The following is an 86,142-nucleotide window of genomic DNA, read 5'->3' on the forward strand; positions in this document are numbered from 1 at the left end:
CACCAACGGCAGCCCATCGCCACAGACCCACACCCAGAACTTCATTTCGAAACAACCCGTATTGCCTTCTGACACCACTCACGGGGACGATCTCAGGGCGCCCGCGTCGCACCCTGACGATGACTACCCGCGTTCCGCGGAGCGCACTGGAGGCATCAAAAAAGGTCAGGCCGCATCTCTGCGACCTGACCTCGTGGTGGGCGAAGGGGGACTTGAACCCCCACGTCCCGAAGGACACTGGCACCTGAAGCCAGCGCGTCTGCCATTCCGCCACTCGCCCGTGGCTGCTCCGCGTCGAAGTGCTTAGAAACGGAACCGGAAAACGGTAACACGAGCACCCGTAGGTCCTGAAATCCGTATCCGGCCCCCACGTTCGAGCTGGTCGGCTCCCTTGAAGTGCCACCGTCATTCTGAAATCGGGCGTCACTGGCCTACCGTTCATTCAGACGACTTTCGACTCACGTCACCTGGGACATCTGGGGCTGGCGTTGCAGATGTTCTCCCTGGAGTGCCATCGCAGGGCCGGAGTCGCTATCATCAAACAGCACGATTGGCACGCCGACACGCTGACAATCCGGAGGGAGGTCGTCTGGCCATGGGAATACTTCAGAGAATCGAGCGCAAACTCGAGGGCGCTGTGGACGACGGCTTTGCCCGGGTGTTCGGCGGCAAGGTGGCTCCGCAAGAGGTCGAGAACGCTTTGCAACGCGAGGCAGAAGACAGCCTCGAGGACCTCGGCGACGGCGGAAAGCTGGCCCCCAACGCCTACACGCTGGTCGTCAGTTCGACCGACCACCAGGAGATGGCCGCCGAGTACGAGCTGAATCGCAAGACTTTCTCGAAACATCTCGAGAACTTCATCCGCGACAACGGCTGGCAAACATACGGTGACGTGGTCGTGGAGTTCGCGCACTCGCCGACACTGCACACCGGACAGTTCCGGGCTCGCGGTTCGATCAACCCGGACGCGCGTCCGATGCCGGTTCCACCACCCGGCGCCGGACCCCAGCCGGGCTTGCCGTTCCCGCCGGGAGCGGTTCCGCCTCCGCAACCGCCCAATGTCCCGCCCCCCGCACCACCACGCAACCGAGAAGCAGGAGCCACCCCCATGACGCAGAACTCCGGATATGACCAGCGCGGAGGATATGACCAGGGCTCCTACCCACCGGCGGCCGCGTACAGCCAGCAGCCGTACGACGGTCAGGATCAGGCTCCGGTGGACGGACCCCCCCAGGCGTACAGCCAGCAGGGCGGACCGGATTACCAGCGTGGGTACGACCAACAGGGTTACGACCAGCAGGGCTACGACCAGCGCGGGTACGACCAACGTGGGTACGACCAGCAAGGCGCGTACGACCCGGCCGGTTACCAGGCGGGCGGCTACCAGCAGCCCGGCTACGCACCGGATCAGCAGGGCCCGGATTATCGGGGCGGCTATGCCGCAGACCAGCAGGGCTACGACCAGCGCGGATACGACCAGGGCTACCAGCAGGCCGGCTACGAGAACCCGGGTGGCTACGCGCCCGAGCAGCAGGGCGGCTACGACCGCGGGTACGACCAGCAACCCGCTGCCTACAACCAGGGCGGTGCTTACGCCCCGGACCAGCAGCAGCCCGGCTACGGCCAGGGCTACCAACAGGGTGGCGGCGGATACGAACAGGGCGCGTACGCCGCGGACCAGCAAGGCGCCTACGCCGACCAGCCCGGCGGCTATGACCAGGGCGGCTACGCCGCGGGCGGCGGTTACGCGGCGCCCGCCGGTTACGCACCGACTGCCATCACCCTTCTGCTCGAGGACGGCAGCAACCGGACCTTCCAGCTCCGCAACGGTTCGAACGTGATCGGTCGCGGCCAGGACGCGCAGTTCCGGCTGCCGGACACCGGCGTCTCGCGCCGGCACGTGGAAATCCGTTGGGACGGGTCCAGCGCGCTGCTCAACGACCTCAACTCCACGAATGGCACCACGGTCAACGACGTGCAGGTCAGCAGCTGGGAACTCGCCGACGGGGACCGGATCCGCGTGGGACATTCCGACATCACCGTCCGGTTCCAGTGACGTCCCCCGGGCCCCGCACCGCCAGGTAGGCGCACCGCCCAGGTGTCACCCACGAGTGTTCGATTCACCCAGAATCGGGTGTCCGATACACAAGTGACACATCCGAATACCAACCGGGCCGCCACTGGGCCATAAGATGCACAGGACGTTGTTGGCTGGCCCGGGAGGTGAAAATACGTGCAGGGCATAGTGCTGCAGCTGACGCGTGTCGGCTTCTTGCTGCTCTTGTGGCTGATGATCTGGGCCGTCCTGCGTGTCATCCGCAGCGATGTGTACGCCGCGACCGGCCAGCGGCCGCTCACGCGGTACGAACGCCGCAATCGGGGCGGGACCCCCGCGAGGGTCAAAGGTGGCCCCAGATATCTCATCGTGACGCACGGCGCATTGGCGAACACCCGCATCACACTCGGCACCCAGCCGGTACTACTCGGCCGTGCCGACGACTCCACGCTGGTGCTGACCGATGAATACGCCTCCGAAAGACACGCTCGCCTGGTTCGCCGCGGCGACGACTGGTACGTCGAAGACCTCGGTTCGACGAACGGCACCTACCTTGATCGCGCAAAGGTGACCACCGCTGTTCGCGTCCCGCTCGCAACTCCGGTACGCGTGGGCAAAACCGTGATTGAGTTGCGCCCGTGACCCTGGTGTTGCGCTATATCGCGCGTAGCGACCGCGGATTGGTCCGCGCCAACAATGAGGATTCCGTCTACGCCGGTGCCCGCCTGCTGGCGTTGGCTGACGGTATGGGCGGCCACGCGGCAGGCGAAGTCGCCAGCCAGCTGGTCATCCAGGCACTGCGTCCCCTCGATGACGACGAACCGGGCGGCGACCTGCTCGCCAAACTCGACGCCGCGACCCGCCACGGGAACGAGGCCATCGCCGATCAGGTGGCCGAGGCACCAGAACTCGACGGTATGGGCACCACCCTGACCGCCATCCTCTTCGCCGGCTCGCGCCTGGGGCTGTGCCACATCGGCGACTCCCGCGGCTACCTCCTCCGCGACGGCCAGCTCACGCAGATCACCCGCGACGACACGTTCGTGCAGACCCTCGTCGAAGAGGGCCGCATCACCGCCGAAGAGGCGCACACCCACCCCCAGCGGTCCCTGATCATGCGCGCACTCACCGGGACCGAGGTGGAACCGACCCTCACCGTCCGCGAAGCCCGCGCCGGAGACCGGTACCTGCTCTGCAGCGACGGGCTGTCCGACGTCGTCAGTGAAGAGACCATCTCCGACACCATGTCGTCGGTTGCCAACCACAAGGACTGCGCCGATCGACTGATCGAACTGGCGCTGCGAGGCGGTGGGCCCGACAACGTCACCGTCGTCGTGGCCGACGTCGTGGATGTCGACTACGGAGAGAGTCAGCCGATCCTGGGTGGGGCAGCCGGTGGCGACGACCAGGAGTACGTCCCGGACCCCCGCACCTCCGCGGGGCGGGCAGCGGCTCTGCGTCCTCCCGCGCAGTCTCCTCGCAGGCCGACCATCAACACCCCCGAACCCGAACCGCCGCAGGCGCATCCGCGTCGCAAGTGGATCATCGGCGGTGTTGCGCTCGCGATCATCGTGATCTTGGTGGCAGGTGTGTTCGTCGGTCGCGCGATCGTCCGCTCCAACTACTACGTCAGCAGCAACAACGGTGAAGTGGTGCTCTACCGCGGCATGCAGGGTTCGTTCCTCGGACTCGACCTACAAGAGCTGAGCAAGATCACCTGTACCCACGGGATGGACACCGATCAACCGACCGTCGACCTCGTCGACGTCGACAATCGCCCCGCCGACTGCGTTCCCCTCAAGGTGACCGACCTGACCGGAACCGCTCCCGCCTCGCTCGAAGGGCGCGACCCGGTGCCGCTCGACGACGCCGAGGCCCAGGTCCGCACGCTCATGAACAACCTGCTGCCGTTGTGTCCGGAAGAGGATTCGGCGTCGGCGCAGGGCGTCACGCCCGCCCCGGCGAGCCCTGCCCCGGCGACACCGCCGCCCGGATCCCCCGTGCCCCCGGCACCGTCGGGCCAACCGGCACCTCCGGAGTCCGGGACCGCGAGCACGCAGCCGCCGTTGACCAGCACCACCACCCCGCCGGTCACCCAGCCCGCCAACTGTCGGGGGCGCTGATGTCGCAGGCAGCCGTCACGCAAAAACCACCGGCCACCGGGCCGACGTCACGGAACTACACCGGCCGCAACTCCGAGCTGCTGCTGCTCGGGTTGTCGACGGTGATCGTCGCGGTTGCCCTGATCCTGGTGCAGGTGGCTCAATCGCAGAGTCTCACCTGGGATCTGGCGAAATACATCCTCGCCTACATGGCGCTCTTCGGGCTGGCGCACCTCGTGGTGCGACGGTTCGCCCCATACGCGGACCCGCTGATCCTTCCGTTGGTGGCCACCATCAACGGGCTGGGACTGGTGCTCATCCATCGCCTCGACCTCGGCACCGGCCAGAACGGCGAGACGGCGAACCCGATCGAACGTACCCACGACGCCGACCAGCAGGTCTTGTGGGCGGTGCTCGGCATCGTCGCGTTCTCGGCGGTCCTGATCCTGATCCGCGACCACCGCACGTTGTCGCGGTACAGCTACATCCTCGGACTCGGCGGTCTGATCTTCCTGGCGATCCCGGCGATCCTGCCTGCGTCGATGTCGGAGATCAACGGCTCGAAGATCTGGATCCGAACCCCTCTGTTCAACATCCAGCCCGGCGAGTTCTCTAAGATCCTGATCATCATCTTCACCGCATCGCTGCTGGTCTCCAAGCGCGATCTGTTCACCACGGCCGGCAAACACTTCCTCGGCATGGACCTGCCACGCGCGCGCGACCTCGGACCCCTGCTGGCCGCCTGGGTCATCTCGATCGGCGTGCTGGCGTTCGAGGCCGACCTCGGCACCTCGCTACTCATCTTCTCGACCATGCTGGTGATGCTCTACGTCGCGACCGAACGGGTCAGTTGGCTGATCATCGGGGTGAGTCTGTTCGCCCTCGGCGCCATCGTGGCCTACCAGCTGTTCTCGCATCTGCAAGTGCGCGTGAGCATCTGGCAGGATCCGTTCAACGACTTCTACGGCCAGGGCTATCAGGTGGGGCAAGGCCTCTTCGGGCTCGCCACCGGTGGCCTCTTCGGCACCGGACTGGGTTCGGGACGCCCGAACATCGTGCCGTTCGCCAACACAGACTTCATCATCGCGACGATCGGTGAAGAGCTCGGTCTGGTCGGCCTGGCCGCGATCCTGCTGCTGTACCTGATCCTCATCGTGCGGGGACTGCGGACCGGGATCATGGTGCGCGACAGCTTCGGCAAACTGCTCGCCACCGGGCTCTCGTTCACCATCGCGATGCAGATCTTCGTCGTCGTCGGGGGCGTCACCAAGCTGATCCCACTGACGGGTCTGACGACTCCGTTCATGTCCTACGGTGGTTCGTCGCTGCTCGCCAACTACATCTTGGTGGCGTTGCTCATCCGCGTCTCCAACGCTGCGCGCGAACCCGACCCCACAAAGAAGAAGCCGACGCCGATTGCGGACGCGCCCACCGAGATGGTCAAGCGCACATGAACATTCCGATCCGCCGTGTGGTCATCGCGGTGATGGTGATCATCCTTGCCCTGCTCCTGAACGCCACCTACGTCCAGGTGTTCAAGGCCGATGAGTTGCGCGCCGACCCACGCAACCAGCGGGTGCTGCTCGATGAGTACTCCCGTCAGCGCGGGCAGATCACCGCCGGCCAAGAGGTGATCGCGCAATCGGTGCCCACCGACGACCGGCTGAAGTACCTGCGCACCTACCCCGGTCCGTGGGCCGACGCGTTCGCCCCGGTCACCGGTTTCTACTCGTTCCAGTACGCGAGTTCGGGACTGGAGCAGGCCGAGGATTCGATCCTCAACGGCAATGACGACCGCCTCTTCGGTCAGCGGTTCGCCGACATGTTCTCCGGACGCGATCCCCGTGGCGGCAACGTCATCACCACCATCAATCCGAAGCTGCAGAAGGTGGCGTTCGACGAGATGGGCAAGGGATGCAACGGTGGCTGCCGCGGCGCCGTCGTCGCCATCGCGCCCAGTACCGGCGCGATCCTCGCGATGGTCTCGACACCGAGCTACGACCCCAACCTGCTGGCCAATCACGACTCGACTGTCCGCGAAGACGCCTGGGCCCAGTGGAATCCGACCGAGACCTCGACCGGTTTCCAGCCGATGCTCAACCGCGCGCTCAACGAGACGTACCCTCCGGGTTCGACTTTCAAGGTCATCACCACCGCGGCGGCGCTCGAGCAGGGGGTCACCGAGGACGTCAGGCTGACCGCGACCAGCAGCATCGACCTCCCGCAGACCACCACCGGACTCACCAACTACGGCGGCGAGACCTGCCCGGACTCGAGTGGCGGACAGGTGACGATGCACCAGGCGCTCGAGTACTCGTGCAACACCGCGTTCGTCCAGCTCGCCACCGAGAAGCTGCAGAACCCCATCGATTCGGTCAAGAACCAGGCGAACGCGTTCGGCGTCGACACCCAACTCCCGGACACCCCGCTGCCGGTGTCGGAGTCGACCATGGGCCCGGTTCCTGACCTCGCCGCTCTCGGCCAGAGCGCCATCGGCCAGCGCGACGTGCGGTTCACCCCGATCCAGAACGCGATGATCGCGGCGACCATCGCCAACGGCGGAGTTCGCATGCAGCCCTATCTCGTGGATAAACTGCAGGGTCCCGATCTCAAGACACTGAACACGACCCGCCCCGAGTCGTTGAACGAACCGATCTCTTCCCAGACTGCCGCGACGCTGACCGGAATGATGATCGATTCAGAACGCAACACTCGTGGCTCCGGCGGCCCGGTACCGATCGCGTCGAAGACCGGCACCGCCGAACATTCCGATACCCAGGGCACCGACGAGACACCGTATGCGTGGTACATCGCGTTCGGTCCGTCGAGCAACGCCCAGGTGGCGGTCGCGGTGATCGTCGAGAACGGCGATGGGGGACTACAGGCAACGGGCGGCTCGTCAGCCGCTCCGATCGGGCGCGCAGTGATCAACGCGCTCGCAGGTGAGGAGTGACCGGGTGACTTTGCAGGGAGGCACGACCATCGCGGGCCGGTATCGGCTGATGCGACTGATCGCGACCGGCGGCATGGGCCAGGTGTGGGAAACCATGGACACCCGGCTCGATCGTCGCGTCGCCGTCAAAGCCCTCAAGGCCGAATTCTCCGACGACCCCGAGTTCCTCGAGCGGTTCCGTACCGAGGCCCGTACCACCGCCATGCTCAATCACCCCGGCATCGCGAACGTCTTCGACTACGGCGAGGCCCAGGATCCGGGCGCAGGCAATGTCGCCTACCTCGTCATGGAACTCGTCAACGGTGAGCCGCTCAACGCCGTACTCACCCGGGTGGGCAGGCTCTCTCTGAACAACGCCCTCGACATGCTCGAGCAGACCGGTCGGGCTCTCAAGGCCGCCCACGACGCCGGTCTGGTGCACCGCGACGTGAAACCGGGCAATATCCTCATCACGCCGACCGGCCAGGTGAAGATCACCGACTTCGGTATCGCCAAGGCAGTGGACGCCGCGCCGGTCACGCAGACCGGCATGGTCATGGGAACCGCGCAATACATCTCCCCGGAGCAGGCCCTCGGTGAGGACGCCACTGCAGCGTCGGATGTGTATTCGCTCGGGGTCGTCGGCTATGAGGCCATCGCGGGCCGCAGACCGTTCCTCGGCGATGGCGCGATCACCGTCGCGATGAAGCACATCCGCGAAGAGGCGCCGCCGCTACCGACGGATCTGCCGGTGAATGTGCGCGAGCTCATCGAGATCACCATGGCCAAGGACCCCACTCAGCGGTATTCCGACGGTGGCGAATTCGCCAACGCGGTGGCCGCGGTCCGTGCCGGACGGCGCCCCCCACAGCCCGGCGCAGCGACCGGTCCGCGCCCGGCAACCGCCATGATGGCGCCCGTTGCCGCGCCGCGCCCGGCCCCCGCACCGCAGCCCCGGCCGCAGCCGCCGGTTCCGAGCGATCAGCAGGGCTGGTCCGCCGGACAGAAAGCGTTGGCCGCTGCCGCGGTGATCCTGCTGATCGGCGCGCTGGTGCTCGTCGGCTTCCTCCTGATGCGCTCGACCGGCGACTCGGATACGCCGGCGCCGAGGTCGTCGACCACGCGGAGTACCACCACGACCACCACGCCGCCACCGACGACCACCGAAGAAACGACCACGACCACCACTCGGACGACCACCACGACGACCGAGGAAACGACCACGACCACCACCCCGGAGACCACGACGACCACCACAAACGATGGTCCGACGTTCCCGACGCTGCCGAGCATCCAGATTCCGGGCCTACCGGCGCGCGAGAGCGACAATGATCAGGGCAACGACAACGAGCTGAGCGAAAGCGAACAGCCCGGACCCCAGGACGGTGGTTGATGGCTGACCCCCGACAGGTCTCTGACCGCTACGAACTGGGCGAGACGCTCGGTTTCGGTGGCATGTCCGAGGTCCACCTCGCACGGGATCTCCTCCTGCACCGCGACGTCGCGATCAAGGTGTTGCGTGCCGATCTCGCCCGTGACCCGACGTTCTACCTCCGCTTCCGGCGTGAGGCACAGAACGCCGCGGCGCTGAATCACCCGACCATCGTCCAGGTCTTCGACACCGGCGAGGCGACCACTCCCGAGGGCCCGCTGCCCTACATCGTGATGGAGTTCGTCGACGGCGAGACGCTGCGCGACGTGCTCCGCGCGGAAGGTCATGTCAAGCCGCGTCAGGCAATGACGTGGATCGCGGATGTGGCTGCGGCTCTGCACTTTTCGCATCAGAACGGCATCGTTCACCGGGACGTCAAACCGGCGAACGTGATGATCGACAAGTCCGGTGCCGTCAAGGTGATGGACTTCGGTATCGCCCGGGTGCTCGCCGACACCGGCAACTCCGTGACCCAGACCGCGGCCGTCATCGGAACCGCGCAGTACCTCTCGCCGGAGCAGGCCCGCGGCGAGAGCGTCGATGCCCGCAGCGACGTCTACTCGCTGGGTTGCGTGCTGTTCGAACTACTCACCGGCGAACCGCCTTTCACCGGCGATTCACCGGTGGCAGTGGCCTATCAACACGTCCGGGAAGACCCGCCGACCCCGTCGTCGGTGCTCGCAGGGGTACCCGCCGAACTCGATTCCGTTGTCCTCAAGGCCATGAGCAAGAACCCCGCCAACCGGTATCAGTCCGCGGCGGAGATGCGTTCGGATCTGATGAAGGTGCTCGCCGGCGGCAAGCCGAGCGCGCCGATGGTGATGAGCGACGAAGACCGCACGGCACTCATCGACACCGGGCCCCGCGCCCGGGTCGCCCGGGTCGGCCCGTCGGGCTCGCATCGGCGCGACGAGAACGACGACGATCCACCGCGCAAGAACCGCACCGCCCTGAAGGTCGCGGGATTCGGAGCTTTGGCCCTGTTGCTGATCGTCGGCGTGACCCTGCTGCTCGTACGTCCCTGGGCGTCCGAGGCCACCCCGCAGGTGTCGATACCCCAGGTCACCGAGATGTCGACCGAACAGGCCCGCGCCGAGCTGGAGAAGATGGGCTTTCGCGTCAACCAGCTCGACGAACCCAGTCCGACCGTTGCCGCCGGTGCGCCGACCAGGACCACCCCGGGCGAAGGCGTCAAGGTGGACAAGGGATCCCGGGTGACCCTGTACGTCTCGGCGGGACCGCAACGACAGCAGGTACCGGACCTGAGGAACAAATCCCCAGAGGATGCGACCACGGAGCTGAGCAATCTGGGCTTCGGGAACGTACGCCCCGTGGATGTCGCGTCGACGGCCGCGCTCAAGGGCAAAGTCGTCGGCACCACTCCGGCTGCGGGCAGCACCCAACCGGTGACGGCACTGATCACCATTCAGGTCGGTACCGGCCCTCGCCGGGTCTCCGTCCCCGACCTCACCGGGCAGCGGGAGTCCCAGGCGCGTACCAACCTCGATCAGCTCGAACTCAACCCAGCGGTCGTCGCGGCGGATTCCGAACTACCCGAGGGCACTGTCATCAGCAGTTCGCCCGAGGCGGGCGTCGAGGTCGACGAGGGCAGCATCGTCCAGATCACCATCAGCCGCGGCAACATGTTCACGATGCCCGATCTGCGGGGGCAGACGGCCGCTCAGGCGCAGGCCGCGCTGGTCGCCGCCGGGTGGGAGAGATCAACGCTGACGACGGTGCCCCGCAACGTTCCACTGGGCAGTCCGGACGACGAGAAGATCCTCGACCAGACACCCGCAGCGGGCGGTCTCGTGCGCAAGGACGGATCGGTCTCGATCACCGTGGGCCGAGCGAGTCTGCTGCCCTAGGCTCGACGGGTCGACGGGGTCGAAACGCGTCAGCGCGTCACAGGCGCGGTCCAGATACCGACGATCGCGTCGATCAGGTCGGTCCCGAAGTCGTGCCAGCCGATGGGGTCTGGGTCGCCCTCGCCTGCGAGCCGCAACTCTCGTTCGGCACACATGTGGACCATCAGCGACCGGCCCATGTCGGCCCGGGCGCGGCGAATACCCTCGGGCAGATCGTCCAGGGTCTTCCCGAGCCCGGATACCAACTTCGCCAGACTCGGTGAGGCCCCGGACGCCTCGGTGTAGACGAGGACGCGCAGGGTCGGATCGGTGAGCACCTGAGCGTTGAAGCGGGCGTACCAGGAGGGTGTGCCGAGCGCGGCGAGATGCTCGGTCGACGGACGCACCAGGCAGGTGACCCAGTCGCGAACGTCGGTCGAACCTTCGATCTCGTGCAGCGCGGCAGCGCGCAGTTCCTCGATCTGTCCCGCGTGCTTCGTCACGATCGCCCGCACCAGGTCGGTCTTGGTCCCGAAGTGGTAACCGACAGCGGCGTTGTTGCCTTGTCCGGCCGCCTCGCTCACCTGCCGATTCGACACCGCGAACAGCCCGTGTTCGGCGAACAGTCGCTCTGCCGCGACCAGGATCCGGTCGCGGGTCGCGGCCGATCGGGTGGATCGCTCGGTGTCGGAGACCATCACGTGTCCCGTCAGCCGAGAGCTGCGGCGACCTGGTCTTCGAGGATGCGTACCTGACCATCGGGCACGATCATCCCGCAGACCGTCAGCCAGTTCGCCAGCATCCGGTGCCCGCCCTGGGTGAGCACACTCTCGGGGTGGAACTGGACTCCGTGGATCGGCAGTTCGCGGTGGCGCATGGCCATCACGATGCCGGTGCCGGTCTCCGCGGTGACCACCAACTCGGCCGGGATCGTCTCCGGGAGAACGGTCAGCGAGTGATATCTGGTGGCCGTGAACGGATTCGGCAGACCCGCCAGGACACCGTCGTCGTCGTGTGAGACGAGTGAGGTCTTGCCGTGCAGCAACTCCGGCGCACGGTCGACAGTGGCACCGAACGCCGCGCCGATCGCCTGATGCCCGAGGCAGACCCCGAGCAACGGGGTCTCGCTCGAGGCGGCCGCTCCGACCAGAGGCATCGTGGCACCGGCCCGCTGCGGCGTGCCTGGCCCGGGCGAGAGCAGCACCCCGTCGAAGTCAGCGATCGCGGTGGTCGGGTCGGCGAGCCTGGCGTCGTCGTTACGCCACACCTCGGCATGCACCCCCAACTGTCCGAGGTACTGGACGAGGTTGTAGACGAAGCTGTCGTAGTTGTCGACGACGAGGATGCGGGCGGGGGCCTGCCCCTGGTCGATCGTTTCGGTCACGGCGTGGATCGGGTCGGTCACAACGATCAGGCTACCTGGGACGACGCCACGGCTTCACATCTCTATTGCCTGGTGAGCTAGGTTGTAGTGACACGTTTTGCCCGCGAACCGAGGAATTCTATGCCCAAGTCAAAGGTCCGCAAGAAGACCGATTACACGATCAACCCGGCGAGCCGCACTCCGGTCAAGGTGAAAACCGGACCGTCGAGCACGGTCTATGTTTCGACGATGCTCGGCCTGATGCTGCTCGGCCTGCTGTGGCTGATCGTCTTCTACCTGGTCGCCACCCCCGAATCGCTCGGCGCCGACGGCAAGATCCTGAACTGGATGTACGAACTCGGACCGTGGAATTTCCTCATCGGATTCGGCTTCATGGTTGCCGGACTGCTGATGACCATGAAGTGGCGCTGACCTCGACCTCGATGCCTGTGAGCACCCGAACTACATGTGTGTAATTCATCCACAGCTGTGGAACAACATGTGTGTAACTAGTCCCCATTGTGGATAAGGCCTGTGGATAACTCTGCTTCGTCGACCCTGTCGTGGTCGACACCTCCCGCGATGGCGGGCGTCATGGTCGCCGGCGGAGTGCTGTTGGGCGGCGCCGCCCTGGTCGCGGGACCCGATCCCGCGGGGGTCCTGCTGATGGTCATCGCCGCGGTGCTGCTGCTCGTACTCGGCGCCATCGGATTGCGCGTCCGCCCGCGACTGGCGGTGGTCGACACCCACACCCTCGCGATCAGGACGCTCACCGGTGGTGTCCGGCGCTATGCGTTCGACGAGGTCCGCCGAGCCCAGGTGATCAGCTACCCGCGACTAGGCAGGCGGGTGCCGCACCTGGAGTTCGACATCGATGACGCGACCGCCCACGACGGCGAACGGTTGGTGATCTTCGGACGCTGGGATCTGGGTGTGAACCCGCTCGACGTCGCCGACGCGCTCCGGGAGGCCGGGCTGGCGATACAGGAACGGAAGTAACCATCCCGCTTTCGCGAGTTACAAGGTCTGGGCGCGGGCGACACTGAGCACCAGCGCAAGCACGATGAGGCCACCCATCACGATCCACCCGATCGCTGCGGCGTTGCGGGCGGTCTTCTTGCCGGCAGGCAGCAGTTCGGGACCGTAGAGGACCCCGGCGGCAGCCGCCGCCCCGAAGAACAGGCCACCCATGTGGGCCCACAATGAGATGTTCGGGATGGTCAGCGACAGCACCACGTTGATGCCGATGACGCCGAGGACCATGCCGGCCGGGATCTTGGCCTTGAGAACCACCACGAGCGTCGCACCCATCAGACCGAAGATCGCACCCGAGGCGCCGGCGTTGATCGCCAGCGGGTTCTCGAAGAGCATCACCAGCGCGCTGCCACCGAGCAGTGAGGTGAGATAGATCCCGACGAATCGCGCTGTGCCGAGGGTGATCTCGACGTCGCGGCCGAGAATGTAGAGCGAGAACATATTGACCGCGACGTGGATCAACGAAAAGTGCAGGAACCCGGCGGTGAGCACGCGCCAGTACTCGCCCGACGCCATGAAGGGTCCCCAGAGGGCGCCTTCGGTGAACACCTCCGAGGAACGCAGTTCCGTGACGCTGCCGGCCTGGAGGGCGGTGATCGCAAAGATGACGAGGTTCACCGCGAGCAGGGTGTAGGTGGCGTACGGCCTGCTCGCACCGATGGTGCGGGCCCGCGGGACGCGGTTCCCCGCCGCCCGGACGCAGTCGACGCAATGCTGGCCGACTGCGGCCGGGTGCAGACACTCAGGGCAGGCCGGACGGCCGCACCGGCTGCATGACAAACCTGTCGGGCGATCGGGGTGCCGAACGCACACCTGGGCCGGGGGCGATGGACGCCCGGGCACCGGGGGCTGGAATGTCACATAAAACCGATCAGGACTCGATGGTGATCTTCTGGATGATCACGTCTTCGAGCGGACGGTCACGACGGTCGGTCGAGACGGCCTCGATCTTGTCGACGACCTTCTTGGACTCCTCGTCCTCGACGACACCGAAGATGGTGTGCTTGCGGTTGAGGTGCGGAGTCGGGCCGACGGTGATGAAGAACTGCGAGCCGTTGGTGCCGGGCCCGGCGTTCGCCATGGCCAGCAGGTACGGCTGGCTGAAGGTCAACTCGGGATGGAACTCGTCTTCGAACTCGTATCCCGGGCCGCCCATGCCGGTGCCCGTGGGGTCGCCGCCCTGGAGCATGAAGCCCGAGATGATGCGGTGGAAGACAGCGCCATCGTAGAACGGCCCCGCGTCGCCGCCGGAAGCGTTCGGCTTGGAGTAGTCCTTGCTGCCATCGGCCAGGCCGGTGAAGTTGGCAACCGTCTTGGGTGCGTGGTTTCCGAACAGGGCGATCCTGATGTCACCGTTGTTGGTGTGCAGGATCGCGGTTGCGGTTTTCAATGCTGTGGTCACGACCTCCATGGTGCCACCTGGCCGCCACCGGGCCTGAGCTGGAGTACGTTTACCAGTAGCGATGGGAGCTGACATGAGCGGTACCTCGGGCCGCGACGCACATCCCTCGAGCGGCGGCGGTGACCCGCACGAAGTGGACGATCGCAATACTCCGGCGACGGACTCAGCACGCAACCCGGTGTTCCTCGGTGTCGGACAACTCTGCGAAACAGCGGTCCGTCTGTCCGGCGTCGACGGCGCAGCCGTGGCGTTGCTGACCCGCAAGAGCCGGGTCCGGGATCTCGTCTACGCCACCGACGCGATTTCCCAGCAGATCGACGAGCTGCAGTTCACCCTCGGCGAGGGACCTTGCCTCGACGCTTTTTACAACAGGGCTCCGCATCTGGTGCCCGACTTACGCGATCGGTCAGCGCTGGAGCGGTGGCCGGTGTTCAGCGGCGAGGCATTTGCCGTCGGGGCCCGTGCCGTGTTCGCCTTTCCCGTCGTGGAAGGCGGTCATCCGCTCGGCGTGCTCGAGCTCTACCGTCGCACGGAGGGTGAGCTCGAGACGTCCGCTCACACCGCGGCCATCACCATCGCCAACACCGCCGGACTCACGGTCCGTCGCAACTGGGACGAATACCTGACGTCCGTCGACGACGCCGCCCACGATCCTGACACCGCGGCCGAGGGCTTACTTCCCTCGCCGCTCGACGCGCCCGACGAGTTCTCGCGCTCCCAGGTCTACCTGGCATCGGGCATGGTTGCGGTGCAGCTCGCCATCCCGGCGTCCGAGGCCCTGGATCGACTGCGCGCCTTTTCCTACCAACACGGGCGATCCATCAAGGACGTGGCCGACCAGATCGTCGCCCGCCGCCTCACTCTCCGTGACACCGATGAGCTGGAGGGCCGATGAATCCCATCCCCGGAAGTGCTTCGTGATCGACACCGATCGTTCCCGCGTCGCGATCTCCGACGTCACCAGCACCCTCACCACTGACTTCGATCTGCCCGCGCTGCTGCAGACGGTGGTCGAACACGCGCGGTCATGCTTCGACGCCTACTCGGCGGTCATCGTGCTGCTCGACGAACGACGCACCCTGGGCGAGGGCGGACTCCACATCGTCGCCGAGGCGACCCGAACCGACGCCAGCGCCGACTGGTCACTCAACACCAGCGGTCCGGCGCTGATCAGCGCACGCGACGGCGCGGTCTCCCTCGTCACCGATCTCGCCCTGGCCGAGGACACCCGCTGGCCCGATTACCGGTCCCGAGCAGTCGCAGCGGGCCTACGCGGGGTTCGTGCCTTCCCACTCCGGACACCTGGGGCCGCGATCGGGTCGATGATCGTGCACACCGAACAGCCCTGGGGAAACAGGCTGCCGCCGGGCGATTTCGGACAGATCCTCGCCGATCTCACCGCCGTCGCCCTCAGCGCCGGAAACTCGCGGGACCGCCGCGACAGCGTTGCCGGCACCGTCGACGCCGTGCTCGAGGGCACCATCCTCGTGACAACCGCGGTCGGGATCATCGCCGAACACTTCGCGCTCGAGGTCATCCACGCACGCCATCGCCTGTCGCGGCTCGCCCGGTCCCATGACGTCACCGTCACCGAATATGCGCGCACGGTGGTCGACGCCCAGAACCGGTCTCCTCGTGACCCCGGGGCGACAGGAGTGTTCGACACTCCGCCGGAGCTCCAGCCGCCGCGACACATCGACGCCCGGGGGTGAGAGCGGTGACGGACTTGAGAGCGGTGACGGCCGATCTGGCCGAACACATCCGCATGCGGCTGCCGGAAGGAATCACCGCCGTGCTCGAGGGAATCATGTCGAGCGCGGTCGACACCGTGCCCGGTGCGGAATCCGGCGGGATCACGATCATCTCGAAGGGCCACCATGTCGGCTCGACAGCCGCCACCCACCCAACGGCTGCGCTCGTCGATTCTCTACAGAGCCAGTTGGGACAGGGTCCCTGCGTCGACGCCGCCCTGCAGTCGGACACAGTGCGAGCCGATGACCTCTCCTCCGAGAGCCGTTGGCCCGCATTCACCGCAGCGGTGTTGGCGCAGAGTCCGATCCGCTCGAGTCTGTCGTTTCGGCTGTACACCGATCGGGAGGCGGCAGGTGCACTCAACCTCTATTCAGAAACACCGGGTGCATTCAGGGCCGGCGCCGAGGAGATCGGCCTGGTACACGCCACGCATGCGGCCGTAACCCTCTTTGCGGCGCGAAGGAACAGTGAGTTCGACAGCGCGTTGGCCTCGCGAGATGTGATCGGACAGGCCAAGGGCATGATCATGGAACGTTACGACCTCGACGCCGTACAGGCTTTCGATCTGCTCAAGCGCCTTTCTCAAGACGCCAATACGCGGCTCGCAGACGTCGCCCGGAAGCTGGTGCTGCGTGAGCATCCCCCCACCGCGTCCCCGATCGAGGCGCCTCGGGGGCACTAGGGTGGAGTCATCTGAGCCGAGACCACCCGGGCGCGAGCGAGTCGGCGCTCGACACAAGGAGGCATATATGAGCAAGCTCGAATCCGAACTCAAGGCAGTACGCGACCGAGCCGTCGCACTGAGCGCCGGACAGCGGGTCAAGCTCGGCACCCGGCAGTCGCTCGCCGGGTTGTCGAATGTGACCCGCGGATCGGTAGGACTGAGCGCCGCCGGCCTCCGCACATCCGCAGCAGGGGCCGGAGCCGCGACGCAGAGCGCAGCGACGGCGCTGCTGTCCGGCGCCAAGAAACTCACCGCCCAGGCGCGGTCCACCGAGGCCGGCCTCGCCGCCGACGCCAAGCGCCACGGCTCGCACTACCTGGACAAGGCCTCGGACGTCTTCCCGGTGCACATCACCAACCCGACGGTCGTGTCCGGACTCGAGCGCGCCGGCCTCGCCGACGCGTTGCCCGAACAGTTGGCCACCACGCGGCCGCCATCACGGCGCCGATTCAAGATCGCGTTGGTCTCGATCGCCGTCCTCGCCGCGGGGGCCGCAGCCTTCTCCATCTCTCGGCGCACCCGGCCGCAACCACCGAGCGTCGCCGCGGCCCCGCCGCGCCTGGCAGACGTGCCCGTCGCCGGCGAAGAAGCCAAAACGCTGGATCCGGCCGCTCCCTCGGCCAACGGGCAGTCGAGCAGCTGACCTGCCGGAGGCAGGTACCGTGTGACTCGTGAGTTATGACAGTGGTGAGGGCCGGCGCCGGCGAGATGTCGAACCGATTCCGGCCTGGGAGCAGCGGGGCGGGTCCACCGGGCCTGCTCCCGCGTACCGGCCTGCCCCACAAGGTCCGGCGGGTCCCCCACCTCAGGGCCCCGGCGGTCAGCAGCCATTTCGCGGCCGTGGTGGTCCGCCCCAGGGTCCGGCCTCGCAGGGCCCAGGGGCTCCCCCCGTCCGCAGGCCGCCCCCGCCCTACTCCCCCGCACCACTGAGTGGACCTGCTGCCGGAATCGGGGCACACCCCGGTCCCGCCACCAACTCGAATGCCTACTCCCAGACCGCGGACCCCGCCGACACCCGCAACGACGAGCCGCAGCACACATACGGCCATGATGAGGAGTCCGGAGCGCAGATGAGTCCCGCACCGGCCCGCCGGACGAACAAGACCAACGTCACCGCGATCGTCGCTCTGATCCTGTCCGTGATCGGACTGACCTTTCTCATCGGCATCGTCTGCGGCCATGTGGCCCGCGCGCAGATTCGTCGTACCGGCGAGCAGGGTGCATCGTTCGCGGTGGCCGCTCTCTGGGTCGGCTATCTCTATCTCGCGGCGGGGATCCTGGTTCTCGGCGGATACCTCTACATCGTCGGTAAGGGAAGCTGAAGGCACCGCACGTCTGTCGACAGACGCCCGCCCGTGGTCGAATTGACCCATGGATTCAGAAAAACCTCGCGAGATCCGGATAGGCAATGCTGAGCGCACCTCGGCACTCGAGGCGCTGGGTGAGCACTACACCAGCGGGCGACTCGACAACGCCGAGTATTCGGAGCGCGTCGATGCGGTCACCACGGCACACACTCGATCAGAGTTGTCGGAGTTGTTCATGGATCTGCCGGAGCCGACGCCGTTCGGCCCCGGTGACGGCAGCTCTGCGCTGACCCCCGCGGCCCGGGCTGCGGCGGCCCCGGTTCCCAGCCCCGGACGCAGGGACAAGGTGATGCGGACGCTGCACCTGTTCGCCTCCGGCGGCACGGTGCTGGTCTTCCTCCTGCTCTTGGCACTCGGAGTACCGATGGCGTGGCTCGTGTTCATCGTGCTCCCCCTGTTGTTCGGCGCCATCCGGATCTGGGCAGGCCCCGACAACACCGAAGCACCAGGGCTCGACGCCGACGAGCAGCAGCGGCGACGTGACATCGAATCACGCCGCCGAGGCGAACTCGGCTACTGAGAGTCGACCGATCGGGCCGATCAGAGCTGGCGTATCACCTTGTCGGCGATGAACTCGAGGTGCCCGAGGTCGGACATGTCGAGAACCTGCAGATAAATCCGCGACGCCCCGATCTCGCGGTAGCTGCCGATCTTGTCGACGATCTCGGCCGGCGACCCCGCCAAGCCGTCCTTGCGTAGCTCCGCCAGGTCACGCCCGATGTTCGTGGCGCGACGGGCGACCTCCGCGTCGTCGACACCGGCGCATACCGTCAGCGCGGCCGAGTAGATCAGGTCCTCGGCAGCGCGCCCACGGACTTCGCAGGCCTGCCGCACCCGGTCGAAGGCCTGCTGGGCGTCTCCCGCCGAGATGAACGGGACGTTGAACTCGTCGGCGTACTGAGCGGCGAGGGCCGGGGTCCGCTTCTTGCCCTGCCCGCCGAGCACGATGGGCGGCATCGGTGTCTGCACCGGCTTCGGCAACGCCGGCGAGTCCTTCACGGTGTAGTACTCACCCGAGTACGAGAATTTCTCTCCCACAGGCGTTTTCCAGAGCCCGGTGATCACCGCGAGCGATTCCTCCAACTTGTCGAATCGCGCCCCCAGCGAAGGGAACGGGATCGCATAGGCCTCGTGCTCCGCGCTGAACCAACCTGCGCCGTATCCGAACTCGACCCGACCACCGGACATCTCGTCCACCTGGGCGACCGCGATCGCGAGCGGTCCCGGGTACCGGAAGGTCGCCGAGGTGACAAGTGTGCCCAGTCGGATCGTGCTGGTTTCGCGGGCCAGACCCGCGAGCGTGGTCCAGGTGTCCGTCGGTCCCGGGCTTCCCTCGACATTCATGGCGAGGTAGTGATCCGACCGGAAGAAGGCCCCGAATCCCGCGGCCTCGGCCGTGCGGGCGACCGCCAGCTGGTCGGAGTAGGTGGCACCCTGCTGAGGTTCGACGAATATGCGAAGTTCCATGACACCACTCTGGCGCGGCCGGCTCGCGTTTGCCAAACGCGCCCTGGAACAAGAAAACACTTGTGGAGCCTAGGAGATTCGAACTCCTGACATCTGCCTTGCAAAGGCAGCGCTCTACCAACTGAGCTAAGGCCCCGTGCCAGTTCTCACTGGTCTTCGGGTAGGCCGTGCCACACCTCGATATTGCGTCGAGATTCTGTGAGCAGGCCTGCGACGATGAGTGCGAGTGCGGCTGCGGTGATCAGAACTGTCTTCATCGCGCCCTCCTTTCGGGGGGTTTTACCGCTCTCTGGCTCGTCGTCACGGTGGGCCTAGGAGGACTTGAACCTCCGACCTCTTCGTTATCAGCGAAGCGCTCTAACCGCCTGAGCTATAGGCCCGTGAACCGAAGTCAGAGATTACCCGACCGCATGCCCAGGCGACAAAACGCCTGGTCAGATCGGGCTCTAGTCGCGGTCCGCAAGGGTGATCTCCATTCCGCCGACAAGGTCGGAAGACAGGTTGTAGATGAAGGATCCGACAGTGGCGAGTGCGGTGAACAGCACCACGTTGACCGCGCCGATGAGGGCCGCGATCCCGAACACACCGCCGGCACCGATCTCGAACGACGACTCGGTGGTCGTGTCACTCGACACCAGGGTCCCGAACGAGTTGTTCAGCTGATCCCAAACACCCATTCCGTCGAGGATGAGATACAGCACACCGACAGCGATCATCCAGATGAAGAACGAGGCCACCGACAGCACGGCGGAGACCTTGAAGGCCGACCACGGGTCGATGCGGCGCAACTGCACCGACGCCCGGAGCGCTCCCATTGCACCTGGAGACGGCACGGCCTCGATCGACCGTGACGGGCCGGTCGCGGCCACCTCCGGGTGATGGATGGCGTCGAGGTCCGGCAGCTCTTCCTGGGGCAGATCCCGGCGATCGATGTTGCGCGTGGGTCCGTCGATCGGCTTCGGGGCGGCGGTGCCGGTGATCACCGGACGCTTACCCGTCGACACGTTCCCCGGCCCCTGACCACGACCCGGCGGCGGACCCGAAGGACCCCGGCCGGGGCCCGGCGCACCGGGCTGCTGCCCGCTACCGGACCCGGGGGGCGGCTGGCTACCCGCAGGCAGGGGTGGCTTACCCGGGCCGCCCTGCGGTCCCTGGGCGCCAGCGTTGCCGGGTCCCTGATTGCCCGGACCCTGATTGCCCGGACCCGCTGCCCGCTGCCAGGGCGGCACCCCGCCCGGACCCTGTCCGTTGCCGGCAGGGCGGGTGGGACCGGCCTGGGCCGCGGGAGGCGCCTGCGGACCGACCGCCGGAGTCGCCTTCGTCGCGGGGGTGTCACCGGAACGCGCGGCAGACTCCTGCACGGAGACCGCGGCCCGAGATCCGTTACCGGATTCCTGGTCGCCACTCCCCGGCTGCCCCTTGGGCGCCTGACCCGCCGGGGTCTGAGTCGGCTTGTTCGGCTCGTTGGGTGTGCTCATGCGTTCCTTTGCCTCGCCTCCGGTGAGGAGGAGCGTTGATCGGGCTCCGCTTGCTTACTGCTACTTCTTGCCGGCAGGCCCGTTGTCCGTCTCGACCAGTTCATCCGGTTCGTCGGCGTTACGGGCGATAGCCAAGAGCGTAGTTCCTTCGCCCAGGTTCATCAGGCGGACGCCCTTGGTTTGGCGACCTGCCTTGCGGACCTGCTTCGCGGCGGTACGGATCACACCACCTCCGGAGGTGATCGCGTACAGCTCGCTGTCGTCGTCGACGATCAGGGCTCCGACCAGTGCTCCGCGGCGCTTGTCGTACTGGATTGTCAGCACGCCCTTGCCGCCGCGACCCTGAACCGGGTAGTCGGTCATCGCAGTGCGTTTGGCATAACCACCCGATGTCGCGACCAGCAGGTACGTGTCATCACGCACGACATTCAACGACAACAACTGGTCCTCGTCGTTGAATCGCATGCCTTGGACACCCGACGTCTGCCTGCCCATCGGACGGAGCGCGTCATCGGTAGCGGAGAACCGGATCGACTGGCCCTTGGTCGAGACCAGCAGTAGGTCGTCCTCGGCGCTGCACAGCTGAGCACCGACCAGTTCGTCTTCTCCGCGCAGGTTGATCGCGAAGATGCCGCCGGACCGGTTGGAGTCGAAGTCGACCAGACGCGACTTCTTCACCAGGCCGCCGAGGGTGGCGAGCACCAGATAGGGCGCATCCTCGTAGCTCTTGATCTGGATGACCTGCGCGATCCGCTCCTCCGGCTGGAAGGCCAGGAGGTTGGCGACGTGCTGGCCGCGGGCGGTGCGGTTCGCCTCGGGCAGTTCGTACGCCTTCGCGCGGTACACACGACCCTTGGTGGTGAAGAACAGGATCCAATCGTGGGTGGAGCACACGAAGAAGTGCCGAACGATGTCGTCCTGTTTGAGCCCCGCTCCCTGCACGCCCTTACCGCCACGTTTCTGGCTGCGGTAAAGGTCGGTCTTGGTGCGCTTGGCGTACCCGGTCTCGGTGATCGTGACCACCACGTCCTCGCGGGCGATCAGATCCTCGTCGGAGACATCACCGTCGGCGGCGATGATCTTGGTACGACGCTCGTCGGCGAACTTCTCGACGATCTCGGCCAGCTCGTCACGCACGATGGCGCGCTGACGCTCCGGCTTGGCGAGAATGTCCTTGTAGTCCGCGATCTCGATCTCGATCTCGGCCAACTCGTCGACGATCTTCTGCCGCTCGAGGGCCGCGAGTCGACGCAACTGCATCGCCAAGATGGCGTCGGCCTGGATCTCGTCGACGTCGAGCAGGTCGATCAACCCGGTGCGGGCCAGGTCCACGGTCTGGGACCGACGGATCAACGCGATGACTTCATCAAGGGCATCAAGGGCTTTGACGAGACCGCGCAGGATGTGTGCGCGCTCTTCGGCCTTACGCAGCCGGTAACGGGTCCGCCGGATGATGACGTCGATCTGGTGCTCCACGTACAGCCGGATCATCTTGTCCAGCCGCAACGTTCGGGGCACGCCGTCGACGATCGAGAGCATGTTCACACCGAAACTGGTCTGCAACTGGCTGTGCTTGTAGAGATTGTTCAGCACCACCTTCGCCACCGCGTCCCGGCGCAGGGTGACCACGATCTGCATGCCGACGCGGTCCGAGGACTCGTCGTCGATCCTGCTGATGCCCTTGAGCTTTCCCTCGTTCACCTGCTCGGCGATCGACTGGATCATGTTGTCCGGGTTCACCTGATACGGCAATTCGGTGATCACGAGGGTCGTCGCACCCTTGTTCTCCTCGATCCGCACCACGCCGCGCATACGGATACTGCCTCGCCCGGTGGTGTACGCGTCGCGGATGCCCTGGCCGCCGACAATCAGTCCGTACGTGGGGAAGTCGGGTCCTTTGACGCGCTCCATGCAGGCGGCGAGCGTTGTCTCTTCGTCGGCCTCGTAGTTGTCGAGCGCCCAGAAGACGGCGTCGGCGACCTCACCGAGGTTGTGCGGTGGGATGTTGGTGGCCATGCCGACCGCGATGCCGCTCGAGCCGTTGATCAGCAGGTTGGGCACTCGCGAGGGCAGGACCGTCGGTTCCTGCGTCTTGCCGTCGTAGTTCGGCGTGAAATCGACTGTCTCCTCACCGATGTCGCGCAGCATCTCCATCGCCAGCGGAGTCAGACGGGCTTCCGTGTACCTCATGGCGGCGGCGCCGTCGTTACCGCGTGAACCGAAGTTTCCCTGGCCGTCGACCATCGGGTACCGCATCGACCACGGCTGCGCGAGGCGGACCAACGCGTCGTAGATCGCGGTGTCGCCGTGCGGATGGTAGTTACCCATGGTCTCCGCAACGGGTTTCGCGGATTTCACGTAGCTGCGGTCGGGCCGGAAACCGGCATCGTTCATGGCATACAGCAGGCGGCGGTGTACCGGTTTGAGGCCGTCGCGGACCTCGGGCAGGGCACGTCCGACGATCACGCTCATGGCGTAATCGATGTAGCTGCGCTGCATCTCCTGCTGGATGTCTACGGGTTCGACGCGGTCGCCGGGGCCACCGTCCGGTGGCAAGGTGTCGGTCATGAGTTCACTTTCGTCGTATCAGGTTCGGCAGGTGAGGATGCGTCAGACGTCCAGGAAGCGAACGTCTTTGGCGTTACGGGCGATGAAGCTGCGCCGTGCCACCACGTCCTCACCCATCAGCACACTGAACAGTTCATCGGCGGCGGCGGCGTCATCGAGCGTGACCTGCCGCAGCACCCGCACCGAGGGATCCATCGTGGTCTCCCACAACTCCTTGGCATTCATCTCACCGAGACCCTTGTAACGCTGGATACCGTCTTCTTTGTTGATCTTCTTGCCCGCCTGCGCGCCGGCCTCGAGCAATCCGTCGCGTTCGCGATCGGAGTACGCGAACTCTGGTGCGGCACCCTTCTGCCACTTGAGTTTGTACAGCGGCGGCTGGGCCAGATAAACGTGGCCATGCTCCACCAGCGGTCGCATGAACCGGAACAGCAGCGTCATCAGCAACGTCGAGATGTGTTGTCCGTCAACGTCGGCATCGGCCATCAACACGATCTTGTGGTAGCGCAACTTCGCGAGGTCGAACTCGTCGTGGATACCCGTGCCGAACGCGGTGATGATCGACTGGACCTCGGTGTTCTTGAGAACCCGGTCGATGCGCGCCTTCTCGACGTTGATGATCTTGCCGCGGATCGGGAGGATCGCCTGATACATCGAGTCGCGACCGGACTTGGCGCTGCCGCCGGCCGAGTCGCCCTCCACGATGTAGACCTCACACTTGCTGGGGTCCTTACTCCGGCAGTCGGCGAGCTTGCCGGGAAGACCACCGATGTCATTGGCGCTCTTGCGGCGCACCAACTCTCGTGCTTTGCGGGCTGCCATCCGGGCGTTGGCGGATTCAACAGCCTTCCGGATGATGATCTTCGCCTCGGCCGGGTTCGACTCGAACCAGTGCGCGAGGTGCTCGTTGCTCACCTTCTGCACAAAGCTGCGGACCTCGGTGTTGCCCAGCTTGGTCTTCGTCTGTCCTTCGAACTGCGGATCGGAGACCTTAATCGAGATGACCGCGGCCAGACCCTCACGGATGTCGTCGCCGGTGAGCTTGTCGCCCTTGTCCTTCACCAGCTTCTTCTCGGTGGCGTACTTGTTGACCGTCGCCGTGAGAGCAGAGCGGAAACCCTCTTCGTGGGTGCCGCCCTCGTGGGTGTTGATGGTGTTCGCGAAGGTGTGCACCGATTCGGAGTAGCCGTTGTTCCACTGCATCGCGACCTCGAGCTCATGCCCGGTGCCCTTCGCCGTGAACCCGATGACCGAGTTGTGGATCGCGGTCTTGCTCGCGGTCTTGCCGTTGTTGAGATGGCGCACGAAGTCTTCGAGTCCACCGGGGTAGTGGTAGATCCGGGTGCGGCTCTTGTTCTTGCGACCCTCGGGCCTGCCCTCGGAATCGACCGGGACGTCGGCGGGGACGTCGACCTCGTCGGCGAGTTCGGTGTTCGCGGCTTCCTCGGCGAGCTCGTCCTCGGACTTCGGCGCTTCGGCGACCTCGACGTCTTCGGCGTCGCCCGCCTCGATGGTGGCCGGACGCTCGTCGGTCAGGGTGATGGTGAGGCCCTTGTTGAGGAAGGCCATCTCCTGCAGTCGCCGCGCGATGGTGTCGAAGTTGTAGGTGGTGGTCTCGAAGATCTTCTCATCGGCCCAGTACCGGACCGTGGTGCCGGTCTTCTTGGTCGGCGAGCCCTTCTTGAGCTCACCGGCGACAGCGTTCGTGTAGGTCTGCTGCCACTCGAAGCCCGCGTGGTTGATCTCCAACTCCACCGTCTTCGACAATGCGTTGACCACGGAGATACCGACGCCGTGCAGACCGCCGGACACCGCGTAGGAATCGGAATCGAACTTTCCGCCGGCGTGCAACTGGGTCATGACGACCTCGACGGTCGGGATGCCGGTCTTGTGCATACCTGTGGGGATACCGCGACCGTCGTCGACGACCTGCACCGCACCATCGGCCCGCAGGGTGACGTCGACGCGACTGGCGTATCCCGCCATCGCCTCGTCGACGGAGTTGTCGACGACCTCCCAGATCAGATGGTGCAGTCCACGTTCACCGGTGGACCCGATGTACATACCCGGGCGTTTACGGACCGCTTCGAGTCCCTCGAGGATGCTGATCGAATCGGCACCGTATTCGGGGTTCCCCTTCTTCTTCGCCGGGACCTTCTTGGTGGGTTCCGGCTTGTCCGGTTGTTCCGGCTGCTGGGGTTCGGTGCTGTCGGCCACGAGTGCGTCCGCTCCTTACATCGCCAATTCAGTCGCGCACGCGTGAGGCACCGGGCAGCACGGTATCGGCTGCTGAGTCCGGGGCCCTCGACGTGGCGGTCTACCCCGGTTCGGGGCAACTCCCTACATACTACTGGGTCATGCGACAAGGAATAGCCCTGCAACACCCCTGATGTCTCCGCAGACGGATTTTTTCGGTTTGCACCTAGTCCGACCGACGCTCCCGGCACGCCGTTGCCGCTCTGGCGGGATTCATCGCCCGTTGTGGCTTCGGGCCGACGCCTGCGGCGTCAGCCGTACGTGTCGCGCGGTCCGCGACCCTTCACATGACGTTCACCTTTGCGCCACGAGGGGCTCTGCGGGCCGGTTATCCGGAGACTGGTCACCACGTTGTTGCCGGCCGCTGCAGCGATCTTCGCCAGGATCTGCGACTGGATCAGTCGCAGTTGGGTCGCCCAGGCAGTTGATTCGGCGGTGACGTGTAACACCTTGTCGCGCAACATCTTGGGCTGGGCGTGCGCAGCTATCTCAGCCCCGACGATGCGGTCCCAGGCACCCATCACGGTCCCCTCGGAGATCTTCGAGTTCCAGCCCCGGCGACCTGCGAGGTTGCCCGCGACCCTTCCCATCGGCTGCGGATCATGGACGTCGGGGCCGGCGCCGGTCCAGCCCCGTCGCGCGGCGGGCCGCGGTGTGGATGTCCTCTTGCTGGGGGACGCACGCCCCTGGCCCACCGATTTTCCTGCGGCGCGAGCGGCCGCGCGGGCGTCTTCGAGCGCCTTGCGGGCCATGTCGTATCCGCTGCCCTGTTCGGTGGACTCGGGCTCTTCGGCCATGATCAACTCACCAGTTCCGAGGTCCGGACGCCATCTGCCTCGACGATGTTCACCGAGACCGTCCTGCCACCGATCGAGGCGGGTATGTCATCGGCGACGGCCGCGGTGATGAGGACCTGTTCGGCGGTTCCGGCGACATCGGCCAGTTTCTCACGGCGACGGGCATCGAGTTCGGCGAAGACGTCGTCGAGCAGGAGTACCGGTTCCGCCCCGTCCGAACGCACCAGTTCCACCGAACCGAGTCGCAGCGCCAGTGCCAGTGACCACGACTCCCCGTGGCTGGCGAATCCCTTGGCCGTCTCCGTCCCGAGCAACAGTTCGATGTCGTCTCGGTGGGGTCCGACCAGACACACTCCCCGGTCGATCTCCTTCTGACGCAGGGTCCCGAGATCGTTGAGCATCGCCGCCTCGATGTATTCCACGTCCGCCGCCTCCCCCGGCGGTGGCCCGATGTCCACGGAGATCGACGGCCGATACCGCATACCGGCCGGCCGCGACTGTGGTGCGATGGTTGAATACGACTGTTGCACATGGGGTTCCAGCTCACGAACCAGATCTATCCGCGCCGCGGTCACCTGCGCTCCGAAGTCGGCGAGCTGAGCATCCCACACGTCCAAGGTGCTGATCACCGACTCTCCGTCACCACGCCGCAGTGCCGACGACGCAGTCTTGAGCAGGGCGGCACGCTGACGGAGCACCCGATCGTAATCCGCCTTCGCAGCCGCCCACCGCGGTCCCCGCATCGCGATGAGTTCGTCGACGAACCGACGCCGCTCGCCCGGGTCACCCCGGACGAGCGCGAGATCCTCCGGTGCGAACATGACAGTCCGCAGGATCCCGAGGATGTCGCGGGGGCGCCGGCACGGGGCGCCGTTGATCGCAGCCTTGTTCGCCCGCGCTCCACCGATCAGCAGGTCGACGGTCAGCTCACGCCCGTCGTTCTCGACGGTGGCCGACACTTTCGCCTGGTCGGCACCGGTTCTGATGAGCGGCGCATCGGTGCTCACCCGATGTGATCTCAGGCCGGCGAGATAGTAGAGCGCCTCAAGCAGATTCGTCTTGCCGAAACCGTTGCTTCCCACGAAAAGCGTTGTGCCGGTATCTAGTTCGACGGAAACATCTTCCCACGAGCGGAAGTTGCGCAGGCCCAGGTTGCGGACGAACACCTCGTCAGATCAACTCCCGCAAGTCACTCGGACGACGCGGACTTGGGAACCACCGAATGACCGCCGAACTGGTTGCGCAAGGCCGAGACCGCCTTGAGTGCGGGTGAGCCGCCCTCTTGCCGGGATGCAAAACGTGCGAACAGCGCTGCGGAAATGACGTTGGCAGGCACCGAATGGCGGATGGCTTCTTCGACCGTCCAGCGTCCTTCACCGGAATCGGTTGTGTAGTCGGAGATCTCGGCCAGACCGGGATCCTCCTGCAACGCCTTGACCAGGAGTTCGAGCAGCCACGACCGCACGACGGTGCCGTTGGTCCAGGCCCGCAGGGTGCCGGTGACATCTTCGATGAGCGGTTCGGCGTCGAGGATCTCGTATCCCTCGCCATAGGCATGCATCAGTCCGTACTCGATGCCGTTGTGCACCATTTTGGCGTAGTGACCTGCACCGACCTGCCCGGCATGGACGAATCCGTCGGCACGCTCGCCCGGCGGGCGTAGCGCGTCGAAGATCGGCATCGCGCGGGCGACATCGTCCTTGGCTCCGCCACACATCAGGCCGTAACCGTTCTCCAGACCCCAGACGCCGCCGGATACACCACAGTCGATGTAGCTGATTCCTTTGGCGCTCAACAGTTCTGCGTTGATGGCGTCGTCGGTGTACTTCGAGTTGCCGCCGTCGATCACGAGATCACCGGGTGACAGGGTCTCCGAGAGGGTGCGCACGGTGGACCTGGTCGGTTCCCCGGAGGGGACCATGACCCAGACGATCCGCGGCGCGTCGAGCGCCTCAGTGAGTGCGGCGAGGGAGCCGACGTCGGTGACCTCAGGCCGTGGGTCGTACCCGACGACCTCGATGCCTGCATCCTTGATGCGGGTGCGCATGAAGCCACCCATTTTGCCGAGTCCCACCAAACCCATTTGCATGGTCGATCACTCCTTCGCCGATGACGTCTCGCTGCGGTCCGGATTCCGCTGCAACCATTGTTGTCCAGCGGCGCCGGTGCCGCTCATCTTTCAGCCCGGCAAGCGGACCGGCATCAGCAGATACGTGTACTCGCTGTTGGGTGCTGCATAGGCGCCGTTGTCGTCAGGTGTGGGCTCGGAGTCGGAACCAGGACGCAGTACCGCGGGACGTGACGGGGTCGTGAATCCGAAATCGACCGTCCCGGCATGCAGCGAACCGAGACCGTCGAGCAGGTATCCCGGGTTGAAGGCGATGGTCAGCGGGTCGCCGTAGAACTTCACGTCGACCTGCTCTTCAGCGCGACCTGCGTCGTCGCCGCCCGCGGTCAGCAGCACGGTGTCCTCACCGAACTCGAGTCGCACCTGTGCACCGCGCTCGGCGACCAGGGCAACGCGCTTGATCGCCTCGGTCAGCGGACCGATCTCGATGTTGGCGACCGAGGTGTGACTCGGCGGCAGCAGTTGCCGGAACTTCGGGAACTCGGCATCGAGCAGACGGGTGGTCGTGCGCCGCCCGGATCCGAGGATGCCCAGCAGACCGTCCGCGCCGATGCTCCCTCCGGAGCCGAATGCCAGTCCGACGGCCGAGGTGCCGTCGGATCCGGCGGTTCTGGCGGCTTCGGCCAACGTCTTGGCGGGCACCAGCACCGCGGAGGTGGTGTCGGCGACCTCTGGAGTCCAGGTGAGCTCGCGAACCGCGAGGCGAAACCGGTCCGTTGCGGCGAGCACGACGGTGTTGTTGTCGATTTCGAGGCGGATGCCCGTCAGCATGGGCAGGGTGTCGTCTTTGCCTGCTGCGATGGCGACCTGCGTGATCGCTTCAGCGAAGACGTCCGACGGGATGGATCCGGTGTTCTCCGGGACGTCGGGCAGCTGGGGGTAATCCTCCACCGGCATCGTCGGCAGCGAGAACTTGGCACTGCCACAGACGATCGCGACGCGTGTTCCGTCGAGTTGCACGTCCACGGGTTTGGCCGGGAGGGCCCGGGTGATGTCGGCAAGCAGCTTGCCGGACACCAGCACCTGGCCTTCGTCGGCCACCTCGGCCGAGACGTTGACCTGTGCCGAGACCTCGAAGTCGAACCCCGACACCGAGAGACCGGTGTCGGTGACCGTCAGCAGCACACCGCCAAGGACCGGTACCGGAGGCCGGCTCGGCAGGCTACGTGCAACCCACGCGACCGAATCTGCGAACTCGTCGCGAGTCACCCGAAACTTCATCGTGTTCAGCTTGCCCTTCTGGTTGTTCGAGCTGAGCCTGCTCCGGTGCGAAGACAGCCTTCGACCGTGCGGCGTGCGCCAGGGTCTCCACTCTAAGGCGGATGACAAGTATTCGGTGCCGATGGGGTCGGCTCGGCTTCTTGAGATTCTGCCCAGGCCGATGCCTGTGGAGACGACTTGTGCACACCCTTGCTTTTAAAGAGCTTTGTTGAGAGATAAATTCTTCGTAGTAATAGGTCCTGTGAATTTGTGGATGACAGGCAGATTCGGCTGGTATCGGCACCGGAGGCCTGGGGGCGAAATGTCAGTCGCGCGTGAACCAACGTGACGTGCATGTGAACGGGACGCCTCGGTTCGGGAAAGGTGCACTGTCTATCCACAGATTTCGGTAGTTATCCACCGGCTTGTACACAGGCAGATCTGCTCGTGGCAGAGGTTGTGATTCTGGCGGAAACGTATCCAAAGTCTCATCGTTGGGTTGAGAGTGTGGCGCCGCCGGCGGGCCATGGGACGCGTCGAACGTGCCGTTTGGGACGCCGACTCGGCGCGCGCAACGGCACGATGAAGGCGCGCAACGGCACGCTCGATGCATGGAAGGGCACGCTCGACGCATGAAAGGGCACGATCAACGTGCGTGAGAGCCCGGTGAAAGGGCGGCAGAGCTAGCGGCGCGAGCGCTGTTTGATGCGCGCGGTGAGTTCTTGGACCTGGTCGTACACACGACGACGCTCGGCCATCTCCTTGCGGATCTTCTTGTCCGCATACATGACCGTGGTGTGGTCCCGGTCGAACGTCTCGCCGATTTTCGGCAGGGAGAGGTCGGTCAGTTCGCGACACAGGTACATGGCGATCTGACGGGCCTGCGCGATTGACCTGGTCTTACCCGGCCCGCGGAGCTCCTCGATGCTGATGTCGAAGTACTCGGCGTTGACCGCGAGGATGGTGGCCGCGGTGATCTCCAGACTCGCCGAATCGGGTAGCAGAGCCTGTAGGACGACGTCGGCGAGTGCGGTGTCGAGTTCAGAGTGATTGAGCGAGGCGAAGGCCGTGACCCGGATCAGTGCGCCCTCGAGTTCACGGATGTTGCGTTCGATCTTCGAGGCGATCAGTTCGAGGACGTCGTCGGGTACCCGGATGTCGTCCATCTGTGCCTTCTTGCGCAGGATGGCGATCCGGGTCTCCAGCTCAGGTGGCTGAACGTCGGTGATCAGACCCCATTCGAAGCGGGTCCGCAGGCGATCTTCAAGCGTCGCAAGCTGTTTGGGTGGCCGATCCGAAGAGACCACGATCTGCTTGTTCGCGTTGTGCAAGGTGTTGAAGGTGTGGAAGAACTCTTCCTGGATACCTTCTTTGCCCTCGAGGAACTGGATGTCGTCGACGAGGAGGACGTCCATGTCGCGGTATCGGCGTTTGAACGCCACCCGGCGGTCATCACGCAACGAGTTGATGAAGTCGTTGGTGAACTCTTCGGTGGAGACGTACTTGACCCGCATCCCCGGGAAGAGTCGTTGTGCGTAGTGTCCGGCCGCATGGAGCAGGTGGGTCTTGCCGAGGCCTGATTCACCCCAGATGAACAGCGGGTTGTAGGCCCGCGCCGGTGCCTCGGAGATCGCCACCGCGGCTGCGTGTGCGAACCGGTTGGAGGCGCCGATGACGAATGTCTCGAAGGTGTACTTCGAGTTCAGGCTCGAGTCGCCACTGGAATCCGACTTCGCCCCTGAGTCGGCCGAGAAATAACTCGACCATTCGCCGCCGTTGCCGCTGGCTCTGGTCAGATCGCGGTCGCGGTCGGCGAACGTCTCGGGCGGAGGAGAGATGTCGGTACGTCCGGGGATCTCCGTACGTCCATAACCGTCGGGGCGCGCCAGCCGTGAGCTGCCGTAGTCGTCCACCGGTAGTGGTCGACTGTCCTCGTCGGGGAGTTCGGGTGCGCCGCCTGGCACTGAATCGGCGGCGATCGGGTCGATGCGAACGGCCAGATCCACGGTGTGTCCGAGATGGCGGCTGAGCGCAGAAACGATCGGTTCGCGGAGTCCGCGCTCGATCTGTTCCTGAACCCGCGGGGTCGGCACGGTCAAGAGTGCGAAGCCCTCGGCGAGGGTCAGCGGCCGGACGAGGGAGAGCCAGGCCTTCTGTTGTTTGGACAACGGGATCCGGTTGCCGGCGGTGTCGTCATTGAGCTCGGTGACCACCTGGTGCCAGATCACGCTGAAAGAATCGTGATCGGAATCGGCTGGCATGGTCGTCCCTCCTGGTGGTTCGTCACCAATTGTCCACACCGTTATCCACAGGTGTGGAGCAATAGGAAGACACAGCGAACCCCAGAAGGGTTAACGCGATTCCGCCCCGGGTGGATAGCTTGGGTGAAGTTAACAGAGATCGGCGCGGGGCCACAACTGAACACCACATGTTGCAGGTAAAGGCAAGAATCTCCCCGGAACAGGCGTGTCGAACAACGATGTCGCAGGTCGCGGGTGTTTCATGCATCCGGCCGCAGTTTGACCCTGACGCCGGTCATCAGTAGTCTCGAACGGTCGCCGATCGTCGATTCCGGCTACTCATCTCAGCGCCCTCAGGGGCTGGCAGGTAGCCGACGCATCGAGGTAGCGACCAGACCACCGATTAACAAGCTGGGCTCAATCATGGACGCGAGCCCGTCACTATGAGGAGATTTGGCCGTGGCCAAGGGCAAGCGGACTTTCCAACCGAACAACCGTCGTCGCGCACGTGTGCATGGCTTCCGGCTGCGTATGCGTACCCGTGCGGGACGCGCAATCGTCAACACCCGTCGCCGCAAGGGACGCGCGAGTCTCACGGCCTGAGTCGGCCGCGGTATCGCAGCCTGCGTAGCCGGCCGCAACTTATCGTGTTGGCACCACCGAACCGGATCACCCGGAGGTCAGACTTCACCCGCATCCTCAAGCAAGGGGTGCGGGTTGGTCGGCGTGATGTGATCGCGCACGTGTTGGTGCCGTCCGAGCCCGACCTCATCACCTCCGGTGGTCCGAGGTTCGGGCTGATCGTCGGCAAGTCTGTCGGCAACTCGGTGATTCGCCACGCGGTCTCACGTCGCCTGCGTGCTGCCGCTCGACCGCTTCTCGACGACTGCGATCCTGCGGCGATGGTCGTGGTACGCGCACTCGGTGGCAGTGCGAACTGCTCGCAGCCGGATCTCGAACGACAGTTGTCGTCGGCAGTCAACACGGCAATGCGTCGCATCGAGGCGACTGTGTGATGGCGAGCCCCCGCGGCGTACGCAGGTCGACCTTCGCCACCTGGCCTCGCAGAGCGATCATCTTCTTGATCGAGCTCTACCGCACGTGGGTCTCCCCCATGCGACTGCCTACCTGTCGTTTCGAACCGACATGCAGTACTTATGCCGTCGAGGCACTGACCGAGTACGGCGCACTCCGTGGAGGACTGTTGTCGTTGATACGGCTCGCGAAGTGCGGACCCTGGCACAAGCCAGGCTACGACCCCATTCCTGAGCGCCGGAACGCCGATGACGAGCACACTTGCCGGCAGCAACCTGCGGAACTCGACCCAAACGCGGCCAAAGAGCCGGATCTTGTTGTAACAGTGAGGAACTGACGCGTGCTCGATTTCATTTACTGGCCGGTCTCGGCCATCATGTGGGTATGGTACGAGGCGTTCAGCTTCCTGCTGCCCAACTCACCGGGTGGCGACGGCATCGCCTGGGCCCTGTCGGTGGTGTTCCTGGTCTTCACCCTCCGCGCGATTCTCTACAAGCCGTTCGTGAAGCAGATCCGCACCACGCGGAAGATGCAAGAAATTCAGCCGCAGATGCAGGCGATCCGTAAGAAGTACGGCAAGGATCGCGTGAAGATGACCGAGGAGATGCAGAAGCTCCAGAAGGAGCACGGGTTCAATCCCCTGCTCGGATGTCTGCCGATGCTCGCTCAGATCCCGGTCTTCATCGGCTTGTTCCACGTGCTGCGCTCGTTCAACCGGATGGGCACGGGTTTCGGTCAGTTGGGAATGACGGCCGAAGAAACCCGGTCGTACGGGAACTACATCTTCAACGTCGATCAGGTCCAGAATTTCTTGGACGCCCGACTCTTCGGCGTCCCCCTGTCGTCGTACATCATCCAGCCGACCTCGGAGTGGGTCGCATTCAGCCCTCCCGGCGTGCCGGTCGACTTCACCCGGCTGAACATCATCATCCTGGTGATCCCGCTCGTGATCATCTCGTCGATCGCGACGCACATGAACTCGAGGGCTTCCGTGGCCCGGCAGAGCGAAGCCGCCATGGAGAACCCGCAGACGCGCATCATGAACAACCTCGCGTTATACGTGTTCCCTCTGGGCATCCTCGTCTCAGGCGCCTTCTTCCCCGTGGCGATCCTTCTCTACTGGGTCTCGAACAACCTCTGGACCTATGTGCAGCAGCACATCGTCTTCGGAAACATCGAGAAGGAAGAAGAGGCCCAAAAGGCCGCCAAACTCGAGAAGCGTTCCAACAACGCACCGAAGCCCGGCGCGAAGCCTCAGGCGGCGAAGGCGGTCACGACCAAGCCCAAGCCGGGGGCAAAGCCGACCGATACCTCGAAGACGGCAGGCACCTCGAAGACGGCAGGCAAGTCAGGGTCGCAACGGGTGGACATCACCAAGGGTGACGCGTCAGCAGCTGATGCAGATACTTCGTCAGAGGACTCGGAGGAGACGACCACGTCTTCAGAGAAGCCGAAGGCAAGCGGCTCTCCGAGTTCCAATGGCGCGAAGAAACCGACAGGCGGACGTCCGGCCACAGGGCCCGGCGGGGCACGCGGCGGCAACCAGCAACGACGTAAGAAGCGGCGCTGACCCATGACAGGTCAGTACCCAGATGAGTGCAAAGCGAGGGATGTTCGATGAGTGCAGAGACCAAGGATGCGGTGGTCGAGGAATTGATCGACGAGTCGGCAGCGGAGGAACAGGCGACCGAAGCGCCGGCGAACGGTGAGGTATCCGACGCCGACTCCACCGCAGACGATGCGGACTCGGACGATTCGGGTCTGACCGATGAGGAGCGGCTGGTCGAAGAAGGCGAGATCGCGGGTGACTACCTCGAGCAGTTGCTCGACGTCTTGGACTTCGACGGTGACATCGATCTGGACGTCGACGGTGACCGAGCGATCGTCAGCATCGACGGCGGATCGGACCTCGTGAAGTTGGTGGGCAAGAACGGCGAGATTCTCGACGCCCTCCAAGAGCTGACGCGGCTGGCCGTCCAACGGACCACCGGCGACCGGAGTCGGTTGATGCTCGACGTCGCGCGGTGGCGGGCTGATCGTCGCGAGCGGCTCGCGCGGTTGGGCAACGAAGTCGCTGAGCGTGTGCGCGATGGCGGAGAGCGCGAAGAGCTCGACCCGATGTCCCCGTTCGAGCGGAAGATCGTGCACGACGCGGTTGCAGCTGTCGACGGGGTCTACTCCGAGAGCGAGGGCACCGAGCCCAATCGACGAGTCGTTGTCCTCAAGGGCTGAATCGCACAACTGACGCAATGGGCCCCGGCGGTGTCGCCGGGGCCCACTGCTATCTCCAGGCATAGTTACACGAGTGTTGTTTACCGGCCGATCCGGGTTCCCGGGGCGGACGAAGGTGCAAGTGATGTTTCACGTGAAACGGAGGACCGGATGACCGCTGAGTTCGAGGGCGAGGGTGGGGACCAACTCCGGGCTGCCGCGGTGTCGGTATTCGCCGACCGTCTACCGATGGCCGAGAAATACTGGGAGGCGCTGGCGAACGCCGGTGTCGAACGCGGCTTGATCGGACCCCGGGAGGTGGACCGACTCTGGGGACGGCACATTCTGAATTGCGCCGTGATCGCCGAGATCCTTGCGGATGGCGAGACGGTGGTAGACATCGGCAGCGGTGCCGGACTGCCGGGTGTCGCGGTTGCGATCGCAAAGCCTGGTGTCGAGATGACTCTGGTCGAACCTCTGCTTCGCCGTGCGACGTTCCTCGAAGAGGTCGTGGCCGAACTCGGTATCGATGTCAGGGTCATCCGTGGACGTGCCGAGGAGAAGGCCGTCGTGAAGGCGGCCGGCCGCGCCGACGTCGTCACGTCGCGTGCGGTGGCTCCGCTCGATCGGCTGGGTAAGTGGTCCGCTCCCCTGTTACGGCCTGGCGGTCGGTTGGTTGCCATCAAAGGCTCGTCGGCGTCCGAGGAGATCACCACCCACCTTGGGACGCTGGGTCGAATCGGATTGTCGGGTCTGCGCGTCGAACAATGCGGGACCTCCACGCTCGCGACTCCCACAACTGTGGTGTTGGCGACGCGGGTTGGTGGTCGTCGGTGACAGAGCGCAGAATGTTCAGCAGGCGTAGCCGAAGGAGTGAAAGCGTGTCCAACGAATCGCATGTTTCACGTGAAACTGTTTCACGTGAAACCAGCGCGTACGAGGCCAGACCCCAACCACATGACGACACCCCGATCGCTGCCGCAGCAGAGCGGGCCAGCCGAGTGCTGACCCCAGGAGGTAGCGGAGCACTCCCCCGTCCGCGGCACACCCGCATCATCACCATCGCCAACCAGAAGGGTGGCGTGGGGAAGACGACGACCGCTGTGAACATGGCAGCGGCGCTCGCGGTGCACCAGCTGCGTGTTCTGGTCATCGATCTCGATCCTCAGGGCAACGCCAGTACCGCGCTGGGTGTCGACCACCGATCCGGTATCCCCTCGGTCTATGAGCTGCTGATCGGCGAGGTCGATTTCGCCGACACAATCGTGCAGAGTTCCAGTAACGAGAACCTCTTCTGCGTTCCGGCGACACTCGATCTGGCGGGAGCGGAGATCGAACTGGTCTCGATGGTCGCCCGAGAGAATCGTCTCCGCAATGCACTCGACAAGGAGACACTCGAGAAGTACGACTTCGACTTCGTCCTCATCGACTGCCCGCCATCTCTTGGGCTGTTGACGATCAACGCGATGGTCGCCGCACGCGAGGTCATGATCCCGATCCAGTGCGAGTACTACGCGCTCGAGGGCGTCAGCCAGTTGCTGTCGAACATCAACCTCGTTCAAGCGCATCTCAACCCTGAGCTGCACGTGTCGACCGTTGTTCTCACGATGTATGACGGACGAACGAAACTTGCCGATCAAGTCGCGGAGAGTGTGCGCGAGCACTTCGGTGATCGAGTCCTGAACGCGGTCATTCCCCGGAGCGTGAAGGTGTCCGAGGCACCCGGCTACGGGACCACCATCATCGAATATGACCCGGGTTCACGTGGAGCCATGAGCTACCTGGACGCCGGACGTGAACTCGCGCTGCGTTCGTCAAGAGAAGAGGAGGGGTGGTCGTGAGCGATCCGGGTCAGGCGAACAAGGAAAGTGGCGCGGGCAAGCCGCCCGCCAAGGGTGCCGGCGCTCGGCCGACAAAACGGCAGGGCGGACTCGGTCGCGGTCTGGCAGCGCTGATCCCGACCGGACCTACAGAGGGCCCACGTATGGGCTCAGCGGCTACAGATGTGATGTTCGGTGCCGCTAACCGGCAGGTGGATCCGGAGTCGCAGAGCGCGAATGCGCCTGTGCCCACTCCCCCGACGGTGACCGATCCGCGGGGCGTCGATGAGGTCGGCGCGGTGTATCGGGAGATTCCGCCGAAGCTGATCCAGCCGAATCCGCAGCAGCCGCGCACTGCCTTCGATGAAGAAGCACTTGCGGAATTGGTGCACTCGATTCGTGAGTTCGGGCTCATGCAGCCGATCGTCGTGCGGCGGCTGGCCGAGCCGGTGGGCGACGCCGAGTACCAACTCGTCATGGGCGAGCGGCGGTGGCGTGCGAGCCAGGAAGCCGGCCTCGAGTCGATCCCAGCGATCGTTCGCGAGACCGCGGATGGCGACATGTTGCGCGACGCGCTACTGGAGAACATCCACCGGGTGCAGTTGAATCCGTTGGAAGAAGCTGCGGCGTATCAGCAGTTGCTCGAGGAGTTCGGCGTCACCCACGATGAACTGGCGAGCCGCCTTGGTCGCTCGCGGCCGGTGATCACCAACATGATCCGACTGCTTCGTCTGCCGATCCCGGTCCAGCGTCGCGTAGCGGCCGGCGTGCTGTCCGCCGGACATGCTCGGGCATTGCTCTCGCTCGACGCAGGCGCCGATGCCCAAGAGGCGTTGGCGGCGCGGATCATCGCCGAGGGCATGTCTGTGCGTGCGACGGAGGAAGCGGTGACGCTGGCCAACCGCGGTGACGGCAAGACCACTCCTGTCTCGCCGAAGCGTAAACCGATGCAAATGCCCGGCCTTCAAGACGTCGCGGAGCGGCTGTCGGACAAGCTCGACACCCGGGTGACGGTCGCGATGGGGAAGCGAAAAGGCAAAATTACCGTCGAATTCGGGTCTGTTGGCGACCTCGAGCGGCTTGTCGAGATCATTGCGCAAAAGTGAAAATATCGCCGCGAAATTCTGCGTACACGAGTATGCGGCTAAAACGTCACTGTGACAAAGGGTCGTCGGCGATGGTCCCGATGTCTCCGGAACTGTTATCGGACAACACATTTCGGCCGAGTGACCGCTCACCGCAGGCCGAGGTCCCCGATCGCATATGCTGGAGAGTGTTCAGAGCAGTTTTCGGTCGATTCGGGCGACGTGGAGATCTCAGCGGAGCCGGAGCTCGACGATTTGATGGAAAGGCGTCGGTGCCGTGTCGGTAACGATAGCGCCACTGACGATGGACGGATTCGAAAATCTCCCGTCGCACAGCCGACGCTGTGTTTTCTGGGAGATGGATCCGAACCTCATCCCCGACAATCCGGGCGGCGTCGCATTCGAGAGCGAGTTCGACAAAGAAGCCTGGGTCTCGATGATCCTGCTCGAGTGGGGCACGTGCGGACAGGTCGCCGTGAGCCGGACAACCGGCAAGGTGGTCGGTGCCGCGTTCTACGGTCCCCCGCGTAGCGTCCCGAGGTCTCTGCTCTTCCCCACCTCCCCGGTGTCACCGGACGCGGTGATCCTGAATTCACTGTGGGTGGACCCCGGCTATGACGACGCGGCGGCCGCACTGACACAAGCGGTGATCGTCGACCTCACCCGGCGTGGAGTCCGAGCCATCGAAGCGTTCGGCATCGTCCGGTCAGCGCACACCAGTCCGAACCAGGATCCAGAGAGTGACGCGATCTGTGCGCGCTGCATGATCGACGCCCACTTCCTCAAAGGCGAGGGCTTCGACGTGGTGTCAGCTCATCACCGCTACCCCAGGTTGCGGCTCGCGCTCGACAACGACCTCGGCTGGAAAGCGGGCGTCGAGAGTGCGTTGGAGAAGTTGGTGGTGATGGCGGCCATCGACGTGGCGGGTCGAGAACGAACGGCCGTGCCGGTCGGATCAGCGCGCCACTTGCTCCGAGGCGAGTAGTTCGGCGAACGTGTAGGTCCCGGTGGGTTGATCGTCTCGGCCCAGGAGGTAGAGACGTTTGACGGCCACCAAGATCGCCTCGGCAATGGTGTCGCGGACCGCCGGATCACTCAGTTGGGTCGCATCGTGAAGATTGCTGATGTAACCGATGTCGAGCTGGACGGCGGGCATCTGACTGCGGCGGAGGATGTCCCACGTGCGCTCGTGCGAACGACAGTCCCGCAGGTCTGTCCGGGCGACGATCTCGCGCTGGATGAAACCCGACAGTGAACGGCCGATGGTCGACGAGGAGCCATGGGTGGTCCCGTAATGGAAACTGGCCACACCGCTCGCGCGACTGTTCGGGTAATGCGCGCACCTGAGGGCGATCAGCAGATCTGCGCCGATGGCGTTTGCGGTACCGGCGCGCTCTTCGTCGGTGGGGTTCTCGTGTTCCCGACGAGATACAAAGGTCTCCATCCCGGCGGCGGTCATCCGGCCTACCAGGCGATCACTGAGATCCCACAGAATCTCGGCCTCGATGGCGGATTCGGCATCGGGGTGGTCGCCGCCGGAGCCCGGATCGATGACAATCCGTTTACCCGACAGCTGAGGTCCGCGGCGGCGGACGTGCTCTTCTTCACGGATCGCATGGGGCGAGCCACCGGTGACCCGGGTACCGAGTTGCTTGAGGGACCGTAGCGTCGCCGGGCCGCAGATGCCGTCCGGATTGAGTCCGTAGTCGCCCTGATAGTTCCGCAGGGCGTTGTGGGTGTCGACGTCGAAGTGCCCGTCGACGAGGCCGGTGTAGAAACCCAGGTTCTGGAGACGGGACTGCAGTGTTGCGACGTCGTCACCGTGCATGGGCGCCGAGGTGAGGTAGCACAATACCCGCGCACCCAGGCGGTATGAGGATTCGCGAAGCGCTCCGAAGGTGGCCGGGCCGACGATCCCGTCGACGAGCAGTCCGCGCTGCTGCTGAAACGCGCGCACCGCTTGATCGGTCTCGGCGTCGAACACGGCCTCGGGCAGGGCCCAGCCGTTGGAGTCCACGAGCCGGCCTGTCGGCAATTGAGCGTCGGTCAGGAAGCCCTGACCAGTGAGGATGGCACGTATCTCGGCAACTGCCGACCCGTGGTCTCCCAACCGGTACAACGGCATCGCTTGGCCTTCCTTCTAGCAATCGGTAGCGCGTGGTCGGCGGGTACCCAGGGTGCCTCGTCGGCCCCAGTCCGCACCCGAACTAGCTAAGAGTGTCTCAGCAATGACCCTCGGGAGCCAATACGGCCAGGCACCAGTTTGGTGACCTTTGAGATCAGGAGACTGGTGTCTGGCCGCGGTGGTGAGTGGCGGTGCGCCGGTGCGCTACTTGCCGAGAACTCCGTCGAGTTCGCGGAGAAGTGCTGCCTTGCCCTTGGCGCCGACGATAGTCTTGGTCGGTTTGCCGTCTTCGAACAGGATCATGGTCGGGATCGACATGATCTGGAAATCCCTTGCGACGTTGGGGTTCTGGTCCACGTCGAGCTTCGCGATGGTGAGCTTTTCGGAGTTCTCACCAGCGATCTCCTCGAGGACGGGGGCGACCATCTTGCAGGGTCCACACCAGGTTGCCCAGAAGTCGACCAGGACCGGTTTGCCGGCTCCCAGCACCTCTTCTTTGAACGTGGCGTCGGTGACGGCGACGGTGTTGTCTCCCATTTTTGTTCTCCTTTTCACACGTGGTCGAGGTCCGTTCGGATGAACGGAAGTGGGTGGTTCGGGGTCAGACCTGCACGCCGGCGGCCTCGGGCACCTCGGCGGGCGCGATGTCGGCTTGATCGGCGAGCCAGCGCTCGGCGTCGATCGCAGCCGCACATCCGGAGCCGGCCGCGGTGATGGCCTGACGGTAGGTGTGGTCGACCAGGTCCCCAGACGCGAAAACGCCTGGCAGCGAGGTGTACGTGCTGCGTCCCTGCACCCTCACGTAGCCCTCGGAATCAAGGTCGACCTGGCCCTTGACCAGGGCGCTGCGTGGGTCATGGCCGATCGCGACGAACATGCCGGTCACATCGATGGTCGACGTGGCGCCGGTGACGGTGTCGACGAGCTCGAGACCGGTGACCGAAGTCTCCCCCAGCACCTTGCCGATGGTGGCGTTGGTGACGAAACGGATCTTGTCGTTGGCGCGGGCGCGCTCGAGCATGATCTTCGAGGCCCGGAACTCTTCGCGCCGGTGGATGACGGTGACGCTACGGGCGAACTTCGTCAGGAAGGTCGCCTCCTCCATCGCGGAGTCGCCGCCGCCGATGACGGCGATGTCCTGATCGCGGAAGAAGAAGCCATCACAGGTTGCACAGGCCGACACACCGCGGCCCAGCAGGTCCTGCTCCCCCGGGATGTCGAGGTAACGAGCTGCGGCGCCCATCGCGAGGATGACGGACTTCGCGCGGAAGGTCTCGCCGCCGGCGTCCACCTCTTTGATCTCACCGGAGAGCCGGACCGCGTCCACGTCGTCCATGCGCAGGTCGGCACCGAAACGGATCGCCTGCTCGCGCATTTCTTCCATCAGTTCAGGGCCCTGGATTCCCTTCTGGAACCCGGGAAAGTTCTCCACCTCGGTCGTGGTCATCAACGCCCCACCGAACTGGGTGCCCTCGAAGACAACAGGCGACAGCTCGGCGCGTGCCGCGTAGACGGCGGCGGTGTATCCGGCCGGTCCCGATCCGACGATGATGACGTCGTGGACGGTGTCGGTTCCTGGTGCGCTCATCGGTGCTCCACTTTCCTATCTGGGTATTCTGGCCTGGGCTTTTGTGCCGCGAGCAGATGATCCGGGGTCGGCATCTGGTCTGGTCGTGTCTGATTCTCTACCCGCGATGGATAACACCAGCGTAAGGGGATCTGTTCCCGCACCACAGTGTGGCGGCGGAACACTGTGGCAGCAGAACACCGGGGCGGCGGCTGACGCTGTGGATGCACTCAGCTGCGTCAGGCACCATGGAGTGCATGTCTTCGACGTCCCTGCGCCGGCTTGGCGCTCCACGCGCGATGTCCGCGACCGGCGGGTGGGTGCGATCACTGGTGTGGTCGGCACTGCTGGTGGCGCTGATGGCCGGCGTCTACCTGATCGCGGTCCAGACGCCCTGGGGGCAAAACCTGGACCAGCGGGCCTTTCTGACCTTGAGAGGTACCGGAGCCACCGCGGACGTCCCGCACGTCGTCGGCCTGGGCTCGGTGACCGACGTTCGACTCTGGTTGGTCTCGATCGTGGCCATCGTCGGACTCGGACTCTGGGCCGGACGCCGACTGAGTATCGTCCCGCTGCTGGCCCTTCCGGTCGTCGCGATCTTGATCACCCAATTCTTGCGAGACGAACTGCTGACCCGGGCGGACTTCGATGGATTCTCTTGGGCCACGAACACCTTCCCCAGCGGGCACGCCGCTGCAGCCGCGGGGTGTGTTGCGGCGATCGTGCGCGCCGCGCCGCGCCGGATCGCTCCGTTGCTGGCCGTGGCCGGGGTGGGGTGGCTGACGCTGGTGAGCCAAGACCTGATGGTGTGGGGATGGCACCGGCCGAGCGACCTGCTGGGCTCGATTCTGTTGGCCGCCGCACTGATGCACCTGGTGCCGGGAGCCGCGGACGGGGCGGGCAGGGGTGCGACGATGCGGAGTCGGGCATTGACCGCCGCGCTGACGGCATCGGCAGCCGCTGTCGGTCCCCTGCTGTGGGCGGTCGCCACCGATCATCTCGCCGTGGCGCCCGTCGGTCTCGTGGCCGCTGTGGCGATGGCCTCACTGATTGCCGATGGTGGTCCGGCTGATGGTCGCAGGGTTTCCCGTATCGCACGCGGCACCGACCACGAGCGCGTCGAACCGTCCGATCGTGCCCGTGGCCAGCAATATCACCGTGGACGGCTCACCGCCGGTATCGAGTGACCCGATCCCGAGAACCGTCGCGCTCGATGCGATGCCGTTTGCGGCCAGACATCGATCACGCGCCGCGACATCGGGAAATGCAGCGGTGTCGGTGCGACCGAGCGCTGCGAGCAGAGTGGCCTCCGCCGGCGCTTCGACACTCGTGGGATTCGGCCCGCCGTCGGCGAGTGCCGGCTCCGCCGAACCACCGGTGAATGCGAAGGTGGTGGCCACGGCGATGCCTGCGACCGCAGCGGCCGCGGCGAGACCGACCAGCGCACCGGAATGTCTGCGCCACAGAGGTATCGGCGTGGCCGCAGGTGGTGTCGAAGCCATCGGGGTCCGCGCCGATCCTTGGTCGCGCAACGAGCGCAGGGTCGCGTCCAGGGTGGCCTGCGCGTAATCCGGCAGTGGCTCGGAGACCGCGGAACCCTCGCGGAGCTGACCCGTTGTGGTCTCGAGCGCCCTCCAGATCGCCATGGAGTCGGGATCGGCCAGCACCCGAGGACGTAGTTGCTCGGCGATGTCGTCGGGATAGACGCCGGCATGCAGATCGGCCACGACGTCGACGGAATAGGGAGGTTCGGGCAGTTCCCGAGGCGGGTGACCCCGACTTCCGATACCGAACATCGTCGCCAGCTCCAGTTCCATCGTCTTTGTTGTTCCCAGCTAGGACGCCGTGGTGTGGCGGTTGGTTCCCGGGTTTCCCGGCCAGAGTTTTCTCAAACGACTCCCGCGGCGACTGCTGCCTCGCGATAGGCCGTCGCGAGGGTGTCGACGGTGTGGTGGGCATTCAGTCCGCTGGGGTTCGGTACCACCCAGACCTCGGCGTTGCCGAACCTCCGCTCCTGGAGGCCGGCGACGGCCTTCTTCTCACCGAAAGCCGTGCGGTAGGCGGTGATCCCGGCGACGGCGACGACCTTCGGGGCTGTGCGCTCGACGGTCGACACCAGGGCGTCGGCGCCCTCGCGGAACTCGTCTGCGGACAACTCGTCGGCGCGAGCCGTTGCCCGGCGGACCATGTTCGTGATCCCCACTCCCCTTTCCAGCAAGAGGTCGCGGTCGGCGGGTTTCATACCGGCGGATGCATCGATGACCCGATCGACGATGCCGGCCCGGTACAGCGCCGGGTAGAACCGATTGCCGGGCCGGGCGAAGTGCGCACCGGTCGCCGCGGTCCACAGGCCGGGGTTGATTCCCACGAACAGCAGCCGGCAGCCCGGTCCGATCAGATCGCTGATCTCGACATCTCGGAACGTCTCGAGTTCGGCCCGGGTGAAACCCATTGTTCCAGTAGACCCGATGATGGGTTGTTTTGGCCAACAAACCCCCAGGTGACCGCCGCCAAATCAACCCATTATCGGATTCAGGTGGTCGGTTCGTCCGCTGTATCGCGCAGATGGCCGAGTACCACAGCGAGTTTCGCGCGCCCGCGGGCACATCTACTCTTGATCGTCCCGCTGGGGACGCCGAGCAGGGCCGCGGCCTCGGCAACCGAATAACCTTCGATGTCCACTGCCACAATGGCATCGCGCTGTTCAGGTGGAAGGGTGTCGAGAGCGCGGCCGATCGACATCGACAGATCGACGTCGCCGTGGTGGTCTCGCGGATCGGCGTACTGGCCGACATCGAACTCCGGCAGCGGCACCGTGAGCCGAGACTTGTTGCGCCGGATACGATCCAGGCTCGCGTTGACAACGATGCGGTGCAGCCAGGAACTGACCTTGGAGTCGGCGCGGAAGCGGTGAGCCATGCAATGGGCGTTGAGGAGTGCGTCCTGCAGGGCGTCGGCTGCGTCCTCACCGGTATGCGAGGTCCGCCGGGCGACGGCCCACAAATGGCCCTGATGGCGGGCGATCAGGATGCCGAACGCATCACGATCCCCCGCCACATGCGCAGACAACAATTCTTCATCGGTACGCGAATCATCCCCACCGACCTTCCCCCACTCGGCCATGGATGGAGACTAATCGACGGTTATGTCTCGCGCGAGGGGGAACTGCAAAGCATCTGTTTGATGGACAACAGGTCCCCGGCACTACACTGAGCTGATCCCGGGGACTTCTCGGCCGTTCGCCGTCCCCGGAAGGATTCACACCACTTTGTCGTCTGCGCCGCACGAGATCTATCTGCTTCCGCCGGAACCCTCCCGTCACGAGACCGTTCTGCAGGAATCGGCCGCGTCGGTGGCCCGGCTCAGTGAGCGCTCCGATGTGGTCGGGTTCGAGGGCAGGTATGCGCTGAAGATCACGTCGACGACGCCACATGGCGCGATGGTCGAGGATCTGTTGTTCATCCGCGCGGTGCTGGACACGGCCGACATCGAATATCTGCTGGTCCGGGGCAATGACGAACGCCCGGTCATCGCGATCGCGTGGACCGATCGCGCTGCCCTCAAGGCAGCGCTCGTCGACGCCTGCATTCGCGAACCGTTCTACTCGAAGACCGTGGATGCCGAGCGCGGGAAGGCCGTGCTGGTGGGCGACGGATTGCTCTCGGTATCACCCAAGGCCCGGATCTTCCGGCTCTACCGGCCGCGGGTCGAGCCGACCAGTGGCCTGAACTACGGAGCAGCGACAGGTGTGCAGATCGAACTGTGGTCGTTCGACGACACCGACATCGTGCTGCCCATCGAGAACTCGCTGACCCGGCGTACCGTCCGCCGCGACGAAGCGGTGCGAGGCACGGTCGAGCGTTTCGGGAAGACCTGGCCGTCGATCGAGAACATGTTCGCCGGACACGCATCCGACATCGGTTTCGAGATCGACCTGGTGTTCTCCTGGGTCGACGGTTCGTCGGCCGAGTTCCAGGCGCAGCGTGCGAAGCGGATGAAGAATTACGTTGTCGGTGAGGGAGATACCTCAGCGGCTCGCTTTCGCCAGATCGACGAGCTCAAGTACGCGTTGCGGTCGGTCCACATGTACGCGCCCTGGATACGGCGGATCTTCGTCGCCACCGACTCGCCGCGGCCGGCGTGGCTTGCCGATGACCCGCGGGTGACCTTCATGGCCAGTGAGGACTTCTTCGCCGACACCTCGGTGTTGCCGACGCACAACTCGCAGGCCGTCGAAAGCCAATTGCACCACATCCCAGGGCTTTCCGAGCACTTCCTGTATTCGAACGACGACATGTTCTTCGGCCGTCCGGTCGGGCCGCAGATGTTCTTCTCCCCGGGGGGCATCAGTATGTTCATCGAAGCCGACACCCGAATCGGGTTGGGGTACAGCGATACCGACCGCAGCGGCTTCGAAAATGCAGCGCGCGTGAACCGGCGTCTGCTGCAGGAACGGTTCGGGCTCATGACGACCCGTCACCTCGAACACGCCGCCACCCCGCTGCGGAAGAGCGTGATGGCCGAGATGGAGCGTGAGTTCCCCGAAGAGTTCGCGGCCACCGCTGCAAGCGTGTTCCGGGCCAGCACCAACATCTCGGTCACCAACTCGCTGTACCACTACTACGCGTTGATGAGCGGCCGAGCGGTGGTGCAGAAGGACGCAAAGGTCAAGTACATCGACACCACCGGGTATGCGGGTCTCAAGGCGATGGAGAAGATGCTGCCCAAGAGGGCCGTGGACTTCTTCTGCCTCAATGACGGAAGCTTCCCCGAGGTCGACCTCGAACTCCGGACCAAAGTGGTCACCGAGTTCTTGGACCGCTACTTCCCGATCGTCGCCCCTTGGGAGACGACGACGTAGCCAGGGTCAGACGCGGGTGCTCGCGCGTCGGCGGGTGCTGTCGGCGATGTAGACACCGGCCTCGGTGAGCCGCGCCGCGGTCTGCTCGGGCGAGACGTATTCCCCCACCGTGTCGAACGTGCCGATGGGTACGGCCGAGTGCACGACGGTGTCGTCGTAGACGTGGATGAGGTTGTAACCCTGACCCCCGTCACGGCCACGCATCGCACCGGTGGGCACGTTGAGGTCCTGGTTGTAGCACGTCGCCGCCGCCACCGAGACCGGTATGCCCGCAAAGGTGGCTGTCGTCGAATAGTGCAGGTGCCCGGCGATGATCGCCCGGACATCGGTGCCGCGCAACACATCTGCGAGCCGGTGCTGGTCGCGTAGTTCGACGACGACCGCCAGGTCCAGCACGCAGGGGACCGGCGGATGGTGCATCGCCAGGATGGTGCCCTGCTCGGCCGGGGTCGCCAGCACCCCCGTGAGCCAGTCGAGCTGGGCATCGGTGAGTTCGCCGTGGTGTTTGCCGGGCACCGTCGAATCGAGGTTGACGATCCGGAGTCCGTCCACGTCATGGATGCGATCGATCGGCGCGGTCCCGGGCTCTTCCCGGAGTAATTCGACCCGGAAGCTCGCGCGGTCGTCGTGATTACCCATGGCCCAGATCAACTCGGCGTCCAGGGCGGCTGCCACGGGCTCGACCATGGTCCGCAGCGTCTGGTACGCCGTCGGGTCGCCCTGGTCGGTGAGGTCACCGGTGAACACCATCGCATCGATGTCGACGCCCGACCCGGTGAGCTCGGCGAGGATCTGCCGCAGGCGGGCGGTGCTGTCGACGCCGCCGTAGAGGTTCTCGTCGCCGATGATCAGATGTGTGTCACTGACGTGGACGATGCAATGATTCGGCCGGGGATACTCGGCTCTGCGGACAGTCATCGCACTCTCGTTTCCCAATTGGACGTGCCTGCAATACCGGCGATTGCCGCCACTCACACTAGCCAAACACACTGAGGATGCCCTGATGGGTACATACCTGGGTTCGCGGTGTGAACAGTGGGCCACCGGCAGGGTGCGCGCGGCGCCCGATGCACTCTGGCAGGGTGGTACGCGGTGTGCGTGCGCGGGAGAGGTGGCCAATGGATCGTCGACGGCGAGAAGCCGCTCGCATCGTCCTCATCGACGAAGCCGGCCGAACCCTGCTCTTCCGAGGTCTCGACCCCACCGATCCGGCCGCGGGGTCGTGGTGGTTCACCCCTGGCGGCGGTCGAGAGGGTGACGAGACGCAGGAACAGACCGCGCGCCGCGAGGTGCTGGAGGAGACGGGATTCGAGGTCGGGCACATGTCGGGTCCGGTGCTGCACCGTGAGTTCGACATCATGTTCGTCGGCGAGCCGATCCATCAGTCGGAGGTCTACTTCATCGCGCACGTGCCCGCATTCGAGCCACGGTCGGCCGGGTGGACGGACTTGGAGCGCACGTCATTTCTCGACCACCGATGGTGGAGTCCCGAAGAGATCGAGGCCAGCACCGAGTTCATCTACCCGGTCAACCTCGCGGAACTGGTCCGGCGACACCGCGTTTAACCATTCCAGACCCCGGAACTGCCACGCCGGAACGACGACATGAGGTGCGTGTCGACGATTCCGATCGCCTCCATCAGGGCATACATCGTGGTCGGCCCGACGAACCGGAAACCGATTTTTCGCAGTGCCTTCGACATTGCGACCGATTCGGGAGAGCTGGTGGGTACGTCCCCGATCGACTCCGGTCGCGGCGTCTGCTGCGGCCTGAACGACCACAGGAAGTCGACCAGCCCACCGCCGGCCCGCAGCTGCTGGGTGGCGCGCGCGTTGCCGACGGCGGCCTCGATCTTCCCGCGGTGCCGGATGATCCGGGCATCGGTCAACAGGGTGTCGATCTCCGCATCGCCGAAGGCGGCAACGGTGTCCACGTCGAAGTCGCGGAACACCTCACGGAAAGCGGGGCGCTTGCGCAGGATGGTCGCCCACGACAGACCGGCCTGAAAGCCTTCGAGCACGAGGCGTTCGAAGTGGGCGTTCTCGCCGGACACCGACATACCCCACTCGGTGTCGTAGTAGTCGCGCATCAATCCCGGCTGCGCCGCCCACACCGGACGGATGAGTCCGTCCTCGCACAGCATCGCGCCCTCGGGGAGATCGTCGGCGGACCGTGCCATCAGCCCGTCATCGAGACCTGGCTGATCGCACCCTGATAGCGGCCGTTGTCGTTGCGCGGCAACGACGTCAACCACACGAGTACGTACTTGGACGGCCCGGCGCCCGTGATCGGGATGCGTGTCTCCTGCGCCTCCAGGGTGGCCGCGCCGACCCGGCGGGTGGTCTCGAAAGCGGCCTGCGGATTGTCGGCGGTCCGGATCTCCACTTGGATTCCCGGGGTGGGTGTCCGGATGACGACCTCGGTGAGGGTGGCGTCGCGCTCGAGGGTGAACATCAGACCGAGACCGGGTTTGAGGTTGCCGAACCTGGGTCCGCCGCGGTACTCGTCTGTCTGCCAGGGTGGTGCCTGCCCGCTGATGACGTTGTTCAGATTCTGCCTGCTGTCGGGCTCCTGATCGGAGTAGTCCAGCATCGAGACCGCGGCCAGGGGTATCGGAGCTGCTGCCGCCGGGGCACCTTCGGCTCCGGAGGCCGGTGCCGACGAGGAGAAGATGGAGTCGATGTCGGGTGTCGAGTCGTCGGCGCCGAAAGAATTGCTCGCCCACACGACCAGCGCGATGACCAGGAACAGCGTCAACAGCGCGGCGCCGGCGATGGTAGCGATCATCCGCACCGAACGCGGCTTCTTCTGTTCTGTTCCACCCGAGCCCAACATGCGCGGCTTCGCTCGCGGAGTCGAGCTGACGGGGGCTCCCCCGGGCCCGACCTGCGCAATGAGGTCGGTCTTCTGATCGAGCACCGTTGCCTGGTCGAGAACGTGCTGAACCGTTGCTGCCGTTCGGATCCCGCTGTTGCCCTCCAGCGCCCGCGCCGCGACGGCGGAGATCTCGAACGGCACATCCGGTCGTTCGGCGCGCGGTTCGCGTGGCAGGTTGTCCGGCCCGGGGGCCGCGGGGGGCAGGCCACCGACCGGCTCGTTCGACTTGCGGCTCGTGGCCAGGGTCGAGCCGGTGTCGGGGTCCAGCGGCCAGCGGGCGAGCAGGAGCGCGTACAGCACTGCGCCGAGTCCACGGACGTCGGTCGACTTGTCGGAGTCGACGAGCGTGCCGGGGAACGCCACGAAGGCGTTGCCCTCCTGGCTGATCCGGATGCGCTCGGGGTGGTCGATCGAGAGTGCGCCCCCGTTGCGGTGTGCGGATTCGGCCGCGGCCGCGAGCGCGCGGACGGCCCTGGCGGCGCCGACCGGTGAGGGGCCTGACTTCGCGACGTCGGCCAGCGACGAACTCGGAACCCATTCGGCCACAACGATTCCACCGGAGGAGCCGCGCACGACGTCGAGGACGCGCGCGATCCCGGGTGAATTGATCCGGCCGAGTCGCAGGGTGCGGGACAGGACCGCCTGGGGTCCTTCGTCGCGAGGATCGATGCGGACACCGGGTTCCGGTGGCGGTGCGACCTGCTGGGCATCGACGAATGTCAGCGCGACATCACGATCGAGGTTGATGTCGCGGGCCTGCCAGAACTGCAGACCGCGCGCCCCGCCGTGGTGCTGCAGCAATCGGTACCGCCCGCCCGCCACGGCGGCTCCCGGTAGGAGTCGGGGCCCTCTGCGCGAACGCAAGTCGGGCACCGGGCGGTCGGGCGCCGGCGCCACACCTTCTCTCGGGCGTGGCTGCTCGGCTTTCGCCTTCGTGGTCGGCTGATCGTCGCTGCCGCCTCCGGTCCGCGAAGCCGCGGTGGTAGGTGCGGGCCCTGCGGCGGGCGGTTTGTCGGCATCCTGATTCGTCATCGCACCTACTCCTCTCCTTCGATAGCGCAAGTCGGCGGGCGCCCGGACATCCATCCCGGCCGCGCCACCACTGGTGACCGAATAGGCCTGCCAGCTCGATGTCCCCCGGTCGAAACGTCGGATGACTTCGACTTGACCAGAATACGGAACGGATTCGTCGGCCGAGATCCGCGGGAACTGGACGGTCATGGTGGCCGCGCCGTCGGTGTCCGGTTCGGGTGCCGGAGCGATGGCCGGGATGAACCGGCCGAGCAGCCGGCGCACGGCGACCACCACGGCCAGCACGTCGGGGACCCGGAGCAGGGTGAGCACGGTGTAGGTCAGGCCGATGGCGACCACCGCGACCAGGAACAGGTACGCGACCGATCCGAGCTTGCCGTGCTCGGTTGACATCCGGTGCAGCCCCGACACTTCCGCCAGGCCCCAGACCAGTGCACTGCAGGCGACGGAGGCGCCGATGGTCCACAGGACCGTGCGGCCCACGTTGTCCATCCGGGCCCCGCCCAGTCGACTACGGAGCAGGTAGTGGCCGACGATCGCGCCGACCAGATAACCCAGTCCGTTGGACAGCGCCAACCACCGGATCACCGCGTCCGGATCGTCGAACAGGACGGGCCCGAGATACGACGACGCGACCTTCACGGCGGTGATACCGATCACCATGTACGTCGGGGTCCAGGCGTCCTCGCGGGCATAGAAGACGCGTAGCTGCACCAGGGTCATCGCGTACGGGATCATCGTGAAGGCGCCCCAGGAGAGCACGCTGCCCAGCTGCGATGCGGTGTCGGCGTCGAACTTGCCGAAGTTGAACACGGCGATACCGATGGCCGGTCCGAAGAACGTCATGAACGCGATGATCGGGACCATCGACACCATCGTCAGCCGGGTGGCAAGGGAGAGATCGTCGACCACGGCATGGGTGTCGTCGGCGGCGGCGTTGCGGGAGAGCCGCGGCATGATCGCGGTCAGGATCGTCACCCCGAGCACGCCGTACGGTAGCTGCAGCAGCTGCCACTGGGTGGCATAGACGCTGACGCCTGCCTCACTGGCACTCGACGCGATCCGGTAGGTGACGATGAGGCCGACCTGGAGCACGGCAACGTAGATCACGATGGCCAGCGCCATGTTGCCGAACTTCCGCAGCCGCGCGTCCAGCCCCCACTGCAGGCGCAGTTTCACGCCGCTGCGGCGGATGGCCGGTACCAGGACCATTGTCTGGGCCACCACGCCGAGCGTGGTGCCGACACCGAGGATGAGGAGTTTGGTGTCTCCCATCCGGACCGGGTTCAGAGAGATGTCCCCCGGCGCCGCCGCGTACGCGATCAGGGTCGTGATCTGCACGATGTTGTTGAGCACGGGCGCCCACGCACCCGGTTTGAACAGGCCCTTCATGTTCAGGATCGCGATGAACAGAGCCGACAGCCCGTAGAACAGCACGGAGGGCAGCAGCAAGAAGGCCAGTGCGGTCGCGAGATCTCGGTTGACCTTGCCGTCACCCAGATTGAGGATCGTCAGCGCCGGTGCCGCGACGAGAGCGAGCAGTGTTGCGGCACCCAGCACCACGACGGTGAGGGTGAAGATGCGGTTGACGAAGCCCGCTCCCCCGTCCGCGTCCTCGCGTTCGGCCCTGACCAGGACGGGAATGACGATCGCGGTGAGCACCGCGCCCAGCACGACTTCGGCGACCATGTTCGGCAATACGTACGCGGCCTGGAACGACGACGCGATGGCCGCGCCGAGGAGCGCGAGCACGAGGACGGTGCGCACGAAACCGGTGATCCGGGAGATGAGGGTTGCGAGCGCGATCGAACCGCTGGTCCGCAGGACGCTGTCGTCGGAGGGCTGCTTCGGGACCACCGGTGTCGAACTCCGTGATCCTCCCTGGGTCATCGGTGTCCGCCGTCCGGGTGATGGCCACTGCGTTCGGGTGGACTGTGCAGGGCGCGGGAGTCGGCCATCAGGCGATCTCGCTCGTCGGGCTCAGGTCGGTCGAGGTCAGCCGGGTCCGGCTCACCTCGGAAACGGTGCCACAGACGCCGCCCGGCCAGGAAGACCAGCAGCACCCCTGCGCAGATCGTGATGATGAAGAGCGGTTTTCCATATGCGTTGGAATGTACTGACAGGTTGATGGGATCGCCCAACGGGACGCCGTTCGCGGTCACGAGACCGATCGCGACGGTCATCGATCTCGACCGGTCGGCGCGCGTGGGGACCTGGATCTGGCGGGTGCCATTCGGGGGGATCTCGATGACGCCCAGGTCGCCGACGGTCATCCCGTCGGGCACCGCGATGTTCAATCGCACCCGCATCGCCACCGGCAGATCGCTCCGGATGACCAGCAGCAGCGGGCTGCGTTCGGACGCGAGTGTGAAGCGGCCCCCCGGATCGAGGATGCCCACGCCGTCGCGGATGCTCGCCACCGTGATCGAGACCGCCGAGGTACGCATGGTCGCGGCGTGGCCCGCCGCGTGCTGATCCTGCGGGGCCACCGATGCCATCGCGCGCAGCAGATCTTCCCGCAGGGGAGCCATGTAGGCGGCGGGGGTGATGGGGACATCGGCCCGCTTGGTCATCGAGTCCTGCAGCTCCGAGATCTGCGCGCCGCTGGTGCGCACCGCTGCGATCGCCTGGGGGCTGGGGCCCACAACCTGCACCGTGCGAGGGGCGACGAGGCCGGCCCCGGTGGGTGTGGAGGAGGCAGTCGCCAGTTCTGCGGCGATGTCGGGCAATGGTCGGGGCACCGCCAGGTCGGAACCGAGGAGCATCGTCATCGCCGAGAGCACAGCCTTGGTGTCCTCGGGTGTGGCCGACCACGTCGGTGGTGCGATCAGCACCTCACCGCGGCCGATCCGGTCGGCGATCGGATCTTCGGGCGGCGGTGTGCTCTGTTGCCGGGTGGCCTGGGGTGTCGCGCCGCTCACCGACGGCGCGAGCGCGGAGAACATCAGCGAGGCGATCGCCGTCTGCCTGCGGGCCTGCTCGGAGCCGCGCACCCAGCCCGCACGCTGTGCGTTCGGCGTGACCTGGGCCGAGTGCGGGGTGGTCCCCACCGCGGCCAGTGCGCTGGCAAGGGCGGGATCGTATGTCTGCGCCGCGAGGTCTGCGCCGAGGGGGTACAGGCCGTCCGGCGAGGTGGGCGAGGTGTTGGCTACGCCGGAGGCGGCGACGACGGCGCCCTTGGACCCGGTATCGCGGACCAGATCCGCCCCGGCGTCGTCGAGGACACCTGACGCCGGGATGGCGAGTCCGCGCACACTCTTGACGCCGAGGATGGTGTCGACGATGTCCGCGGGGGCGCGGAGCCCGACCTCGGAGAGGTCTTTGTCCGCCACCTGGGCCAGGGCGGCGGTGTCCACGTGTGCGAACGACGTCGCGACGACGCACGTCTGGCCTGCCAGGGCGCTGAGCCTGTCGAGGAAAGCGATGGCCTGCGGGGTTCCGGTGCCTTCACGGGCCGGCCCGGTGGGATCGCCCGGATCGGTGGAGACGAGGTAGGGCTCGGTCATCGCTTGCACGCTGACCAGCAGGTCGGGATCCACCGCCAGGCACAGGCTGCGGGAGAGCTGGGAGTCGGGATCGTCGGCGTGTACCTGCTCCATCGCCGTGAGCAGATGATCGAGGCGGCCGCCCGGTGAGATCGACTGCTGCAAACCGTTGTCCATCAGGCGCACGGTCTCGTCTCCGCCGCCGGTGACGCCGGGTGCGAGCGAGGCCGGGGCGGCGATCGGCCACAACATCGTTAAGCCGACCGGCGAAGACGTGTCCGGCGGTACGGAGCCGTCTCCCCCGATCGGTGCGGTGGCCGGATCCGTGCCCTGATCAGTGGCCTGGGCCTGGGCCCGGTCGCGGTCCGGCGGCAGCCCCGTGACGGGCAGCAGTGTGCGCGAGTCGTCGAGTCTGGCCGGCACACCGTAGTCAGGGGTGCCGTTGACATTGATAAGGATCGGATAGACGCCGGGACTGTCGATCTGAAGACTCGGATCGCCGGAACTGTTGTCCGACAGGTTGATCCGCAGGGTGAACGGGACGGTCTTACCGGGCGCGAGCTGTTCGGAGATGTCCTGGAACTCGCCGACGACCTCGAAGCTGTTGGCGTCGGCGGACAGGGAGTCCCCGAGTCCCGCGCTGGTGGTCACCTCCGGTGCCCGTTGCAGACGCATCGCGATGTTGCGGACGGGCCGATCGCCGACGTTGGTGAGGGTGCCACGGGCGGTCACCGTGCCGGGACTGGTGGTGGTGACCGTGGAGGGGTCGATCGCGTCGAGCGAGATGTTCAGGAACTCCCCGGTCTCGGATTCTCCGTCGCCCGGTGCGGCGTCGGCGAGTGGTGCCGACCCGATCGCGAACACCACCGCGAGCACCCCCAGCAGCGCGACCAGCATCCGCATCGATCGGGCCTTCACGTGGCGTCAGGTGGGCCGGAGCCGGCCGGCGGACTGTGCGCAGCCGGTGCGCCCGAGGACTCGTCGCCGTCCCCGCCACGGCCGGCACCGCGACGTCCGCGGCGCCGTCGTCGTCGAGGTTTCGCGACCACCGGCGGCTCGTTGCGTTTCTGGTTGCGGGCGGCCGCCGCCTTCTCGTAGGCGTTCGGCTCGGTGCGGGCACCCTGCGACTCCGATTCCGCCATGCGGTCCGGATCGGCGGTCAGTTCGGCGATGACGTCCTCGGCGACCCGTGCGAGCCGGCGTTCGTCGGAGTAGGTCAGTCGTCGGGGCAGATCGGTCAACGGCACCCAGGCCACCTCGGCGACCTCGTAGTCGGCGTCAGAGAGTTCTCCGCCGGTGAACCGCATCAAGTAGTGGTGGACGGTCTTGTGGATCCTCTTGCCCTCGCTGACGAACCAGTAGTCGATCTTGCCGAGGGGCGCGACGACGTTCCCCTTGATGCCGGTTTCCTCGGCGACCTCGCGAATGGCGGTCTGTTCGGCCGTCTCCCCCGTCTCGATGTGCCCCTTGGGCAACGACCACATCATCCGGCCGCGACGGTCCACCCGGCCGATGAGGGCGGCGCAACGCTCTTCCCCGGGTCCGTCCAGACCCGACACCATCAAGCCACCGGCCGAGGTCTCCCTGACCGTGCGAAGTCGCTGCTTGGCGAGGTTGGCGGGCACCTTCGGTGGTGCCTTGGTCTTGCCGACGTCCGACGGCTTGACCTGCGCGGTCCTACCCTCGGTGACCGGATTTCCGGCTACCCCGGTCGCTTCACTGCGGGCCGCCTCGGCGCTGCTGTCGGTAGGCCTCGACGGTTTGCGGCGTCGGCCGCGGCGCGATCGCCGGGAGCCGCCGCCACTCGACTCGGTCGCCGAGCGCTCGTCGGCCGATTGTTGCTCGCCACCTGCGGGTTGTTGACGCGGCTCGGTTCCGTTCTGGTTCGCGTTGACATCTCGAGCGGCCCCGCGCCTACCGCCGCGCCTGCGCCGTGGGCGCCGGGCGACGTCCCTGTTCGGCTCGGTGGGTTCGGCTGACACCCAATAGATGCTAGTCGTGTGTAACCCACTGTTTGCTCCAGCGTGGCCGTTGGACCATGCCGGGAGACGAAGCCGGAGGCGGAGGTCGGGGTCTTCGTCGGTACTCTGGCGTTTCGTGACAACTCCTGCTGATTCCACAGATGACCTGGCCGCCGCCGAACGACGGACCAGGTTGCTGGCTGCGGCTGCGGTCTCGCTAAGGAGTCTGTCGGACGTGCTCGACCCGCTCGGAGCGCGATTCGCGGCAGCGGGTTTCGAGCTGTATCTCGTCGGGGGCCCGGTGCGTGACGCGGTGCTGGGGCGTCTCACGAACGACCTCGACTTCACCACCGACGCCCGGCCCGACAAGGTCAAGGAACTGCTGCACGGCTGGGCGGAGGCGATCTGGGACACCGGCATCGATTTCGGCACCATCAGCGCTGCCAAGGCCGGGCACCAGATCGAGATCACGACCTTCCGGGCCGATTCTTACGACCGGGTCGGGCGCAATCCCGAGGTGCGGTTCGGTGACCGTCTCGAAGACGACCTGATCCGCCGCGACTTCTCCATGAACGCGATGGCGGTGAAGATCGGCGCCGACGGCAGTCAAGAGTTCGTAGACCCTCTCGGCGGCCTGGACGCTCTGCTCGCCGGGGTGATCGACACGCCCGCGGCGCCCGAGGACTCCTTCAACGACGATCCGTTGCGGATGCTGCGCGGCGTCCGATTCGTCTCGCAGCTCGGGTTCTCCCTCTCCCCCGGCGTGTTCGCTGCGACGGTCCGGATGGCCGCGCAGATCGACCGCATCACGGTCGAGCGGGTCGCGGCCGAGCTCGACAAGCTGATCCTCGGCGAGCATGCCGTCGAGGGCGTCGACATGCTGTGTGAAACGGGTCTGGCCGAACGCGTGATGCCCGAGATCCCCGGGATGAAGTTGGCGATCGACGAACACCACCAGCACAAGGACGTCTACACCCACTCCCTCACGGTGCTCTCGCAGGCGATCGATCTCGAGGACGGCGATCCCGACCTGGTGCTGCGGTGGGCTGCGATCCTCCACGACATCGGCAAACCGGGTACGCGCAGGCATGAACCCAATGGCGGCGTCAGTTTCCATCACCACGAGGTCGTCGGCGCAAAGATGGTGCGCAAACGGTTGCGTGCGCTGAAGTATCCGAAGGCCGTGATCGAAGACGTGGCCAATCTGGTGTTCCTGCACCTGCGATTCCACGGATACGGCGAGGGCCAGTGGACCGACTCCGCAGTGCGCCGCTATGTGACGGACGCCGGTGAACTCCTCCCCCGGCTCCACAAGCTCGTGCGTGCGGACTGCACCACCCGGAACAAGCGCCGGGCGCAGCGACTGCAGCAGAACTACGACAACCTCGAGGCCCGGATCGACAAGATCGCCGAGGCGGAGGATCTCGCACGTGTCCGGCCTGACCTCGACGGCAACGCGATCATGGAGCTGCTCGGGCTGCCGCCGGGTCCACAGGTCGGTAAGGCGTGGCGATACCTGAAAGAACTCCGCCTCGACCGGGGGCCCATGTCACATGACGAGGCCGAAGAGGCCCTCCGGCAGTGGTGGGCGGAGCAGCAGGACTGACGATGTCTAGGTGAGCGAGACCAGCTGACCGAGATCGTCGCTGGGGAGCTCACCGTCGACGACCGCGGTGACGGTCGCGTTGTTCAGCACGATGCCGCCCTTGTGGTTGTCGAGGAACGCGGTGTCGGCGGCGTCGCGGCCGGTGGCGATCCGGATCAGGGTCTGCCGCGGCGCGAGACAGGTCGCATCCACCACGCGCCACTGGCCGTCGACGAAAGCCTCGGCGACGGCGTGGAAGTCCATGGGGTCGCAGCCCGGTGCATAGACCGCCACCAGCCGCGCCGGCACGTTCACCGCTCGCAGCGATGCGACGACGAGATGTGCGTAGTCGCGGCACACCCCGGCTCCGGCGAGCAGCGTGTCGGCAGCGCCGTCGATGGGATCGCTCGAACCGGGCACGTAGTCGAGATGCGTTCCCACCCAGGCCGATACCTTCTCAAGCAACTTGGCCGGTTCGGTGATGTCGCCGAATTGCTTTGCGGCAAAACCGAAGAACTTGTCCGCCTCGGCATAACGGCTGGGCCGCAGGTAAAGCGACAGATCGTAGTCGGACACCGGTGCGGGCTCGGTGTTGCCGATCACGGTCGCCTCGTACTTGGCCTGCAGGTTGCCGACGCCGGCGTGCATCATGTGGATGCGGTTGCCGTGGGCGCCACTGATCTCGCGGACGTCCAGGGGCTTGCCGTCGAGGAGGAACGACAGCGACTCGGTCACCTCGGTACCCGGATGGGGCGCGATCGCGATCTGGAACTCCAGATCGGTCTCACCGGTGATGTCGACGTCGAGGTGGGCAGATACGTCACGTTTGAGCACGGGACTCCTTCGAGGGGATACGAGGTACCAGGAAGGTTACGGCACCGGGGAGGGTTTCGATGGTCGCGGGAAGCATGCCGACCCGATCGCCGTCGGCGTAGATGGGCGCAGCGGGCTCGCATTCGAGCACGATCTTGCGGCCCCGCAGTTGTTCGACCTCGGGCCGGTGAATGTGTTTGCCGCTGTACACCGTTGGGAAGAGCGTGAGCAGGCGCAGTCGGGAGCCGCTGAGTACGAGCGTGAGGTCGAGCAGCCCGTCGTCGATGATGGCGTCAGGTGTGATCTGCATCCCTCCGCCGTACGAACGGGTGTTGCCTACCGATGCCAGGACGAGATCGCGTTCGATGGTGGTGCCGTCGACGGTGATCCGGTAGTGGAATGGCTTCAGCTTGGCGATCTCGGCCACGGCGGCGATCGGATACCGCAACTGGCCCTTCGGCCGCGCCAGCATGTTCGCCCGCTCGGTGACCAGCGCATCGAGCCCGGTCGCTGCGACCGTTCCGAACACGGAGGTACTGCCATCGGCGAGAGTGATCTGGGCAAGATCGATGCTGCGTTCGTGACCGGCGCCGATGATCGCCGCGGCGGCGACCGGGTCGTCGATCGGGATACCAAGTGCGCGTGCGTGATCGTTGCCGGTGCCGGCTGGCATGAGGCCGATGGACGTACCGGTCCCCCGCACCGCCTCCAGCGCCATTCTGATACTCCCGTCGCCGCCGATGACCACGACGGCGTCGTGATCGGACCGGGCGGCGGTGTGCGCCAGCTCCTGCGCGTGGGTCGCGTCGCGGCCGATCATCTCGGTGACGTCGAGGCCGTGGGCACCGAGCGCCCCCAGTGCGGTCTCGGCGGCACCGGCTCCGAGACCGTGACGTGCGGAAGGGTTGATCAGTGCGGCAATGCGCCGGATGGTCATGGGATCAGTTTGCCCGGGTTCAGGATCCCGGTGGGGTCCAGGGCGTCTTTCACCGCGCGCAGAATCCGCACGCCGACGTCGCCGATCTCTGCCCCCACCCACGGGCGATGGTCGGCACCGACCGCGTGGTGGTGGGTGATCGTTCCACCGCCGGCGACAATGGCCTCGGACGCAGCGGCTTTCGCGGCCTGCCACTGCACGATGGGGTCGCGCTCGCACCTGTAGACCACGGTGAAGTAGAGCGAGGCGCCGGTGGGATAGGTGTGCGAGATGTGGCAGAGCACCAGTGCGGGTGATCCGGACGTCGTGATCGCATCGGTGAGCGCGGTGGTCACGGCGTCCTTCAGTGCGTAGAGGTTGTTCCAGGTGGTGGCGGTCTCGAGCGTCTCGCATCCGACCCCGACGGCGAGGAGGGCGTCGCGCAGGTAGGGCGCGTCGAATCGGCCGTGCTCCCAGGCCTGCCCGCGCGGAGCGCCGAGGGAGCGGCCCCCGGCCTCCGACAACACGGCCGCGGCGAGCTCTTGCCGTGCCTGTGCAACAGGGCCGGTGCCCTCGAAGGTGGTGATCGCCAGGGCCCCGCCGGAGACGGTGTCGTCGGTGGCGCCGATCTTGCCGGGGCTCGCGAGGTTGACCCCTGTCTCCGCCTCGTCGGACAGTCGCATCACCGTGGGACCGCCACCTTGCTGCGCGACGGCGCGCAATGCTGCTGCACCAGTGATGAAGTCAGGAAAGTGCCAGGCTTCGTGGAGCGTGACCGGCGGCACGGCACGTACTCGCAAGGTGACCTCGGTGATGATCCCGAAGGTGCCTTCCGAACCGAGGAACAACTGGCGGAGATCGGGTCCGGCTGCGGTCTTGGGGGCGCCGCCTAGGTCGAGGATGCCGGCTGGGGTGACCACTCGCATGCCCGTCACCATGTCGTCGAACCGTCCGTAGCCCGCCGAGGCCTGCCCCGACGATCGCGTGGCCGCGAACCCACCGATGGTCGCGAACCGGAAGCTCTGCGGGAAGTGGCCGAGCGAGAACCCGTGTGCGCCGAGCAGTTCTTCGGCGCGCGGTCCGGTGACCCCGGCGCCGAGAGTCGCCTGATTCGAAACCGGATCGATGGAGACCAGCTGGTCGAAGTTGCGGAGGTCCACCGAGAGGACGGTGCGCAGACCACCGGCATCGGGATCGAGGCCGCCCACGACGCTGGTGCCGCCGCCGAAGGGCACCACGGCGATCGACCGGTCGGCGCACCAGCGCAGGAGTTCGGCGATCTGATCGCTCGTTGCCGGCGCGACGACGGCGTCGGGGGCGTCCTGGTGGGGCTGCCGACGCCGGAGCAGATCGAGGGTCGACTTTCCGCCGGACCTGATCAGCCGGTCTCCGTCAGCAGTGGCGACGGTGCCCACGATGGCCTCGAGTTCAGCGACATCGCTGCTCGTCAAGCGGCTGGGGGACAGCTGGACCTCGGTCGCGGCCGGTGCGGAGATCGGGTCGCCCGAGATGCCGAGGACCTGGCCGAGCAGGTCTTTGATGGGCTGGGGAAGTGTGGTGGCGGACTCGGCGGAGCCCCAGGCGTTCCACTGCATCGGTGGAAGTGGCAGTACGTGCTGGGGGTAATCGGCGCTCATGCGTTACAGTTTTACATAACATGTCAATCCGTAACGATAGTCCTGAACTGAGTTCTCGTGAATCCGACACGACGAACATCACCGACCGCGTGCTCGACGCAGCCCGTAGCTGCATGTTGCGCGCAGAGGGCGGCAAGATCGCCCTCGCGGAGGTGGCCAGGGTCGCCGGCGTCAGCAGGCCGACGGTGTACCGACGCTGGCCGGATGTGCAGTCACTGACCGGCGAACTCCTCAATCGTGAGATGGCCGAGGTGCTGGCCTCGGTGCCGGAACGTGGCAGCACGCTGGAAGAGCAGGTCGACCGCTTCGTCGACGTCGCCCAGGGCCTGCAGGAGAATGCGCTGTTCGCTGTGCTGTGGCGGGAACCCGCCACGGCCCTGGCGCAATACGTCTCGGTGCGCCTGGGCACGAGCCAGCAGATGTTGCTGGCGATGATCGAATGGGCCATCGGCGAGGGGCAGGAGCGCGGCGACATCCGCCCGGGTAGGCCGGACCAGCTGGCCGCGATGGTGCTGCTGATCAGCCAGTCGGCAATTCAGTCGCATGCCCTGGTCGCTCCCATCCTCGGTGACCGGTGGACCACCGAGTTGCGATACGCGCTCATGTCCTACCTCAGGATCCAGTCGTGACCCTCGAACCGGAGGATGTCGCCGACGGTGCGCTGAACGCGTCGCGGCGTGGCCGCGAGCTCGCCGAGTTGGCCTCTCGCACAGAGCCGTTGGACGTCCTTGTCGTCGGCGGCGGGATCACCGGTGTCGGCGTCGCGCTCGACGCCGCATCCCGGGGACTGTCGGTGGCGCTGGTCGAGGCCCAGGATCTGGCTTTCGGGACCAGCCGGTGGAGCAGCAAACTGGTGCACGGAGGCCTGCGTTACCTGGCCAGCGGCAACGTGGGGATCGCGCACGAATCCGCGGTCGAGCGGCACCGGATCATGACCGACATCGCACCACATCTGGTACGTCCGATGACACAGGTGCTGCCCGTCTTCACGGGCAGCCCGGTACTGGGCAGGCTCGTGACCCGTGCCGGCATGTTCGCCGGAGACCTGTTGCGCCACAATGCGAAGACGTCGGCCGAGCTGCTTCCCCGGTCCCGGACGGTCTCGGGGGAGAAGGCGGCCGAACTCGTTCCGGGTCTGCGCAGGGACGGGCTGCGCTCGGCCGTACTGGCGGCCGATGGCCAGCTCGTCGACGATGCCCGGCTGGTGGTGGCGGTGGCCCGCACCGCTGCCGCACACGGCGCGATCATTCTCACGTACACCCGCGCCACCGAGGTGACCGGTGACGGCGCCACGCTGACAGATGTCAGGACCGGACGCCGGGTCGCCGTCAAGGCCCGGTCGGTGATCAACGCAACCGGGGTGTGGGCCGGGCAGGTCGACCGGTCGATCACGCTGCGCCCCAGTCGCGGAACACATCTCGTGGTCTCCGCGCAGGCACTGGGGAATCCGACCGGCGCGCTGACCGTGCCGGTGGCCGGCAGCATCAGCCGGTTCGTCTTCGCGTTGCCGCAACAACTCGGCCGCGTGTTCATCGGACTGACCGATGAGGATGCGCCCGGACCGATACCCGATGAACCACGGCCCACCGAGGCCGAGATCGACATGCTCCTCGAGACGATCAACAAGGCACTGGCCCGGCCACTGGATCGATCGGACATCCTCGGGGTCTTCTCGGGCCTGCGTCCGTTGGTGGACCAGGTCGGCGCAGGCGTCGAGATGAGCACATCGGACCTGTCCCGCAAGCACCTCGTCGCGTACACCGGCGGCATGATCACCGTGGTCGGGGGCAAGCTCACGACATACCGGCAGATGGCCGAGCAGGCCGTGGACGTCGCCCTCACGCGGTCCGGAGTGCCTGCCGGACCGTGTATCACCGCAAACCTTCCCCTGATCGGTGCCTCCGGCGCCGCAGTCGATTCGGCGCTGCCGCCGTCGTTGATCGCACGTTTCGGTGGGGAATCGGAGCACGTCATGGCTGTCGCCACCACGGATCGTCCGGCCGCACTCATCGCCCCCGGTATCGACGTCACGCGCGCGGAGATCGAGTTCGCGATCACCCACGAGGGTGCGTGCACGGTCTCGGACATCTTGGCCCGACGTACGCGGATCGGTTTGGTGCCAGGCGACGCCGACCTCGCGGCCGGAGCCGTCGCGCAGATCCTCGACGGTGCCGCCGAGACATCGGCCTGAGCAACGTCGAGCCGAACCGCCGTGCGTGCGGTTAGTGTGGGCTCTCATGAGTGAAGTCAGTGCCGACGATCTCGCCGACATCGTGGCCGCCACGCGCAGCTTTGTCCGCGAGCAGGTGATTCCCCGTGAACAGGAGATCGCCGACGCAGATGCCATTCCCGACGATCTGCGCGAAGCGATCAAGGACATGGGCCTGTTCGGGTTCGCCATCCCGCAGCAATGGGGCGGCCTCGGACTGGACCTCGAGCAGGATGTGGCATTGGCTCTGGAGCTCGGCTACACCTCACTCGCGGTGCGCTCGATGTTCGGAACCAACAACGGCATCGCCGGCCAGGTCCTGGTCGAGTTCGGTACAGCCGAGCAGAAGCAGCTTTGGCTGGCGCGGATCGCCTCGGGGGAGGTGGTCGCGTCGTTCGCGCTCACGGAGGACGGCGCGGGGTCAAACCCGGCGGGTCTACGTACGAAAGCCGTTGCCGACAAGGATGATTGGATAATCAGCGGGTCCAAGCGTTACATCACCAACGCGCCGTCCGCGGACTTGTTCGTGGTCTTCGCCCGTTACCGCGACGCCGACTCCGGCGGGCCGGGCATCGCGGTCTTCCTCGTCCCCGCCGACGCCGAGGGGGTCAGGGTCGGTCCCACGGACAAGAAGATGGGCCAGTCCGGATCACAGACGGCGGAGGTGTACTTCGACGAGGTGCGGGTGGACGGGTCCGCATTGGTGGGAGGCGATCCCGACGTGGGTTACCGGGCCGCGATGACCATCCTGGCCCGCGGCCGGATCCACATCGCCGCGGTCGCGGTCGGTCAGGCACAACGTGCGCTGGACGAATCGGTCCGCCATGCGGCGCTGACGACGCAGGGCGGCAAGGCAATCGGCGACTTCCAGCTCGTGCAGGCCATGCTCGCCGACCAGCAGACCGGGGTGATGGCCGGCCGGGCGCTCGTGGCCGAGGCCGCCCGGAAGTGGGTTGCCGACGAAGACAGGAGAATCGCGCCGTCGGTGGCGAAGGTCTTCTGTACCGAGATGCTCGGCAACGTCGCCGACCTGGCCGTACAGATCCACGGCGGCGCGGGGTACATGAACGGTGTTGTGGTGGAGAGGATCTACCGTGACGCGCGGCTACTGCGGCTCTACGAGGGCACCAGCGAGATTCAGCGGTTGATCATCGGTGGGGGACTGGTGCGGGCCGAGAAGAAGCGCAATCAGTAACCCATTCCGCGCAATTCGTTGGCCAGCGTATCGAGGTGCGACCGCTGGACGTCGAGGTGCGGGGAGATCCTGAGCACCGTCTGTTCCGAACTCAGGGGTGCCCGCCAAGGATCGGCGCAGGTGACCAGGATGCCGATGGACCGCAGCTTGTTCCGCGCCGCCAGCACGTCACCCGCCTCCCAGCCGGGCGGCGGTGCCAGCGTGACGATCGCGGACGGCTCATCGATGGGCTCGAGCACCTCCCAGCTGCCGATACCGGTCAGCCGTTCCCTGGTGAACTGTCCGATCGTGGCGAGCTCACGGTTGACCCGCGCCGGCCCGAAACTCTGGAGTTCCTGGATCGCGACGCCGAGCCCGAGCCGCCCGGCGATGAAGGCCTCGGAGCTCTCGACCTCGACCGGCCGGACCGAATCGGCCCGCACGGCGAGGAAGCCGACGCCGCGGGGTCCGGCCAGCCATTTGCGGCTCGTCCCGTAGACCACGTCGGCTCCTGATGCGCAGTCCCGTTGGCCCAGTGCCTGCGCGACGTCGACGACCACAGGAACACCCGCAGCGCGGGCGAGGTCGACGATCTTCGAGACCGGTTGCACCACACCGCTGTGCGACCCGATGTGGCAGATGTGGATGAAGTCGGGTTGCTCGAACTGCAGCATGTTCTCGAGCGCGTCGGTGTCGACGTGCCCGTAGACATCCGCCGACGGGATCGTATGCACCGCGTAACCGCGACGCTCGAACTCGTCGAGGTTCGGCCCGAACTCGTTCTTGGCGACCCACACCGACGCGGAGATGGGCAGGTTCCAGTGGGTGAGCAGGGCTCGCAGCGCCGCCTTGGCGGACTCTCGAAAGGCGAGCTCGCTCGCCTGATGACCGACCAGCTCGGCGATGTCACGGCGGCATCTGTCGAGCGATTCGGCGATCTGTTCCTCGGCGACATACGCACCGCGCTCGGCCTCGCGCCACAGGTGCGATGTGATGGTCTCGATCACCCGCTTCGACGAACGTGATGCCGATGCCGAGTCCAGGTGGATGCTCACCGGCTCGGTACGGGCGCGATGCCAGAGGTCACCGAGCTCGCTCACGTACATCCGTAGAACCTCCTGGGCTGGTGACCCCACCTGAGTGCTTGTCGGCTCTCACGCTACCGCGAAGGCACCCGATGGAACCGAGACACCCGATGTCGCCGTCATATCCGGCATGGAGCCGACAATCGAGTACGTCTTCGGATCGGGGAACGGTACGACCCACTCGTGGATCTCGCCGCCGGATCTGACCCTCGGGTCGGGTGGTCTCGACGCGGTCAGGATCGACTTCGACGGTGACGGGCGCCTCGACGACGCGATGTGGGACCGCGACGCAGACGGGCGCGCCGACTGCAGCGTCCTGGATCTCGACGACGATGGTCGGCTCGACGCCTGGTTCACCGACGATGGTTCGGGGGTGTGGGGTCGGGAGCTCGAGCAGGGAGACGATGATCTGCGCTGGAGCGATCCGATGGGGGAGCAGCACACCAGTCCGGCCACGACGGATGTCCACGGATCCTGCGCGGGTGTGGACGTCGCCGGTGACGGCGGTACCGACGACAGGGTGTGCGATCGGGATTCTGATGGCCTCGCCGAAATCGTGTTGATGCGATCCGGTGGGCGGTTGTACCTCGACACCGACATGGACTCGCGGCTCGATCAGGTCCTCGTCGACAGCGATCTCGATGGGACTGCCGACGGTGCCATCTCGGTGGGGCAGCCGGGGTTCGTGCTGTGAATCAGGCCGCTTCCTCGCCGGCGGTGCGGTGTCGCAGGCGCCGATCCTCCAGCGCGCGTGCGGTGCGATAGGTGCGGCCGGCGCGCCATACGCGGAATGCCGCCTCGAGTCCCAGCAGCAGCGTCCCGACCATGCAGAAGCTGAGGGCGAGCAGACCCAGGGTCACACTGATCGGACTGTTCTCGGCGACGTGGATGTCCGCGGCCCAGACGAGGCCCGTCCCGATGATCTTCCACGCGGACCAGGCAACGGCGAAGATGCCACCCACCCCGACGACGAAGCGCAACTTGCCCAGTTCGGACCGCACGACGGTCCAGGCGAGGAAGCCTGCCGGCAGCCCGATCCAGATCGAGAAGACGGCCTCGTAGAGCACCACGTTGAAGACGTTCCCGTAGTCCGCGAGGAAATCAGCGCTGGGAGGAAAGTTCGAGTGCACCAACGTGAGATTGATGATCGCCACCGAGCCCGCAGCCCCGAGGACGAGCATCATCAAGCGCTGGTGCAGATCGGGGTCGGTCCACTCGTCGCCGTCGGGATCACGGCTCTTGCGACGGATGGCCATCAGAGCGCCCATCAGGGCGCAACCGGCGATGACGGCCGACGTTGCGCCCCAGATGCGCTCCGAGGTGCTCAGAGGTTCGCGCACACCGCCGAGGGGGATGAGGCTGATGTAGTTCTCGCCGGTGAGGGAGTAGAACGCCATGCACACGCCGAATGAAATGGTGGTCGCGTGGCGGTACCACCCGCCGCGCAGCGCCACCAGCGCCGCCAGGACCACGCCGGTCCAGGCAAGCGCGCCGAGCGCATCTCTCATGCCACGATGCCAACAGCTCCGAACGCAGCAGTCAAGGCACGGTTGTTACGAGGCTGGCTACCACGGCCTTCGGCGAGGGTGCCGACCGTCGTGGCGAATGCCTCCGACTGGGCTTCTCGCCGCGAGTTCTGATCGCAACCCTCGTGACCGGCGAGCAGATGCCAGGCCTCATGCGCCGCGATGTGAATGCTGTGGGCCTTGGACACGTTCGCCGGGATGACGATGATGGCGGTACCGCGACTGGTCCGCAATGCCGCGCCGGTCACCTCGCCCGAGTTGAGACTGTCAGAAGTGATGCAACGGACAGGGCAACCGAGTTCCTTGGCAAGCCGGATCTCGAACGCCTCCCACGACCAGTCACCCTCGGGGGAGATGGCAGCGGCGAGCCGAAACATCTTCTGGCGGGTCATCATTGTCCGACGCTCTTCTCGGCCTCGAGTACCCGGCTCACCTCGCGAAGCAAGGTGACCAGTTCGGCCCGTCCGGTCGAGGACAGTTGATCGGCACGCAGACCCGCAACCTGCAATCCGGTCTCTTCGATCGCTGCCTGAACCTCTTCACCAAGGGTCCGGGGACTCGAGGAGAAATGGTCTTTGGAGACACCGAAGAACGAGCAGATGGCGTCACGCACGGCGCCGTCCACTTTCATCACGCGCCCCTTGCGGATCCGCCACACGAACTGCCGATCGATGGTCCGGCCGGTTTCGGCCGTGACCCAGTCGGCGATCTCTGCGTTTGCCGTCCGAGAGCCACCTGGCCAGCGGGACGCACAGAGCCTATTGAGCTCGATTGCGAACTCAGACACCTCATCACGATTGCGCATGCGGACCATAGTGCCAGGTGAATAGCCCTTTTGTCGCTATGTCAGCGGCTAAGGTCACTCACGTGGAGAAGGTCATGCTCGCTGTCAGGGGTTCGGTACCGACTGCAGAATGGTGCTCTGACCTGCGTAAACAAGGGTCCGAGATGCGCTTTGAGGGCGTCGCGATCAACGTCCGAGATAATCTGGTATCCGGTTCTAAAATGACGCTGACAACCCTCGATCCGCCGATTGTCGCCGTGGTCAGCGTCTGGGCGGAGCAACACTACGGGCAGCCGATCGCGGAACTCATCGACCTTCTGGGCAGTTCATATGGTCATGTTTCGGCGTATCTGGTGACGGAATCGGTACCGCTGCCGTGCCTCGTGTCGACCCCGGGGAGCGCACCCCGGGGTTGTCGAATCTGGCCTTCATCCGCCGACCGGCCGACCTTGACGAGGCGTCATGGCGCAGGCGCTGGCACCACGACCACACTCCGATCGCGATCGATACCCAGGCGACGTTCGGCTACGTCCAGAACGCGGTCGTCCGGTCGCTGACCCCGGATGCGCCGTCGGTGGACGCGATCGTCGAGGAGTTCTTCCCCATCGAGGCGGTGCACGATGTACACGCCTTCTTCGGCGCCGCGGACGACGAAGAGCTGACCGACCGGATGACCCGGATGCTTACGAGCACCGGCGCGTTCGGGGCGGATCAGAACATCGACACGGTGCCGACGAGTCACTACCTCTACCGGGATCCGTTTGCTCGTTGACCGGCTCTGTGCCGACTGGTCAGAAGGTGGGTGGGCTGGCTTTGATGCGCTCGAGTTGATACGCGATGGGATCGGCCGGCCGGGCCTCCCAGTCGGAATCGAGCCACCAGGTGATGCCGGCATCCGCGAGCTGCGCGGCCTTCCGACGTTCGCCGTCGCGATCGGAGAGGTCGGAGGTGCCCTCGAAGACGATGTCGTAGTTTCCCGTGAAACCGAGCTCCTCGCGCAGCCCACGGATCTCGGCCGCGATGCTCGCCCACTGGTCCACCCCGACCGTGACCGGGCCGTCCGGCATCGAGCCGTCGGTGTTCCGGAAGTTCGGCAGCAGTCCGTCGCAGCGGGCCGCCCTCGCCATTGACTTGCGCGCGCCCTGCAGTCCTACACACCAGGTGGTGATCCGGGGCGTGGAGACGATGGGGTCGGGGAGTTCGAAATCGGTGGGTTGCACCTGGTAATGCTTGCCCGAATACTCGAACGGCTGTCCGGCCCAGAGCCCGAACAGTACGTCGAGACCCTCGTCGAACAACTCTGCACGGGTCTTGCGGCCCTGGTCGCGTTCGAACGCCAGCCAGCCCGGGTGCAGAGCACCCATCCCGACGCCGAGGATCACCCGCCCGCCGCTGAGCCGATCGAGAGTCGCAGTGGTGGACGCGAGATCCCACGGCTTGCGCCGCGGTACAGGGGTCAACATCGTGCCGAGCCCGATGCGTTCGGTGCGCATCGCTGCGGCGGTCAGGGATATCCACGGGTCGTTGCCCCAGAGCGCCTCCCAGCCGAACACCGCATCCCAGCCCGCGTCCTCGGCCGCGACCGCCATTGTTGCGAAATCGGCGGCGTCACCCTTGGGAAAGACGATTCCGTATCGCATGGCGGTCTCCTGGATGCTCGGCGTCTGGGACGGTCGCTTCCTCGCGATTATGGATCAGTCCTACGACAACGATGGCGATCGCGTAGATGGCCGCACCTGCGACGACCAGGCCCGGTGAGCGCCCGTCGTCGGCGATGGTCAGTGCGCCGACGGTGATCGCTCCGACAAACGCGAAGTTGAACAGCGCGTCCTGGAACGAGAACGCTTGGCCGCGCCGGGCGTCCGCGACATCCATCTGCATGGCGGCGTCGCCGCAGAGCTTGCACACCTGGCCGATCAGTCCCAGCACCGCAGCGGCCACACAGATCACGATGCCGTTGAAGCTCCACAGGGTCAGCTGTGCGACGACGCCCACCGCCAATGCGGAGACGACCGCTCGTCTACGTCCGAACCGGGCGACGAGGAAGGGGGTGAGGAGCGCCGCGAACAACATTCCGACCGCGGTCATGGCTGCGACCAGGCCGAATCCGGACAGACCTCCGCCGAGCGTCGAGTTCTTGGTGAGGACCAGCAGCATCAGGGTGTTGAACCCGAACACCAATCGGTGCGCCCCGACCCCGGCGAGCGCGGCGGCGACGGGCGGGGCCTGCCACACCGCGCGGGCGCCGTGCCCGAGGCCTACCGTGACCGCACGAAAAGCGGACCCGCTCGGATGCTGCGGGGTGACCTTGCCGACGACGTCGGGATGATCTGGTCCGAGTTGCAGGGGCTCGAACCGGTGGGCGATCGCGGCGGCGGCCAACGCGACGACCACGGCCCCCATGACTGTTGCGGCGCTACCGGAATTGTTCGACCCGAAGATCTCGCGCAACGCCAGCGCGCCGCCCGCACCGAGAGCGAGCGCGCCGGCCCCGATGGTGGTGAAGAAGGAGTTCATCCCGACCAGCAGATCGCGTTCGATGACATGTGGCAGACCAGCGGACAGGCCTGACGCCACGAACCGGCTCGCGCCGGTGACGGCCAGTGCCGCGATCAGGACGCCGGTGTCATTGGCGCCGGTTGCGATCACCAGGGCGACCAGGGAGACCAACACCGCACGCAACACGTTGGCCCAGACGAGCACCGTGCGTCGGTCCCAGTGGTCGAGCAGGGCGCCGGCGAACGGACCGATCACCGAGTAGGGGAGCAGCAGCACTGCCATCCCTCCGGCCACGGCCATGGGATCGGCATGACGCTCGGGGTTGAACAGAATCGCACCCCCGAGCGCGGCCTGGAAGAGGCCATCGGTGAACTGACTGCCGAGACGCACCGAGAGCAACCGGAAAAGTCCCGGTGAATGGCGAAACGACCGCACGAACTGCCGCAGCGGCAGGCGATGGCTACCGGAGCAGGAGGGCAGCCCAGAGGCCGCCGCGGTCGGTTCTACGTTCACCATGACCAGCGTACAAACCTTGCGGCCACGGCGTGCCGCCGCGGCCGAAGTGCGCACGCGAAAATCGCCCTTGACCGTGACATGATGAAGCGATGTCACCCAGTTCAATCGAGGTGTCTGCAGGCAGCTTGCTCATGGCCTCGACGGATCTGGCCGAGCCGACCTTTCGGCGCACGGTGATTTACATCATCGAGCACAACGACGCGGGCAGTCTCGGCGTCGTCCTCAACCGGATGAGTCAGACGGCCGTGCACAATCTGTTGCCCGCGTGGACCGACACCGCGGCGCGGCCGAAGGCGATCTTCGTGGGCGGTCCGGTGAAGCAGGACTCGGCTCTGTGTCTGGGAGTGGTCCGGCCGGGGGTGAGCATCGGTCATCTACCGGCACTTCGCCACGTCGAGGGCCGGGTCGTACTGGTCGACCTGGACGCCGACGCCGAGGACCTGACGGAGGCACTGTCGGGCGTCCGGATCTTTGCGGGGTACGCGGGCTGGGGGATCGGGCAGCTGGGCGACGAATTGAGGACCGGTAGCTGGATCGTGGCGCCCTCGCTACCCGACGACGTCCTCGCCCCGGCGGAGATGGACCTGTGGTCGCAGGTGTTGCGCCGCCAGCCGTGGCCGCTGCCGCTGCTCTCGACCCACCCGATCGAACTCGAGAGAAACTGACGTCCCGTTCACACCTTGTTGTGAGCCTGTTACTCTTCCTCAGCAGTTGTGAGCGTCGTCTCATCGGCGATGCTGGGGGTCGGGGTGCATCAGAGGGGGAGTCGATGAGGCTTTCGGTTCGGTTCGTGGGGATTGTCGCAGGGGCGATGTCACTGGCGTTGACAGCGGGATTGATCAATCCTGTTGCCGCGGTGGCAGATCCGAGCGGAGGCGCCGATGGTGAGCGCTGGATCGCTGAGCACGACACCAATTTGCAATACCCGGGAACCCACGTGCAGTGGGACGTCCCGATCACGATGAGCGACGGCACCGTGCTCAAGGCGAACATCTACCGGCCCGCTGATGCAGCCGGGCGCCCGGTCGACACCAAGACGCCGGTGATCCTCAATATGACGCCGTACACCAAACTGGTCTCCGCGGTCGCCGAGGCGGCGCTGTCCAACCCGGTGCTCGGACCGCTGGCCATCCAGCTCGCCGATCTGCTGAACTTCTCGGGCACACCGATCGACGGTCTCGCCGATCTCATCCAGGCGCTCAAAGGTGGCGGCGTACAGGCCTTCTCGGTCGACTCGAAACTCGTCCGCTCCGGCTATACCCAGGTGGTCGTGGACGTTCGCGGCACCGGCTTCTCCCAAGGTGTCTGGGATGTCTTCCGGGCGCGGGAACAGCAGGACACCCTCGAGGTCATCGACTGGGCCGCGAAACAGAAGTGGTCCGACGGCAAGCTGGGTATGAGCGGTATCTCTTACTCGGCGATCAACCAGATCCACGCCGCCAACAAGAACCCCGAAGCGCTCAAGGCGATCTTCCCGGTGGAGCCGGGTGGTGACCTGATCCGCGACATCGTCGCTCCCGGTGGCGCACTCGGCTTCGGGTTCCTGCCGTTGTGGCTGACCCTGGTCAACGGGCTGAAGTTCGTGCCGGACGTGGGGTCGATGCTCGATGGCACCTTCGACTGGAAGTGGCTGTCGTCGCGACTGTCCGATCCGGCGGTCTTCGCACCTCAGCTGCTCGACGCGCTGACTGCCCCCAGTATCGGTGAACTGCCGCCCCGGACGATGAATCTGCTCGACGAGAGTTCGGCAGAACGCACCGGGTGGCAGGACTACGCCCAGAACATCAAGGTGCCGACCATGATCTACGGCGGCTGGCACGACCTGTTCACCAACAGCGAGTGGCGGATGTTCGACAACATCCCGCTCTCCGGCGGCAAGAAGCAACTGATCATGGGCCCGACGTACCACATCAATCCGGGCACCAGATTCGGTGAGCCGGGCTATCCGCCTCGGCTGGATGTGTTGCAGCAGGCCTGGTTCGACAAGTGGCTCAAGGGCATCGACAACGGGATCGAGAACTACGGTCCGGCCACGCTTTACCAGCAGGGCAACGGGTGGATCACCGCCGCGGACTTCCCGCAGCCGGGGATGGAGAACCAGCGGCTGTACCTGTCCGACCGGGCCAGCGGCACCGCGCCGCACGCCGTGCGCGACGGGTCTCTGTCCACGGCGCCATCGAACAGCCGTGGCCGGTTGACGATCGCACCAGGCCTGACGACGCTGTGCTCACGGGACGCCGCCCAGCAGACCGCGGGGATCGTCGGGGTGTTCTCCTTCTGCGCCGATGATGCCCGGATCGCCGAGTCCAATGCGCTGACGTTCACCACGGCGCCGGTGACGACGGCGACGACTGTGAGTGGTCCGGTGAACCTGCACCTGAACACGGTCATGGACGCCACGGACGGTTACTGGACGGCGACGCTGAACGATGTGGCACCCGACGGCACCTCGACGGTGCTGACCTCCGGTCAGGTGATGGCGTCGCTGCGCGCACTCGATGAGGAGAAGACCGGCTACGCACCGAACGGTGATGTGGTCGACCCGGTGAACTCGCTGACCCTGGAGACCCGTCAGCCGGTGGTCCCCGGTCAGCCGGTGCAACTGGACGTCGGTCTGCTGGCCACGGATGCGCTGATCAAACCCGGGCATCGGCTACGCGTCGACGTGTTCGCGATGAACTTCCCCAAGGGGCTGCCACTGCGGCCACTCCTGAACGAGTCGGAACTCAAGCCCGAACACATCCAGCTCGACCCGAACGCGCCGAGTTTCATCAATCTGCCGGTGTCGCGATTGGTTCCCTGAAGTTCTGGGTAGACCGACGACATGACATCGAACAAAGATTCGGAGAATGGCAGTTCGGCGGAACCCGATACGGGTGAGGTCCTGGGCGCAGGCGCGGGCAACACGACCGAGAAGGATCCTGACGACTGGGTGACCGGGGATGAGCCGATGACCGGGGCGCAGCGTAGTTACCTGGACACCCTGGCTCGCGACGCGGGCGAGACGATCACGGCCGACCTCACGAAAGCCGAGGCTTCCGAGCACATCGAGCGGCTACGGAAAGCCACCAACAAGGAGTGAGGCGTCAGGCCTTCGGGCCTGCGGCGCTGTCCTCGGTCACACACATGCTCTGCAGCGAGCAACTGGTGCATCCTCCGGAGACGCCGCAGTCGGACGCCGGGTCGGGTGCGGCGACGACTGCGGCACGGATGGCGAGGGAACCCACCACGCCTGCAATGCCGATGCCGACGGTGATGGCGGCAAGGGCGACGATCAGACCGACTCCGTCGCCGAGTGCTGCAGCCAGGGCCGCGCCCATGGCCAGCACCACGCCGGCGCAGATGACGCCCGGTCCTGCCACGCGGTTGGCGAGGACGAACGCGTCATCGCTCTGCAGTGTTTCGGCCGACCGGACGCCGAGCCAGCGATTTCGCGGCAGCCGGGACAGGGTTCCGAGGACGCCTGCGGTCAGGCAGACCAGCGCCAGCACCAGCGCGAGAGCGGCGAAGATCAGGGCAGCAACGGTCACCAGAACAGGATACGAGCCCGGTGCAAATCAGCACTGCGCAGGCCGCGGTGTGGGGCTCGCGAGCAACGCTTTACGCTGGTCAAGTGACTGGTTCGACGACTCCTGGCCCTGACGATTCCCCGCAGCACCGTTATACGGCGCAGCTCGCGGGGCAGATCGAGGAGCGCTGGCAGCGGAACTGGACCGAGCGGCGCACCTTCGAAGCACCCAACCCCGTCGGTGAGCTGGCCGGCGACCTCTCGGAGTTCGCCGGACCCGACGCCAAGCTGTTCGTCCAGGACATGTTCCCGTACCCGTCGGGCTCGGGCCTGCACGTCGGGCACCCGCTGGGCTTCATCGCCACGGATGTCTATGCGCGCTTCCACCGGATGAACGGCCACAACGTCCTGCACACGATGGGCTTCGACTCGTTCGGCTTGCCCGCCGAGCAGTACGCGGTACAGACCGGTACCCATCCGCGCACAACCACAGAGGCCAACATCGAGCGGTATCTGGAGCAGATCCGCCGCCTCGGCCTAGGGCACGACGAGCGTCGCCGGGTTGCCACCACCGATGTCGAGTTCTATCACTGGACCCAGTGGATCTTTCTGCAGATCTACAACGCCTGGTACGACGCCGAGCAGGGCAAGGCCCGCCGCATCCCGGAGCTGATCGCCGAACTCGATTCGGGAACAAGGACTCTGGCCGACGGCAGGGTCTGGGCGGACCTCGACCAGGCTGCCCGAGCCGATGTCATCGACGAATATCGGCTCGTCTACCAGAGCGACTCCCTCGTCAACTGGTGCCCGGGGCTGGGCACCGTGCTGGCCAACGAAGAGGTCACCGCCGACGGCCGCAGTGACCGCGGCAACTTTCCGGTGTTCCGGAAACACCTGCGGCAGTGGATGATGCGGATCACCGCCTACAGCGATCGGCTCCTCGACGACCTGGACCTGCTGGACTGGCCCGAGAAGGTCAAGACCATGCAGCGCAACTGGATCGGCCGATCCCGGGGTGCGCAGGTCTCGTTCGATTCCCCGGCCGGGCCCATCGAGGTCTTCACCACCCGCCCCGACACGCTGTTCGGTGCGTCGTACATGGTGCTCGCCCCCGAGCACGAGTTGGTCGACAAGCTCACGACTGCGGCGTGGCCCGACGACGTCGACTCGCTGTGGACCTTCGGCGCCGCGACACCCGCGGCCGCCGTGGCGAAGTATCGCGAGACCATCGCCGCCAAGTCGGATCTCGAGCGTCAGGAGAACAAGGAGAAGACCGGCGTCTTCACCGGGAGTTACGCGACGAATCCTGTGAACGGCGAGCAGGTTCCCGTGTTCATCGCCGACTACGTGCTCATCGGCTACGGCACGGGTGCGATCATGGCCGTGCCCGCTCACGACGGCCGCGACTACGAGTTCGCCACCGCCTTCAGGCTCCCGATCATCGAGGTGATCGGATCCGAGCAGGGCGTCGCCGAACAGGCGTACTCGGGTGACGGACCTTTGGTGAACTCCGGATTCTTGACCGGCAAGTCCGTCGACGACGCCAAGGTCGCGATCATCGAGAAGCTGGAATCAGAGGGCTCCGGCCGCGGCACGATCCAATACAAGCTGCGGGATTGGTTGTTCGCTCGGCAGCGGTACTGGGGCGAGCCGTTCCCCATCGTCTATGACGCTGCGGGAGCGCCACATTCGATCCCGGACTCGATGCTGCCGGTGGAGCTCCCGGATGTCGTCGACTACGCGCCGATCTCGTTCGATCCCGACGACGCGGACAGTGAGCCGTCACCGCCGCTGGCGAAGGCGACCGACTGGGTCAACGTCGAACTCGACCTGGGCGACGGGCTCAAGGACTACACCCGCGACACCAATGTGATGCCGCAATGGGCGGGTAGCTCCTGGTACCAGCTGCGGTACATCGACCCCGAGAACTCGAAGGAATTGTGCGCCAAGGAGAACGAGGCGTACTGGATGGGCCCGCGCCCGGACCTGCACGGCCCGACCGATCCCGGTGGACTCGATCTCTACGTCGGTGGTGTCGAGCACGCGGTGCTGCACCTGCTCTATTCACGGTTCTGGCACAAGGTGCTCTTCGACCTCGGTCACGTCTCCTCGGCCGAGCCATACCGCCGGCTCTACAACCAGGGCATGATCCAGGCGTACGCGTTCACCGACTCGCGGGGCATCTACGTGCCGGCCGAAGAGGTCACCGAAGAAGATGGAAAGTTCTTCTACGAGGGCAACGAGGTCAACCGCGAGTACGGGAAGATGGGCAAGTCGCTCAAGAACTCCGTTGCGCCCGACGACATCTGCCGCGACTACGGCGCCGACACCCTACGGGTGTACGAGATGTCCATGGGCCCGCTGGACACCTCACGGGCCTGGGCGACCAAGGACGTCGTGGGGGCCCAGCGGTTCTTGCAGCGAGCGTGGCGGCTGGTGGTCGACGAGGAGACCGGCGCGACCAGGGTCACCGACGATGCGCTGGTCGACGACACGAACCGGTTGCTGCACAAGACGATTGCCGGCGTGCGCGAGGACTACAGCAACCTCCGCGACAACACCGCCGTCGCGAAGTTGATCGAGCTGACCAATCATCTGACCAAGCAGTACCCCGCTGGTGCGCCGCGAGATGCGGTACAGCCATTGGTGTTGATGCTGGCGCCGGTCGCTCCGCACGCGGCGGAGGAACTGTGGGAGCGGTTGGGCGGCACGGAGTCTCTGGCGCACGGACCCTTCCCGACCCCGGACCCGGTCTGGCTCGTCAACGACACCATCGAGTATGCGATCCAGGTGAAGGGCAAGGTCAAGAGCCGGATCACGGTTGCCGCCGACGCCGATGAGGCAACGGTTCGCGCCGCGGCGCTCGCCGACCCCAAGATCGTCGAGCTCCTCGACGGCGAACCCCGCAAGGTCATCGTCGTACTCGGACGAATGGTGAACATCGTCCCCTGACCCCGGGAGGAAACGGGTCAGGCGGGCGCGTCCAGTTTGGCTTTGAGCGATGAATCGGTGTGTTTGATGACCTGTCCTGCAAAAGGTTCGATCATCGCGCCCAACGCGCGCCCGGCGATGCCGCCGGGAAGCTCGTAGGAGAATTCCACAGACACGTTCGTCCCGCTCTCGGTGTCGGCGAATCGCCAGACAGTTGCCGCGGTGAATCCCTTGATCGATTCGAGACGGATCAACTCGTTCTCGATGAACTCGGTGACCTCCACCGTGGCGGACAACGCCTTCGGGCCCACGTTCATGGCGACGTCGAAAGAGGAGCCGAGTCCGTAGGTGACCTCCGAGACCGGGTCGAACTTCTTCACCCCGAACATCCACTCAGGGACGTGCTCGTGGTCGTTGACGTAGGCGAACGCGCGTTCTCGCGGCGCGCTGACCTGCGAGCTGTGCCGAACTGTTCCCATGCTCGATCTTCCCCTCGTATGTATTACCTGACGAGTAACCTACCCAGGCATGAGGGCACGGTGGGGAGGAATCTGATGACATTTCGACAGCGGCTCGGTGAGGGTTAGGAGTCATTGCGCCAGCCCGGGCTGTGGCCGTACACCTTCGGCACTCTCGAGCCAGGGGAGTCGTCCGTCGCCACTGCCTTCGACTGCGGCTTCACTCCGATCCTCCTGCATGTGGTCACCACATCGAACGGTGATGGCAACTGGGCCGACAACGTCCTCTATTTCGAGCTCTAGCCGATACACTCACCAAATGGTGGAGACCGGTAAATCGCCAACGTGGATAAAGGGTCTGGCAATTGTTGTCGGTTTGCTGATCGTCTACATCGCTGTGCTGGTGGCCTACGCCGCGGGAAACACCGACGACGATTCGGATTCGCGTGAACCGGCAGCGAACGGGGTGCTGATCTATCTGGACATAGATGCTGTGAACGGTGCCGACTACTCGGTGGGCGGTCATGTTTCGGTCTATCCAGGCCCCGACCTGCTCGATGCGAGGGGCGACCTCAAAGAGGATCTGCTGATAGATGTCTCGCCGATGGTCTCCGCCGCGAACATCGAGTTCTCGAGCGGGTCGCGGCCTGGCACATTGCCGGTGACGTTGTACAGCGACGGCGACATTCGGCACTGGCCTTTCGACAGCTACACATCGGAGTCGGTTGCCGTGCAGGCCTACGGCCCGAACGACGCGGCGCTGCCCACCGAGGTAGCGATCACCGATTCGCTGATCGGCTGGGACGTCGAAGCCGGCGACACCGACCCGTCCGAAGGGCAGGCTTTCACGATCACCTCGGCGAGGACTGCCGGGTCACTGACGTTCGACCTCGCGTTGTGCGTGATGCTTGTCGTCCTGCCGATCTGTACCCTCTTCGTGTCGATCCAGACCGTACGTCGCCGCAAGGCATTTCAGCCCCCGATGGTCACGTGGTTCGCGGTGATGTTGTTCGCTGTGCTGCCCCTGCGCAACATCTTTCCCGGCACACCGCCATTCGGATCGTGGGTCGACTACTCCGTGGTGCTGTGGGTTCTCGCCGGTCTGGTCGCGTCGCTGGCGCTGTACGTGATCGCCTGGTGGAAACAGGCTCCCTGACCACCGATTCTACGGCGTCGACCGGGCCTGTTCGACTCCGCGCGCAACCCACGTCTGCAGCTGTCGTTTGGTCTTGAGACCGTCGGCGTCGACGCGAAGCCATCCCCGGGTCTCTTTGTTACGCATGATCATCGGTGACACGGATTTGCCCGTAAGCAGCGCATCGCGCTCGTCGCGGTCCACCCGGACCATGAGTCCGCCTTGACCGCTGGCGGCAACGGCCATGTGCCCGTTGATCAGAAAAGCCAGTCCGCCGAACATCCGCTTCTCGGACACCCCGGGCTCGGGGCCGACCAATTCGCGGATCCGGTCGGCGAGATGCTCGTCGTAGGCCATGTCAGTCCAGATCGACGCGGACGGTCAGCAGGTTCGTACCAAACGTCCGGACGCCAAAACTGTTGAGGGAGGGCAGCGTCTTGAGCCGTGCTGCCGCGTCATCGTCGGGTAAGAGATGCGCGGTTCCGGTGTGCCACTTGCCGCGCAGGCGCACCCGGACGTGCCGATCGGCCTGGATGTTCTTGATGTACTGCGATCCGGTCCCGAACTCCGACACGAGCCAGAACTCGTTGCCGACCCGGCGCCCGCCGAGCGCCGTGCGGCGCGGTTCACCAGACTTGCGGCCCGTCGTCTCCAGAAGGGTCTGGAACGGGGACAGCTTGGCGACGGGGTTGCCCACTCGCCTCTGGAGAGCGAGGGTGAAGCGGTTACGACGATCAGTCGGCACCCCATGGACGATAGACGACGACCCCACCGACCGTCGAGATGTCGGTGGGGTCGTCGCGTCGAACGTCAGGCCGCGGCGGACGCAGTCTGCTCGACCGGCTCCAGCGCCTGCGCGATGATGTCGGCGACGTCGGTCATCGGATGCACGGTCAGTGCTTCGAGGACCTCGGCCGGGACGTCATCGAGATCGGGCTCGTTGCGTGCCGGAATGAAGACGGTCGTCATCCCCGATCGCGCTGCGGCGAGGAGCTTCTGCTTCACGCCACCGATCGGCAGCACGCGGCCGTTCAGGGTGACCTCACCGGTCATCGCGACGTCCGCCCGGACCTTGCGTCCGGTCGCCATCGACACCAGTGCGGTGACCATGGTGACACCCGCGGACGGTCCGTCCTTCGGAGTGGCACCGGCCGGAACGTGGACGTGGATGCTCCGCTCGAGACTCTTCGGATCGATCCCGAATTCGACTGCGTGCGAACGCACATAGCTCAGTGCGATCTGCGCCGACTCCTTCATCACGTCGCCGAGCTGTCCGGTCAGGACCAGGCCTTCTCCGTCCGTGGATCCGGCTTCGATGTAGAGCACATCGCCACCGAGCCCGGTGACTGCGAGTCCGGTTGCGACACCGGGCACCGCCGTCCGCTCTTCCGAATCCGGGGTGAACCGGGGCTTGCCGAGATAACCGACCAGATCGGGCTCGTCCACGGTGATCTTGGCGCCGTTGGACGAATTACTCAGGGCAGTGGTCACTTTGCGCATCAGCTTGGCGAGGAATCGCTCGAACTGACGAACACCGGGCTCCCGGGTGTAGTCCGCCGCGATCTTGCGCAGTGCATCGTCGGTGACATCGACCTCGTCGTCGGTGATCGCTGCGCGCTCCTGCTGACGCGGCAGCAGGTAGTCGCGGGCGATGACCACCTTGTCGTCGTCGGTGTAGCCGTCGATGGTGACGAGCTCCATGCGGTCGAGCAAGGCCGACGGGATCTGTTCGATCACGTTGGCGGTCGCCAGGAAGACCACGTCTGACAGGTCGAGATCCAGATCGAGGTAGTGATCGCGGAACGTGTGGTTTTGCGCGGGATCCAGGACCTCGAGCAGCGCTGCGCTGGGGTCGCCGCGGTAGTCCGCGCCGACCTTATCGATTTCATCGAGCAGCACAACAGGATTCATCGAGCCCGCCTCGCCGATCGCCCGAACGATACGGCCCGGGAGCGCGCCGACATAGGTACGCCGGTGACCGCGGATCTCGGCCTCGTCGCGCACGCCGCCGAGTGCGACGCGGACGAACTTGCGGCCCAGGGCGCGGGCGACGCTCTCACCCAGCGACGTCTTACCGACGCCGGGAGGACCGGCCAGCACCATGACGGCGCCGGATCCACGTCCGCCGACGACCTGCAGGCCACGCTCAGCCCGACGGGCACGAACCGCGAGGTATTCGACGATGCGATCCTTCACATCGTCGAGACCGTGGTGATCGGCATCGAGGATCGCGCGGGCACCCTTGATGTCGGTGGAGTCGGTGGTGGTGACGTTCCACGGAAGATCGAGGACGGTGTCCAACCAAGTTCGGATCCAGCCGCTTTCGGGACTCTGGTCGCTTGCCCGCTCCAGCTTGCCGACCTCACGCATCGCGGCTTCGCGGACGTTGTCGGGCAGCTCGGCGGACTCGACGCGGGCGCGATAGTCGTCGCTCCCGTCGGGCTCGTCCTCGCCGAGTTCCTTACGGATGGCGGCGAGTTGCTGACGCAGCAGGAATTCCTTCTGCGTCTTCTCCATGCCGTCGCGGACATCGCCTGCGATCTTGTCGTTGACCTCGACCTCGGCGAGATGGTCACGGGTCCAGGTGATCAGGGTGCGCAGACGCTCACCCACATCGGGGGTTTCGAGCATCTCGCGCTTCTGTACGTCAGTGAGGTACGAGGCGTAGCCGGCGGTGTCGGCCAGGGCCGAGGGGTCGCTCAGTTTGTTCACCGAGTCGATGACCTGCCAGGCCTCGCGCCGCTGAAGCATTGCCAGCACCAGTTGTTTGTATTCGGCGGCGAGTTCACGGACGTCGCTGGTGACATCGGTTTCTTCGACGGGCTCGACCTCGACCCAGAGAGCAGCGCCGGGGCCGGTGGTTCCGGAGCCGATGTGCGCGCGAGATTCGCCCTTGAGCACAGCGCCCGACTGGCCACCGGCCATCCGGCCCAGCTGCACGATCGAGGCGACGACGCCGTAGGCGGGGTAGCGGTCGTCCAGGCGTGGAGCGACCAGTAGTTTGCCGGCATCGCTGGCTTTCGCAGCGTCGACGGCAGCGCGTGCGGCGTCATCCAGTTCGACCGGGACCACCATGCCGGGAAGCAGGACGGGATCGGTCAGGAACAACACCGGCAGGCGATTGAGTTCGGTCATGTTTCCTCCAAAGTTAAGTACGTCTGGCTCAACTTCGGCACCAGGAGCTTTGTTCCGCCAGGTAGCGCTGTTCATCGAGGGCGAACACGAGAGCGGAGATCTACCAGGTGAACGATGTCGTGAGCTTTTCAGAGACCTGCCAGATTCGCGTCGCCGCCTCGGTGTGGCGAAGCCGGGAGTAGAGCTTTTGCTTTCCGGGGCCGCCTCCGACGTGCCCGACCCCACGCGGTCCGTAGAGACCACCTCGCTCGGCGTCGGGAGAGGTCGCGGCGTACAGCGCCGGCAGCTGGGCTGTTTCGACCGTGCCGACCAGAATGCGCCGATCGGAGAGGGCCCGGATGACCCTCCGGCCGACTGTTTCCTTGTCGCGGCCGAGTTCTGCGCGTGCGGCGAGGAGATTTGTGGGAGCGATTCCCGGATGAGCGAGGTTGCTGGTGATGTTCCAGCCGTTCGCCTGACTCCGCCGGTCGAGTTCCAGGCCGAACAGCCCGAACGCGATCTTCGATTGGCTGTAGGCCTTCATGCCGTCGTACGAGTGTTCCCACTGCAGGTCGTCCCAGTTGATGGACCCGCTGTTCGCCGCGATGCTGACCTGCGACGTCACCCGCGCATGGCCGGCGATCAAGAGCGGCAGCAGGTGGGCGGTGAGTGCGAAGTGGCCGAGATGGTTGGTTCCGAACTGGATCTCGAACCCGTCGGCGGTGGTCTGGCGGTCAGGCGGGGTCATGACGCCGGCGTTGTTCACGAGAATGTGGATCGGCCGATCCTCCGCCCGCAGCGTCTCGCCGAGAGCGGCGACGGACGCGAGCGACGACAGGTCGAGGTCGCGCAGTGAGACCTGCGCAGTGGGGTGCTTCTGAAGAATCGTGGCGATCGCCGCCTCGCCTTTGCGTACATTGCGAACGGGCAGAAGCACTTCGGCTCCCGCCGCGGCGAGTCTGCTGGCGATGCCGAGCCCGATACCGTCGCTGGCTCCGGTCACGACGGCGCGTTGGCCGGACAGGTCGGGGATGGTGATCTCGATGGGTGTGCGTGGCATGTGTCTCTCCTGGAGGTCTGGTGGTGCTTTCACGTTCGTCCACCGCGGGCGAAGTGGGCAGGGCTCGCTTATCCACTGATCGGGAAGCCGTGGATGAGCGGCGGCGTGCACGATAGGAAGAAGACGAACCCAGGAGGCGACATGGTCATCGACCGGACCGGACTGGCGGACTTCCTGCGTCGCCGCAGGGAGGCGCTCCAGCCCGAGGACGTGGGCCTCCCGCGCGGATCACGCCGTAGGACCACTGGACTGCGGCGAGAAGAAGTGGCGTCACTCTGCCACATGTCGACCGACTACTACGCGCGTATCGAACGCCAGACCGGACCGCAGCCGTCCGAGCAGATGATCGCCGCCATCGCGCAGGGCCTGCACCTCTCGGTCGAGGAGCGTGACCACCTGTTCCGGCTCGCCGGACATCACCCCCCGACGCGGGGCCCCGCCAGTGAGCACATCAACCCCGGTCTACAACGCATCCTCGACCGCCTGCACGACACCCCCGCAGAGATAGTCACCGAACTCGGCGAGACGTTGCGGCAGACTGCACTCGGCGTTGCGCTCACCGGGGACCTGACCGCCTACAACGGCCCTGCCCGCAGTATCGGCTATCGCTGGTTCACCGATCCCGCGAGCCGTTCGCTCTATGCGCCCGAAGAGCATCCGTTCCTCACCCGTATGTGGGTGTCCGGCCTCCGCGGAGTGGTCACGCTTAGAGGTCCCGATTCCTACGCAGCGCACCTGGCCGATCTGTTGCTTACGCAGAGCGAGGAGTTCCGCAATGTCTGGGACACCCATGAGGTCGGAATCAGACCACACGAGGTGAAGAAGTTCATGCATCCCGAACTCGGTGCGCTGGAGTTGACCTGCCAGACACTTCTCGATCCCGTGCAGTCGCATGCGCTTCTGGTCTACACCGCTGTCCCCGGAACCGAGAGCTATGAAAAGCTGCAGCTGCTCTCACTGGTCGGAACCCGGTGATCCGCTCAGGTGAGCCGGTCGTGTCCGGTAGGAAGAACGGATGACATTCAAGTACTCGGCGTCCGACCGGGCACTCGCCCGCGCGGCGTACGAGACCCTCGAGCCGTTTCACGTCCTCGCGTACTTCAGCCCCGAGATCAAGGGCGCCTGCGCCGACACCGGATTGGACTTCCACGGCTGGTACGTAGGGGCCCGAGGTGCACCACTGGGCCCGTGTGACGCGGCGGTTGTCGCGGCAGCGTTCTTCAACTTCAGTCCCGCGGTCGTCACGCCGGGCTGGGACGCCGCGAAGGCGGTCGGCCTCGACGTGGTCGACTCCCGCCGCTACCAGATGCTCGACGAGACCCTCCGCCCAATACTCGGCGACCGGATCGGTGACCCGGCCCTCGATGAGCTGGCCGATCGCTACGCCGAAAAGGCTGCGACTCTGCCCATGGGTGGACGACCACTGGCCGCAGCGTGGGCGGCGTCGACACCACCGCCCCAGCCGCACGTGCGGTTGTGGCACTCCATCGCGATCATCCGAGAGTGGCGTGGGGACGCGCACATCGCGGCATTGGTGATCGCCGGTCTGGATCGGCTCGAGGCGTTGGTGTTGCACGAATCCCCGCATCCAGATCCGAACCTGCGGCGTCGCGCGCTCGGTAAGAAGCTGGTGATGATCACTCGCGGCTGGAGCGACGAGGACTGGGACGCTGCCGTCGATCGCCTCGTTGCACGAGGTCTGCTCGAACGGACGGACAGCGGGGAGGCGATGACGGCCGCGGGCGGCAAACTGTACGACCACATCGAAGAACTCACCGACGACGCCGCGGCAGGCGCGTGGGCCGGTGATCCGAAGTCGGAGGAATTGCTCTCTGCCACCAAGCCTTTCGTGAAGGCCGTCATAGACTCTGGTGTGCTTCCCGGAACCAAGAAGAAGTAGAACGAAGGACACCTCGTCATCTGAATAGATGAATCTTGGTCTGGGGTCGCGGTAGGCCTGTTTTGGTCGTTGTCGTGTCAGACCCCTGCCGTAGGTTAGCAAGTATGTTCGAACCGTGGCCGAGTCTGGACCCCTCCATCACCGGGATAACGCCGGCGATGTCGTTGCGGGCCAATGACTTGTTGGCCTCGATCGAGCGGGCGCTGACCGGGCAGGGTTATCTGGAATGGGCCCGCTACGCCTATGCCGCGGAGCTGCACCGCCAGCTCGAAGCCGAAAGCGTTGCTTCTCATGATTTCCTGCAGGACGCGTACGTCCAGGCCGCAGCCCGCCTGGCTCTGGCGAATCGGCTGTCTCAGACGGCAGCGGAAAGTCATCTCACCTGTGCGCTCGCGTTGCGGGACCGGTTGCCGAAGGTGGCACTGGCCCTCAAGCATGGTCTGGTGGCCTGGCATCACATCCCGAAGATCGTCTCTCGCACGGATTTGATCGAAGGCACCGACCATGCTGCCGACATCGACCGCGACATCGCAGAGAGTTTGCGCGGCAAGGGGTCGTGGTCGAGCAAGGCTATGCGGGACATGATCGATGCCACCATCTTCCGGCGCGATCCGGACCTGATCCGCGAAGACCGCAAGGACGCCAAAGACAAGCGTGGAGTCTGGAGCGAGGGTGAGCAGAACGGGATGGGCAGCCTGACTGCGACGTTGTCGGCTGAGCACACGGCGATCATCATGAAGCGGTTGGAGATGTTGGCGAAGTCGACCTGCCGGCGCGATCCGCGCAAGAAGGCTCAGCGGATGTCCGATGCGTTGTTCGCGATCACGATGGGCCGCGAGTTCGCGTGCTTGTGTGATGAGGACGACGAGCATCCCTGTGAAGCGGAGATCTGGCCGCTGGTCAAGACGCAGCAGATTGGTGGGGTCGACGTCAAAATTGTGCTCCATGCGATCGCGAATCAGTCCACGCTCGATGGTGAGGACGACGAGCCCGGCTACCTCGAAGGCCATGGCGTCATTTCCGCCGAACACGCTCGCGACCTCGCCAAGCAGGACTCGACCACAGTCCGGCCCACGGGCAACAAGAC

At 65.7% G+C, this 86,142-nt stretch carries 79 protein-coding genes, 3 tRNA genes and 1 pseudogene; 42 read left to right on the top strand and 41 right to left on the bottom strand.

What is annotated here, in order from left to right; genetic code table 11:
* Nucleotides 1-194: 194 nt before the first annotated feature.
* Nucleotides 195-280, bottom strand: a tRNA-Leu gene (locus BFL43_RS11045).
* 315 nt (nt 281-595) lie between these two features.
* On the opposite strand from BFL43_RS11045, the gene BFL43_RS11050 reads away from it, so the two are divergent.
* From BFL43_RS11050 to pknB, 7 genes are all read left to right on the top strand, one after another.
* Nucleotides 596-2,056, top strand: a complete 1,461-nt coding sequence (locus BFL43_RS11050; protein WP_084892604.1) for a DUF3662 and FHA domain-containing protein — start codon at nt 596-598, stop codon at nt 2,054-2,056.
* 177 nt (nt 2,057-2,233) lie between these two features.
* Nucleotides 2,234-2,698, top strand: a complete 465-nt coding sequence (locus tag BFL43_RS11055; protein ID WP_084892605.1) for an FHA domain-containing protein — start codon at nt 2,234-2,236, stop codon at nt 2,696-2,698.
* The gene (locus tag BFL43_RS11060; protein WP_084892606.1) at nt 2,695-4,179 is read left to right on the top strand and encodes a protein phosphatase 2C domain-containing protein; all 1,485 of its coding nucleotides are present in this window, start codon (nt 2,695-2,697) and stop codon (nt 4,177-4,179) included. The genes BFL43_RS11055 and BFL43_RS11060 overlap by 4 nt, the downstream gene beginning before the upstream one ends.
* Nucleotides 4,179-5,612 carry an FtsW/RodA/SpoVE family cell cycle protein gene (locus tag BFL43_RS11065; protein WP_084837914.1) on the top strand — a complete coding sequence of 478 codons (1,434 nt, stop codon included), beginning with the start codon at nt 4,179-4,181 and terminating at the stop codon, nt 5,610-5,612. The genes BFL43_RS11060 and BFL43_RS11065 overlap by 1 nt, the downstream gene beginning before the upstream one ends.
* Nucleotides 5,609-7,111: a penicillin-binding protein 2 gene (locus BFL43_RS11070; RefSeq protein ID WP_084892607.1), complete on the top strand. Its 1,503-nt coding sequence runs from the start codon at nt 5,609-5,611 to the stop codon at nt 7,109-7,111. Before BFL43_RS11065 ends, BFL43_RS11070 begins: the two co-directional genes overlap by 4 nt.
* A gap of 4 nt (nt 7,112-7,115) precedes the next feature.
* Nucleotides 7,116-8,483: a protein kinase gene (locus BFL43_RS11075; RefSeq protein WP_084892608.1), complete on the top strand. Its 1,368-nt coding sequence runs from the start codon at nt 7,116-7,118 to the stop codon at nt 8,481-8,483.
* On the top strand, nt 8,483-10,390 hold the full coding sequence (gene pknB / locus BFL43_RS11080; protein WP_143695258.1) for a Stk1 family PASTA domain-containing Ser/Thr kinase: 1,908 nt from the start codon (nt 8,483-8,485) through the stop codon (nt 10,388-10,390). The genes BFL43_RS11075 and pknB overlap by 1 nt, the downstream gene beginning before the upstream one ends.
* Nucleotides 10,391-10,419: 29 nt before the next feature.
* Here the strand turns inward: pknB and BFL43_RS11085 are convergent, their stop codons facing one another.
* Together BFL43_RS11085 and BFL43_RS11090 are read right to left on the bottom strand one after the other, a co-directional pair.
* The gene (locus tag BFL43_RS11085; RefSeq protein ID WP_084892610.1) at nt 10,420-11,067 is read right to left on the bottom strand and encodes a TetR/AcrR family transcriptional regulator; all 648 of its coding nucleotides are present in this window, start codon (nt 11,065-11,067) and stop codon (nt 10,420-10,422) included.
* Nucleotides 11,068-11,078: 11 nt separating this feature from the next.
* Nucleotides 11,079-11,774: an aminodeoxychorismate/anthranilate synthase component II gene (locus BFL43_RS11090; protein ID WP_240498201.1), complete on the bottom strand. Its 696-nt coding sequence runs from the start codon at nt 11,772-11,774 to the stop codon at nt 11,079-11,081.
* Nucleotides 11,775-11,873: 99 nt separating this feature from the next.
* On the opposite strand from BFL43_RS11090, the gene crgA reads away from it, so the two are divergent.
* Both crgA and BFL43_RS11100 read left to right on the top strand, forming a co-directional pair.
* Entirely contained in the window at nt 11,874-12,164 is a 291-nt protein-coding gene (gene crgA / locus BFL43_RS11095) for a cell division protein CrgA (protein ID WP_084892611.1), read from the top strand.
* Nucleotides 12,165-12,266: 102 nt separating this feature from the next.
* Nucleotides 12,267-12,731: a PH domain-containing protein gene (locus BFL43_RS11100; RefSeq protein ID WP_143695259.1), complete on the top strand. Its 465-nt coding sequence runs from the start codon at nt 12,267-12,269 to the stop codon at nt 12,729-12,731.
* An 18-nt stretch (nt 12,732-12,749) separates the two neighbouring features.
* Here the strand turns inward: BFL43_RS11100 and BFL43_RS11105 are convergent, their stop codons facing one another.
* The gene (locus BFL43_RS11105; protein WP_084892613.1) at nt 12,750-13,580 is read right to left on the bottom strand and encodes a rhomboid family intramembrane serine protease; all 831 of its coding nucleotides are present in this window, start codon (nt 13,578-13,580) and stop codon (nt 12,750-12,752) included.
* A 58-nt stretch (nt 13,581-13,638) separates the two neighbouring features.
* Nucleotides 13,639-14,178, bottom strand: a complete 540-nt coding sequence (locus BFL43_RS11110) for a peptidylprolyl isomerase (RefSeq protein WP_206186652.1) — start codon at nt 14,176-14,178, stop codon at nt 13,639-13,641.
* A 64-nt stretch (nt 14,179-14,242) separates the two neighbouring features.
* On the opposite strand from BFL43_RS11110, the gene BFL43_RS11115 reads away from it, so the two are divergent.
* From BFL43_RS11115 to BFL43_RS11140, 6 genes are all read left to right on the top strand, one after another.
* Nucleotides 14,243-15,064 carry a GAF and ANTAR domain-containing protein gene (locus BFL43_RS11115; RefSeq protein WP_168176608.1) on the top strand — a complete coding sequence of 274 codons (822 nt, stop codon included), beginning with the start codon at nt 14,243-14,245 and terminating at the stop codon, nt 15,062-15,064.
* Between the two features lie 22 nt (nt 15,065-15,086).
* Nucleotides 15,087-15,881 (top strand): GAF domain-containing protein, encoded by a 795-nt coding sequence (locus tag BFL43_RS11120; RefSeq protein WP_143695260.1) that lies wholly within the window; start codon nt 15,087-15,089, stop codon nt 15,879-15,881.
* 5 nt (nt 15,882-15,886) lie between these two features.
* On the top strand, nt 15,887-16,603 hold the full coding sequence (locus tag BFL43_RS11125) for a GAF and ANTAR domain-containing protein (RefSeq protein ID WP_084892616.1): 717 nt from the start codon (nt 15,887-15,889) through the stop codon (nt 16,601-16,603).
* 67 nt (nt 16,604-16,670) lie between these two features.
* On the top strand, nt 16,671-17,288 hold the full coding sequence (locus BFL43_RS11130; protein WP_084892617.1) for a hypothetical protein: 618 nt from the start codon (nt 16,671-16,673) through the stop codon (nt 17,286-17,288).
* Between the two features lie 28 nt (nt 17,289-17,316).
* Nucleotides 17,317-17,967, top strand: a complete 651-nt coding sequence (locus BFL43_RS29440; RefSeq protein ID WP_143695261.1) for a DUF4190 domain-containing protein — start codon at nt 17,317-17,319, stop codon at nt 17,965-17,967.
* Between the two features lie 49 nt (nt 17,968-18,016).
* On the top strand, nt 18,017-18,532 hold the full coding sequence (locus BFL43_RS11140) for a DUF1707 domain-containing protein (protein ID WP_084892619.1): 516 nt from the start codon (nt 18,017-18,019) through the stop codon (nt 18,530-18,532).
* 20 nt (nt 18,533-18,552) lie between these two features.
* On the opposite strand, the gene BFL43_RS11145 is transcribed toward BFL43_RS11140, so the two are convergent.
* The 11 genes from BFL43_RS11145 to dnaA form a co-directional block, all read right to left on the bottom strand.
* Nucleotides 18,553-19,479 (bottom strand): LLM class F420-dependent oxidoreductase, encoded by a 927-nt coding sequence (locus BFL43_RS11145; RefSeq protein WP_084892620.1) that lies wholly within the window; start codon nt 19,477-19,479, stop codon nt 18,553-18,555.
* 63 nt (nt 19,480-19,542) lie between these two features.
* Nucleotides 19,543-19,615: transfer RNA gene (locus BFL43_RS11150), tRNA-Ala, on the bottom strand.
* Between the two features lie 170 nt (nt 19,616-19,785).
* Nucleotides 19,786-19,859: transfer RNA gene (locus BFL43_RS11155), tRNA-Ile, on the bottom strand.
* 66 nt (nt 19,860-19,925) lie between these two features.
* A complete protein-coding gene (locus tag BFL43_RS11160) occupies nt 19,926-20,957 on the bottom strand; it encodes a DUF3566 domain-containing protein (protein WP_084892621.1) in 1,032 nt (343 codons plus the stop codon).
* Nucleotides 20,958-21,017: 60 nt separating this feature from the next.
* Nucleotides 21,018-23,525, bottom strand: coding sequence for a DNA gyrase subunit A (gene gyrA / locus BFL43_RS11165; RefSeq protein ID WP_084892622.1), 2,508 nt, complete (start codon nt 23,523-23,525; stop codon nt 21,018-21,020).
* 42 nt (nt 23,526-23,567) lie between these two features.
* Complete coding sequence (gene gyrB / locus BFL43_RS11170) at nt 23,568-25,742, bottom strand: DNA topoisomerase (ATP-hydrolyzing) subunit B (RefSeq protein WP_084892623.1); 2,175 nt, start codon at nt 25,740-25,742, stop codon at nt 23,568-23,570.
* A gap of 290 nt (nt 25,743-26,032) precedes the next feature.
* Entirely contained in the window at nt 26,033-26,578 is a 546-nt protein-coding gene (locus BFL43_RS11175) for a DUF721 family protein (RefSeq protein WP_084892624.1), read from the bottom strand.
* A gap of 2 nt (nt 26,579-26,580) precedes the next feature.
* The gene (gene recF / locus BFL43_RS11180; RefSeq protein ID WP_084892625.1) at nt 26,581-27,744 is read right to left on the bottom strand and encodes a DNA replication/repair protein RecF; all 1,164 of its coding nucleotides are present in this window, start codon (nt 27,742-27,744) and stop codon (nt 26,581-26,583) included.
* A gap of 23 nt (nt 27,745-27,767) precedes the next feature.
* Entirely contained in the window at nt 27,768-28,667 is a 900-nt protein-coding gene (gene gnd / locus BFL43_RS11185) for a phosphogluconate dehydrogenase (NAD(+)-dependent, decarboxylating) (RefSeq protein ID WP_084892626.1), read from the bottom strand.
* Between the two features lie 90 nt (nt 28,668-28,757).
* Complete coding sequence (dnaN, locus tag BFL43_RS11190; protein ID WP_084892627.1) at nt 28,758-29,927, bottom strand: DNA polymerase III subunit beta; 1,170 nt, start codon at nt 29,925-29,927, stop codon at nt 28,758-28,760.
* A gap of 662 nt (nt 29,928-30,589) precedes the next feature.
* Nucleotides 30,590-32,167 carry a chromosomal replication initiator protein DnaA gene (gene dnaA, locus BFL43_RS11200; RefSeq protein WP_084892629.1) on the bottom strand — a complete coding sequence of 526 codons (1,578 nt, stop codon included), beginning with the start codon at nt 32,165-32,167 and terminating at the stop codon, nt 30,590-30,592.
* 438 nt (nt 32,168-32,605) lie between these two features.
* Between dnaA and rpmH the strand changes: the two genes are divergently transcribed.
* From rpmH to BFL43_RS11245, 9 genes are all read left to right on the top strand, one after another.
* Nucleotides 32,606-32,749: a 50S ribosomal protein L34 gene (gene rpmH, locus BFL43_RS11205; RefSeq protein WP_084837894.1), complete on the top strand. Its 144-nt coding sequence runs from the start codon at nt 32,606-32,608 to the stop codon at nt 32,747-32,749.
* A 47-nt stretch (nt 32,750-32,796) separates the two neighbouring features.
* On the top strand, nt 32,797-33,162 hold the full coding sequence (rnpA, locus tag BFL43_RS11210; protein ID WP_084892672.1) for a ribonuclease P protein component: 366 nt from the start codon (nt 32,797-32,799) through the stop codon (nt 33,160-33,162).
* A complete protein-coding gene (yidD, locus tag BFL43_RS11215) occupies nt 33,162-33,518 on the top strand; it encodes a membrane protein insertion efficiency factor YidD (RefSeq protein WP_084892630.1) in 357 nt (118 codons plus the stop codon). The genes rnpA and yidD overlap by 1 nt, the downstream gene beginning before the upstream one ends.
* A 3-nt stretch (nt 33,519-33,521) precedes the next feature.
* Complete coding sequence (yidC, locus tag BFL43_RS11220) at nt 33,522-34,751, top strand: membrane protein insertase YidC (RefSeq protein ID WP_084892631.1); 1,230 nt, start codon at nt 33,522-33,524, stop codon at nt 34,749-34,751.
* 47 nt (nt 34,752-34,798) lie between these two features.
* Nucleotides 34,799-35,413, top strand: a complete 615-nt coding sequence (locus BFL43_RS11225) for a R3H domain-containing nucleic acid-binding protein (RefSeq protein ID WP_084892632.1) — start codon at nt 34,799-34,801, stop codon at nt 35,411-35,413.
* Nucleotides 35,414-35,563: 150 nt separating this feature from the next.
* Complete coding sequence (gene rsmG, locus BFL43_RS11230) at nt 35,564-36,229, top strand: 16S rRNA (guanine(527)-N(7))-methyltransferase RsmG (RefSeq protein ID WP_084892633.1); 666 nt, start codon at nt 35,564-35,566, stop codon at nt 36,227-36,229.
* A gap of 11 nt (nt 36,230-36,240) precedes the next feature.
* Nucleotides 36,241-37,233: a ParA family protein gene (locus BFL43_RS11235; RefSeq protein ID WP_084892634.1), complete on the top strand. Its 993-nt coding sequence runs from the start codon at nt 36,241-36,243 to the stop codon at nt 37,231-37,233.
* A gap of 101 nt (nt 37,234-37,334) precedes the next feature.
* Nucleotides 37,335-38,318, top strand: coding sequence for a ParB/RepB/Spo0J family partition protein (locus BFL43_RS11240; protein WP_240498204.1), 984 nt, complete (start codon nt 37,335-37,337; stop codon nt 38,316-38,318).
* 256 nt (nt 38,319-38,574) lie between these two features.
* A complete protein-coding gene (locus BFL43_RS11245; protein WP_143695262.1) occupies nt 38,575-39,282 on the top strand; it encodes a hypothetical protein in 708 nt (235 codons plus the stop codon).
* On the opposite strand, the gene BFL43_RS11250 is transcribed toward BFL43_RS11245, so the two are convergent.
* The 3 genes from BFL43_RS11250 to trxB form a co-directional block, all read right to left on the bottom strand.
* The gene (locus BFL43_RS11250) at nt 39,253-40,422 is read right to left on the bottom strand and encodes an N-acetylmuramoyl-L-alanine amidase (RefSeq protein WP_084892636.1); all 1,170 of its coding nucleotides are present in this window, start codon (nt 40,420-40,422) and stop codon (nt 39,253-39,255) included. The two genes, BFL43_RS11245 and BFL43_RS11250, sit on opposite strands and share 30 nt — an antisense overlap.
* A 204-nt stretch (nt 40,423-40,626) precedes the next feature.
* The gene (gene trxA / locus BFL43_RS11255) at nt 40,627-40,959 is read right to left on the bottom strand and encodes a thioredoxin (RefSeq protein WP_084892637.1); all 333 of its coding nucleotides are present in this window, start codon (nt 40,957-40,959) and stop codon (nt 40,627-40,629) included.
* A gap of 64 nt (nt 40,960-41,023) precedes the next feature.
* Complete coding sequence (gene trxB / locus BFL43_RS11260; protein WP_084892638.1) at nt 41,024-42,010, bottom strand: thioredoxin-disulfide reductase; 987 nt, start codon at nt 42,008-42,010, stop codon at nt 41,024-41,026.
* Between the two features lie 236 nt (nt 42,011-42,246).
* Here trxB and BFL43_RS11265 point away from each other — a divergent pair, with 236 nt between their 5' ends.
* Entirely contained in the window at nt 42,247-43,176 is a 930-nt protein-coding gene (locus tag BFL43_RS11265) for a phosphatase PAP2 family protein (protein ID WP_168176609.1), read from the top strand.
* Between the two features lie 701 nt (nt 43,177-43,877).
* On the opposite strand, the gene mug is transcribed toward BFL43_RS11265, so the two are convergent.
* The gene (mug, locus tag BFL43_RS11275; RefSeq protein WP_084892641.1) at nt 43,878-44,441 is read right to left on the bottom strand and encodes a G/U mismatch-specific DNA glycosylase; all 564 of its coding nucleotides are present in this window, start codon (nt 44,439-44,441) and stop codon (nt 43,878-43,880) included.
* Between the two features lie 80 nt (nt 44,442-44,521).
* On the bottom strand, nt 44,522-45,112 hold the full coding sequence (gene sigM, locus BFL43_RS11280) for an RNA polymerase sigma factor SigM (RefSeq protein WP_084892642.1): 591 nt from the start codon (nt 45,110-45,112) through the stop codon (nt 44,522-44,524).
* A gap of 316 nt (nt 45,113-45,428) precedes the next feature.
* On the opposite strand from sigM, the gene BFL43_RS11285 reads away from it, so the two are divergent.
* A complete protein-coding gene (locus tag BFL43_RS11285; RefSeq protein WP_084892674.1) occupies nt 45,429-46,850 on the top strand; it encodes a stealth family protein in 1,422 nt (473 codons plus the stop codon).
* Nucleotides 46,851-46,856: 6 nt separating this feature from the next.
* Here BFL43_RS11285 and BFL43_RS11290 read toward each other — a convergent pair whose 3' ends face one another.
* On the bottom strand, nt 46,857-47,768 hold the full coding sequence (locus BFL43_RS11290; RefSeq protein WP_084892675.1) for a phosphodiesterase: 912 nt from the start codon (nt 47,766-47,768) through the stop codon (nt 46,857-46,859).
* A 200-nt stretch (nt 47,769-47,968) separates the two neighbouring features.
* Here BFL43_RS11290 and BFL43_RS11295 point away from each other — a divergent pair, with 200 nt between their 5' ends.
* Nucleotides 47,969-48,415 (top strand): NUDIX domain-containing protein, encoded by a 447-nt coding sequence (locus tag BFL43_RS11295; RefSeq protein WP_168176610.1) that lies wholly within the window; start codon nt 47,969-47,971, stop codon nt 48,413-48,415.
* Here BFL43_RS11295 and BFL43_RS11300 read toward each other — a convergent pair.
* The 4 genes from BFL43_RS11300 to BFL43_RS11315 are packed head-to-tail and all read right to left on the bottom strand — an operon-like array spanning nt 48,412 to nt 56,226.
* Nucleotides 48,412-49,029 (bottom strand): DNA-3-methyladenine glycosylase I, encoded by a 618-nt coding sequence (locus tag BFL43_RS11300; protein ID WP_084892644.1) that lies wholly within the window; start codon nt 49,027-49,029, stop codon nt 48,412-48,414. The genes BFL43_RS11295 and BFL43_RS11300 overlap by 4 nt on opposite strands.
* Complete coding sequence (locus BFL43_RS11305; protein ID WP_084892645.1) at nt 49,029-52,649, bottom strand: murein biosynthesis integral membrane protein MurJ; 3,621 nt, start codon at nt 52,647-52,649, stop codon at nt 49,029-49,031. The genes BFL43_RS11300 and BFL43_RS11305 overlap by 1 nt, the downstream gene beginning before the upstream one ends.
* Nucleotides 52,646-55,147, bottom strand: a complete 2,502-nt coding sequence (locus tag BFL43_RS11310) for a DUF6049 family protein (protein ID WP_168176611.1) — start codon at nt 55,145-55,147, stop codon at nt 52,646-52,648. The genes BFL43_RS11305 and BFL43_RS11310 overlap by 4 nt, the downstream gene beginning before the upstream one ends.
* 11 nt (nt 55,148-55,158) lie before the next feature.
* Complete coding sequence (locus BFL43_RS11315) at nt 55,159-56,226, bottom strand: NUDIX hydrolase (protein ID WP_084892647.1); 1,068 nt, start codon at nt 56,224-56,226, stop codon at nt 55,159-55,161.
* A 115-nt stretch (nt 56,227-56,341) separates the two neighbouring features.
* Between BFL43_RS11315 and BFL43_RS11320 the strand changes: the two genes are divergently transcribed.
* Nucleotides 56,342-57,811 (top strand): CCA tRNA nucleotidyltransferase, encoded by a 1,470-nt coding sequence (locus BFL43_RS11320; protein ID WP_240498202.1) that lies wholly within the window; start codon nt 56,342-56,344, stop codon nt 57,809-57,811.
* A 6-nt stretch (nt 57,812-57,817) separates the two neighbouring features.
* Here BFL43_RS11320 and BFL43_RS11325 read toward each other — a convergent pair whose 3' ends face one another.
* The 3 genes from BFL43_RS11325 to BFL43_RS11335 are packed head-to-tail and all read right to left on the bottom strand — an operon-like array spanning nt 57,818 to nt 61,114.
* On the bottom strand, nt 57,818-58,624 hold the full coding sequence (locus tag BFL43_RS11325) for a transglutaminase family protein (RefSeq protein ID WP_084892649.1): 807 nt from the start codon (nt 58,622-58,624) through the stop codon (nt 57,818-57,820).
* Nucleotides 58,611-59,540, bottom strand: a complete 930-nt coding sequence (locus BFL43_RS11330; protein ID WP_084892650.1) for a diacylglycerol kinase — start codon at nt 59,538-59,540, stop codon at nt 58,611-58,613. The genes BFL43_RS11325 and BFL43_RS11330 overlap by 14 nt, the downstream gene beginning before the upstream one ends.
* Nucleotides 59,537-61,114, bottom strand: a complete 1,578-nt coding sequence (locus BFL43_RS11335) for an FAD-binding oxidoreductase (protein ID WP_084892676.1) — start codon at nt 61,112-61,114, stop codon at nt 59,537-59,539. Before BFL43_RS11335 ends, BFL43_RS11330 begins: the two co-directional genes overlap by 4 nt.
* Nucleotides 61,115-61,176: 62 nt before the next feature.
* On the opposite strand from BFL43_RS11335, the gene BFL43_RS11340 reads away from it, so the two are divergent.
* From BFL43_RS11340 to BFL43_RS11350, 3 genes are read left to right on the top strand one after another with little or no spacing between them, the layout of a single operon-like run.
* Nucleotides 61,177-61,785 (top strand): TetR/AcrR family transcriptional regulator, encoded by a 609-nt coding sequence (locus BFL43_RS11340; RefSeq protein WP_084892651.1) that lies wholly within the window; start codon nt 61,177-61,179, stop codon nt 61,783-61,785.
* The gene (locus BFL43_RS11345; protein ID WP_206186653.1) at nt 61,782-63,347 is read left to right on the top strand and encodes a glycerol-3-phosphate dehydrogenase/oxidase; all 1,566 of its coding nucleotides are present in this window, start codon (nt 61,782-61,784) and stop codon (nt 63,345-63,347) included. The genes BFL43_RS11340 and BFL43_RS11345 overlap by 4 nt, the downstream gene beginning before the upstream one ends.
* 46 nt (nt 63,348-63,393) lie before the next feature.
* A complete protein-coding gene (locus BFL43_RS11350; protein WP_084892653.1) occupies nt 63,394-64,560 on the top strand; it encodes an acyl-CoA dehydrogenase family protein in 1,167 nt (388 codons plus the stop codon).
* Here the strand turns inward: BFL43_RS11350 and BFL43_RS11355 are convergent.
* Entirely contained in the window at nt 64,554-65,645 is a 1,092-nt protein-coding gene (locus BFL43_RS11355) for an aminotransferase class V-fold PLP-dependent enzyme (protein ID WP_084892654.1), read from the bottom strand. The genes BFL43_RS11350 and BFL43_RS11355 overlap by 7 nt on opposite strands.
* Before the next feature lie 109 nt (nt 65,646-65,754).
* Between BFL43_RS11355 and BFL43_RS11360 the strand changes: the two genes are divergently transcribed.
* Nucleotides 65,755-66,318, top strand: coding sequence for a hypothetical protein (locus BFL43_RS11360; RefSeq protein ID WP_084892655.1), 564 nt, complete (start codon nt 65,755-65,757; stop codon nt 66,316-66,318).
* Between the two features lies 1 nt (nt 66,319).
* Here the strand turns inward: BFL43_RS11360 and BFL43_RS11365 are convergent, their stop codons facing one another.
* From BFL43_RS11365 to BFL43_RS11375, 3 genes are read right to left on the bottom strand one after another with little or no spacing between them, the layout of a single operon-like run.
* Nucleotides 66,320-67,132 carry a hypothetical protein gene (locus BFL43_RS11365; RefSeq protein WP_084892656.1) on the bottom strand — a complete coding sequence of 271 codons (813 nt, stop codon included), beginning with the start codon at nt 67,130-67,132 and terminating at the stop codon, nt 66,320-66,322.
* The gene (locus tag BFL43_RS11370; RefSeq protein WP_084892657.1) at nt 67,129-67,545 is read right to left on the bottom strand and encodes a hypothetical protein; all 417 of its coding nucleotides are present in this window, start codon (nt 67,543-67,545) and stop codon (nt 67,129-67,131) included. The genes BFL43_RS11365 and BFL43_RS11370 overlap by 4 nt, the downstream gene beginning before the upstream one ends.
* On the bottom strand, nt 67,542-67,937 hold the full coding sequence (locus BFL43_RS11375; protein WP_168176612.1) for a hypothetical protein: 396 nt from the start codon (nt 67,935-67,937) through the stop codon (nt 67,542-67,544). Before BFL43_RS11375 ends, BFL43_RS11370 begins: the two co-directional genes overlap by 4 nt.
* An 80-nt stretch (nt 67,938-68,017) precedes the next feature.
* Between BFL43_RS11375 and BFL43_RS11380 the strand changes: the two are divergent.
* Nucleotides 68,018-68,706, top strand: a pseudogene (locus BFL43_RS11380) (EthD domain-containing protein).
* 19 nt (nt 68,707-68,725) lie between these two features.
* Here the strand turns inward: BFL43_RS11380 and BFL43_RS11385 are convergent.
* Together BFL43_RS11385 and BFL43_RS11390 are read right to left on the bottom strand one after the other, a co-directional pair.
* Entirely contained in the window at nt 68,726-69,574 is an 849-nt protein-coding gene (locus tag BFL43_RS11385; RefSeq protein WP_084892658.1) for an LLM class flavin-dependent oxidoreductase, read from the bottom strand.
* A complete protein-coding gene (locus BFL43_RS11390; protein ID WP_143695265.1) occupies nt 69,543-70,949 on the bottom strand; it encodes an MFS transporter in 1,407 nt (468 codons plus the stop codon). Before BFL43_RS11390 ends, BFL43_RS11385 begins: the two co-directional genes overlap by 32 nt.
* 89 nt (nt 70,950-71,038) lie before the next feature.
* Here BFL43_RS11390 and BFL43_RS11395 point away from each other — a divergent pair, with 89 nt between their 5' ends.
* The 3 genes from BFL43_RS11395 (at nt 71,039) to BFL43_RS11405 (ending at nt 74,031) form a co-directional block, all read left to right on the top strand.
* Entirely contained in the window at nt 71,039-71,614 is a 576-nt protein-coding gene (locus tag BFL43_RS11395) for a YqgE/AlgH family protein (RefSeq protein ID WP_084892659.1), read from the top strand.
* A gap of 104 nt (nt 71,615-71,718) precedes the next feature.
* Nucleotides 71,719-73,752, top strand: a complete 2,034-nt coding sequence (locus BFL43_RS11400) for a CocE/NonD family hydrolase (RefSeq protein WP_084892660.1) — start codon at nt 71,719-71,721, stop codon at nt 73,750-73,752.
* 21 nt (nt 73,753-73,773) lie between these two features.
* Nucleotides 73,774-74,031, top strand: coding sequence for a DUF3072 domain-containing protein (locus tag BFL43_RS11405; protein ID WP_084892661.1), 258 nt, complete (start codon nt 73,774-73,776; stop codon nt 74,029-74,031).
* 4 nt (nt 74,032-74,035) lie between these two features.
* On the opposite strand, the gene BFL43_RS11410 is transcribed toward BFL43_RS11405, so the two are convergent.
* Nucleotides 74,036-74,479, bottom strand: coding sequence for an SdpI family protein (locus BFL43_RS11410; protein ID WP_084892662.1), 444 nt, complete (start codon nt 74,477-74,479; stop codon nt 74,036-74,038).
* 83 nt (nt 74,480-74,562) lie between these two features.
* Between BFL43_RS11410 and leuS the strand changes: the two genes are divergently transcribed.
* The gene (gene leuS / locus BFL43_RS11415; RefSeq protein ID WP_206186654.1) at nt 74,563-77,409 is read left to right on the top strand and encodes a leucine--tRNA ligase; all 2,847 of its coding nucleotides are present in this window, start codon (nt 74,563-74,565) and stop codon (nt 77,407-77,409) included.
* A gap of 17 nt (nt 77,410-77,426) precedes the next feature.
* Here leuS and BFL43_RS11420 read toward each other — a convergent pair whose 3' ends face one another.
* Complete coding sequence (locus BFL43_RS11420; RefSeq protein WP_084892663.1) at nt 77,427-77,867, bottom strand: SRPBCC family protein; 441 nt, start codon at nt 77,865-77,867, stop codon at nt 77,427-77,429.
* A 114-nt stretch (nt 77,868-77,981) separates the two neighbouring features.
* Between BFL43_RS11420 and BFL43_RS28930 the strand changes: the two genes are divergently transcribed.
* Both BFL43_RS28930 and BFL43_RS11425 read left to right on the top strand, forming a co-directional pair.
* The gene (locus tag BFL43_RS28930; protein WP_168176613.1) at nt 77,982-78,149 is read left to right on the top strand and encodes a hypothetical protein; all 168 of its coding nucleotides are present in this window, start codon (nt 77,982-77,984) and stop codon (nt 78,147-78,149) included.
* Between the two features lie 16 nt (nt 78,150-78,165).
* On the top strand, nt 78,166-79,002 hold the full coding sequence (locus tag BFL43_RS11425) for a DUF4436 family protein (RefSeq protein WP_084892664.1): 837 nt from the start codon (nt 78,166-78,168) through the stop codon (nt 79,000-79,002).
* A gap of 9 nt (nt 79,003-79,011) precedes the next feature.
* On the opposite strand, the gene BFL43_RS11430 is transcribed toward BFL43_RS11425, so the two are convergent.
* The 4 genes from BFL43_RS11430 to BFL43_RS11445 all read right to left on the bottom strand — a co-directional run bounded on the left by BFL43_RS11430 (nt 79,012) and on the right by BFL43_RS11445 (nt 83,155).
* Nucleotides 79,012-79,338 (bottom strand): TfoX/Sxy family protein, encoded by a 327-nt coding sequence (locus BFL43_RS11430; RefSeq protein ID WP_084892665.1) that lies wholly within the window; start codon nt 79,336-79,338, stop codon nt 79,012-79,014.
* Between the two features lies 1 nt (nt 79,339).
* A complete protein-coding gene (locus tag BFL43_RS11435) occupies nt 79,340-79,726 on the bottom strand; it encodes a nitroreductase/quinone reductase family protein (protein WP_084892666.1) in 387 nt (128 codons plus the stop codon).
* Between the two features lie 65 nt (nt 79,727-79,791).
* A complete protein-coding gene (lon, locus tag BFL43_RS11440; protein WP_084892667.1) occupies nt 79,792-82,116 on the bottom strand; it encodes an endopeptidase La in 2,325 nt (774 codons plus the stop codon).
* Between the two features lie 100 nt (nt 82,117-82,216).
* Nucleotides 82,217-83,155 (bottom strand): SDR family oxidoreductase, encoded by a 939-nt coding sequence (locus BFL43_RS11445; RefSeq protein WP_084892668.1) that lies wholly within the window; start codon nt 83,153-83,155, stop codon nt 82,217-82,219.
* 141 nt (nt 83,156-83,296) lie between these two features.
* Between BFL43_RS11445 and BFL43_RS11450 the strand changes: the two genes are divergently transcribed.
* The 3 genes from BFL43_RS11450 to BFL43_RS11460 all read left to right on the top strand — a co-directional run.
* Complete coding sequence (locus BFL43_RS11450) at nt 83,297-84,130, top strand: helix-turn-helix transcriptional regulator (RefSeq protein ID WP_084892679.1); 834 nt, start codon at nt 83,297-83,299, stop codon at nt 84,128-84,130.
* A gap of 40 nt (nt 84,131-84,170) precedes the next feature.
* Nucleotides 84,171-85,055 (top strand): hypothetical protein, encoded by an 885-nt coding sequence (locus BFL43_RS11455; RefSeq protein ID WP_084892669.1) that lies wholly within the window; start codon nt 84,171-84,173, stop codon nt 85,053-85,055.
* A 104-nt stretch (nt 85,056-85,159) separates the two neighbouring features.
* Nucleotides 85,160-86,142 (top strand): DUF222 domain-containing protein (locus BFL43_RS11460; RefSeq protein ID WP_143695266.1); only part of this gene is annotated, 983 nt, incomplete at its 3' end.

This window comes from Williamsia sp. 1135 (genome assembly GCF_002095395.1).
Lineage (GTDB): Bacteria > Actinomycetota > Actinomycetes > Mycobacteriales > Mycobacteriaceae > Williamsia.

Bases quoted from the DNA above. Each gene is read 5' to 3' on its own strand.
- BFL43_RS11050 (WP_084892604.1), top strand. From the start codon at position 596: ATGGGAATACTTCAGAGAATCGAGCGCAAACTCGAGGGCGCTGTGGAC.
- BFL43_RS11065 (WP_084837914.1), top strand. From the start codon at position 4,179: ATGTCGCAGGCAGCCGTCACGCAAAAACCACCGGCCACCGGGCCGACG.
- BFL43_RS11070 (WP_084892607.1), top strand. From the start codon at position 5,609: ATGAACATTCCGATCCGCCGTGTGGTCATCGCGGTGATGGTGATCATC.
- pknB (WP_143695258.1), top strand. From the start codon at position 8,483: ATGGCTGACCCCCGACAGGTCTCTGACCGCTACGAACTGGGCGAGACG.
- BFL43_RS11085 (WP_084892610.1), bottom strand. From the start codon at position 11,067: ATGGTCTCCGACACCGAGCGATCCACCCGATCGGCCGCGACCCGCGAC.
- crgA (WP_084892611.1), top strand. From the start codon at position 11,874: ATGCCCAAGTCAAAGGTCCGCAAGAAGACCGATTACACGATCAACCCG.
- BFL43_RS11110 (WP_206186652.1), bottom strand. From the start codon at position 14,178: ATGGAGGTCGTGACCACAGCATTGAAAACCGCAACCGCGATCCTGCAC.
- BFL43_RS11115 (WP_168176608.1), top strand. From the start codon at position 14,243: ATGAGCGGTACCTCGGGCCGCGACGCACATCCCTCGAGCGGCGGCGGT.
- BFL43_RS11130 (WP_084892617.1), top strand. From the start codon at position 16,671: ATGAGCAAGCTCGAATCCGAACTCAAGGCAGTACGCGACCGAGCCGTC.
- BFL43_RS11140 (WP_084892619.1), top strand. From the start codon at position 18,017: ATGGATTCAGAAAAACCTCGCGAGATCCGGATAGGCAATGCTGAGCGC.
- BFL43_RS11145 (WP_084892620.1), bottom strand. From the start codon at position 19,479: ATGGAACTTCGCATATTCGTCGAACCTCAGCAGGGTGCCACCTACTCC.
- BFL43_RS11160 (WP_084892621.1), bottom strand. From the start codon at position 20,957: ATGAGCACACCCAACGAGCCGAACAAGCCGACTCAGACCCCGGCGGGT.
- gyrA (WP_084892622.1), bottom strand. From the start codon at position 23,525: ATGACCGACACCTTGCCACCGGACGGTGGCCCCGGCGACCGCGTCGAA.
- BFL43_RS11175 (WP_084892624.1), bottom strand. From the start codon at position 26,578: ATGGCCGAAGAGCCCGAGTCCACCGAACAGGGCAGCGGATACGACATG.
- gnd (WP_084892626.1), bottom strand. From the start codon at position 28,667: ATGCAAATGGGTTTGGTGGGACTCGGCAAAATGGGTGGCTTCATGCGC.
- dnaN (WP_084892627.1), bottom strand. From the start codon at position 29,927: ATGAAGTTTCGGGTGACTCGCGACGAGTTCGCAGATTCGGTCGCGTGG.
- dnaA (WP_084892629.1), bottom strand. From the start codon at position 32,167: ATGCCAGCCGATTCCGATCACGATTCTTTCAGCGTGATCTGGCACCAG.
- yidD (WP_084892630.1), top strand. From the start codon at position 33,162: ATGGCGAGCCCCCGCGGCGTACGCAGGTCGACCTTCGCCACCTGGCCT.
- BFL43_RS11225 (WP_084892632.1), top strand. From the start codon at position 34,799: ATGAGTGCAGAGACCAAGGATGCGGTGGTCGAGGAATTGATCGACGAG.
- rsmG (WP_084892633.1), top strand. From the start codon at position 35,564: ATGACCGCTGAGTTCGAGGGCGAGGGTGGGGACCAACTCCGGGCTGCC.
- BFL43_RS11235 (WP_084892634.1), top strand. From the start codon at position 36,241: ATGTTCAGCAGGCGTAGCCGAAGGAGTGAAAGCGTGTCCAACGAATCG.
- BFL43_RS11250 (WP_084892636.1), bottom strand. From the start codon at position 40,422: ATGCCGTTGTACCGGTTGGGAGACCACGGGTCGGCAGTTGCCGAGATA.
- trxA (WP_084892637.1), bottom strand. From the start codon at position 40,959: ATGGGAGACAACACCGTCGCCGTCACCGACGCCACGTTCAAAGAAGAG.
- trxB (WP_084892638.1), bottom strand. From the start codon at position 42,010: ATGAGCGCACCAGGAACCGACACCGTCCACGACGTCATCATCGTCGGA.
- BFL43_RS11265 (WP_168176609.1), top strand. From the start codon at position 42,247: ATGTCTTCGACGTCCCTGCGCCGGCTTGGCGCTCCACGCGCGATGTCC.
- mug (WP_084892641.1), bottom strand. From the start codon at position 44,441: ATGGGTTTCACCCGGGCCGAACTCGAGACGTTCCGAGATGTCGAGATC.
- sigM (WP_084892642.1), bottom strand. From the start codon at position 45,112: ATGGCCGAGTGGGGGAAGGTCGGTGGGGATGATTCGCGTACCGATGAA.
- BFL43_RS11285 (WP_084892674.1), top strand. From the start codon at position 45,429: ATGGTCGAGGATCTGTTGTTCATCCGCGCGGTGCTGGACACGGCCGAC.
- BFL43_RS11290 (WP_084892675.1), bottom strand. From the start codon at position 47,768: ATGACTGTCCGCAGAGCCGAGTATCCCCGGCCGAATCATTGCATCGTC.
- BFL43_RS11295 (WP_168176610.1), top strand. From the start codon at position 47,969: ATGGATCGTCGACGGCGAGAAGCCGCTCGCATCGTCCTCATCGACGAA.
- BFL43_RS11300 (WP_084892644.1), bottom strand. From the start codon at position 49,029: ATGGCACGGTCCGCCGACGATCTCCCCGAGGGCGCGATGCTGTGCGAG.
- BFL43_RS11305 (WP_084892645.1), bottom strand. From the start codon at position 52,649: ATGACCCAGGGAGGATCACGGAGTTCGACACCGGTGGTCCCGAAGCAG.
- BFL43_RS11310 (WP_168176611.1), bottom strand. From the start codon at position 55,147: ATGCGGATGCTGGTCGCGCTGCTGGGGGTGCTCGCGGTGGTGTTCGCG.
- BFL43_RS11330 (WP_084892650.1), bottom strand. From the start codon at position 59,540: ATGACCATCCGGCGCATTGCCGCACTGATCAACCCTTCCGCACGTCAC.
- BFL43_RS11335 (WP_084892676.1), bottom strand. From the start codon at position 61,114: ATGCAGTGGAACGCCTGGGGCTCCGCCGAGTCCGCCACCACACTTCCC.
- BFL43_RS11340 (WP_084892651.1), top strand. From the start codon at position 61,177: ATGTCAATCCGTAACGATAGTCCTGAACTGAGTTCTCGTGAATCCGAC.
- BFL43_RS11350 (WP_084892653.1), top strand. From the start codon at position 63,394: ATGAGTGAAGTCAGTGCCGACGATCTCGCCGACATCGTGGCCGCCACG.
- BFL43_RS11355 (WP_084892654.1), bottom strand. From the start codon at position 65,645: ATGTACGTGAGCGAGCTCGGTGACCTCTGGCATCGCGCCCGTACCGAG.
- BFL43_RS11360 (WP_084892655.1), top strand. From the start codon at position 65,755: ATGGAGCCGACAATCGAGTACGTCTTCGGATCGGGGAACGGTACGACC.
- BFL43_RS11365 (WP_084892656.1), bottom strand. From the start codon at position 67,132: ATGAGAGATGCGCTCGGCGCGCTTGCCTGGACCGGCGTGGTCCTGGCG.
- BFL43_RS11370 (WP_084892657.1), bottom strand. From the start codon at position 67,545: ATGATGACCCGCCAGAAGATGTTTCGGCTCGCCGCTGCCATCTCCCCC.
- BFL43_RS11385 (WP_084892658.1), bottom strand. From the start codon at position 69,574: ATGCGATACGGAATCGTCTTTCCCAAGGGTGACGCCGCCGATTTCGCA.
- BFL43_RS11390 (WP_143695265.1), bottom strand. From the start codon at position 70,949: ATGGTGAACGTAGAACCGACCGCGGCGGCCTCTGGGCTGCCCTCCTGC.
- BFL43_RS11395 (WP_084892659.1), top strand. From the start codon at position 71,039: ATGTCACCCAGTTCAATCGAGGTGTCTGCAGGCAGCTTGCTCATGGCC.
- BFL43_RS11400 (WP_084892660.1), top strand. From the start codon at position 71,719: ATGAGGCTTTCGGTTCGGTTCGTGGGGATTGTCGCAGGGGCGATGTCA.
- BFL43_RS11405 (WP_084892661.1), top strand. From the start codon at position 73,774: ATGACATCGAACAAAGATTCGGAGAATGGCAGTTCGGCGGAACCCGAT.
- BFL43_RS11420 (WP_084892663.1), bottom strand. From the start codon at position 77,867: ATGGGAACAGTTCGGCACAGCTCGCAGGTCAGCGCGCCGCGAGAACGC.
- BFL43_RS11425 (WP_084892664.1), top strand. From the start codon at position 78,166: ATGGTGGAGACCGGTAAATCGCCAACGTGGATAAAGGGTCTGGCAATT.
- BFL43_RS11430 (WP_084892665.1), bottom strand. From the start codon at position 79,338: ATGGCCTACGACGAGCATCTCGCCGACCGGATCCGCGAATTGGTCGGC.
- lon (WP_084892667.1), bottom strand. From the start codon at position 82,116: ATGACCGAACTCAATCGCCTGCCGGTGTTGTTCCTGACCGATCCCGTC.
- BFL43_RS11445 (WP_084892668.1), bottom strand. From the start codon at position 83,155: ATGCCACGCACACCCATCGAGATCACCATCCCCGACCTGTCCGGCCAA.
- BFL43_RS11450 (WP_084892679.1), top strand. From the start codon at position 83,297: ATGGTCATCGACCGGACCGGACTGGCGGACTTCCTGCGTCGCCGCAGG.
- BFL43_RS11455 (WP_084892669.1), top strand. From the start codon at position 84,171: ATGACATTCAAGTACTCGGCGTCCGACCGGGCACTCGCCCGCGCGGCG.